The sequence below is a fragment of the Ensifer sp. R1-3 genome, assembly GCF_056739175.1.
Map to the genome: position 1 here is coordinate 1299870 of NZ_CP096515.1, position 110745 is coordinate 1410614.

A 110745-nucleotide genomic window follows, 5' to 3' on the forward strand; every position below is an offset into this window, starting at 1 on the left:
GCGGCCGGCTTAGGCGTTTCCGCTTTCGGGGCTTCGGTTTTCATGGAATCGATGTCGCTTGCGGCTTCGCCATCCTGCAACAGGACGGCGATCGGCGTGTTCACCTTCACACCCTCGGTGCCGGCTGCGATCAGCAGCTTGCCGATCGTGCCTTCGTCTACCGCTTCCACTTCCATCGTGGCCTTGTCGGTTTCGATTTCCGCGATGACATCGCCGGAGGACACCTTGTCCCCCTCGTTCTTCAGCCACTTGGAGAGCGTGCCTTCCTCCATGGTCGGGGAAAGGGCAGGCATAAGGATTTCTACAGGCATGTTTGTCCCTCCCCGGATCAAAGCAGGATATCGGTATAGAGCTCGGAGACATCCGGCTCCGGATCAGACTGGGCGAAATCGGCACTGTCCGCAACGATGTCGCGAACCTCCTTGTCAATCTGCTTCAGTTCGTCCTCGGTGGCCCAGCCTTTATCCGTCAGGCGGGCCTTCACCTGCTCGATCGGATCATGCTCCGAACGCATCTTCTGCACTTCATCCTTCGAGCGATACTTCGCCGGATCGGACATGGAATGGCCGCGATAGCGGTAGGTCAGCATTTCGAGGATGATCGGGCCCTTGCCGGAACGGCAATGTTCGACCGCCTCGTCGGCTGCGGCCTTGACGGCGCGGACATCCATGCCGTCGACCTGATAGCCGGGAATGCCGAAGGAAGCGCCGCGCTGGGAGAAATCGGTCTGCGCCGATGCCCGCGACACGGAGGTACCCATGGCATAACGGTTGTTCTCGACGATGTAGATCACCGGCAGTTTCCAGAGAGCGGCCATGTTGAAGCTCTCATAGACCTGACCCTGGTTGGCGGCACCGTCGCCGAAATAGGCGAGGCTTACATTGTCGTTGCCGCGGTATCTGTTGGCGAAAGCGAGGCCGGTCCCGAGCGAGACCTGTGCACCGACGATGCCGTGCCCGCCATAGAAATGCTTTTCCTTGGAGAACATGTGCATAGAGCCGCCCTTCCCCTTGGAAAGACCGCCACGGCGCCCGGTGAGCTCCGCCATCACGCCGCGCGCACTCATGCCGCAGGCGAGCATATGGCCATGGTCGCGATAGCCGGTGATGACCTGGTCGCCCTCTTTCAGCGCCAGCTGCATCCCGACGACGACGGCTTCCTGACCGATATAGAGGTGACAGAAACCACCGATGAATCCCATGCCGTAGAGCTGGCCGGCCTTTTCCTCGAAACGCCGGATCAACAGCATTTCCCGGTAGGCCTTGAGATCGTCTTCCTTGGAGAATTCGGCGATCGTGCCGCCGGCAAAATCTTTCTTGGCCGGCTTGGCAGCGGTCTTGCGGCTGGAAACGGACGCGGATTTTCGCGGAGCCATTCGTTCCTCCCAATGGTTAGCCTTTGGCGGCTACCATAGGGAAAGAAAAGCGCGGCAGCAATGCCATATTTGCATGGCTATTATTCGCGCCAACCATTTGAACTTTCAGGTCTTTTTTGACTTAACCTATTTTCAGTTAATTCGCAGAGTGGTGGAAAATAACGATCTCGTCGCTGCGCGACATGTTGAGCGCGAGGCGAGCCTTCTCATCCAGCATGTCTCTCTCCAGCGAACCGTCGCTCATCAGCTCGACTTCCTTTTCCAGGATTTTTCGCGTCTGAGTGAGCTCGTCCAGCCGTGCCTGCCGCTCGGCAATCTGGCGGTCAAACTCCTTCGTCGCCTCCAGACCATAGCCGCCATGGATCGAATGATAGCCGAAATAGGAAAGGAAGGCGACCGCCAGCAACGGCACCACCAATCGCCCCAGTCTTCGCTTCTTGTGATGCCGTGTCCACATCGCTCATGCCCTGAATTGAGTTGGAGCGGGCTGCAGGAGAAACTGCAAACCATAATCCCGCGCCCGCTCCAATACGCAGTACGAATATGAAGACTAGCGTCGATTGATTAACCGACGGTTGACCATGAATAATTTGCGAATGGAGAGGGAATTCGGAGGACGGAGCGCCGTCGGCCGGCCATCGGCCATGAAATCGCGGCGGCCCCTCATCCGCCTGCCGGCACCTTCTCCCCGCAAGCGGGGCGAAGGGACTCGTAGCGCCGCCGCTTGTCCCTTCTCCCCGTCAGAACGCTACGGCATGCACATATCTCTTGTTGTCCAGCCCTTCGCGGACTTACTCCGGAGTGGCGGCATCTGTATTTCCAGCAGTGGCGAGGCTTGCGGATGGGTCTTGGGATCAAACCCGTATGCGCTAACATTGGCATTAGCGGTCACCCGCCCCTCATCCGCCTGCCGGCACCTTCTCCCCGCAGGCGGGGAGAAGGGACAAGCGGCGCCGACTGAACCCCGCATTCACCGTCCGCCCGAGGGAGCGAACGGGCGCGGCATATCCCTTCTCCCCGCCTGCGGGGAGAAGGTGGCGGCAGCCGGTTGAGGGGCAACCGAGACCGAGCGGGGTTGAGCCGGTTGGGTTCCCGAGGGATCCCCTTCATCAGCAGTATCCGCCGCCCCGGCGCGCAAGAGATATGTGCATGCCGTAGCGTCAGAACGGGGAGAAGGTCGCGGCAGGCGGATGAGAGGCGGAAAACTACCCCCGCCCCGCCTTCAATCATCCACGCAGGACCGAGCGTCCGGCATATTGCGCCTGCGGGCCGAGCTGTTCCTCGATACGGATCAACTGGTTGTACTTGGCGAGCCGGTCGGAACGTGCGAGCGAGCCGGTCTTGATCTGACCGCAATTGGTGGCGACCGCGAGGTCGGCAATCGTCGAATCCTCGGTCTCGCCGGAGCGGTGCGACATGACGGCGGTATAACGCGCCTTGTGCGCGGTCTCGACCGCATCGAGCGTTTCCGAAAGCGATCCGATCTGGTTGACCTTGACGAGGATGGAGTTCGCGACGCCCATCTTGATGCCGTCGCGCAGGCGCGCAGAATTGGTGACGAACAGGTCGTCGCCGACAAGCTGGCACTTGTTGCCGACGAGGTCGGTCAGGGATTTCCAGCCGTCCCAATCGTCTTCAGCCATGCCGTCCTCGATCGAGATGATCGGATATTTGCCGGCGAGCTCGGCGAGATACTCGGCCATGGCACCCGGCTCCAGCGTACGGCCCTCCCCCTCGAGCACGTATTTGCCGTCCTTGAAGAATTCGGTCGAAGCGCAGTCGAGGGCGACATACATGTCCTCGCCCGGTTTGTAGCCGGCCTTCTCGATCGACTTCATGATGAAGTCGAGGGCTGCAGGCGCAGAGGCGAGGCCCGGCGCAAAGCCGCCTTCGTCGCCGACATTGGTGTTGTGGCCATCCGCGGCGAGCTGCTTCTTCAGCGTGTGGAAGACTTCCGAACCCATGCGGACGGCGTCCTTGAGGGTCTCGGCGCCGACCGGCATGATCATGAATTCCTGGAAGTCGATCGGATTGTCGGCGTGAGCGCCGCCATTGATGATGTTCATCATCGGAACGGGCAGGAGATGCGCGTTCGGGCCGCCGACATAGCGGTAGAGCGGCAGGCCGGAGGCTTCCGCAGCGGCCTTCGCGACGGCCAGCGAAACACCGAGAATGGCGTTGGCGCCGAGGCGCGACTTGTTCGGCGTGCCGTCGAGCTCGATCATGGTACGGTCGATCTGGATCTGGTTTTCAGCGTCGAGGCCGCCGATCGCCTCGAATATCTCGCCGTTCACCGCATCGACGGCGCGTTCTACGCCCTTGCCGAGATAACGCGTGCCTCCATCGCGCAGCTCAACCGCTTCATGCGCACCGGTCGAGGCGCCCGAGGGAACCGCCGCGCGACCGAAACTGCCATCCTCGAGATGGACATCGACCTCGACGGTCGGGTTGCCGCGGCTGTCGAGGATCTCTCGGCCGATGATGTCGATGATTGCAGTCATGATCTCTTCCCTTGTGGACGATGATGATGGTCGGCCTGTCTTAATTCACGGCCTTGAAATTACAATGGCGCCGGGATCGCAAAATCCGGACCGCCGGGCCGCTTCATGAAAAATTCACGAAGCGCGGCACCGGCTCACGCTTTCGAAACCGCGTCAAAGGCGAGCAGTTTCTCAAGCAGCCGCGGCATGTCCTTCAGCGGCACCATGTTCGGACCGTCGGAGGGAGCATTGTCGGGATCCTCATGGGTCTCGACAAAGACACCGGCGACACCGACGGCCACGGCCGCCCTCGCCAATGTCTCGACGAACTCACGCTGGCCGCCGCTCGAACCGCCGTGCCCGCCCGGCTGCTGCACGGAATGGGTCGCATCGAAGACCACCGGAGCGCCGAGTGCCGCCATGATAGGCAGCGAGCGCATGTCGGAGACCAGCGTATTATAGCCGAAGGAAGCGCCGCGCTCGCAGAGAAGCACGTTCGGGTTGCCGCTCTCGGTGAACTTGGCAAGGACGTTCTTCATGTCCCAGGGGGCGAGGAACTGGCCCTTCTTGACGTTGATCGTCCGCCCCGTCTTGGCGGCGGCGACGAGCAGATCCGTCTGCCGTGACAGAAAGGCCGGGATCTGCAGGATGTCGACGGTCTCGGCCACGGCAGCGCATTGCTCTTCCGTATGGATATCCGTCAGCACCGGAAAACCGAACTCCCGCTTGAGGTCGGCGAAGACCTCCATCGCCTTGTCGAGCCCGATGCCGCGCTTGCCGGAGAGCGAGGTACGGTTCGCCTTGTCGAAAGAAGATTTATAGACGAGTCCGAGCCCGAGCGATCTGCAGAGCTCGACGAGCTCCCCCGCAATCATGAAGGCGTGTTCGCGGCTCTCCATCTGGCAGGGTCCGGCGATCAGCGTCAGCCGTTCCTTCTGCGAGAACACCACCTGGCCGGCACCTTCGCCGACGACGACCCTTGAATTGGTTTCCATCATCATCCTCCAAAGGCGAAGACTACACCCTGACCCGGCGCTTCCGGAACAATGAGGCGTCCGCCCATTTCTGCGAATTCGATATCGTTCTGCGCGAACAGCGCCCGCGTGGCCTCCAGATCGCTCACGCGGAAGACCACGGCGCGACCCCGCAAGCCGCGCTCTGCACCCTCGATCGAGCGACCGAAGAATGCCTCCACGCCGGCCGGGGTCAGGACGTTGATTTTGGCACTGCCTGCCTGGATGTCCATGCCGAAGGAATGGGCCGAGACCTCGCGCTCGTCCACGGCTTCCTGCAGAAGATACTGGAAATCCGTCGGGTTCTGCTCCGAAAGCACGACCTCGGCAATGCCGAGCACGCCGTTTCCATGGCGGTGAAGCGAGCTGCTGTCGACCGGCAGCGCACGCAGGCGCTGGCAGGCAAAAAGGAAAAAGTCCGGCGAACGCAGGTCCGCGGCAAAGGAAAGCCGGAAGGAACCGAGCCCTTCGCGCCCGTCGGGCAGCCGCAAAGGCCGTGAGAATTCGAGCATTTCGCCGCCGGAGATGCCGCGCGAGCGGAAACGGATGTGATCTTCGGCAGCGTCCGGCGTCCCGAGCACGACGGCCGACAGGCCCTCCGCCCCCTGGCGAAAACGAAACGCCTGGTCACGCGCCACGAAGGCGTTGCCTTCAAGCGCGGCTGCCTCGCATTCCTCCCGCGAAGCGACCGCGAGCGGCTCCAGATAGGTGTCGTCCGAGAAGAAGACGCAGGCATTTGCTGTGCCGAAGGGGTGGCGCGCCTCATCGGCAACCGTGAAGCCGAGCGCCGCCAGGCGCTGCCTCGTCCGCGCGAGATCGGCCACCGGCAGCACGAGATGATCGAGCGGGCGGGCGGTTCGCTTGGATTGGCTCATGGCGGATTCCCTGATGACCGGTTTGCCGCTGTTTGCAACTTTTGACCGCCGATTGCAAGCGCGGCGGCGGGGCGCCCGGTACCGTGACCGGAAATGCGAACGGCCGCCTCTTGCAGGCGGCCGCAGAAGTCATTGCCTATTCGGTGATCCGGCTACACAAGCCGGGACTGTTCGAGCGCCGCCTCGATGAAGCTCGAAAAGAGCGGGTGCGGATCGAGCGGGCGCGACTTCAGTTCCGGATGGTACTGAACGCCGATGAACCAGGGATGGTCGGGATACTCGATCGTCTCCGGCAGAACGCCGTCCGGGGACATGCCGGAGAAAACCAGGCCACAGGATTCCAGTCGGCTCTTGTAATCGACATTGACCTCGTAGCGGTGGCGGTGACGCTCGGAAATATCGGGCGACCCATAGATCCCGGCGATCTTGGTGTCGGGCTTCAACGCTGCGCGATAGGCGCCGAGGCGCATGGTGCCGCCGAGATCGCCCGCGGCGGACCGCTTCTCGAGTTCATTGCCCTTCACCCACTCGGTCATCAGGCCGACGACCGGCTCCTTGGTCGGGCCGAATTCCGTCGAAGACGCCTTTTCGATACCGGCGAGATTGCGCGCCGCTTCGACGACCGCCATCTGCATGCCGAAGCAGATGCCGAAATAGGGCACCTTGCGCTCGCGGGCAAAGCGCGCCGCATTGATCTTGCCTTCCGAGCCGCGTTCGCCGAATCCGCCCGGAACGAGAATGCCGTGGACCTTTTCCAGATAGGGCGCCGGGTCCTCCTTTTCGAAGACCTCCGACTCGATCCACTCGAGCTTGACCTTGACGCGATTGGCGATGCCGCCATGGTAGAGCGCCTCGATCAGCGACTTATAGGCATCCTTCAGGCCGGTATATTTGCCGACGATCGCGATCGTCACTTCGCCTTCAGGCGTGCGGATCCGGTGCGCCACATCTTCCCAGGCTTCCATGCGCGGCTTCGGCGCCGGCTCGATGCCGAAGGCGGCAAGCACTTCGTTGTCGAGCCCTTCCTTGTGATAGGCGATCGGCACGTCATAGATCGAAGCGACGTCGAGCGCCTGGATGACCGCGGACTGGCGGACATTGCAGAAGAGCGACAGCTTGCGGCGTTCCGCTTCCGGGATTTCCCGGTCGGCGCGCACGAGCAGGATGTCCGGATGAATGCCGAGCGCCTGCAGTTCTTTGACGGAATGCTGGGTCGGCTTGGTCTTCAGCTCGCCCGCGGCCGGAATGTAGGGCATCAGCGTCAAATGGACATAGACGGCGGTGCCGCGCGGCAGATCGTTGCCGAGCTGGCGGATCGCCTCCATGAAGGGCATCGCCTCGATATCGCCGACCGTGCCGCCGATTTCGCAGATGACGAAATCGTAGTCCTCATTGCCTTCGGTGACGAAGTTCTTGATTTCATTTGTGACGTGCGGGATCACCTGGACCGTCGCGCCGAGATAGTCGCCACGCCGCTCCTTGTCGATGATGTTCTTGTAGATCCGGCCCGTGGTGATGTTGTCGGTCTTGGTCGCCGAGCGCCCCGTGAAACGCTCGTAGTGCCCGAGATCGAGGTCCGTTTCCGCGCCGTCGTCGGTGACGAACACCTCGCCGTGCTGGGTGGGGCTCATGGTGCCCGGATCGACGTTCAGGTAGGGATCGAGCTTGCGCAGCCTCACACGGTAGCCACGCGCCTGCAGCAACGCTCCAAGAGCGGCCGCAGCGATGCCTTTTCCGAGGGAGGAGACCACGCCGCCAGTGATGAATACATATCGCGCCATGGGAGTCACCGGATACCTTTTCACAAACGATTCCGCCACCGAAAAATTCGTCTTTCAGAATTTTCCGTGCGGAATGGCAGATTTCACACAAAACAAAACCGGCGGATGAAGGCATCCGCCGGCAGATCTTCTGATTTGCGGCCTTACTGACCGCTCGGAACTTGCGATCCCGTATTGCCATTGGCACCATCAGCCGGGGCTGCGGGGGCCGGAGCGGCAGGTGCGGCACCTGCCGGGGCCTGAGGCGCGGCAGTGCCACCTGCCGGTGCGGCGTTGTTGGCGCCGTTGCCATTGGCCGGAGCCTCGGTGTTTCCGCCGGCCGGTGCGGTCTGACCGCCACCGAGCGAATCGAGTACGCCGCCGCTCGAGCTCGTTCCCGGGATTCGGTCGAGAATGTCGGTCGCCTGCGGCTCGTAGCGCGACAGGATGCCCATCGCCAGCGCCAGGGCGAAGAAAAGGAAGGCCAGAACCGCGGTCGTTCGGGTCAGCGCATTGGCCGTGCCACGCGCGGACATGAAGCCCGAGCCGCCGCCGATCCCGAGACCGCCGCCTTCGGAACGCTGAATGAGAACGACGCCGATCAGGGCGACGACCACCATGAGATAGATGACGAGTAGTACGGTCTGCATCAGCTTCCAGTCCTGCCCTCTGCGGGGCATGCGAATCGAACGACGCCGGCCTCACCGTGGGGCCGCGTCAAATTTGGCGCCTCTTTATACCAAGCCGCCAGCTATTCCAAGTCCCGCGGCAATCAGGCAGTCAATTCTTCATAGGCCCTGTAGATGGCGAGGAAATCATCGGCTTTCAAGCTCGCGCCGCCGATCAGGGCGCCGTCGACATTGGCAACGCCCATGAGTTCCTTCGCATTCGAGGGCTTGACGGAACCTCCATAGAGGATGCGCATCTTGCCGCCTTCCGCGCCGAAGCGCGAGACGAGCTCGCGGCGCATGAAGGCGTGCGCCTCCTCGACGTCGGACACGGTGGGCGTCAGGCCGGTGCCGATCGCCCACACGGGTTCGTAGGCGATCACCGTATTTTCGGCCGTCGCCTGATCCGGCAGGCTCTCGGCGAGTTGGCGCTTCAGAATATCGAGCGTCCGGCCGGCCTTGCGCTCCTCTTCCGTCTCACCGACGCAAACGATCGCGACGAGATCCGCGCCATGCGCGGCCTCCGTCTTGGCACGCACCAGTGCGTCGCCTTCGCCATGATCGGTGCGCCGTTCGGAATGGCCGACGATCACATGCGTGCCGAAGCAATCGGCGACCATTTCAGCCGAGACTTCGCCGGTATGGGCTCCCGACTGTTTCTGGTGGCAGTCCTGCGCCCCGATCATCAAAGGGCTGTCGTCGCAAAGCGCGGTCGCAACGTAAAGCAATGTGGCGGGCGGGCAGATCAGGGCGTCAACCCTCGCGGAAAGGTCGCCTTTGACGCCCTCGGCCATTGCCTTGATCTGGTCCAGAGACGCACGTGTTCCATTCATCTTCCAGTTGCCGGCGACGAGCGGGCGGATATCGGGCGTCATGGGATCTCCTCCAGATCAGGTCTCTTCGTCTCGGCAAGCGGCGTAGCAAATCGCTCGCGTAAAAAAAAGCACCCAGGCGGATTATTCCGGCGCCGGCGGTACAAGCTCTGCGGAATACGTCGCCCCATAACGCTTTGCCGGCTGTCCGGCCCCAATGGCGAATCGACCGGGCGAAAGCGAATAAAAACGAGGCCGCGGGCGTCTAATGCGGAGACGCTCTACCATCACGTAGACGTACGCGCCGGGCGTCGGAGTCTGCCATGCTGCGCAACAGCGACAACGGGTTCGGAACGGTGACGATCGCCCTTCACTGGACGATCGCGGTTCTGATCCTCGGGCTCATCCTCGCCGGCTTCGTCATGCGGCGCATCGAGATCGACCCGGCTCTGCAGTTCTCCCTTTACCAGTGGCACAAGTCGTTCGGATTCACCGCTTTGGGACTGGCTGCGTTTCGGATGCTCTGGTGGCTCGTGGAAACCAGCCCGGCAGCTTCTCCTACCCTTGGCCCGATGGAGCACATGGCCGCACGGGCCACGCATCTGTCGCTCATCGCGCTCGCACTCCTCGTGCCGCTGTCCGGCTGGGCGGTCGTGTCCGTCTCGACGCTGGCGATCCCGAGCTTCTATTTCAACTTGATCATCATTCCGCATCTGCCGCTCCCGAAATCCGGGACTTCGGAAGCGTTCTGGGCCCTCGCCCATGCAATGCTCACCTATGTGACGCTTGGCCTGGTCGCGATCCACGCGGCGGCAGCATTCTATCACCATCTCGTGCGTCGCGACTTGGTGCTCATCCGCATGCTTCGCTCCGGGTCAATGCCGCGCACCGGCAGCACCGTCAAGACTTCCGGAAAGGACGAGACCATTGTCGAGAGGAAACGAACATGACCAGCCCAGGCAAGCAGTCCATGGCGGTGGCCCTGCCGCTCGCGCTTCTCGCCCTTGCCCTCGCAGGGACGCCGGTTGCGGGGGCGAAAGCGCCGGCACTTGCGAACGCCGCCGGGAACTACCGCATCGCGAGTTCCTCGAGGATCCAGTTCAGCGTGGGACAAGTGGGTGGCAGCGGCGGCATTGCCGGCAGCTTCACTAAATTCTCGGGCATGTTCCGGATCGATGGCGACGACGTCGGGCGATCCTCCGTGGAGTTCACGCTTTTTCCGGAGAGCGTAAGGTCCACCGAGCGCCGGATCGAGGACTTCCTGCGCTCCAGCGCAGTGTTCGATGCAGCCAACCACAGGACCGTGACCTTCCGCTCTACCGGCGTCAGCCAGACCGGCCCGGATACCGCAACGATCGAGGGCGTTCTCACCGCGCGGGGCAAGAGCCGCAAGGAGCGCTTCGACGTGAGGCTCACCGATTGGAACAGGCGCTCGATTTCCTTCACGATCCGCGGCAGCATCCGCCGCTCGCCCTACGGCATGACCGTCGGGACGCCCATTTACTCCAACGTCGTGGAGTTCGACATGAACATAAGGGGGCAGAAGCGTTAGGTTTGCCCGGGCGCCAGAGCCGTGCGCCGCCAGAAGTCCGAGACCATTGCCGGATCGCGCAGCGCCTCCAGCCTTTTCCAGGCGGGAAATGATGCTTCGAAGATGGCTGGGCTCATGCGGAAGTCCTGGCACGGATTGACCGCACCGCCGGCCACGACGGCAATCTCGTCGAGAGCGTCGAGCAGCTTGACGGTGGCCTCGCCTTGATTGGCAAAGTCCATGGTCAGGGCGAAGCCCGGCCTCGAAAAGGAGAGAAGCCCTGGGGAGGCTATGCCACCGAAACGGTGCAGCTTCGTCCGTACGGACCCATGACCGGCACGGCGGGCTGTTTCGAGCAACCGCGCCGTGGTCTCCGGCGCGGTCGCAACGGGATAGACGCTTTGATGCTGGCAGAGGCCACGCCGCCCGTAGAGCCTGCGCCACCCGCCGATCGCGTCGAGAGGGTGAAAGTAGGAAGTCCACGTCTGCGTCGACACGGTCTCACCACGGTCGTGCTTGCGAAAGCGGTATTCGTTCAGCATTTTCAGCGTCACGCTGTTGAACAGACTGAAGGGCGGCGAAAAAGGCACGGCGAGCCTCGGCCCCTTCGGGATATCAGGATATTCGCAAGCGCCGTCGGCGTGATCCGCGGCGAACAGGACGCCCCTCCCCATGCGCCGTCCCGTCGCGAGCTGGTCGAGCCAGGCTACGGCATACTCGTGCTCCTCTTCGGCCCGTTCGGCCAGCGTGAAATATCGATCGAGACTATCGAAGCGAAGCACGTGCCGCTGGACATGCGGCGACGGCACCTTCATCAACCGAAGCTCGACGTCGAGGATCAGCCCGGTCAGTCCCAGGCCGCCGATCGTCGCAGCGAAGAGTTCCGCATTCTCCTCGGGCGAGCAGACCAGGCGTTGGCCCGTCGAGCGCAGCAAGGTCAGGCGCCGGACGTGATTGCCGAAGGAGCCGCGCGCATGGTGATTGCCGCCGTGGATGTCGTTGGCGACGGCGCCGCCGACGGTGACGAGGCCCGTCGCCGGCGTCACGGGAAGAAAGAAGCGATGCGGAACGGCGCGCGCCAGCAGGTCGGCAAGGATAGTGCCGGCCTCGCAGCGAATGGTCCCGCTCCCCGGATCGAAAGACAGGATGCGGTTATGCTTCCTGCTTTCGATAAGCGTCCCGAATTGGTTGCGGCAAACATCGCCGTGGCTCAGGCCATTGCCGACGGGAAGAAACGCCATGGCGGCCACCGAGCTTATGCCGTCCTCGTAGTCATCGGGTGAAACGGTCGGTCGAGACCGGTTTCCAAACCGACCCGCTTCCTCGAAATCGTCCATTCTCATTACCGCCGTCAACTCCACAACCGCCTAGCGGTCAAGGATCCAGTTCAGCGCCTCTCGCCAGTCCGTCATTCTGATCGGAGTTCCATGCGAACCTGTTTCGAACAGGACGAAACGGGCAGGATAGCCCTTCGATCTGAGGCTGCGGTAGAGCGCGATCTGGGACTCGGCCGGATAGACGCTGTCGCGGCTGCCGTGGCTGAAGAGTATCGGCAGCCGCGCGCCGTAGGCGGCACTCTTGCGAAAGTCTGGGTCGGCGGGGCCGCCCATGATCATCATGCCGCCAAGGGCCGAGACGGCTGCCTCTTGGCGGGCTATGCCCCAGCAGATGAAGCTTCCCATGGAGGCACAGGAAAGGATTACCGGCCTTCCGCCGGAACGCTCCGCTGCGAAACGGATCAGTGCCGAAACATCCGCTACGCCCGCAGCATCGAAGGACCTGACGCTTGGAGCGTAATAGGTTCCGCCATTGACGACAGCCAGATTTTTGAGGCGATTGAAATTGCCTCCGAAGGCGAAATCATTGGCACCGAGACGGCGGTCGCCGCCGCGACCATGAATAAAGATCACGGTGAATGCGGCGCCGCGATCGGGGCCGACGCGGGTGACGTCAAGCCCCCGCTCGCCGAAACCGAGCGTCTCGTTCACCTGCACGCCCTTGACACCGAGCGACACGTAAGCGCGCTTCACCCGCCGCTCGGGTATCTGGTCGCGCTCGTTGATGTCGCGTAGTTCCTGGTAATCGACAACGCGGAAGTCGCCGCCATCCGCCTCCTGAAGCAGTCTGCTATAGCGAAACAACGCATCCTTGTAGGGTTTAACGGGTTCGGCCCTTGCGGAAACGGCAAGGCTCGCGAAAAGAAGCGCGCCGATCAGATGCCGTATGGAGAAAAGAATTGTGGACATGGACACCCGATCGGCTCCCTCGTTCGGCGCCTGCCTTGCCACCGGCGCCTCGGCCAAGCAACACTGGCGCGGCAAATCTGGCTCATTAAAGGGTATTTCTTCCTCCGGGGCATCGAAATTCGCCTTTTGTTCGCTCTTCGGGCGAGACTCTGGCAGAATTCCGGTGATTCGCGCGACAAAGGATGGCGGCCGCGCCGCGGTCTTGCTATGGCCTAGCCGACAATTAGACAGGAACGATCTGAACGCTTCATGGACGACAGCAGCGACCTTTTTTCCGCTATGCCCCAACAGCCGAAGCCGGCGGATGCCGCGCCACGCAAGCCCGCGGCCCCCGCCGCCGGTAACGAAGCGTCGCGCCCCGCACCCAAGACGAGCGACGGCAGCGACTACGACGCCTCGGCAATCGAAGTGCTGGAAGGTCTGGAGCCGGTCCGGCGCCGTCCGGGCATGTATATCGGCGGGACGGACGAAAAGGCCCTGCATCATCTGTTCGCCGAGGTCATCGACAACTCGATGGACGAGGCGGTCGCGGGACACGCCAACTTCATCGACGTGAACCTGGACGCCGACGGCTACCTGACGGTGACCGACAACGGCCGCGGCATCCCCGTCGAGAACCACCCGAAATTTCCCGGCAAGTCGACGCTCGAGGTGGTGATGACGGTGCTGCATGCCGGCGGCAAGTTCGACGGCAAGGCCTATGAGACCTCCGGCGGCCTGCACGGCGTCGGCGTTTCCGTGGTCAACGCACTGTCGGACGACCTTGAAGTCGAAGTTGCACGCAATCGCCGGCTCTATCGCCAGCGCTTCTCCCGCGGCATCGCGCAGGGCGGCCTCGAAGACCTGGGTGACGTACACAACCGGCGCGGCACCAGGGTCCGTTTCCACCCCGACCCGCAGATCTTCGGACCGCATGCCCGTTTCGAGCCGGCGCGGCTTTTCCGAATGGCCCGCTCCAAGGCCTACCTCTTCGGCGGCGTCGAAATCCGCTGGTCCTGCGATCCGGCGCTCCTGCCGGAAGGTTCGGAAATCCCGGACAGGGCCGTGTTTCATTTCCCCGGCGGCCTCAAGGACTATCTCGCCGCCACGCTCGGCAAGGAATTCACGGTCACCCGCGAGATTTTCGCCGGCAAATCGGAAAAGTCCGGTGGCCACGGTTCGCTCGAATGGGCCGTCACCTGGTATGGCGGCGACCAGCAGATCCATTCCTACTGCAACACCATCCCGACACCCGAAGGGGGAACGCACGAGGCGGGTCTGCGCATTGCGCTGACGAAGGGGCTCAAGAACTACGCCGAGCTCACACAGAACAAGCGCGCTGCGATCGTCACCACGGACGATGTCATGATCTCTGCGGCAGGCATGCTCTCGGTCTTCATTCGCGAGCCGGAATTCGTCGGTCAGACGAAGGACAAGCTGGCAACGGTGGAGGCGCAGCGCATCGTCGAAAACGCGCTTCGCGATCCTTTCGACCATTATCTCGCCGACAATCCGGCAGAGGCGGCCAAGCTTCTCGACTGGGTGGTGGAGCGCGCCGAGGAGCGTGTACGCCGGCGCAAGGAAAAGGAAGTCAGCCGCAAGACGGCGGTCCGCAAGCTGCGCCTGCCAGGCAAGCTCGCGGACTGCGCCCAGAATACGGCGGAAGGTGCCGAACTCTTCATCGTCGAAGGGGACTCGGCCGGCGGTTCGGCCAAACAGGCGCGCAACCGCGCCAACCAGGCGATCCTGCCGCTGCGCGGCAAGATCCTCAACGTCGCCAGCGCCGGCCGCGAGAAGCTCGGTGCCAATCAGCAGATCGGCGATCTCGTCCAGGCGCTCGGCTGCGGCACGCGCTCGAAGTATCGCGAAGAGGACCTGCGCTACGAGCGCATCATCATCATGACCGACGCCGACGTCGACGGTGCGCACATCGCCTCTCTTCTGATCACCTTCTTCTATCAGGAGATGCCGGAGCTCATCCGCGGAGGCCATCTCTATCTCGCCGTGCCGCCGCTCTATCGCCTGAGCCAGGGTTCCAAGACGCTTTATGCCCGCGACGACGCGCATCGCGAAGAGCTGATGCGGACGGAGTTCAATGGTCGCGGCAAAGTCGAACTCGGGCGGTTCAAGGGCCTCGGCGAGATGCTGCCCGCGCAGCTCAAGGAAACCACGATGGACCCGGCCAAGCGGACGCTCCTCAAGGTCGAAATCGACGATGTCGACTTCGAGGGCACCCGCGATGCCGTCGACAGCCTGATGGGAACGAAAGCCGAGGCCCGCTTCCGTTTCATCCAGGAGCGCGCGGTCTTCGCGGACAACCTGGACATCTGAAACTCGCGATCGCCCCTCACGCCTCCTGCCGAACCGGTTTTTCCATGAACAGGCTCAGCGGATCAGGTAGATAGCTGCCGAACGGCGCGCACTCCACGTAGCCGGATGCCTTGTAGAGACCGATCGCTTCCGGCTGATAGATGCCGGTCTCCAGACGGATTGCCGTGAGACCGAGCTTTGCCGCTTTGGCTTCGAGAGCCGATAAGAGCAGCTTGCCAAGCTTCAGCCCCCTCGCCTCCGGGTCGACGAACATCCGCTTGATCTCGGCCGTACCGTCGCCCGCTTCGACGAGGCCACAGCAGCCGACGACTTCGCCGTCACGGCGGGCCACGAAAAAGGATACGGTGGGCTGCTCCAACTGAGACAGATCGACCAGATGATTGCTTTCGGCCGGATAGAGCGATGCCGCATAGGCGTCGGACAATTCGAGCAGGCGGATGACGGCCGGCTGGCGCGGCGACTCTTCGGCGATGGTTACGGCGGTCATTTCAGTCTCTCCATTCGGTCCCGTCCGGAAGCACATGATTTCAACGCTCTAATGCCGAAGATCGCCGGGACCAATACGCCAAACGACGCAATTTCGCAGCTACTACAATCAATCCGCGTAACGGGGAGAAACAATTTGTTTCGGCGCCCGCCGGCTTTTGCCCTTCTTTGGAAAGAATCGGACGGCCATAAACAAGCGTCGTCATCATCTGAACGGAAGAGTGACCATGAAAGCCGCCCTGATCGTCATGACCATTCTCGGTTGCGACGACAACGTTACCCAATGCCATTACATCTCGACCGTGAACGGCGACTGGCCGTCGATCGCGCAGTGCGACACGGAATCGCAAAAGGAACTGCCGCGGTTCTCCGACAGGAACTACCCCGTCGTGGTGGCCGTGTGCGAGAGCTCAGGGCCGGGCATGACGGCGGAAAGCGAGCCGGTTCCGGAGCTGAATGCAACGCTTCCGGCTCAGCCGGGCGTGCAGCAAAACACAACATCAACGGCAGAAGGCGGAGAACCAACCTTGCCGAAGCGCGCCCTGGCATTGATCAGCGGCGCCGTACCCGACCGGGAGAAACTGAAGGCGATCGTCAGTGCACCGGTCCACTACGTTGAAGACGGCTATTCCTGGGTGGCGCGCCGATTCGGCAATTGAGGTAATCAAGCCGTCTTACGCGGCCTGGCGGGAGAGCATCAAGGCGTAGTTGCGCGCCCTCTGCCGCTGCTCGGCAAAAGCCAGCCGCTCAGCGAGTTCGGCGACGGCGTGATATGCGCCGAGGCTTCGGCGGCGAAGGCGATCCGAAAGTCTGGCGGCGACGGAGAGGGAGGCTCCATCGTGATCCGCATCTGCCTCGCATTGGCAGAACAATACGGCCTCCGAAAACATTCCGCTCACTTCACGGCCAAGCCCCGCAGTTTCGAGGAGGGCCCTGATCGAGTGGAATCGCCCGCCCGAAAGGATCGACCGGACGCGCTTCTCCGGGACTCCGGACAGATCCACGATTGCCGCAGAAAAAAACTCCGTCCTGCCGCTGCAAAGCGCCGTCAGCAGCAGAGCCGGCGTCAGGCGGCCGGTTTTGCGGAGAGCGGCAACCATCCGCTGCAATTCCTCCCGCGCGGAGGCGGAGGAAAGCGTCAGCGCTGCCGCGTCGCAAGTCTCCCGCACGACACGCTGCGCCCGGTCCTCGCCGATAACGGCGCGTACCAGGTCAGACGCCGCAAGCGCCGCGCCGGCTTTTTCGGCGAGGGTCTGGCGCGCGTCGCTCGGCAGATCATGACGCTCGAGCAACAGGCCGCGGGCGGCCACGCTATCGCCGAGGCGGTCGGCAATTCGCCGCAACGAGCCCGGAGAAAGCCTGGCCCCCGGATTTTCCAACAGGATGAGCACCTCTTCCTCGCCGCCAATCTCGGCGATGGCAGCCGCAACGGCGCATGAGACGGCGCTGCGGGAGGCGATCAGCGCCCGCGTCTCCGCGCCGCCGTCCGCCGCCATGTCGACAAGATCGTCGTCATTCAAGACCGGTGAGCGGGAAATCGCGATGTAGGCAATCTCGGGCTGGTCCTGCGCAAGCGCCTTGATGATCGAGCGCGGCACAATCGGGCAATCCGCCAGCGCCTCGGCAAGAGACCGCCGCACCTTGGGCGAAGGATCGTCGAGGAGAAAGGTCATCGCCATTTCGACCGCCTGCCGATCGATGCCGTTCACATCGGCCTCAGCAAAGGCACGACCAAGCGCACTGGCAGCACTGGCGCGTTCGCTGGCTTTCGCCGTTTCCACCCAGCGAAGAAATGCTTGTATGATCACCTATGCCCCACTAGTCACCCGAGCAGCCCCATGCTCGAAGCCTAGCGGCCAAAGGTTTAAGATTGGTTCACCATGTCTGTTAACGGCGCGCAAACCATCCTGCCGTTCCTGTATCTGCCGGCCGGCGAACCGGTGCCTCGCAGGGAGATCCTGACCGCCTTCCGAGCGGTCGTGATTGCCGGGAGCGAAACTGGCCTGCCGCCCTCGGATCTGCCTCGACAGGACGCCGGCTGCCTGTTGCTCGCCCGAATCGAAACGAGTAGCGATCCGGGCGAAGACGAGCTTGCCGCTTTGATCGGCAGCGGCTTCGACGGCGTCGTTCTGGCCGGATGCCGCGGCCCGGCAGACATTCAACGGCTCGATGTGCTGCTCAAGGTCGCCGAGGCGGCGGCCGGCAAGCCCCAGGGCCGAACGGTTATTCTTGCGGAATACGCGACGACGCCGGAAAGCGTCCTGTCGCCTCACTCGCTGGCGGGTGCCTCATCGCGCCTCTCGGCACTGGTGTTCGATGCCTCGGCCCTGGCCGAAGCGTGTGGTTGCAGGCGCGTGACCGAAACGGGCGACGTGCCGGCTGTCGTTCGAGCCGGCCGTGCTGCGGCAGTCCTGAGAGCCTGCGAGGCCCGCATCGCGGCTTACGACATGCTGCCTATCGACGCCGAGGATGAGGCGACCGTGCGGCGCCTGTGGAAAAACAGCGTGGAGAACGGCTTTTCGAGCGTTGCCCTCCGCTCGCCGCAGCAGATCGACCTTCTTGCCGCTGCAGGCGTCGTGCCGGAAGTCTAGAACCTGATCTAGCGAACAGGCCGCATCATCTCGAAGACGTCGCCGCCATCGCAATAGTCCATGTAGCCGAGCCGGGCGAGCGGCTTGACGGTCGCCATGTCGAACCGCCCATCGCGGATGGCCTCCTCGCGGATGTGAATGCCGACCACTGCGCCGATGACGACATAGCTGTCGGAAACGACGCCATCGATACCCTTGGGACGGAAGATCTCCGTCATCCGGCATTCCAGCGCCGCGAATGCCTCGCCCACGAAGGGAGCCTTCACGAGCGTTCCCTCTACAGGCGTCAGTCCGGCGATCTCGAACTCGCTTTCACCATGCGGGGCGGCCACCGAGGTGAGATTGACCGCCTCGCTCAGGTTGCGGCTGGCAAAGCTCGCGGTGAACTCCCCGGTCGCCTCGATGTTGCGCACCGAATCCTTGTAGCCGCTCGAGGCGAACATCACGAGCTTCGGCCGGTCGCTGATGGCGTTGAAAAAGGAATAGGGCCCAAGGTTCAGCGCCCCATCGGCCCCGCGCGTGCCGATCCAGCCGATCGGTCTCGGCGACACGATCGCCTTGAAGGGATCGTGCGGCAGGCCGTGCCCGTTTCCGGCGGTGTCGTAGAACATCAGTCGCCCTCCCCGACCCAGGTGACGATCTCCTCGAGTTCGGGCCTGGGGCGCTCCGTCGGCGGCACCATTGCAGTGCCGATGTGAATGAAGCCCGCAATCTTCTCGCCCGGCGCCACGCCGAGCAGCGGATAGGCCCGTTCCTCGAAGGCATACCATTCGGTCAGCCAGTTCGAGGCGTAACCGAGCGCATTTGCGGCCATCAGCAGATTGAGGCAGACGGCACCAGCCGACATCTGCTGCTCCCATTCCGGAATCTTGAAATGCGGCGCCGCCTTGCTGACCACGGCGACCACGACCGGCGCGCGCGTCAGCCGCGCCTCCTCGACCTTGATCATCTCTTCCGGCATGTCCGGCTTGGCGGCAAGCGCCATCTTCTTCAGTTCGGCGCTGATGCGCGCCCTCTCCTCGCCCCGATAGACAATGAAGCGCCACGGCGCCAATTTGCCATGATCCGGCACGCGCGAGGCGAGCTTCAGCATTTCCGCGACTTCCGCCTTGCTGGGTCCTGGCTCACCCATCTGAAAGGCCGGGATGGACCTGCGGGAGGCAAGATAGTCGACAAGCTTTATTTCGGTTTTCATATCGAGCGAATTCCACTAGTTTGCCGCCGGATCGGCAGCCACGAAAATGCCATACCGGCGTCCCAAGTGGAGTCACCCAGTCAAGAAGTCAACTGCTCTCATGCGTCTGCGTCCTCGTATTTTCCTGAGAACCGTTCTGGCGATCACACTCGCCGGGACCGGTGCGGGACGCGCGCTTGCGGAGGATCCGACTGACGCCTTCAAGAGCTTTCCCTCGATCTCCGGCACGCACAAGATGCCGAAGCTTACCGGTTTCAGTCCGCTCATCACCGATCCGACGCAGGGCGGCCAACTGAAGGACGTGGAGCTCGAGGCGCTGCTGACGGATAAGGGAAAGCCGGTCCAATCGGGCCTTACCTGGCGGGTCTTCAGCCCCATTCCGGGCAGCGACGGAAAGCTGCCGCTGCTCGCGACCTCCGAGGGCGGCTCCACCGCTTTCAATCTCGTGCCCGGCGAATATTTCGTCAACGTCGCCTTTGGCCGGGCGGGCGCGACCCGCAAGATTCGCGTGCCCGAAGACGGCCCGCTCGACAAACAGGTGCTCGTGCTCGATGCCGGGGGCGTCATGCTGAACGCCGTCTCCGGCAGCGATGTCCGCATCCCGCCGAACGAACTCAGCTTTTCGATCTTCTCTTCCGACGTGAAGGAGGATGGCGAGCGCGGCCTCGTGGTCGCCGACGTCAAGCCCGGTACGGTGGTTCAGCTCAATGCCGACACCTACCACGTCGTGTCGAACTACGGATCGGTGAATGCCGTCATCCGTGCCGATATCCAGATCGAAGCCGGCAAGCTGACCGAAGCGACGATCCAGCACCGCGCCGCGAAGCTGACCCTGAAGCTCGTCTCGGAAGCCGGCGGCGAAGCCATTGCGGATACCGCCTGGTCGATCCTCACTTCCTCCGGCGACGTCGTCAGCGAGAGCGTCGGCGCCTTCCCGACCCTCGTCCTTGCCGAGGGCAGCTACACGGCGGTGGCGCGCAACAAGGATAAGATCTACCAGCGCGATTTTGCCGTGAAGGCAGGCGTCAATACCGACGTGGAAGTGCTGCTCAACGGCAACGGCGAAGCCGACCAGGCCGCGGAAGCGCAGGACTGAAGCCCGCCCCTCATCCGCCTGCCGGCACCTTCTCCCCGCAAGCGGGGCGAAGGGACAAGCAGCGGTCGCCCGATCATCTTTCACGCCGGTTGCTGCAGCGGGACGAGCGTGCCGCTTGTCCCTTCTCCCCATCAAGATGGGGAGAAGGTGGCGGCAGCCGGATGAGGGGCAGCCGCGTCATGAGCGCGCACTTACGGAAAACCGTTACACGCTTTTCCTGGAATTGCTCCTGCGCTTGAGGTCCGGTGCCATGGCTTCGGCGGAGAGCGAAGCAACGGCCTCGTCCAGCGACATTGCCGTCTGCGCCTGAGAACCCAGGCGACGGATGTTGACCGAGCGCTCCTCCGCTTCGCGCTTGCCGCACACGACGATCACCGGAACCTTCGTTACCGAATGCTCGCGGACCTTGTAGTTGATCTTCTCGTTGCGGAAATCGGTCTCGACCGTCAGCCCCGCATCACGCAAGCGTTCGGCGACTTCGCGGCCATAGTCGTCCGCTTCCGAGGTAATCGTTGCGACCACCACCTGCAGCGGCGATATCCAAAGCGGCATATGGCCGGCATAGTTCTCCAGCAGAATGCCGAGGAAACGCTCCATCGAACCGCAAATGGCACGGTGGATCATCACCGGCTGACGCTTCTCGGATTCGCTGTCGATGTAGAAGGCGCCGAAACGCTCCGGCAGGTTGAAGTCGACCTGCGTCGTTCCGCACTGCCATTCGCGGCCGATCGCGTCCTTCAGCGTATATTCGAACTTCGGACCGTAGAATGCGCCCTCGCCCGGCAGGATGCCGGTCTTGATGCGGCCTTCGGACTGCTCCTCGATCGTCTGCAGGACTTCCGTCATCACGGCTTCGGCGCGATCCCAAAGCTCATCGGAGCCCACACGCTTTTCCGGCCGCGTCGACAGCTTCACGACGATTTCCTTGAAGCCGAAGTCCTCGTAGACGGAAAGGATCAGGTCGTTGATCTTCAGGCATTCGGCCGCCATCTGCTCGTCGGTGCAGAAGATGTGCGCGTCGTCCTGCGTAAAGCCGCGGACCCGCATGAGGCCATGCAGCGCGCCGGAGGGTTCATACCGGTGGACTGCGCCAAATTCCGCCAGCCGAACGGGCAGTTCGCGGTAAGACTTCAGACCATGCTTGAAGATCTGGATATGCCCGGGGCAATTCATCGGCTTCAGCGCGAAGACGCGATCATCGTCCGTATCGTCGCCGGCGACAGTCACCTTGAACATGTTGTCGCGATACCAGCCCCAGTGACCGGAGGTCTCCCAGAGCGACTTGTCGAGGACCTGGGGAGCATTGACCTCCTGGTAATCGCCTTCGAGCCGGCGGCGCATATAGGCGACGAGACTCTGGAAGATCCGCCAGCCCTTTCCATGCCAGAAGACCACGCCAGGCCCTTCCTCCTGGAAGTGGAAGAGGTCCATCTCGCGGCCGAGCCGGCGATGGTCGCGCTTCTCGGCTTCGGCGAGCACGTGCAGATACTGATCCAGCTCCTCCTGCGTGTGCCACGCAGTGCCGTAGATGCGCGTCAGCATCGGATTGTTGCTGTCGCCGCGCCAATAGGCGCCCGCCACCTTCATCAGCTTGAAGGCCGTACCGATCTGGCCTGTCGAGGCCATGTGCGGCCCGCGGCAGAGATCGAACCAGTCGCCCTGGTAATAGATCTTCAGGTCCTGGCCCTCGGGGATGGCGTCGACGAGCTCCACCTTGTAGTTCTCGCCCTTGGCGGCAAAGACCTCCTTGGCCCTGTCGCGTGACCAGACCTCCTTGGTGAAGGGCTTGTTGCGGGCAATGATCTCCCGCATCTTCTTCTCGATGACGGGCAGGTCGTCAGGCGTGAAGGGCTCGTTCTTGGCGAAATCGTAATAGAAGCCGTTGTCGATGACCGGACCGATGGTCACCTGCGTTCCCGGCCACAATTCCTGCACGGCCTCCGCCATGACATGGGCCGCGTCGTGGCGGATGAGCTCGAGCGCGCGCTTGTCTTCGCGCGTGACGATCTCGATCCTGCCTTCCGTCACGGCATCCGAGAGATCGCGCAGTTCGCCGCCAATGGCGATCGCGACGGCCTTCTTGGCGAGGGACTTCGAGATCGATTCCGCGACGTCGCGACCGGTCGTGCCGGCGGCGAATTCTCGAACGGAGCCATCAGGAAATGTAAGGGAAACGGATTGCGACATCATGATCTCCTATCCAGTCCCGCCAACGAATGCGGGTGGTATGGTTTGCCGGCCGGGGCCGGTTCGCGGGCCTGATAAAGCTTTTTCACCGTGGAGTAAAGGCGCGGCCGCTCAACCGGCGACCATTCCACGCAGTCCCTTTACGGTGTTCCAGTTGCGCACCGTCCCGATGCCGAGCCGCTTGGTCGTTAGCGCCCCGAGCAGCTTCGATTCGCTCGTCTTGCCGGCAAAATCGACCCAGAGATCGCCGTCGACTATGGCCACGCGCTCGCCCCTGGAGCAATAGCCGAGCAGTTTCTCCCGCATGTCGACCTCGAGAGGCGAGCGCATCACCCGCACGTGGACGCTCGCAGGGTCCCTTTCGCTTTCCGCGAGAAAAGGGTTGCCTGCCGCAAGTCTCGACCAGTCCTCCGCGGAACGAACGATGATGTCGACGTGACGGCCGAAGGTCTTCTCGAAAGCCTTTTCGAGTTCGGCCTCCAATTCCGCGAGCGGCTTTTCCGGCGCCTCGAACAGGAGATTGCCCGTGGCGACAAGCGTGCGCGGCCCCCTGCAGCCGAGCGCTTCGGCCATCGCCTTCAAGTCGGCCATCACGACGCGCCGGCCGTCGCCGAGAACGATGCTGTGCAGCAAGGCGACGTAAGCCTTCATTCGCTTGAAGCCCGCCAGAAATCGACTGCCCCCGCCGGCAGCCGTGCAAGCACACGATCGAGCAGGGTTTTGTCGACATTCCGCCGCAAAGCCGCGGCTACATCTGCAATCGCCGTTTCCGGAGAGACGTTGTGGTTGCCGCGGAAGGCCTGCACCTCGCGCGTCATCGCCCGGCGCTCGGAGAAGGGGAGCGTCGGCTCCTCCAGATCCCAATCGGCGACGAAGATCGCACGAAGGACCGGCGGCAGCGCATTGGCGAAAAGCAGGGCGTCGGAAATTTCGAGGCGGCGGCGGAAAGTGTAAAGCACCGCCTGCACCATCGTATAGGCCTGATTGGTTGTCTGAAGAGCGGCGATATCGCGCGCGTCGACGATGAACCGGTCGAAATCCGCAGAGGCCTGCCGGTACTCCATCGGAATGGTCACGGCTCTCATGCGTCCTTTCGGCGTGGCTGCCAGTAGCGCCATGGCGTGTACCAGCGCTGGCGCGGTGCGAGGCTGTCCGGCACCGGATCGAATCCGTGGGTTCCGCCCGGGCCGCAGCGGACGACCCGGAACAAGGTCAGCCACCCGCCGGCCCAGAGGCCGTATCGAGCGATCGCCTCGAAGCCGTACTCCGAACAGGTCGGCAGGTGCCGGCAGGAATTGCCGATGAAACTCGACAGCGTCAGTTGATAGGCGCGGATCAGGGTCATGCCGACGAGCCGTCCCGGCGTCTTGCGGAACGGCCCGGACCAATTCCGCCCTCCGGCGGCACCGGGGTCGCCGCGGGTGATTGCATGATCGGCATGGGGCTGAGGGCACATGGCTCAGACGGCCGCAGCGAGGCGCCTCGCCTCGATCTGCCCGATGGCATCGACGACGGCATCGAAAGTCAGCATCGTCGAGGCATGGCGCGCCTTGTAGTCCTTGACGGGCTTCAGAAAGCGCATGTCCTCGAAACGGTCCGACGGGCCCTCCCCATCGGCCTTCAGCATGGCCAGCATATCCTCGCGGGCCTGCCGGATCTCGTCCGCATGGGCTCCTACGACATGCCGCGCCATGATGGATGAAGACGCCTGGCCGAGCGCACAGGCCTTGACGTCATGGGAGAAGTCGGTGACGACGTCGCCGTCCATCTTCAGCCAGATTCTCACCTTCGAGCCGCAGAGCTTGGAATGCGCGGCGGCTTCGGCGTCGGCGTCGGTCAACATTCCGAGGCGCGGAATATTGCCTGCGAATTCGAGAATTCTGCTGTTGTAAATGTCGTCGATCATTTAGGAATCCGGTGGATTTTTCGCGGTTTCTGACGTTCGGCGCATGATTTTCCCCAGGGGGCGGGAAAAAAGCAAGGCGTGGCGCATTCGGGCTCTTTTATCCATGTGGCACCATACTATATGCTATGTCGTGTTGGGGTGACAGTTCCGCAAGGGGATCAAATGTCGCCTGTTGTTTGGGAAACCGTGCCGGACGGTCCAGTGCACTGCTAAGCCGAGACCCGAAAGCCCCGGAACCCGCCAACGGAACCCAAGCCTGCAGGGTTAGGCGTATGGCCAATGGCGAGTTGTCCGAAAAGATAAAACGTCAGCAATTTCGTATTGCTTGAAGGGGCCATATGGACGCCATAGTGAAGAATTTTCCTGTGCTCGACGACACAGGTCGTCCGACGCAGAAGGAAGCCGAAGAAGCCGTTCGCGTCTTGTTGCGCTGGGCAGGTGAAGATCCGGCACGAGAAGGCCTGAAGGACACGCCTGCGCGTGTCGCCAAGGCGTATCGGGAAATTTTCGGCGGCTACGATCTCGTGGCGGAAGACGTGCTCGGACGAACCTTCGAGGAAGTCTCCGGCTACGACGATATCGTGCTCGAAAAGGACATCCCGTTCTATTCGCATTGCGAGCACCACATGGTGCCGATCATCGGCAAGGCCCATATCGCCTATCTGCCGAACGGCCGCGTGCTCGGCCTTTCCAAGATCGCCCGGGTCGTCGATATCTACGCCCGTCGCCTGCAGACGCAGGAAGCGATGACGGCGCAGATCGCAAAGGCCATCGACGAGACCCTCATGCCCCGGGGCGTGGCGGTGATGATCGAGGCCGAGCACCTGTGCATGGCGATGCGCGGTATCAAGAAGCAGGGCGCGACGACGCTGACGACCACCTTCACCGGTGCGTTCAAGAGCGAGCCGGCCGAACAGGTCCGCTTCATGACGATGCTCAGGGGCTTCAAGTAAGCTCCGCCACCGCATGTTGAAACGCATGCAGCAACCCCCAAGTGCTACAGCGGCCTCGCGCGTCTGATCAAGACGCGCGGCGCTGTAGTGGAGCTCAGACGATGACGCTCACTTTTGCATCCCCCCCGCAGGACAAGGCCGAACTGGAAAGCGGCCCGGCCTTCACCCCGCGTTTCGACGAGAAGGGTCTGATCACGGCCGTCGTGACCGATGCCCGCGATGGCGAATTGCTGATGGTCGCGCATATGAACGCCGAAGCGCTGTCCCTCACGCTCGAGACCGGATTCGCGCATTACTACAGCCGCTCACGCGACCGCCTCTGGAAGAAGGGCGAAAGCTCGGGCAATTTGCAGACCGTCCGGGAAATACGAACCGATTGCGACCAGGACGCCGTCTGGTTGAAAGTCTCGGTGGCCGGCCACGATGCCACCTGCCATACCGGGCGCCGCTCGTGCTTCTATCGGACGGTCGGCGTCGCCGATGGCGAAGCAAAAGTGGCGATCACCGACGACCACAGGCATTTCGATCCGGCGCAGATCTACGCCGGCAACTGAGCATCTGCTTTTTTCTGGTTCGCCTGGTTGATATATTCATCTTTTGGCAACCAAACGGGCATCTAATCATTAATCTTGTAAGTGGTTCCCGCGGTAACGGCGGAGCACCAAAATGTGTTGCAGGCTGTATCCAATGTTTATCGGGCGGGCCGCATTTGTAGCCGGTTCAGTGCTATATCTCGATCATGGTGTCAGTCTTTCAGCGACCAGATGTGAGGCCGGCACCGGCATGTTTCGATGGCCGAATCGCTTCGGTTCAAGGAATATTCGGTAGTAGGGCTCGGCAGGGCTTCCTGCAGGGCCGTGTGCTGGAAGCTAATCTATTCGGCGGTGTCGGAGGTGCCGGATGCTGAACTGGACATTCACGCGTAACAGTCAGATTGCCGATCTTTCCGGCGCGAACGGGTCGTCGATCACGACCACTCCTCCAGCACTACCCATTTCCCAATCCGTGAAACCCAGGATTGCGCTGGCGCTCGGCGGCGGTGCTGCGCGGGGCTGGGCCCATATCGGTGTCCTGAAAGCCCTCGACGAGGAGGGTATCGAAGTCGGAATGATTGCGGGCACATCGATCGGTGCGCTGGTGGGCGGCTGTTACCTCGCCGGCAAGCTCGATGAATTGGAGGCTTTCGCCCGCTCGCTTACCGTGCGCCGCATTGCCGGCTTGCTCGATTTCGCGATCGGCGGCGGTGGCCTCTTCGGCGGTCTGCGGCTCACCAAGCGGATGCAGGAACATCTGCAGAACCTCAGTATTGAGGATCTCGACCGGCCCTTCGTGGCCGTCGCCACGGAGGTCTACAGCGGTCACGAGGTATGGATCGAGAAAGGATCCCTTATTACCGCCATTCGCGCATCTTACGCCTTGCCTGGCATTTTCGAGCCCGTCAACGCCAATGGCCGGACTCTCATCGACGGCGCGCTGGTCAACCCCGTTCCCGTTTCGGTCTGCCGCGCACATGAGCAGTTGCACGTCGTCGCCGTCAACCTGAACTACGATGTCTACGGGCGCTCGGCGGTGGTCAAGCACAGCGCCGGCATGGAAACGCCCGATGCGCCGGCAACGGAGGCAAACCGCTTTTCAGCACGGCTCGGCATGACCAGCGTCATGGTCCAGGCCTTCAACATCATTCAGGACCGCATTTCGCGCGCCCGGCTGGCTGGCGATCCGCCGGATCTGTCTCTCCACCCGAAGCTGAACGATATCGGACTTTCGGAATTCCACCGCGCGGGCGAAGCAATCGAGCGCGGCTATCAGGAAGCCAAGATCAAGCTTTCGGAAATCCGGCGCATGCAGGAACCTCTACCCCGTTGAAAGGCCGGGAGAATTTGCGGATCGGCCCAAGTGTTCCAAGGCCCGTTGAGATCCGGACACCCGGCGCCGCTTGTTTGATTTCCTCATTCCTGTGCTTGTCACAGGAATCCAGCCAGACCAAGTCCTTGGGCTGAAAGAATGCTCCCGCGCCGCAGACGCGGCGCTGCTGGATCCCTGTGACGAGCACAGGGATGAGGTAGAGGAGAGATTGCAGTCCTCCGAAAAGTTCCTACAGCGCCGCTCGTCTTATGAGACGCGCAAAGGTCGCTGTAGCACTTTGAGCTGCTGCATGTTTGTGTCCATTGATCGGCCACGATCAATGGACACATGCAGTGGCGCACGGTCGGTACTCAAGGAAATTCAAGCGCATCGCCATGTGTGCTGACAAAACCGAGCAGGGCTTCAACGCCATTACCCATCTCGCAGCAGCCACCATAAACTCAAGATGAATCTCAACAGGCCCTAGCCCGCGATATAGGCCTTGATCTGTTCGGCCTCGTTCTCGATGGCGCGGATGTGATATTTGACCACGTCTCCGATCGAGATAATGCCGGCCAGCCGGCCTTCCCGCTCCACGGGCAGATGACGCGCGCGAAATTTACTCATCATCTCCATCAGCGAGTCGACGGACATTTCCTCGCGACAGCAATAGACGTTCTGCCACATGACGGAAGAAACCGGCTTGTCGAGGCAGGCGGCACCATATCGGGCAATCGAGGCAACGATGTCGCGCTCCGTCATGATGCCAACGATATGCTCCTCCGGATCGACGACGACAACGGCTCCGATATGATTTTCATGCAGTAAAGACGCGGCCTGCTGAACCGTCACCTGCGCTGTGACCGTGATGACGTTGCTGCCTTTTTCATTGAGAATCGCTTTCACCGACATGCGCACATCTCCCGTTGCGACAAAACCGGGCCGACGGGAAGAGTTTCAGTCCGTGCCGGTCACTGCACTTTCTTCCGGCGGAAGGAAGACCGCGAAGACAGTGCAGATGGCCGCAGGAAACCCGTACCCATTCCGGCGCCTGCGCAGCCCTTTGCCGCTCCTCGAGCACAAAGCTACGCCGGCACCCGGCCTTTTCCGCGGTCGCCTCGAGCAATTCGGCGGCCGTGATGAATGGTGCTCCAGCGACTTCAGGAAATCAAGGCTTCTGCAGAAAGCCTGCCGCCTCTGCGGCGAAATCAGGCATCACGAAAATTCTGCGGTTGATACAATCGATTATCGCACTCTCGCCCGAAGGCGGCCGAGGCTTCTTCCCGGCTGGCGGCGCCTCACCCAACCTACCTTCGGGGATCGAAGAATGCGAACAGAAGGAAGCCGAAGAGGAAACCGCCGATATGCGCCTCCCAGGCCACGCTTCCTGCCCCTCCAATCGACAGAAAGCCAAAGCCCACCAGCAAATTGGTCAGAAACCATATCCCGGTGAAGACGAGCACGGACCGGTTGGTGAGCGTCTCCGCAAACGACAGCCGTCGATTGAGATGGGCAAACTGGCGGCTGATGCGACCGCTCGGGGAAAATACGAAACGGGCCGCCGCCCCCATCAAGCCTGAAACGACGCCCGAAGCCCCGATCACCACGGCCATCTCGCCCCAGTGGAAGATGATGTGCAAGCCGACGGCGGCAGCCGCCGACAGGCACCAGAACAAGGCGAGCCGAGCCATCCCGATCCGTCTGACGACGGGGGCGCCGAACGCGACCATCCAGAAGACATTGAAGATGAGATGTTCCCAACTGCCGTGCAGGAAGGAATAGGTCACCGGCGTCCAGAGCCAGACCAGCCCCTGCTCACCGAGCGGAAGCGTGTAGCGCACGGGCAGAAAGGCAAAGTTGAGGATCAGTTCCTGGTCGATCTCGGCCGGCAGGACATAGGTCCTCAACACATGGACCGCGATCAGGAACGAAAGGATTCCGGTCAGCCCCGGCGGAAGATTGAAGGCGGGCTCGCGACTGCGGACGTCGGTACTGTCGACATCGGTTTCCGGTGACGTTGCCGCCTGATCCCGTTCCATAGCTGCCTCTTCCCTTCGGTCGCTGCGGTTGCGCCCAGACGGCGGCGAACCGCCCGCAGTAGCGCGCAAGGGATAAGCAAACAAAAAAACGCCGTCCAGTGAAAACTGAACGGCGTCACGCGCCGTTGCGCGCGCGTCAGTCGATGTGCTGAAGGCAATCCTTCGTGAAGTGCTGCCGAATGACATGGCAGCCGCCGGCGTCGAGCGCAATCGAAACCGGCCGTTAACCTTAATTTCGCCCTGGCACGAAAATCGCTCCATGCATTCAAGGACCACGCAATATGCCGCCGACTATCTCGATCTGGGACGGTCTGCGCCGCAACAACGACCGATCGGGCAAGATGCGCAGCAGAACGACAATGGAACTGTTTCAATACTGGAACGAAGTTCGCGGCGGCCGCGATCTCCCGCGCCGTGACGAAATCCAGCCCGCCGATATTCGTTCACTCCTGCCCAACGTCTTCATCCTCCAGGCGCAGGCGGACGGCGGAATACACTTTCGTCTCGCGGGCACCCACATCTGCGGCTTGTTCGGCGACGAACTCCGCCACCGTCAATTCTCCGCCTTGTGGCTCGGCGGACAGCAGGAGGAGGCTGCCCGCATCGCCGGTCAGGTCATGAAGCGATGCACGCCGATACTACTGGCTGGGTCCGGCGCAACCGCAACCGGGGATCGGTTGGACGTGGAAATTCTGCTTACCCCCCTCGCCTCTCCCGATGGAACGGGCGACCGCATACTCGGCGCTCTGTCGCCGCTGTCCCGTCCGATATGGCTGCACATGAAGCCATTGCAGCACCTTGTCCTGGACAGCCGCTGTGCCGCATTGCCTGCGTCCGAATGCTCCACGACTGCCGGTCTGACCGGCAGCCGCATCGATGCCTGCGATCGCCCCTTCCGCATGGCGCAGCACCTGCGCGTCTTCGAGGGTGGAAGGCGAAACTGAGCGAACCTTCTGTTAATCGGTGCGGCCTATACTTTCGCCTGCAAAATATATCCATCGTAGAGTGATCATGTTCTCCTTCCAGCATGCGCAGAACAGCGCCCCGAAACCACATCAGGAAAGCGCGTTTCAGCGCGTTTCGGTCAATCTTTCGGGACGACTGATGCTTGCCAGTCACGAGGAATATGACTGTACCGCCCTGGAGATGTCGCCGGGCGACGTTCTGTTGACCTCCCCCGCGCGTCCGCGCGGCGGAGAGCGTATCATTGCTTATGTCGACCATGTGGGTCGCCTCGAAGGCACGGTGTCACGCGTTGCGGACGATGCGTTCGTGATCCAGCTCAACGCCACGGAACGCAAGCGCGAGAAGCTTGCGGCACAGCTGACCTGGATCGCCAACAAACACGAACTCGGTCTGCCGGAAGACCGGCGCCATGACCGGCTGGCACCTCGCAAGACATTGACGGAACTCACAGTCGATACCGGCGAGAGATACAGCTGTCGGATCATCGACCTCTCGCTTTCCGGCGCGGCGGTCGACATCGACACACGGCCTGCCGTAGGATCGCCGGTCAGGCTGGGTAACATGAAGGGCAGGATCGTCCGTCATTTCCAGGAAGGCGTCGCCATCGAATTCTCCGGGATACAGTCCCGCGAGGCACTGACCGAGTTTCTGTAAGCACTAAGGCGTGTTGAGATTCATCTTGAGGTTATGGCGGCTGCTGCGAGATGGATAATTTCGCGGAAGCTCTGGTCGGTTTTGTCGCTACGCATGGCGCGACGCGCTTGAATTTCTTGGATACCGACTGCGCAGCCCACTGCATGTTTCCTTTGATCGTCGCCGATCAAAGGACAAAAACATGCAGCAGTCAAAGTGCTACAGCGACCTTTGCGCGTCTGATAAGACGCTGCAATCTCTCCTCACCCTCATCTCTGTGCTTGTCACAGAGATCCAGCAGCGCTGCGTCTGCGGCGCGGGGAAATGTTCTTTCAGCCAAGGACTTGGTCTGGCTGGATCCCTGTGACGAGCACAGGGATGAGGAGATCAAGCCGGGGCGGGTATCCCGGATCTCAACAGACCTTAGAGGCGGCGCTTGCGTCAGCGGACCGCCTGGACCAGGCCTCTGCCCTCGCCTAGTCCAAAATCAACTCTTCCGCAGCGGGCCGGCAACAGAAATAGCTTCTGGTAAACCGGGCGTTACGCTTCCCAGCGATCCGACACTATTTCCTGCTGGCTCCGATGGGTCCCACCGTCACCGGCTGCATGGCTGGCGGGACGCGCAATCGCGGCTCTGCTACGCTCGCCGCACATAGTATTCTCACCTATATTCAATGACTTACACGGATTTGCACCGTCGTCGCTCCCGGTGGCCGCCGACAAGCAGCATGAAAATCGATAAAATTTGAATCGAATTTTATTACAGTTCTCCTCAATTTTTATTCTTATGTTATTCGAGTTTGTTCTTGTTTTTACTTCCGATCTTCGCCGCCGGTAAAAAACTCTGTGCCAATGTCGAACCACAACGGGGAGACAGACATGCGCACAATCATCACCATGGCGATCGCTGCCGCAGCCCTTGCCACCGGCCTCATCGCCGGGCCGGCTTACGCGGTGCCGGCGAACATGACGGTCGGCGGCGCGACCAACCCGCCGATCGGGCATTACGAGTTCTGCAAGGCCAATCCCTCCGAATGCGCGGCCATTGGCGCGGACCATGGCCCGTCCGTGCTGACGCGCGACAGTTGGAAGAAGATCCTCGAAATCAATTACGAGGTGAATCAGGCGATCGCCCCGATGACCGACATGGAAATCCATGGCGTCGAGGAAAACTGGTCCTACCCGGACGCCGTCGGCGACTGCGAGGATTACGTGCTGCTGAAACGCCGCAGGCTGATCGAAAGCGGCTTCTCCCCCGCCGATCTTCTGATCACCGTCGTCCTGCAGCCGAATGGCGACGGTCATGCCGTCCTGACGGTGCGCACCGACCGCGGCGATTTCATTCTCGACAACATGCGCAGCAAGGTGCTGCTCTGGTCGGACACGGAATATACCTACCTGAAGCGGCAGTCCTCGGAGCATGCCGGGCGCTGGGTGAAACTGCAGGATGGCCGCGCTCTCGCCGTCGGCAGCGTCAGCGCACAATAACGCATGAGCAGGCGCCGGCCATGCCCGCGCCTCTGATCGGCCCCGGTCGGCACTACCCCGTCCGGCCCGGGCCGATTTTCTCCGGGCGGCGCAGACCCGCCACGCTTCACCCAATATTAACCAAGTTGGACGAGCCTTGGCTGCGAGCGAATTCCGCGCGGCGAGGTCATCCAGTGGCCTTCGAGCGGATAGAACGCGCGCCCTGATCAGCTACCCTACGGCGCAGCCATGAACCCGCCCCACATTCCCGAACCGGAACTCCTGCCGCTCCTTTCGTCCCGCTTCGTCTACAAAGCGGCAGCAGCCGTCGTGATCCTCCTTGCGCTGACAATCACCCTTTCCTTTTCCGGGCGCTGGTTCGGCCGACATCTCGCTGAGGCCGGCCACACGGCAAGCCGCGAAACCTACGACATCTTTATCGGCCAGGACCATTTGCGCCTGCCGGCGAATGTCATTCGCTTCGAAAACCAACGTAGCACGAACATCGTCGGGCGCGTGGATCTCTATCTCACCTGGCCCGGGCTCGAAGGCTACGGCGAGGAGACGCGGCCCTTGTTCGACGATGTCAGCCGGCCGGAAAACCTGATCTTCCTGCAGGTCGCGCAGAGTACGATGTCTCGCGACATGTCGGGGCGTCTCGCCCCCGTCTACCGCCATATCCTGCAGGACGCGCCGCAGGCCGGCCCCGAGGGCCTGACAAGGTACGCCGCAAAGCCGGATTCCAGCTATGCCGGCGAAGTCTTCTTCATCGGCGAGAGAGATGAGCGCCCTGCCTACGTGCTGCGCTGCGTACTCCCCGTGACCACCGCGGCTTCGACCAGCGCCGATTGCCAGCGCGACGTTCACATGGGCAAGGACCTCATCGTTCTCTACCGTTTCTCCAGCAGGTTGCTGCCGCAGTGGCGTGCCATCGAAGATTCGATGGAAACTTACATCAGCACGCATCTCGTGCCGTGATTTTGACGAAGAGTCGTGATGCAGCCAATGCGCCGGCTAGAACGGGATGGGGGAGTATGCGCGGGGTTTTCGGCCAAGCCTACCAAAACGTCATGATCTAGCGCGGGCTGAAGGTGCCGATCCTGAACAAAACGACCTGTGGCGGGCAACCAATCATTCATCATAAACCGATTGGTAACGCTATCCCGATACTGTCTCGGGAAAGGTCGTATCCGGAGACGGCATCCGGACGGCACCCCTGATATGAGAATGAAGAGCGATACAGTGTCTCAATCCGTTTTTTTTGATCTCGCGAAACGCCCGTTCGGCGTCTTTTCAGAAGTTATGGGGCGGATTTTTCTCGCCGGCCTGATCGCCGTGCTGACCTTTTCGGCGCCCGCCTTCGCGAACTCCAAATATGCCGGCATCGTCGTCGATGCGAAAACCGGCAAGGTTCTTTACGGCGAAGACGCTGATCAATTACGCTACCCGGCCTCGCTGACGAAGATGATGACGCTGTATCTGACGTTCGAGGCGCTCGAAGCCGGACGGATCAGCAAAAGCACGCCTGTTCCCTTTTCCAAGAAGGCGTCGGCAGAGCCGCCGTCGAAGCTCGGTGTGCGCGCCGGGCGATCGATCACCGTCGAGCAGGCGATCCTCTCGCTGGTGACGCGCTCCGCCAACGATGCGGCGACGGCGCTTGGCGAGCTCCTGGGTGGTTCGGAACAGCGCTTCGCCCGGATGATGACCAACAAGGCGCGCGCGCTCGGCATGACGCGCACCACCTATCGCAACGCCCATGGCCTGCCCAATTCCGAACAACGGACGACGGCCCGCGACCAGGCCCGCCTCGGCATCGCGCTCCGGCAGCACTTCCCGCAATATTACGACTACTTCTCCACGCGCAGCTTCCGTTTCGGCAAGCAGACGATCGGCAACCACAACCGGCTGCTCGGCAACGTCCGCGGGGTAGACGGTATCAAGACCGGCTATACGCGCGCTTCCGGCTTCAATCTCGTAACCTCGGCCCAGCTCGACGGGCGCAGCATCGTGGCGGTCGTCATGGGCGGCACGTCGGGCGGCGCCCGCGATGCGCAGATGCGCAAGCTCGTCGCGAAATACATGCCTTCCGCATCGCGCCGCGGCAGCGGCAATCTGATCGCCGAGGTCCCGGCCGAACCCGTGACGACGGTAGCCGAAGCCGAAGTACGGCCGGCCACCGCCGCAGCCGTCGCGTCGGCGGCAATGGACCTGCCGAATACCGGCCCGGTCCCGGATTTCCGCTACACCGGCGAAAGCGCCGCCGGCGTCGCAATGGCCTATGCATCGACGAAACCGGCCTCGGACAATCCCGTGCTCGCAGCCAAGATCGCGCCGAACACGCTCGACTCGCAGATCGCCAGACTTGCCCAGGAGCCGGAAGCCGCTGGCGACGTCGATACGCAGATCACCAATTCGGTCGCCACCGCTGAAACCGCACCTGCCGCGGCCGAAGCCCGCACCGAAGCGAATGTCGGCATGCAGGGCTGGGTCATCCAGATCGGCGCCACGCCCGACAAGACGCAGGCCATGACGCTGCTCGACAATGCCAAGGAAAAGGGCGGCAAGGCACTGCGTAACGCCACCCCCTTCACGGTCGCCTTCAGCAATGACGGAGCTCAGCTCTACCGCGCCCGCTTCGGCGGCTTCGACGATCAGGACAAGGCCGTCAACGCATGCAGGGCATTGAAGAAGAAGGGCTTCGCTTGCTGGGCGAGCCAGCAGTAAGAGACTCTATGAAGGGCAGCCGGGCGCGTTTCTCCGGCTGTCCTCCTCGGTTTTGTACAGCGTAACGAGGTCAGCATGGCAATGAACGAGAACGTCCCCGGCGACACGATGATGGCGGACAGAAGAGCCAGACCATCGCGAATTCGGCTGCATCCGTTGCACGAGGCGGCCATGCGCATCGCGGACATCGGCCTGAACCGATCCAAGGCAAAAACGCGCGACCTGGTTGGCATGCTCCTTACGCATGGCGCGCGCGCCTGGCGTTCGACCCAGCCTCGGGCGGGCATCCATTTGCACGTCGCGGCACCGGGGCGCAGCCGCCCCCTCCGAATTCGCCTGCATTAGGCTCGAATTTGGAATATCGCATGCGGCTTTCCGCGCGCAGCCAGCGTTTCAACGCTTTAAACTCGATCATGCGGGCAGGTCATGGACCGCCCCTCATCCGCCTGCCGGCACCTTCTCCCCGCAAGCGGGGCGAAGGGAACTCGCGGCGCCCCACCGCTTTTCCCTTCTCCCCATCAAAATGCTACGGCATGCACATATCTCTTGCGCGCCGGTGCGGCGGATACTGCTGATGAAAGGGATCCCACGGGTACCCAACCGGATCAACCGCGCTCGGTCGGGGTTGCCCCTCAACCGACTGCCGCCACCTTCTCCCCGCAGGCGGGGAGAAGGGATATGCCGTGCCCGCTCGCTCCCTCGGGCGGACGGTGAATGCGGGTTCAGTCGGCGCCGCTTGTCCCTTCTCCCCGCCTGCGGGGAGAAGGTGCCGGCAGGCGGATGAGGGGCGGGTGACCGCTAGTCCAATGCCAATGTTAGCGCATACGGGTTTGATCCCAAGGACCCATCCGCAAGCCTCGCCACTGCTGGATACAGATGCCGCCACTCCGGAGTAATCCGCGAAGGGCTGGACAACAAGAGATATGTGCATGCCGTAGCATCAAAATGGGAGCAGCCGTGGTCATGAGCGCGATTTGTCGGACGCGTCCGCTCTCGCCGGCGAAGGTGGCCGCCGGCTATAAAAGGCCGAGTTCGGCGAGTTCACGCCGCAAGTCGAGCGGCATCTCCCCGCCATCGGCGAGCGAGGCAAGATCGCGCGGGGCTTCCTTCTCCTCGAGATAGCGCCAGCCCTGAAAAGCCCGACGCGGCTGCGGTTCCGTCTCCATGACTTCCGGACCGAGAAGGAGATTGCAGCGGCCGATGCCCTCGCCGTCGGTGAAGGTCTCGATGCCGATCAGCGGCTGACGCGCCTGAACGTATCCCTTGATCACCCAATAGAGCGAACCGCCGGCGAGAAGCTCTTCCGTACGCTTCGGGACCATCCGGGTCGTGTGGAAGGAGTGCGGCTGCTGCCCGGCTGCGATCGCCGCCAGGGCCTTGCGCGCTACCCATTCGCGCAGGTCCTCGATCGATTCGGCACCGACACAGAGTTTGATGAGATGCAAAGCCATGGCGAACCTTGAACACCCGGCCGGCGGCTGCGGTCAAGCCGTCCGGGCGTATTCGTCCACAGCCCCATCGGCTTCGGACTGAGCGCTCAGCACTCGACCACGTTGACGGCGAGACCCCCGGTCGATGTTTCCTTGTACTTCTCGTTCATGTCCGCGCCGGTCTGGCGCATCGTCTCTATACAGGCATCGAGCGGCACGAAATGCTTGCCGTCGCCCTTGAGTGCGAGCGAAGCGGCCGTAACCGCCTTGACGGCACCAAGGGCATTGCGTTCGATGCACGGCACCTGAACGAGACCTGCGACCGGATCGCAGGTCATTCCGAGATGGTGTTCGAGCGCGATCTCGGCCGCATTCTCGATCTGCTCGGGCGTTCCGCCCATGACGGCAGCAAGACCCGCCGCGGCCATCGCCGACGCCGATCCGACTTCGCCCTGACAGCCCACCTCCGCGCCTGAAATCGAGGCGTTGTGCTTGATGATACCGCCGATCGCCGCTGCGGTCAGCAGGTAATCCCGGATGCCTTCCTGATCGGCATCGTCGTGGAAATGCAGATAGTAGCGGATCGTCGCCGGAACGACGCCGGCCGCGCCGTTGGTCGGCGAAGTCACCACCCGGCCGCCGGCAGCATTCTCCTCATTGACCGCCATGGCATAGACGCTCAACCAATCATTTGCGAGGAGAGGATTGGTCTTGTTGGAGCGCCATTCCTCCTGCAGCTTGTCGTGGATCGCCCGGGCGCGCCGGCGCACCTTCAGGCCACCCGGCATGATGCCGTCCTGGCTGAGGCCGCGATCGATGCAACTGCTCATCGCCGTCCAGATGCGGTCGAGCCCGGCGTCGAGCTCGTCCCTCGACATCCTGCACTCTTCGTTCGCCCGCTTCATCTGGGCGATCGTCAGCCCGGAGCGCGCGGCCATGTCGAGCATCTGCTGGGCCGTGGCAAAGGGATAGGGCACCTTTACGCCGGCGGGCTTGTTCTTCTGGGCCCTCATCGCGTCCAGTTCCGTATCGGTCACCACGAAGCCGCCGCCGATCGAATAGTAGATGCGTTTCAGAAGGAGCCGGCCGTCCCGGTCGAAGGCGGAGAAGGACATGCCGTTTGCATGACCCGGCAGCGGCGTCTTCTTGTCGAAGACGAGATCGGTTTTCGGCTGGAACATATAGCCCGCGTGACCGGGCGGGGTGATGCGGCCCGTACGCTCCACCTGCTCGATGATCCCGTCCATCCCGTCCGGCTCGACGAGATCCGGCCGCTCGCCCATCAGGCCGAGAATGACCGCCCTGCCCGTTCCATGGCCGATGCCTGTATGCGCCAGCGAACCATGGAGGCTTACCTTGATGGCGCCGACAGCCGCGTGAGACGGTCGCGGCCATTCATCCGACAGGATGAGATCGAGAAACCTGTTGGCCGCCGACATGGGCCCCATCGTGTGAGAGCTCGATGGACCGATACCGATCTTGAAAACGTCGAAGACGGAAAGAAACATGAATTCCTGCCCAGAGCCTGACGCCACGTTGCTGCCGATGAGCTCCGCGTTCGCGTCGATGATAGGACCGAAACCGACCGTTTTCCTGCTCGGGCGGTGTCGATCATTCCCTAATATAGGATCGAACCCTAAGCGATCCTATGCCGATCCATCAGGCGACCGACCGACATTGGATTCTGTTCGTGCGACATGCCACTGAAGAACTGCGCATGTGTTCGGCGATCAAAAAAAAGCGATGCAGCCCGTGGACTGCATCGCCTGACATTTCAATCTATCTTCAGAAGCCGCCGAAGAGATAGGCGAGAACGAGAACACCCCCGAAACCCGCCACGGCGCGAACCGTCACGCCCCAGCACGACTTCTCTACTGTTTTGTCCATGATGTCTCCGAATACCGAAGCCCGGTAACCATTAAGTCGTGTGGCCGTTCAATAGCGAAGAATCTGTTAACACGCAATGGTGAAATATGGCGAAATAGTGTCAGAGCGATGCGGGACACCTTGGGCGCGGACACGAAGCCGTGTGCAAGCGGCGGAATCCCGGAGCGCCCGGCTCGATGCTCGCGCCTCGATTTCGCCGTGAGTCTTAAGACAGGCCAACATGGGCCCATCTTGCATTTTCGGACGGCCGTGCCAAAACACCGCTATGACCTCTGAAGATTACGTCGCGCTCGCCATCTTCGTCCTCCTCTGGGCCGGCTTCAGCTGGGCTTCCGACGGGGGGCGCGGCTTCGACCGCGTCAGCCTTACGCGTTTGATGAACGAGCACAGGGCGCGCTGGATCCGCAATTCGCTCAATCGCGATCTGAAGATGATCGACACGCAGATCATCGCCGGGCTGCAGGCCGGTACCGCCTTCTTCGCCTCGACGACGATCTTCGCGCTCGGCGGTTGTTTCGCATTGCTCGGCGCAACAGACCAAGTGCAGATGATCTTTAGCGATCTGCCACAAATATTCCGAAGCGGGCGGACGGCCTTCGAACTGAAAGTCGGCGGATTGACCTGCCTCTTCGGCTATTCTTTCTTCAAGTTCGGTTGGTCATACCGGCTGTTCAACTACTGCTCGATTCTGATGGGCGGCATTCCGATGACGGCGGACATGAAACGCGACCAGAAGGCCGCCGAGCGTGCCGCAGAGCGTGCGATCCGCATGAACATACTTGCGGCCAAGCACTTCAATGCCGGCCTTCGGGCGATCTTCCTGTCGATCGGCTATCTCGGCTGGTTCATAAGCCCCTATGTGTTCATGGTGCTGACCGCCCTCGTGATCTTCGTCCTCGCGCGCCGGCAGTTCTTCTCCGAAGCGCGCGCCGCGCTGATCGAGAATGCGCAATAGGCTGCAGCAACCGATTGCACCCGGCCCGCGGTTTGCGGTAACCGACCGAATGACTGGCGGCCCTCATTTCAACATATTCGCGACGCGACTGAAATGAGGCGCCCTCGTAGATCCACCTCCAGCAGCAGAGCGATTCTTCGATGTCCGAACAAAGCGCGACGACGACCCCTGAAGCGCAAATGCGCACGGAGGCGACCGGAACCAACCGGATGGTTCTCCTGGATGCGCTGCGCGGCCTGGCACTCGTCGCCATGGCCCTCTATCACTTTGTCTGGGACCTCGAATTCTTCGGCTATGTCGCGGCCGGCACCGCCGGGACCGGCGGCTGGCGGATGTTTGCACGCCTGATTGCCAGCAGCTTCCTGTTTCTTGCCGGTTACAGCCTCGTGCTCGGCCAGCTCCCGAAACTCCGTCCGCGCGCCTTCGCCATACGTTTCGCGAAGATCGCCGGCGCAGCCGCGCTGATCAGCATCGGGACCTGGTTCGCCTTCCCTCAGTCGTTCATCTTCTTCGGCATTCTCCACGCCATTGCGGCGGCAAGCCTTGTCGGCCTCCTGTTCCTGAAATTGCCGGCCGCCGTTTCCTTTCTTGCCGCTGCCGTGGCCTTCGCGGCTCCCCTCTATCTGCGCTCGTCGTTTTTCGACATGCCGGCGCTCTGGTGGGTCGGCCTCTCGGAAACGATCCCGCGCTCGAATGACTACGTTCCTCTGCTTCCCTGGATTGCCCCTTTCCTGCTCGGCCTCGGCACCGCGAAGCTGCTCCACCCGTTATTTTCCGCCCGCCGCAGCCGAAGCGCCGGGACCCGTAGGCACCCGTGGATGACGCCTCTCGCCTTTGGCGGCCGTCACAGCCTTCTGATATATCTCATCCACCAGCCGCTGCTTATCGCGGCAGTCTATCTCTTCTCTCTCGCCGTTCCCGCCCCGGCACCGGATCCGGCACGGGTCTATCTGCTGAACTGCGAACGGGCCTGCAGCAACGAAAATTCCGGGATCTCCTGCAGCGCCTTTTGCGGTTGCACGCTCGCCGGCCTGAAGGAACAGAACCTGTTCGACGATCTGAACCTGGGCAAGATCGACGTGAACACGGATGAACGCATTGCGCGAATCGCCGGTCAGTGCACAATGGATGCACAATCAGGAGAGGCACAGTCAGGGGACTAGGACCTGTGGACCCTTATGGATAGGGGTTTGATTTTGCACAAATCGGTCAATGCCAAGGATTTTTCCGCAGCAAAGGGTTGCCCCCTTTGCAAGGGAAAAGCCGCCGGCAGTGGGCGATTTGTGCAAAACCCTTCGGGCGGCCCATATTGCGGTGCCTTGTCGCGAAAAATCCGGCTTGCAGGCGGACGGCCTGCGGCGCCAGATTTTCCACGAAAGTCCCTCGCAATTTGGGCCGTCAAATCCCTATCCATAAGGGTCCACAGGTCCTAGGACATGAATGCCTTTCGTGCCAAGCCGCTGAAGTTTCCATGGCCGCCTCTGCTCTATGGCGCGGCCGTCCTGATCGCGCTGGCCCTGGGCCACCTTTTCCCGATTCCGGTGGCGCACCAGCACAGTTGGATCCTCTCGCTGGTGGGCTACGGCCTCGTGGTGCTGGCGATCACCATCGATCTCTGGGCCGTCAAAACCCTCCTTGACCGCCATACAGCCGTACTTCCGAACCGGTGCGCCACCTGCCTCGTCACCTGCGGCCCATTTCGTTTCACCCGCAACCCGATCTATTTCAGCTACACGCTGGCGATGACCGGCCTCGGATTGGCGACGATCAACCCCTGGTTCTTCATCACGGCAATTGCGGCGGTCGGATTGACAACCCTTTTCGCGATCCGAAAGGAGGAGCGACACCTGCTGTCGCGCTTCGGTTTCGAGTTCGAGCGATATTGCCGGCACACTAGCCGTTGGATTTGAGCGGACATGGAAGAGTCTGCCTTTTCCTCATCGTCACAGGGATCCAGAAGCGCCGTCTGCGGCGCAGAAGCGTCCGTTCAGCTGGCTGGATTCATGTGACACGCAGGAATGGGGGAGTTTTGGGGGCGGTACGCGAGCGTTCGCGCGCGGATTATGCGAGCCGTCTTTCGCTGATTGCATTGGCTTGCGAAACGAACGGGCAAAAACTCAAACGGACCGTCAGGTGCCGACACCGATTTCGGCAAGACGCGTGAGGCAGGCCTCTTCGACATTGTCGAGTTCGCTAAGTGTGTCTTCGATGTCCTTGCGCTTCTGCCGCAAGTCCTCGCGCTTCTCCTCGACGCGTTTGATCAAGAGCTGCAACTGGCCCATTTCACCCGGCGGATCCTTGTAGACCTGAATGATCTCGCGAATTTCGGCAATGGTGAAGCCAATGCGCCGGCCACGCAGGATCTCCTTTATGAGGTGCCTGTCGGCGGGGCGGAACAGACGCGTGCGGCCACGACGCTCCGGATGAATCAGTCCCTCATCCTCATAGAAGCGCAGTGTCCGGGTCGAGATGCCGAATTCCCGGGTCAGCTCGGTAATGCTATAATATTTGTTCACGCAGCCATTCCATCAAAGACGCGCCCCAACTATTGTTGACTTTGACGTAAAAGTCAAACACGGCGCGCCCGCTTGCGTCGCAGCTCAGCTAATACTGAACCACCATGTCGCGATGCCGAGAAAGCTGAAGAAGCCGGTTATGTCGGTGACGGTCGTCACGAAGACGGCGGAAGAGACCGCCGGGTCGGCACCGTATCTTTCGAGCAGAATAGGTATCAGGATTCCCGCGAGAGCGGCGGCCATCATGTTGATCAGCATCGCGGTCGCGATGATGCCGCCGAGGTCGGGATTCTGGAACCAAAGTCCCGCAACAAGACCGATGAACCCACCGAAGATCACGCCGTTCAGGAGTCCGACGCCCGCCTCGCGGCGGATGATTCTCGGCGCGTTGTGAATATCGAGCCCCCGGGTCGCGAGCGCACGCACCGTTACGGTCATGGTTTGCGATCCGGCATTGCCGCCCATTCCTGCGACGATCGGCATCAGGACCGCAAGTGCAACGATCTGCTGGATCGTGGCGTCGAACAGGCCGATGACCGAAGCAGAAACGCAAGCCGTCATCGAGTTGATGAAAAGCCAGGGAACGCGTGAGCGCGCGGCTTCCGCGACCGAGTCCGACAGTTCTTCGTCACCGACGCCGCTCAGGCGCAGGAAATCCTCTTCCGCCTCTTCCTGGATCACGTCGACCACGTCGTCGATCGTCAACACGCCGACGAGCCGGCCGTTTTCATCGACGACGGCGGCCGAGAGAAGGTCGTACTGTTCAAAAAGCTGCGCCGCCTCCTCCTGGTCCATTTCCGCCGGCACGGAATGGCTGGTATCACGCATGATCGCATCGATCTTTACCGAGCGCTTCGCGCGCAGCACCCGGTCCAGATCGACTGCCCCGAGCAGCTTGAAAGTCGGATCGATGACGAAGATCTGCGTGAAGCTTTCGGGAAGGTCGTCGTCCTCGCGCATGTAATCGATCGTCTGGCCGACGGTCCAGAAAGGCGGCACCGCGACGAACTCGGTCTGCATGCGCCGCCCGGCGGTGCTCTCCGGATAGTCGAGCGAGCGGCGCAGGCGGACGCGCTCGGTAAAGGGAAGCTTGGCGAGGATCTCTTCCTGATCCTCCTCGTCGAGATCCTCGAGAATGTAGACCGCGTCATCGGAATCCATCTCGCCGATCGCCTCGGCAATCTGCTCGTTCGGCAGATGTTCGACGATGTCGAGACGGATTCCTTCATCGACCTCGGTCAGCGCAGCCAGATCGAAGTCCTTGCCGAGCAGCAGAACCAGAGCGATACGCTGCTCCGGCTGGATCGCCTCGATAAGGTCACCGAGTTCCGAGGCATGGAGGCCGGCGACATGCTGGCGAAGATAAATGGTATCGCGATCCGCGATCGCGGCGCCGACATGCATCAGGAAATCGGAGCGTACCGACCCGTCTTCGGCGTAGATGTCCGAGCCGTCGTGGACAGCGATTTCGTCGGAACCGCGGTCGTCGTCGCCGGTGCTGCTCATGGACCCGCCCCTCCAGAGATTACCGCCGTCCGAGCCCGCGCCGGAAACGGCTCCTCTGCCCTGCTAGCGCAAAGCTCCGCCTGCGTCCACAGTCGAGACGAGATCGGCGATCCGCCTCGGAACATTTATCCAAGCTGTTGCAAAAACATATGAAATGATGAAACGAATGTGAGAATCCTAACGGGCGCCGGCCCGACCACTGACCCGAGCAGAGACATTCCTCATGGCCGTCCGACCGATCATACGCTTTCCAAGCCCGCTGCTGACGACGTCAGCCGAACGGATCGGCCGGTTCGATGGCACACTTCGCCAGCTATCAGACGATCTCGTCGACACGATGCGCGCCGCCCCCGGCATAGGCATCACCGCGTCCCACATCGGCATCCTGCAGCGGCTGACGGTCATCGAAGTCGATCCGCAAATGGGACCGCGCAGCTTCGTCAACCCGGAAATCGTCTGGCAATCGAGCGAGACGGCGCGGCACAGCGAGGGCAGCGTCTCAATGCCGGGTGTCGCCGAAGAAGTGGAGCGGCCGGTGCGCGTGCGCGTCAGCTTCCAAACTCTGGACGGCGAGACACGCGAGGAAGAAGCCGAGGGACTGATGGCGGTCTGCCTGCAGCATGAGATCGACCAGCTCAACGGTATCTTCTGGATTCGGCGGCTTTCCAGGCTAAAGCGCGAACGCGCCGTCAAGCGGTTCGAAAAATTTAACCGAGCCGAAGCTTTTCCCGGCACGCAATGATTGCGGCACCCCTTCGATCTGCCGTAAACCCTTTTTCCGGTCGGCCACCGGCTCCAAAATAGCAAGGCGAAGGACAATCGATGAAGAAAATAGCCCTGATGTTTCTCTGCGTGGTTGCGCTTGCAGCCTGCACCGCAACCCCTCCCGACCTGGAGCCGCTTCCCGGAAGCCTCACCTATGGAGAAACAGCCTCCTCTCGGAAGACCCGTGCCGCCCCGGGGACCATGATCCAGAACCGGTTCCTCCATAAGGGCACCATGGTCTTCGAGACCTATGAGGTTCAACCCGACCATACATATAAGCTCGTTCGCCGCAGCGTGGCCGACTCCTGGCCGCCCGGCGACTGATCACGGAACATTGTCGGCCTCCGCTCCGTTCCCTACTGCATGTATCCTCGGATCCTCACCGGTCCAAGGACAAAAAATGCAGCAATTCAAGGTGCTACACCGACCTTTCGCCTCCTTGAGGCGCGGCGCTGTAGATAGCCAGTGGAGTCAAAGCGATGGCCAAATATCTTGACGAACGCGGCGATCCGGCCTCGGCAACGCACGGAGCGGATCGAGAGAATTTCACCGGTGAGGAAGCCAAGCAGGGACGCACGGGCGTTCCGGTGCTTGGGGTCCTCGTCGGCGGACTGTTCCTAGCCCTCCTCGCCTGGGGCGCCGTCGAAATCTGGGGTGAAAGCACCGACAACGACCGCCTCACGGAAACGGAACAGGTTCAGCCGGCGCCCTCTCCGGAGCAGACAGGCAGCGTCGGCACCGGGCAGCCCGTCCCGACCGACCGGGATCCCACGGCACAGACCGGCACCGGCGGCGAGTCGCAGCAGGTTTCCCCGGAGGGGACCGAGAAATAATTGCCGGGTCGACCTGAAATCATGAGACGCGGGATGCGAGCGGAATACTTGTCCCGCCCCAAAGCGCATATCGGAGGACTGCAATCTCTCCTCTCCTCATCTCTGTGCTTGTCACAGAGATCCAGCAGCGTCGCGTCTGCGGCGCGGGAAGCGTTCTTTCAGCCCAAGGACTTGGTCTGGCTGGATCCCTGTGACAAGCACAGGGATGAGGTGATCAAACAAGCCGCGGCGGTAATCCCGAGTCTCATCAGGCCTTAGCTAGTCCGACAGTTCCTCAGTCGAGCACTCGTAGAGCGTCTCGCCGCTCTCCATGTCGACGCCGGCGAGGCTCACCTCGTAGCCCCACAGACGGCGGACGTGGCGCAGAGTGGCATCGCGGCTGTTCTCCTCCAGGAGCACCCCATTCTTCACATTGTGCTGCAATCGCAGGTGCCGGTCGCCCAGCAAATCGACATCCATGACCTGGATATCCGGCTGGCTGCTTCCGATGTCGTAGCTGCGGGCGAGAGCGCCGCGTATCGTTTCGTAGCCGCGCTCGTTATGGATGGATGCCACTTCGCAGAAATTGTCGTCCGCCTCGTCCGTCAGCAGAAACAGCCGAAACTTGCGAATCAGCGCAGGGCTCAGGAACTGCAGGATGAACGACTCGTCGCGGTGGTTCGCCCAGGCATCGAGAAGCGTCTCGCGCCAAAGGCCGGTGCCGGCGATTTCGGGAAACCAATCGCGATCCTCCGCCGTCGGCGCGACGCAGATGCGCTCGATGTCCTGCATCATGGCAAATCCCAGCGCATAGGGGTTGATCCCCGGAAAGCGGGGATCGTCGAAGCCCGGCTGAAAGACGACATTGGTATGACTCTGGAGAATCTCCAGCATTGCGCCTTCGCTTATTTTGCCCTGGTCGAACAGATTGTTCATGATGGTGTAGTGGACGAAGGTGGCGCATCCCTCGTTCATGACCTTCGTCTGCCGCTGCGGATAGAAGTACTGAGCGATCACGCGAACGATTCGCAGTATCTCCCGCTGCCAGGGCTCAAGGATGAGGCTGGTCTTCTCCAGGAAATAGAGCAGGTTCTCTTCCGGGAGGTTCAGTGATTTTTTCCGCTCCGAGAGCTCCCGTTCCAACTGCGTCGGATCGTTGTTCTCCCCCGCGGGCGGAAGCGTTCTCCACAGGTCGCTGAAGGTCTGCTCTTCATATTCCAGCCTCTCGCGCATCCGCTCCTGCTCTTTTTCGGTCGACAGGCGCGGCGGCCGTCTGTAGCGGAAGACGCCCTGCTCCATGAGTGCATGGGCAGAGTCGAGGATCGCCTCGACTGCCGGCGTTCCGTGCCGCTCTTCGCATTTGCTGATGTATTTCTTCGCGAAGTCCATATAGCTGAGGATTGCGCTGGCGTCGGTCCACTGCCGGAAGAGGTAGTTGTTCTTGAAAAAATGATTATGGCCGAAGGCTGCATGTGCGGTCACCAGGGCCTGCATGGCCATGGTGTTCTCCTCCATCAAGTAGGTGATGCAGGGATTGGAGTTGATCACCAGCTCATAGGCGAGGCCGCGCCGGCCCCTGCGATAGAGATGATCCTCGAAAACGAAGCGCTTCCCGAAGGACCAATGCTGGTACATGAGCGGCATGCCCACCGACGAATAGGCATCCAGCATCTGCTCGGAGGAGATGATCTCGAGCTGATTGGGGTATACGTCGAGACCGAGATCTTCGAGCGCGATCTCCTCGATGGCATCGTAGGTGCGCGCCAGTGTCTCGAAATTCCAGTCGGAACTCTGGAACAGAAGGTTTGAGGCGGCGCCTTTTGACATCCCGGTCCCTTTTCACTTGCGCAATTGCATTTCCGGCTGCTTGCCGAAGAGTTTTCGGAAAACGGGGTAGATATCCGCCGGTTTCGCGATGCGGGTCATCTGGAAATTCGGCCATTCGCCGTCGACGGTGCGATAGGCCCGCCAGAGCGAAGTCCCGTTATCGGTAGTGCCGAAAATCTCCGTCTCTCGCTCATCGATAATCTCGACATACGCGTAATATTGGCAAAGTCCCATCAGTTCGTCGTGAAGAAGGGAAGCGCAGCGTTCGGAGTCGCCTGAAATATTCTCGCCGTCCGACGCCTGCGCGGCATAGATGTTCCATTCGTGGGCAGGATAGCGCTCCCGGATGACGCGCAGCATCTCCTCCAGCGCGGTGGAAACGACCGTGCCGCCGCTCTGCTTGCTGTAGAAGAAGGTATTCTCGTCGACCTCGCCGGCCTCGTCGGTGTGCCGGATGAACACGATGTCGATCCGCTCATAGCGGCGCTTGAGGAAGAGGTGCAGCAGCACGAAAAAACGCTTGGCGAGGTCCTTCTCCCGCTCCCCCATCGAAGCCGAGACATCCATGAGGCAGAACATGACCGCACTCGCATTGGGCAGCGGCTGCGGCTCGAAACGATTGAAGCGAATGTCCACGGGATCGACATAGGGAATCCGCCGGCGCCGGCGCTCGAGCCTGTCGAGCTTCTGGCGCAGCTCCTCTAGGCGCTGCCGGTGCTTGATGCGGCCACGCGGCTCCGTCTCGAGCTCTGCAATCTCGTCGGCTAACGCCTCGATTTCCCGGCGCGACGGCCGCCGCAATGCGATGCGGCGTCCGTAGCTGTTGCGCATGGTGCGGCCGACATTGATGTTCGTCGGCGAGCCGCTTGCGCTGAAACCGGCGCGCCGTCGCTTGAAGGTAACCGATTCCTTCAGATTGAGCTTCACCATGTCGGGGAGTTCGAGGTCCTCGAAGAAGAGATCGAGCACCTCCTCGCGTGAAAGGACGAACTGAAACTCGTCTTCGCTTTGGCCGGTGCCGGCACCGGCATTGCCCGCACCGCCACCTGACCCCCTTTTGGGAATACGGTCTCCCGCCGCGAACTCCCGGTTTCCCGGTAGGACGTGGCGCCGCTCGCCGCTGTTGGAGTCCGGCTGGAAAGCGGGCTCGTTGACACCGCGTGCGGGCATGGACACGTTCTGTTCGGCATCGACATCCGCGATCTTGCCCGACTTGACCCGCTCTTTGATGGTTCGCTTCAGTTCCTCTCGTGCCCGTTTCAGGAAGCGTTGCCTGTTACCGAGACTTTTGTCCTTCGGATTGAGGCGACGGTCGATGAAATTCGGCATTAGCTAACCCCCGCATCCGCAGCCTCAACCCGCCTTGTTTACACGCATGTACCAGTCGACGAGACGCCGCACCTGCCGTTCGGTGTACCCGCGCTCCTTCATGCGCTGTACGAATTCGACATGCTGCTTCTCCGTGGAGCTGTCCTTCTTCGACCCGAAGCTGATGACCGGCAACAGGTCCTCGACCTGGCCGAACATGCGTTTCTCAATGACCTCGCGAAGTTTTTCATAGCTCGTCCAGGACGGGTTCTTGCCATGGTTCTTGGCCCGCGCCCGCAAGGTGAACTTGACGACCTCGTTGCGGAAGTCCTTCGGGTTGGCGATGCCCGCCGGTTTTTCGATCTGAGACAGTTCGCTGTCGAGGATCTTGCGGTTGAGGATCTGGCCGGTGTCGGGATCCTTGAAGTCCTGGTCCTCGAGCCAGGCATCGGCATAGGCGATATAGCGGTCGAACAGGTTCTGGCCGTATTCGCTGTAAGACTCCAGATAGGCCTTCTGGATCTCGTGGCCGATGAATTCCGCATAACGGGTGGCGAGTTCCGACTTGATGAAGTCGAGATAGGCTGCCTCCGTTTCCTTCGCAAACTGCTCGCGCTTGATGGCCTGCTCCAGGATGTACATCAGATGTACGGGATCGGCCGCGACCTCCTTGGTGTCGTAATTGAAGGCCTCTGACAGGACCTTGAAGGCGAAGCGGGTGCTGACGCCGGTCATGCCCTCGTCGACGCCGGCAGCGTCCCGATATTCCTGCACCGATCGCGCCTTCGGGTCGACATCCTTGAGGTTCTCGCCGTCATAGACGCGCATCTTGGTGTAGAGAGACGAGTTCTCGTGAGGAACGAGCCGGGTGGATACGGTGAAGCGGCTCAGTATCTCCAACACCTCGGGTGCGCAGGGATTGCTGACCAGTTCGCTCTCGCGAAGAAGCTTTTCGTAGATCTGCTTCTCCTCGGTGACGCGCAGGCAATAGGGCACCTTGACCACCAGGATGCGGTCCAGGAATGCCTCGTTGTTGCGGTTGTTCTTGAACTGCAGCCATTCCGATTCGTTGGAGTGGGCCAGAATGGTGCCCTGAAACGGGAATGCGCCGAAGTTTTCGGTACCGTTGTAGCTGCCTTCCTGGGTCGCCGTCAGAAGAGGATGCAGGACCTTGATCGGCGCCTTGAACATCTCGACGAATTCGAGCAGCCCCTGCGTCGTGCGGTTCAGGCCGCCGCTGTAGGAGTAGGCGTCCGGGTCGGCCTGGCTGTAGTTCTCGAGCTGGCGGATATCGACCTTGCCGACAAGCGAGGAGACGTCCTGATTGTTCTCGTCGCCCGGCTCGGTCTTGGCGATGCCGATCTGACGCAGGCGCGACGGCATCAGCTTGACGACGCTGAACTTGGATATGTCGCCACCGACCTCGTCCAGCCGCTTGGAGGCCCAGGGAGAGATCAGGCCTGTCAGCCTCCTACGGGCGATGCCGTATTTGTCTTCCAGAAGATCGGCCATGCGTTCGGGATGGAACAGGCCGAGCGGCGATTCGAAAACCGGGCTGATCTTGCCGTCCACCATCAGCGTGTAGATCGGTCGCAGTTCCATCAGCTTCTTCAACCTTTCGGCGAGCGAGGACTTACCGCCGCCGACCGGCCCAAGAAGATAAAGTATCTGCTTGCGCTCCTCGAGACCCTGGGCGGCATAGCGGAAGTAGCCGACGATCCGCTCGATCGTGTCTTCCATGCCGAAGAAGTCGGAGAAGGCCGGGTAAATTTTGATGGTTCGGTTTGCGAAGATCCGACCTAAACGCTCGTCAGCGCTGGTATCGACGAGAATCGGGTCTCCAATTGCGTCCACCATTCTTTCCTGAGCGGTGGCGTACATGCTTTTGTCATCGCGACATGCGAGGAGATATTCCTGTAGACTTATCTCTTCTTGCGCTGCACTCGTATAAATCTCCGAAAAGAGATCGAAGACGTCAGATTCACTCCTTTGCATCGTGCTCTCCCGCGGCGGGCCGCTTGGTTGAAACGGGCTCGCTGCCTTTCGGCATCTGCTTCAGGTGAACGGTTTTCCTAGCTTCAAAGTTCCTTCACATAACCGACACTGAAACGGATACCGAAGCAGCAGCCAGCGACGAACATCCGCTTATCAGTTCGGGACCGACCGATCGGCGCCTCGTGAAAGTTGTGAGGCGCACTCCGCAAGACTCGTCGCTCTGTCACCCCATCATGCCGGCGCTTCTCGCGAATCCGTCATGACAAGCGAATCATAACTTGTCCCTGCTCATTCGCCGACTTTTTTTTTGCGATTCCACGAATTTAGCCATCAACAACATCATGCAGGACGGTGATTTCGTGATCGGGCACCGCCATATCGATGCGCTGGCGGGCGCTCCGCATCGGCACGGAGCAGAGACCTGGACGACGCTGCGGCCCGAGGCATGACGCCGAGCCATTATGCGCCGTAGTTCAGAGGATAGTCCTCGCGTCCTACCGCGTCCAGCAACAACGTCGTGAAGGAGGATTAAAAATAAAAAAACCCGCGGAACCATCTGGTTACGGGGGCTTCTTCATCTTAGATGGTGCGGTCGAGAAGACTCGAACTTCCACGGGTTGCCCCACAGCGACCTCAACGCTGCGCGTCTACCAATTCCGCCACGACCGCATCGTGGTAGGTGCCGATTGCGTCGGCGGGGCTGCATGTAGCAAAAGGATTCCGGGTGCACAAGTGCATGACGACAGAAATTTGACGAGAAACAAAACTATTTCGATCGGCTCCCCGCGAACCACTGGAAACGCTGGACTCTTGCCGTCGGCGACCCCATGTACAGGCCGGAAAAAATCAGCATTCGCAAGGTTCCCATGCAACGCGAAGACCTTATCCAGAGCATGTTCGCTCCGCCGGATGCACCGCCGGTGCGGTGGCGCATTGCGCCTTCCCTCGTCGATTATCCGGAGGCCGTCGAGACGATGGAACGCGAGGCTGCTGCGATCGCGGACGGCACCGCCGACGAGCTGGTCTGGCTGGTCGAGCACCCGCCGCTTTACACCGCGGGAACCAGCGCCAACGCCGCCGACCTCGTGATGCCGGATCTGCTCCCGGTTTTCGCAACAGGAAGAGGCGGCGAGTACACCTATCACGGTCCCGGGCAGCGGGTCGTCTACGTCATGCTCGACTTGAAGCGCAGACGCCAGGACGTCCGCGGATTTGTCGCCGCACTCGAGAGCGTCATCATCGCCACGCTCGATTCCATGAACGTCAAGGGCGAACGCCGTGAAGATCGTGTCGGCGTCTGGGTGCGCCGCCCGGAGAAGCCGCCGCTCATGGACGGCTCGATGGCGGAGGACAAGATAGCGGCCATCGGCATTCGCTTGCGCAAATGGGTGAGCTTTCACGGATTGTCGTTGAACGTCGATCCGGACCTCGAGCATTTCGGGGGCATCGTGCCTTGCGGAATTCGCGGCTATGGTGTCACCAGCCTCGTCGATCTCGGTCTGCCCGTCATGATGGCCGACGTCGATATCAGGCTGAGGGAAGCCTTCGAAAGGGTCTTCGGCCCGACCCGCACCGAGAACGAATAGCAGGGTTCCACAGCACGTTGCTCGGTCCGAAATGGCGGCAAAGCCGCTTTTAGCCGTCTTTTTGCCGCTTCACATTGCCCCATCCGCAAGGAAAAGCCTATAAGCTCCCTTCACCTTCGCCCCACCGCGGGCAGTCAGGGTGCCTCGGCACCCGACAACGACAACAGGCGAAAGGAGCTACCATGCTGTTATCAACCGAGAATGCGATTGCACGTCTGCGCGAGACAGGAGACGGCGATACGCTGGGCGGTCGTATCTGGAGAGCCCGTGACGCGACGGGGCTCTCTACGAAGGAGCTGGCCAGCAAGCTCGGTGTCCGCAACGACACCATTTCTTCCTGGGAACGCGATCGCGCCGAGCCACGGGCCAATCGCCTGTTCATGCTGGCCGGCGTGCTTGGCGTGACGCCCGCCTGGCTGATGGCCGGTATCGGACGCGCACCGGATGATAGCACTGGAGATGCTTCGGGGGACGAACTTCGCAAGCAGCTGGATCTCGTAAAGAAGCTGCATGAGCAAACCGCCGAGGCCATTGCGGCGCTCGAGATGGAGTTCGAACGCCTCGACCAGGACGTTCGGTGATCGGATAGGATTTTTCCTCTTGCCGGCGGCGGCCGGCGCGATATGACGGTCGCCCCGCCTCGTTGTTCTTAGTTGATGGAGTAGAGAAATGGACGTACGCGCCGCCGTGGCCTTGGAAGCCGGCAAGCCGCTGGAGGTCATGACCGTGCAGCTCGAAGGCCCGCGGGCCGGCGAGGTGCTGGTCGAGGTGAAGGCGACCGGCATCTGCCATACCGACGATTTCACGCTGTCGGGCGCCGATCCGGAGGGGCTGTTCCCGGCGATCCTCGGTCATGAGGGCGCCGGCATCGTCGTCGATGTCGGCCCCGGCGTCACCTCGGTGAAGAAGGGCGACCACGTCATCCCGCTCTATACGCCGGAATGCCGCTCCTGCCCCTCCTGCCTCAGCCGCAAGACCAATCTGTGCACCGCCATCCGCGCCACCCAGGGGCAAGGGCTGATGCCGGACGGCAGCTCGCGGTTCTCGATCAACGGCGACAAGATCCACCATTATATGGGCTGCTCGACCTTCTCGAACTTCACCGTGCTGCCGGAGATCGCGCTCGCCAAGGTCAATCCGGACGCCCCCTTCGACAAGATCTGCTATATCGGCTGCGGCGTCACCACCGGCATCGGCGCGGTGATCAACACCGCCAAGGTCGAGATCGGCGCCACCGCCATCGTCTTCGGTCTCGGCGGCATCGGCCTCAACGTCATCCAGGGGCTTCGCCTTGCCGGCGCCGACATGATCATCGGCGTCGACCTCAACAACGACAAGAAGCCCTGGGGCGAAAAGTTCGGCATGACCCACTTCGTCAATCCGAAGGAGGTCGGCGACGACATCGTCCCCTATCTCGTCAACCTGACGAAGCGCGGTGCCGACCAGATCGGCGGCGCCGACTACACCTTCGACTGCACCGGCAACACCAAGGTCATGCGCCAGGCGCTCGAAGCCTCGCATCGCGGCTGGGGCAAGTCGGTGATCATCGGCGTCGCCGGCGCCGGCCAGGAGATTTCGACCAGGCCGTTCCAGCTCGTCACCGGCCGCACCTGGATGGGCACCGCGTTTGGCGGCGCGCGCGGCCGCACCGATGTGCCGAAGATCGTCGACTGGTACATGGAGGGCAAGATCGAGATCGATCCGATGATCACCCACACCATGCCGCTCGAGGACATCAACAAGGGTTTCGAGCTCATGCATTCCGGCGAGAGCATTCGCTCTGTCGTCGTCTACTGAGTTCGCAATCTCACTCAGGAAAGCGCCGGAGATCATTGAATCCGGCGCTTTTTCTCCCGCCGGAAACTACTCGATGATCTATGTCGATGCCGATGCATGCCCGGTAAAGCCGGAAATCCTGAAGGTGGCCGAGCGCCATGGTCTCGAGGTGACCTTCGTCGCCAATTCCGGCCTGCGTCCCTCGCGCGATCCGATGGTTCGCAACGTCATCGTGTCGGCCGGTTTCGACGCAGCGGATGATTGGATCGCCGAACGCGCCAAGGACGGCGATATCGTCGTCACTGCCGACGTGCCGCTTGCCGTGCGCTGCGTCGGCGCCGGGGCACTCGTCACCGGTCCGACCGGGCGCGTCTTCGACGAGACCAACATCGGCATGGCATCCGCGATGCGCGACCTCTCGGCCCATCTCAGGGAGACCGGGGAAAGCAAAGGCTACAACGCCGCCCTCACCTCCCGCGACCGCTCCGCCTTTCTCGAAACGCTTGACCGACTCTGCCGACGGGTAAAAAGGTAGAACCGGCGAACGGAGGCGGCGAATGGATCGGAAGTCAGGCCTGCGGCACTGGCCGTTCTATCTCGCCCTGACGGGCGGGTTGCTCAGCCTGCCGATCGGTTTTGCATTCTTCCGCGCAGAAGCAATCGAGGTCGCCGCCATCCTCTTTTTCCTTATCTATCTGTCGATCACGGCTTTGCGGCTTCCCAAACTGACCGGCAGCTATCTCGAGGCCAATGCGCGCGACACGGGCGAGCCGGAGCCGATCATCTTTCTCGTGACGCTCGTTGCCGCGGCAACTTCGCTGGTGGCCCTGTTCCTCGCGCTGAACCGCGCCGGGGGCGGCGGCACTGTGGGGCTGTCCATCGCCTTCGCAGCGGTTGCGCTCGGCTGGGCGACGATCCACACCATGGCGGCGCTGCATTATGCTCATCTTTACTGGCTTGCCGGCCGCAATGATCCCGCCAGCAATCCCGCAGCGCGCGGTCTTGCATTCCCGGAGACCGACAGCCCCGGCGGATACGATTTCCTCTATTTCGCCTTCGTCATCGGGATGACGGCGCAGACTTCGGACGTCGCCATCACGACAACGGCGATGCGCCGCGTCAACCTGATGCACGCGATCGTCTCGTTCTTCTTCAACACGGTGCTCGTCGCCGCCGCCGTCAATGCCGCGGTTCAGCTTGCAGGCGCCACCCCATGAAATTCAGGAGCCAAGAATGAAAGTAATCTCGCAAAACACGGCCTTCGGCGGCATGCAGGGCGTCTACGCTCATGATTCCACGGCCTGCAAAGGCGAAATGACCTTCGCCGTCTTCGTCCCGCCGCAGGCGATCACGGAGCCTCGCCCCGTTCTCTGGTATCTCTCCGGCCTCACCTGCACCCACGCCAATGTCATGGAGAAAGGCGAGTACCGGCGTATGGCCTCGGAGCTGGGGCTCATCATCGTCTGCCCGGATACGAGCCCAAGAGGAGCGGATGTTCCCGATGAGCTCACCAACTGGCAGATGGGCAAGGGCGCCGGCTTCTATCTCGATGCAACGGAGAAGCCCTGGGCCGAGCACTATCGGATGTACAGCTATATCACAGAAGAACTCCCGGCCCTCGTCGGCCAGCATTTCCGCGTGGATATGGGCCGCCAGGGTATCTTCGGCCACTCGATGGGGGGGCATGGCGCCATGACGGTCGCTCTCAAGCACCCCGAGCGTTTCAAGAGTTGCTCCGCCTTCGCGCCGATCGTCGCGCCGTCTTCCGCCGACTGGTCGGTCGGTGCCTTCGAGAAGTATCTCGGCCCCGATAAGGCCGCCTGGCGGGAATACGATGCCTGCGCCCTCGTCGAGGACGGCGCCCGCTTCCCGGAATTCCTGATCGACCAGGGCAAGGCGGATAGCTTCCTCGAAAACGGTCTGCGCCCCTGGCTGTTCGAAGAAGCCGTCAAAGGAACGGACATCGGGCTTACGCTCCGGATGCACGAGCGTTACGACCATTCCTATTATTTCATCTCGACCTTCATGGACGACCATCTCAGGTGGCACGCCGAGAGGCTCGGCTGACATGATGCAGCCTTCTCGGATCGGAACGATTTGATGAACCATATCCTCCTCGTCGGTGCCGGCGGCGCCCTCGGCTCCGTCCTGCGCTACCTCGTCGGCCTCTGGATGCTGCAGCGCGCCGGTCCCGCCTTTCCCTGGGGGACGCTGTTCGTGAACGTCACTGGCTCCTTTCTGATCGGTTTTCTGGCGGAGTTCATCATGCACAAGATGGGTGCCTCGCCGGAAATGCGCGTGTTCCTGATCACCGGCGTTCTGGGGGGCTACACGACGTTCTCGGCCTTTTCGCTCGACGCGATCGCCCTTCTCGAACACGGGCAGACGATGAGTGGCCTCGCCTATATCGTGGCGAGCGTCGGTCTTTCGATGCTTGCCGTGTTCGCCGGGCTGGCCCTGATGCGCGCAATGGTCTAAAGCCAGCCTTTAAGGAAAAGAAGGCGGATTTCTGCAAGATGGCAGGCATAGAACACAGGCAGGTGGACAGCGACGAAGCGGGAATGCGTCTCGACCGCTGGTTCAAGGTGCATTTCCCCGGACTGGGCTTCGGTCCGCTGCAGAAGCTGCTGCGTTCCGGACAGATCCGCGTGGATGGGGCGCGGGCAAAATCCGACACGCGCATACAACCCGGTCAGACGATCCGCATTCCGCCGCTGGGCGTCGATCCGAAGGAAGCGAAATCCGGGCCGATCGGAGGTCGTGACCTGCGCCAATCGCCGGACGGCGAGCTTCTGTCGCGCATGGTGCTGCATGAGGATGCCAAGGTCATCGTGCTCAACAAACCGGCCGGCCTTGCCGTTCAGGGCGGCTCGGGCGTCAACCGGCATATAGACAAGATGCTCGAGGCCTGGACCAGCCAGAAGGGCGAAAAGCCGCGCCTCGTCCATCGTCTCGATCGTGATACGTCCGGTGTACTTGTCGTCGCCCGCACGCGCGGGGCTGCGCAACAGCTGACCGCGGCGTTTCGCGAGCGCGACACCAAGAAGACGTACTGGGCCCTGGTCAGGGGCGTGCCGCGCAAGCGGGAAGACAAGATTTCCACCTGGCTCGTAAAGGAGCCCACGCCCGATGGCGACCGCGTGCGGATTGCCAAGCACGGCGAGGATGGCGCCGACCACGCCATCTCATATTACCGGATCGTCGAGCAAGCCGGTCAGAACCTCGCCTGGCTGGAAATGGAACCCTACACCGGCCGCACGCACCAGCTGCGCGTCCACGCCGCCCATATCGGCCATCCGATCATCGGCGATCCGAAATACTTCGAAGCCGACGTCAACTGGACCTTCCCCGGCGGCATGCAGAACCGGCTGCATCTTCACGCGCGGCACATAGACATTCCGCATCCGAACGGCGGGCGGCTGAAGATCACCGCTCCCCTGCCCCAGCACATGGTGCAGAGCTGGAACCTGCTCGGCTTCGACGAGAACGCCGCCGGCGAGGAAGAGTGATGAAGCTCGTCCTTTTCGATTGCGACGGGACGCTCGTCGACAGCGCGGGACTGATCCATGAGGTAATGGCCCGCACCTTCGAGGCGTTCGATCTGGATCGCCCGACATCGGACGCGACCAAGGCGATCATCGGCCTCACCCTCGATATCGCGATTGCCCGGCTCATGGGGCAGGAACACGTCGACGACCGGGCGACCGCAATGACGGCGCATTACAAATCTATATTCGCTTCGGTACGAGGCGAGCCCGGTTGCAGCGAAGCGCTGTTTCCGGGCATTGCGGAGATGATGCAGACTCTGGCCGGACGCGACGAACTGCTGATCGGTGCCGTCACCGGCAAATCAAGGCGAGGTCTGACGCATATCGCGGCGACGCATGGATTCGACAAGATTTTCTTCGTCTCCCGCACTGCGGACGACTGCCCCTCGAAGCCGCATCCCGCCATGGTGATGGAGTGCTGCGCGGAAGCCGGAGTCGATCCCCGCGACACGATCGTGATCGGGGACGCGATCTATGACATGCAGATGGCGAAGGCCGCCGGCGCCGATGCCCTGGGCGTCGCCTGGGGTTACGCCAGTGTGCCGGAGCTGATGGTATCCGGCGCGGATCACATCGCCCGCGTGCCGGCAGACATAATCGAATGGATGGACCGCAACCATGCCTGATATTCGCGACGAACTGAGTGGTGCGCTGAGCCACGACGATCCCGTGCGCCGGGCCCAGATCCAGATGCAGAAACCGCTGCCGAAACGCTTCTACAAGCAGGCGAGCGCCGCACCGGCGGATGACGGCGGATACGCCGTGCTTCTCGACGGAAGGTCGGTGCGCACACCGGCCAAACGGGCGTTCACCGTTCCTACCGAAAAGCTCGCAGGGCTGCTGGCAGCCGAGTGGGACGCCCAGACCGAAGTCATCGATCCATCGGCGATGCCGCTCACGCGGATCGTCAACACCGCGATCGACGGAGTTGCGCTCGACGATCGTGCGGTCTTCGACGACATTCTCCGTTTTGTCGGCAGCGATCTCCTCTGCTATCGGGCCGATAGCCCGAAGGAACTCGTCGCTCGGCAGAACGAACACTGGAATCCGATAATCGACTGGGCCGCCCGGACGCTCGGCGCCCGGTTCATTCTCGTCGAAGGCGTCATCCATCAGGAACAACCGGCGGAGGCGGTCTCGGCCTTTGCCGAAGGCCTGCGCGGCTTTGCGACACCCCTCGGCCTCGCCTGCCTGCACACCGTCACCAGCCTGACAGGATCCGCGCTGCTCGCCCTTGCCCTCGCCATGGGCAGGCTCTCCGCCGAACAGGCATGGGCTGCCGCTCATGTCGACGAGGATTGGCAGATCGAACAGTGGGGAACAGACGAAGAGGCGTTCAGACGGCGCGAAAACCGCTGGCGGGAAATGCTGGCTGCCGCGGTCGTGCTCGACGCGCTGAAGTGACGATGAGGGTGGCTCGCCCCTCATCCGCCTGCCGGCACCTTCTCTCCGCCAGCGGGGCGAAGGGGACTCGTTGCGCCAACGGCTTGTTCCTTCTCCCCGTCTAAAACGGGGAGAAGCGCAACCATTAGACTAAGCGCAAGAATTTTGTTGTGGCGCGCTTTTCGTCCATGGGGTTTGGCGCTTGACGACGGTGTTGGCGAAGATGATGAGTTTGCGGACGCAGGCGATGAGCGCCGCTTTGTGGGATTTGCCTTTTGCGGTGAGACGGTCGTAGAGCTCAACCAGCGTCTCGTTCCAGCGCTGCGACGCCGGTAAGGCGGCATTGAACAGGGCCCTGCGGACGCGCGCCCGTCCGCCGGCGATATGGCGCTCGCCTTCACGCTTGCCGCTCTGGTCGTCATAAGGCGCCACGCCGGTCAGCGCGGCGATCTCCTCACGGTCGACCCTGCCGAGTTCGGGCATCAGAATGACCAGGGTGAGTGCCGTACGGATGCCGATGCCGTCGATGCTTTCGATCAGATCAAGCTTCCGGGCGAGATCGTCATGCTCGCGGACAGCGGCCTGCAACAGCGCGAGCTGGGCTTTGCAACGGCTCTTGAGCTCACCGATGGAACGATCGATCTCCTCGAGGATCCGCCTGTCGGTGAAACGCTCGCGGCGGGTCTTGAGGCAGGCTATATCGGCTTCGATCTGCTCGATGAACAGCAGCCATTCGCCAAACGCGATCAGCCGGCTATCCGGCGCATGGCATCGCGCATCCGAACGGGCAGCGCACTCGGCGATCAGCGCGGCGTCGAGCTGGTCGTTCTTGGCTCGGCGCAGCTTATAGAGGCCGAAAGCGCGCACTTGCCGCGGCTGCAGCAGGACGACCTCAAAGCCTCTCTGATGCAGATACGCAATCACGTCGCGCTCATATCCGCCGGACGCTTCGATCCCGACCCGTCCGATCCCCTGCCGCTCGAGCCAGTCAGCCAGCGTCTGCCAGCCGTCGGCGTTGTTGGGCACTTTCTGTTTGTCGCTCACCGGATAGGTGGCGACATCAAGCCATGTCTTCCCGGTATCAATACCGGCCGCTTTCATGCTAATCTCGGTCATCCTTGTCGTCCCTGCCTTGCATACGAACCAGGTTGTTCCAGCAACCATTCGGGCCACGATGAGGAACCGACCGCGATCCTGCTTCTCCGTAACCCCCAAAGGTTCTGGTGCCGGCGATCCGACGGTCGGCGCCTTTGGCCGGGCGGCCGCCCGGCCAAAGGCATACCGAATCCTTTACAACATTTCTTATGCAAGGTGCCGGCAGGCGGATGAGGGGCAAAATTTCAGCAGTCGAACCCGTCAGCCGACGAGCTTCAGACCGGCGATGCCCGCGACGATGAGGCCGATGCAGCCGAGGCGCATCGCAGTTGCGGGCTCTGCGAACAAAATGATGCCGAGAATGACCGTACCGACGGTACCGATCCCGGCCCACACGGCATAGGCCGTGCCGAGCGGCAGCGAACGCACCGCTATTCCGAGCAGAACGACGCTCAGGATCATCGACCCGACCGTCAGCACAGTCGGCGTGAGCCGCGTAAATCCATCCGTATATTTGAGACCGATCGCCCAGCCGATTTCGAGAATTCCGGCGAGCAACAGCGTGAACCAGGCCATTTCCAACTCCTTCATATGGAGCGAGGCCGTCCCCGCGGAAGTTCGGATCTGTTCGATCCGTGCAGCCGTCTGCGATGTGATCCTTCTATGCCACGGGCTCATCCGGACAGCAAGGCATCCTGTGGTAAGGCAGGCCTGCTGGAGTGACAGAGCTGGATCGGCCCTCACGAATTCCGGTCGCGCCGAAGCTTGTTCCACCACTCCAGCCGCTTGCGGATCTCGCGTTCGAAGCCGCGCTCCGGAGGGTCGTAGAAGGTCTTTCTGCCCATCTTCTCGGGGAAATAATCCTGGCCGGAAAATGCGTCGGGCTCGTCATGATCGTAGCGATAGCCCTCGCCGTAGCCTTCCCCCTTCATGAGCTTCGTCGGAGCGTTGAGAATGTGCTTCGGCGGCAGCAGAGATCCGTTCTCCTTGGCCGCGCGCATCGCCGCCTTGTAGGCGGTATAGACCGCGTTGGACTTCGGCGCCGTGGCGAGATAGACGCAGGCCTCGGCAAGAGCCAGTTCCCCTTCGGGGGACCCGAGATAATCATAGGCATCCTTGGCGGCATTGCAGATCGCCAGTGCCTGCGGATCGGCGAGGCCGATATCCTCGACCGCCATCCGCACGAGCCGTCTGCCTATATAGAGCGGATCCTCCCCGGCATCGAACATGCGGCAGAGATAATAGAGCGCCGCGTCCGGATCGGACCCCCGAACGGACTTATGAAGCGCCGAAATCAGGTTGTAATGACCGTCCTGGCCCTTGTCGTATACCGGCGCGCGGCGCTGGACGATCTCCTGAAGCCCGGCGGAATCGAATATCTCCTCCCGGCGCGCCGCCCGCCATACCTCTTCCGCGAGCGTCAGCACCGCCCGGCCGTCCCCGTCCGCCATGCGGATCAGGCTGGCGCGAGCCTCGTCATCCAGCGGCAGCGGTTTGCCCTCGGCCGCCTCGGCCCGCTTCAGGAGTTCCTCGAGGCTGGCTTCGTCATGCGGCTTGAACGTCAAGACGCGGGCCCGCGACAAAAGCGCGGCGTTAAGCTCGAAAGACGGGTTCTCGGTGGTGGCGCCGACCAGGATGACCGTGCCATCCTCCATGACCGGCAGGAAGCTGTCCTGCTGCGCCCGGTTGAACCGGTGGATCTCGTCGACGAAAAGCAGCGTCTGGCGCCCCGACATGCGCCGGGCGCGGGCAGATTCGAACACCTTCTTGAGGTCCGCAACGCCGGAGAAGATTGCCGAAATCTGCTCGAATGCGAGACCTGCCTCGCCTGAAAGCAGGCGGGCAACCGTTGTCTTGCCGGTTCCCGGCGGGCCCCAGAAGATCATCGATCCGAGGGATCCGGAAGCGATCATCCGTGTGAGTACGCCGTCCGGGCCGGTCAGATGCTCCTGGCCCGTCACCTCCGCCAGCGTGCGCGGGCGCAGGCGATCCGCAAGCGGCCTTGCCGAGGCCATTTCCGGAGGCTCATGGGGGGCGAAGAGGTCGCTCATCGGAAGAACTGACGGATGATCTGACCGTTGCGCTCGATCTCGACACGCCAGAAGGAGGCATCCTCGGCGACGACGCTTTCCAGCGTCTTCGAACTGTCGATTGCCGTCCCGTTGACCGAACGAACGATGTCCTTCGGTTCCAGGCCGATACGCGCAGCCGGCGAGCCGCGATTGATCTCCGTGATGACCACGCCCTGCAGCGACGTGGGCATGCGCAACTCGTCCGCAAGCCGGGGCGAGAGATTTGCCACGACAGCGCCGGCGAAGGGATTGCGCCCCTCGATCAGCCGTTCGTCTCGTGGCTGCGTTTCCGGCGCCCGCTCAAGCTTGAGGGTGATTTCGCGTGCACCGCCGTTTTCCGAAATCGTCACACGCGCCTCGTGACCGATCCCCACGGTGGTCAGACGATAGCCGAGCGCATCGGGGTGTTCGACCGGAATGCCGTTGACGGCGGTGACCACCTGTCCGGGGCGCATGCCGGCGCTCTCGGCCGGACCGCCTGCGACGACCGCCGTCACCAGCGCCCCGCGCGCCCGCTCAAGCCCAAGCGCCTCGGCCACGTCGGAGGTCACCGGCTCGAAGGTCGCGCCGACGAAGGGACGGATGAACGAGCCGTTGCCTCCTTCAGCGGAGGCAACGAAAACCTTGACCAGGTTGGCGGGGATCGCAAAGCCCACACCGTTGGAACCGCCGCCTCTCGAAAAAATCGCAGTATTGATGCCGATCAACTCGCCCTTCATGTTGATCAGGCCGCCGCCGGAATTGCCCGGATTGATCGCCGCATCCGTCTGGATGAAAAAGCCGAAATCGCCGTTGGAGATCTGGTTGCGGGCGAGAGCCGACACGATGCCGCTCGTCACCGTCTGCCCGACGCCGAAAGGATTGCCCATCGCCAGCACCAGGTCGCCGACCTCCACCGCGTCGGAATCACCGATCGGGACGATGTCGAACGGACCGTCCGACTGGATTTTCAGGACCGCCAGATCGAGGCGATCATCCTTCAGGATGATCTTGCAGGGAAACTCACGCCCGTCGGCCAGCGCCACCTTGATATCGTCGGCCCCCTCGATGACATGGTTGTTGGTCACGACCAGGCCATTGCGGCCGACGATGACGCCCGACCCCAGAGACGACTGCTTCTCGGTGCGATTCGGCATCCGCTGCCCGAAGAATTCCTCGAAGAAAGGGTCCCCGGCAAAGATCGAGCGGCGCTCCACCACGCGCTCGGCATAGACGTTCACGACTGCATTCGCAGTCTGTTTGACGAGTGGCGCGAAAGAGAGCTGCATCTCCGACCGCGACTGCGGCACGGTCCGGGCATCCTGGGCCATCGCAGGTGTCGAAATGGCAACAGCAAGCGCGAGAGCCGCGAGAGCTCGATGGCCGAAGATCATGAAGCATTCTCCCTTTCGTTGCTGCTACGTTCAGATAGGATTTCGCACGGAAAAAGGCAAACCTGCCGCCCGACAATTCAGCGTAACGGAGCCGCAAGGACGGATCGTTTCATCAGGGAATTCATGGGAGTACACACTGCGCTCCGATGCTCGGCCTACTGCATGTCTCCTAAATTGACCTCGATTTAAGGACGAAGACATGCAGCACTTCAAAGTGCTACAGCGACCTTTGCGCGTCTGATAAGACGCGCGGCGCTGTAGGCCTCCCAAGGACGCAGGCAACGTTCACGAGTCATGCACGAAAACGTGGTCTCGCCAGCCTTTTCCGGTGAACGAAACTCTGCTCATTTGCGTATTAGAAAAAGTCGAATGACACCGAGGAGACCCCATGCCCAGCTATCGCGCGCCGAAGATTGCCGCTGCCGAAATCACACCGGAGCGCTTCTTCCTGGATCGGCGGACTTTCATCGCCGCCGCGGCCGGAAGCCTGGCCCTCAGCGTACCCAAGCCAAGCCGCGCGGCCGCACTCGAGGCGTCCAAGAGCACGTACAGGGCCGATGACCCCGCAACGCCGGAAAAGGACGCCACCACCTACAACAACTTCTATGAATTCGGGACGGGCAAAGGCGATCCGGCTGCCAACTCGGCAAACTTCAAGCCGGCGCCCTGGACGGTGAAGGTCGACGGATTGGTCGGCCAGCCGCGGGAATTCGGCCTGGAGGAACTCCTGGCCTTCCCTCTCGAAGAGAGAATTTACCGGATGCGCTGCGTCGAAGCGTGGTCAATGGTCATTCCCTGGATCGGCTTTCCATTGGCCGCGCTCCTCGACAGGGTCGAGCCGCTCGGAAGCGCGAAATATGTCGCCTTCGAGACCGTGGTCCGGCCCGAGGAAATGCCGGGCCAGTCCGGTTATTTCCAGCCCCTGGAATGGCCCTACCGGGAAGGCTTGAGGCTCGACGAAGCGCGCCACCCGCTGACGATCCTCTCCGTCGGGCTCTATGGCAAGACGCTGCCGAACCAGAACGGCGCACCGATCCGCCTGGTGGTCCCGTGGAAATACGGCTTCAAGGGAATCAAGTCGATCGTGCGCATCTCGCTCACCGAAACGCCGCCGCCGTGCACCTGGAATCTCGCCGGGCCGAGTGAATACGGCTTCTATGCCAATGTGAATCCGGCCGTCGATCACCCCCGCTGGAGCCAGGCGACCGAAAACCGTATCGGTGAAGGCGGCTTCTTCGGCGCCAACCGCCGCGATACGCTCCCTTTCAACGGCTACGCAGAGGACGTCGCGAGCCTCTACGCCGGCATGGACCTCAGCGTGAATTTCTGAGGATGCGGAGCCTTCCTGCCCTGCCGAAGCGATTGCACGGCCCTTCGATCTGGGCGCTCTATATACTCGGCTTCCTACCGGCCGTCTGGGGGTTCTATCTGGGAGCCACCGGTCGGCTGCCCGGAAATGCGGTCAAGGAATTCGAGCACCTGCTCGGCATCTGGGCCCTGCGCTTTCTGATTGCCACGCTGGCGATCACGCCGATTCGCGACCTGTTCGGCGTCAACTGGCTCAGATACCGCCGCGCCCTGGGCCTCCTCGCCTTTTATTATGTGATGATGCATTTCCTCACATATATGGTGCTGGACCAGACGCTCCTTCTCCCGGCGATTGTCGCCGACATCGCCCGTCGTCCCTTCATCACCATCGGCATGGCGGCCCTCGTGCTGCTCATCCCGCTGGCGGTTACATCGAACAACTGGTCGATAAGGCGCCTCGGGCAACGATGGAACAAGCTTCACAGGCTCGTCTACGTGATCGCCGCGGCCGGAGCGCTGCATTTCGCCATGTCGGTCAAGGTCGTCGGCCCCGAGCAAATGCTGTATCTCTTCCTTGTGGCGGTCCTCGTCGCCTGGCGCGCCGTTAGAAAGCGGTTTCTGCGGTGGCGGCGACAGGGCACCGCACCCATGCGGTCGCAAGCCAGAGCGGGATAAAGGCGCCAGTGGGGAAGCGCCGCATTGGCCAAGGTCTCGCAACACCTCTCCCGACCCTCATTCCTGTGCTCGTCACAGGTATCCAGCCCAGGCACGTCCTTGGGCTGAAAGGCTCTCCCGCGCCGCAGACGCGGCGCTGGCTGGATCCCTGTGACGAGCACAGGGATGAGGGGGGCGGAGAGGCACAGTCCACTTCTCATAGCCGGTGTGGAAAGTCCGGAGTTGGCGTGCATATCCGCAAGCGAAAGTTTCCGTTGCGCCCTCGCACTCCCTCTCCCTCATTCCTGTGCCTGTCACAGGAATCCAGCCAGCCCAAGTCTTTGGGCTGAAAGGACTTCAGCGCCGCAGACGCAGCGCTCTTCCCTGCGACAAGCACAGGGATGAGGACCTACTTCCACTTTCAATAGAACGAGAAAAAGCGGCCGGGTGAAATTATCACCCGGCCGCTTTCATTCTTTGGTCAGCTCTGACGAAATCAGGCCGCTTCGGCTGCTTCAGCTTCGGCAGAAACGCGGGCGCGGTCCTTCGAACCCTTGGCGTCGACGTCGCGGTCGACGAATTCGATGACGGCGAGCGGGGCATTGTCGCCCTGGCGGAAGCCTGCCTTCATGATGCGCAGGTAGCCGCCGTTGCGGGTGGCGTAGCGCGAGGCAATTGCGTCGAACAGCTTCGAGACGACGGCAACGTCGCGGATCTGCGAGATCGCCTGGCGGCGGGCATGCAGATCGCCGCGCTTGCCGAGCGTGACGAGCTTTTCCACGATCGGGCGGATTTCCTTGGCCTTCGGCAGGGTCGTGACGATCTGCTCGTGCTCGATCAGCGAAGCTGCCATGTTGGCAAACATCGCCTTGCGGTGGCTGGCGGTTCTATTCAGCTTGCGGCCGGCTTTACCGTGGCGCATGGCTATTCTCCTTTACTTGCAGGCATCCGCCCGCAGTCTAATAGGTTAGTACTGGTCTTCGTAACGCTTGGCGAGATCTTCGATGTTCTCCGGCGGCCAGGACGGCACTTCCATGCCGAGGTGCAGGCCCATGGAAGCGAGAACTTCCTTGATCTCGTTGAGCGACTTGCGACCAAAATTCGGCGTACGGAGCATTTCTGCTTCGGTCTTCTGAATGAGGTCGCCGATATAGACGATGTTGTCGTTCTTCAGGCAGTTGGCCGAACGGACGGAAAGCTCCAGTTCGTCGACCTTCTTGAGAAGCGCGGGGTTGAAGGCGAGTTCGGTGACTGCCTCTTCCTCGGTTTCCTTCTGCGGCTCGTCGAAGTTGACGAAGACCGACAGCTGGTCCTGAAGGATGCGGGCCGCGAAAGCGATCGCATCTTCGCCGGTGACGGAGCCATCGGTTTCGATGGACATCGTCAGCTTGTCATAGTCGAGAACCTGGCCTTCACGGGTGTTTTCCACCTTGTAGGAGACCTTCTTGACCGGAGAGTACAGGCTGTCGACCGGAATGAGGCCGATCGGCGCATCTTCCGAGCGGTTGCGGTCAGCCGGTACGTAGCCCTTGCCGTTGTTGACGGTGAACTCCATGCGGATTTCCGCGCCCTCGTCGAGGGTGCAGATCACGTGGTTCGGGTTGAGGATCTCGATGTCGCCAACCGTCTGAATGTCACCGGCGGTCACGACGCCTGGACCCTGCTTGCGCACGACCATGCGCTTTGCGTCGTCGCCATCCATCTTGATGGCGATTTCCTTGATGTTGAGCACGATGTCGGTCACGTCTTCCCGGACGCCCGGGATAGAAGAGAACTCATGCAATACGCCGTCGATCTGAACCGCGGTTACGGCAGCACCGCGCAGCGACGACAATAGAACGCGGCGAAGCGCGTTGCCGAGCGTCAGGCCAAAGCCGCGCTCAAGCGGCTCCGCGACCAACGTTGCCTTGGTGCGGCCGGAGGAGGCGAACTCCACCTTGTTCGGCTTGATCAATTCCTGCCAATTTTTCTGGATCATGTTTTCTGCCTTCCGTTCGTTGCCACCATCCAATCGTGACAACCGAGCCCCGAAGACCGGGAGGACACCGGAAAGTCCTCACCGGAATGTTGAATACAGATGATCAGACGCGGCGCTTCTTGCGCGGACGGCAGCCATTGTGCGGGATCGGGGTCACGTCACGGATCGACGTGATCATGAAACCTGCAGCCTGGAGCGCGCGAAGAGCGGATTCACGGCCGGAACCCGGACCGCAAACTTCCACTTCCAGCGACTTCATGCCGTGTTCCTGGGCCTTCTTGGCGCAATCTTCAGCGGCGATCTGCGCGGCGAACGGGGTCGACTTGCGCGAACCCTTGAAACCCTTCGCACCGGCGGACGACCAGGCAATAGCATTGCCCTGCGCGTCGGTAATGGTGATCATCGTGTTGTTGAACGACGAGTTGACGTGTGCAACGCCCGACGTAATGTTCTTGCGCTCGCGACGGCGAACGCGGGTGGCTTCCTTGGCCATAGGATCCCTTTCTTAGATCTCTGCACCGCCGTAATTCCAGCGGCTCCACCGGGAAAAGGATTTGTCGTCCCCTGCCCTGCATCTTACGATTCGCGACAGCCGGCGCACCGGCCTCGCGAGCATTCCGAGGAACAGGTAACGGTCCTCGCGTTGGTCGGACACTTGCCCTTCCCAAACTGCAAAAGGAGGCCGGCGCGTGCGCCAGCCTCCCGTTTTCCCTTTTCGGGAAATTACTTCTTCTTGCCGGCGATCGCCTTTGCCGGACCCTTGCGGGTGCGGGCATTGGTGTGCGTGCGCTGACCGCGCACCGGCAGGCCGCGACGATGGCGAAGACCGCGATAGCAGCCGAGATCCATCAGACGCTTGATGTTCATCGAGGTCTCGCGACGCAGGTCACCCTCGACCTGATAGTCGCGGTCGATCGTTTCACGGATCTGAAGGACCTCCGCGTCCGTCAACTGGTGAACGCGACGTTCGGCCGGAATACCGACCTTCTCGATGATTTCCTGTGCGAATTTCGTGCCGATCCCGTGAATATACGTCAGCGCGATGACGACGCGCTTTGCGGTCGGGATGTTGACGCCAGCGATACGTGCCACGTCTATTCTCCTTGCGTTCCAGTTGCCTACAGGCAATAGGTGCTTCGTTACGCGACCTTAAGAGCCGCACTTTGATTGAGGTTCGAGACACGTCAAAAACGACCGTACCCGGACTTCATTTCGTTGAAGACCGCGCCGATCGCTTCTCTTGTCGCGAGTTGACGCAGTCTTTGGAGGAATCGGCCGGAAAAGTCAACTCCCCGGCGCTCCCATTTTGGCAAAGGCAGCGCCTATGCCAGAATCTTCTCGATCTCGGCGGTAACCGTATGCACATCCGCCATGCCGTCCACGGTCTTCAACCGATCGGTTCGGGCGTAGTGTTCCGAAAGCGGAGCGGTCTTTTCCCGATATTCCTGCAGACGACGCCGGAATGCTTCCGGATTGTCGTCGGAGCGTACGGTGCCGCCGGCCGCGACGGTTTCGGTTACGCGATTCTCCATGCGCCGCACAAGGGCTGCCTCATCGACCTTCAGCTCGATCACCGCATCGAGTTTCAGGCCTTTTTCCTCAAGCATCCGGTCGAGCGCTACGGCCTGCGGAACCGTGCGCGGATAGCCGTCGAGAATGAAGCCCCTTGCGCAATCCGCAGAATCGATGCGGTCGGAGACGATCTCGTTGACGATTTCGTCGGAGACGAGCTGGCCGGCATCCATCACGGCTTTCGCGCGCTTGCCGACTTCGGTCGCCTGAGCTACCGCCGTCCGAAGCATATCCCCCGTGGAAAGCTGCGGAATGCCGTATCTCTCCGTCAGAAGCTTGGCCTGAGTACCCTTGCCAGCGCCCGGCGGTCCCAAAAAAATTAGCCTCATCGTCCCCTCTTTCCTCCGCGCAGCTTCGACTTCTTGATCAGTCCCTCATATTGCTGGGCAATGAGGTGACCCTGGATCTGTGCTACCGTATCGAGGGTCACGCTGACAACAATCAAAAGCGACGTACCACCAAGGTAGAACGGCACGCCTGTCTGCGAGATGAGTATCTCGGGCAGGATGCAGACGAAGACCAGGTAGATCGCGCCGATGACGGTGATGCGCGTCAACACGTAATCGATGTATTCGGCCGTGCGTTCACCGGGGCGGATGCCTGGAACGAACCCGCCATGCTTCTTCAGATTGTCGGCCGTATCCTTCGGATTGAAGACGATGGCCGTATAGAAGAAGGCGAAAAAGGCGATCATCGCACCGTAAAGGATCATATAGAGCGGCTGACCGTGAGCGAGCGCACCGACGATCGCGGTTGCCCAGCCGGGCATGGTCGCGGTGTTGGCAAAGCCGGCAAGCGTGGCGGGCAGCAGGAGAAGCGACGACGCGAAGATCGCCGGGATCACACCCGAGGTGTTGAGCTTCAGCGGCAGGTGCGACGTGTCGCCCTGGAACATGCGGTTGCCGACCTGGCGCTTCGGATACTGTATCAGCAGGCGGCGCTGCGCGCGCTCGACGAAGACGATCAACGCGATCACGCCGACGACCATGACGATAATCGCAAGGATGAGAGGCGTCGACATAGCACCGGTACGGCCGAGCTCAAGGGTCCCGGCAAGCGCCGAGGGCAGAGCGGCGACGATGCCGGCGAAGATGATCAGCGAAATACCGTTGCCGATGCCGCGGGACGTGATCTGCTCACCGAGCCACATCAGGAACATCGTGCCGCCGAGCAGCGAAATAACGGTGGAAATCCGGAAGAACCAGCCCGGATCGTTGACGAGGCCGCTGCCGCTTTCGAGACCGACGGCAATACCGTAGGCCTGCATCGCACCCAGCAGCACCGTACCGTAGCGGGTGTACTGGTTGATGACCTTGCGGCCCTGCTCGCCTTCTTTCTTCAGCTGCTCGAGCGCCGGAACGACCGACGTCATGAGCTGCACGATGATCGATGCGGAAATGTAAGGCATGATGCCGAGGGCGAAGATCGCCATGCGCTCGACCGCGCCGCCCGAGAACATGTTGAAGAGGCCGAGGATGCCCCCCGACTGTCCCTGGAATGCCTGCGCGAATGCGTCCGGGTTAAGGCCCGGCAACGGAATGTAGGTGCCAAGTCGATAGACCAGAAGCGCACCGAGAGTGAACCAGAGGCGTTTCTTCAGATCTTCCGCCTTGGCGAAAGTCGAAAAATTCAGGTTCGAGGCGAGCTGTTCCGCTGCAGAAGCCATGCAATTCTCCGCGTACCAAGTCTCGGAAACACGGGAAAACCCGGTCGTTCCGGATGGAATCAGTTTTCGTCGTTGAAAACCAGGCACGAGGCGATTGTCGCTGCAATCGGATGCCTCACCGTGGTTTCCGTTATGTCCCGTCGCGGCAGGCGATTCGCTGCGCTTGGACGTGAGGCTCACATATGGGAGCAAAACCGCCCGGCGTGAAGCACCCCGGGCGGTTCATCAGTCATATTTATTCAGCGGCTGCGGAGAGCAGCTTGATGGAACCGCCAGCCTTCTCGATCTTCTCGATCGCGGGCTTGGAGGCGCCGGCAACTTCGAGCGAAACCTTCGCCTTCAGTTCGCCGTCGGCGAGAACGCGCACACCATCCTTGACGCGGCGGATAACGCCGGCCGCCTTGAGAGCAGCGGCATCAACGGTCTTGGATGCGTCCAGCTTCTTGGCATCGACTGCGGCCTGAATCCGGCCGAGCGACACGACAACGAACTCCGAAGCGAAGATGTTGTTGAAGCCGCGCTTCGGCAGGCGACGGTAGATGGGCATCTGACCGCCTTCGAAGCCGTTGATCGCGACGCCCGAACGCGCCTTCTGACCCTTTACACCGCGACCGGCCGTCTTGCCGGAACCGGAGCCGATACCGCGGCCCAGGCGCTTGCGGTTTTTGGTCGCGCCTTCGTTGTCCTTGATTTCATTCAGTTTCATATCTCGATCCCCCTCACTTCTCGTCGACGACGCGAACGAGGTGCTGGACGGCCCGGATCATGCCGCGAACGGCCGGAGTGTCTTCCAGCGTGCGTACCCGGTGCATCTTGTTGAGGCCCAGGCCGACGAGCGTCTGACGCTGCACGGCCGGACGGCGAATGGGGCTACCGATCTGCTCGACGGTAACCGTCTTCTTGGCAACTTCCTTCTTAGCCATCTGTCAGCTCCCTTATTCTTCGGAAGCAACGCCGGCGGAAACGCGACGGGACTGGAGCGTGGCGTACTTCATGCCGCGCTGTGCCGCGATATCCTTCGGGTGCATCTGGTTCTTGAGCGCGTCGAAGGTTGCGCGAACCATGTTGTAGGGGTTCGACGAACCGGTCGACTTGGCTACGACGTCGTGAACGCCGAGCGTCTCGAAGACGGCGCGCATCGGGCCACCGGCGATGATACCGGTACCGGGCTTGGCCGAGCGCAGCAGCACCTTGCCGGCGCCATGACGACCGTGCACGTCGTGGTGCAGAGTGCGGCCACCGCGCAGCGGTACGAAGATCAGGTCACGCTTGGCGGCTTCCGTTGCCTTGCGGATGGCTTCCGGCACTTCGCGTGCCTTGCCATGGCCGAAGCCGACGCGGCCCTTCTGGTCGCCCACGACGACGAGAGCGGCGAAACCGAAACGACGACCGCCCTTCACCACCTTGGCGACGCGGTTGATAGCGACGAGCTTATCGACAAACTCGCTGTCGCGCTCTTCGCGGTTCTGGCGATCTTCGCGAGAACCTCTTCTTTCTTGTGCCATTGTCCTCTTCCTTTTTCTTTTCCGGGTGCAATCGGCAGATTGACGAAAGCCGCCTCGCTTCCTTGGAAATCGAAGCGGCCGGGGATTTGCGAAGCCGGGTTACGCCCGGGCATTGCTGCCCGGGCGACGAACCTTAGAAGTTCAGGCCGCCTTCGCGAGCTGCCTCGGCCAGCGCCTTGATGCGGCCGTGGTAGATGAAGGCGCCACGGTCAAAGACAACGTCCTTGATGCCCGCCTTGGAAGCACGTTCTGCCAGGAGCTTGCCGACAGCCGTAGCGGCTTCGGTATCCGCTCCGGTCTTCAGCGAAGACCGCAGATCCGTGTCGAGGGTCGATGCCGAGGCAATCGTCTTGCCGGCAACATCGTCAATGATCTGCGCATAGATGTTCTTCGACGAGCGATGAACCGACAGGCGCGGGCGGCCATTGGCAACCGCCTTGATTTGACGGCGCACGCGGCTGGCGCGACGCACAAGAGTATCTTTCCTGCTAGCCATTTCGCGTGATCCTTACTTCTTCTTGCCTTCTTTGCGGACGATCCGCTCTTCGGCATACTTGACGCCCTTGCCCTTGTAGGGCTCGGGGCCGCGGTATTCGCGGATTTCCGCGGCAACCTGGCCGACCTGCTGCTTGTTGATTCCGGAAACGACGATTTCCGTCGGCTTCGGCACAGCGATCGTGATGCCTTCCGGCGTCTGGTAGACGACGTCGTGGCTGAAGCCGAGCGCGAGCTGCAGGTTCTTGCCCTGCATGGACGCGCGGTAACCGACGCCGTTGATTTCGAGCTTGCGCTCGTAACCGTCCTTCACACCCTTGAGGATGTTCTCGATCATCGTGCGGGACATGCCCCACTTTGCGCGAGCATCCTTGCTCTCGTTGAGCGGCTGAACGACAACCGTGTTGTTTTCGAGCTTCACCGAAACTTCGTCATTTGCGACGAAGAACAGTTCGCCCTTCGGGCCCTTTGCCGTTACCTTCTGGCCATCCACGTTAGCCGTGACGCCTGCCGGAACTTGAACGGGCTTCTTACCGATACGAGACATTTTTATACCTGTCTGTTCGCTATGGAGATCCTGCTCGATCTTAGAAGATCGAGCAAAGAACCTCACCACCAACATTCTGTTCGCGTGCCTGGTGATCGGCCATCACGCCCTTCGGAGTCGAAAGGATGGTGATGCCGAGGCCGTTCGCGACCTGCGGAATGGACTTGACCGAGACATAGACCCGGCGGCCCGGCTTGGAGACGCGCGCGATCTCACGGATCACGGAGGCGCCTTCGTAGTACTTCAATTCGATGTTCAGCTCGGCCTTGCCGTTGCCGAATTCGACTTCTGAGTATCCGCGGATGTAGCCTTCAGCCTGAAGGACATCCAGCACGCGTGCGCGAAGCTTGGAAGCCGGCGTCGAAACGCTCGACTTGCGGCGAGCAGCGCCGTTGCGGATACGGGTGAGCATATCGCCCAAAGGATCAGTCATTGCCATGTACCCGTCTCCTTACCAGCTCGACTTGACCACGCCCGGCACCTTGCCGAGATTGCCCAGTTCGCGAAGTGCAATACGCGACATGCGCAGCTTGCGATAATAGGCACGCGGACGACCGGTGACTTCGCAACGATTGCGGATGCGGGTCTTGGACCCATCGCGGGGCAGTTCAGCCAGCTTGAGGGTGGCCTTGAACCGCTCTTCGATCGGCAAAGACTGGTTCATGATGATTGCCTTCAGGACCGCGCGCTTGGCGGCGTGATTGGCAACCAGTTTGCGGCGGCGCTTGTTCTTTTCAACTGCGCTCGTTTTCGCCATAACAGTTATCCTTCTTTACGCTTGCCGTTACGGATTACTGACGGAACGGGAAGTTGAACTCTTTGAGAAGAGCGCGTGCTTCGTCGTCGTTAGTTGCCGTCGTGCAAACGATGATGTCCATGCCCCACATCTGATCAACCTTGTCGTAGTTGATCTCAGGGAACACAATGTGCTCCTTGATGCCCATGGCAAAGTTGCCACGACCATCGAAGGACTTCGGATTGAGGCCGCGGAAGTCTCGAACACGCGGAAGAGCGATGTTGATGAGACGATCCAGGAACTCATACATCCGAACGCCGCGCAGGGTAACCTTGGCACCAATCGGCATGCCTTCGCGAAGCTTGAAGCCCGCGATGGAGTTGCGAGCGCGGGTGATGACCGGCTTCTGGCCGGCAATCGCAGCGAGGTCGGCAGCAGCAACCGTCGGCTTCTTGGAATCGCCGGTCGCTTCGCCAACACCCATGTTGATGACGATCTTGTCGAGGCGCGGGATCTGCATTTCGTTGGCGTAGGAGAACTGCTCCTGCATCGCCTTGCGGATGCGCTCTACATATTCCTTCTTGAGCCGCGACTCATAAGCGGACTTAGCCATCGATCACATCTCCCGAACGCTTGGCCACGCGGACCTTCTTGTCACCATCGATCTTGAAACCGACACGGGTCGGCTTGCCGTCCTTCGGATCGGCGATCGCGATGTTCGAAAGGTGGATCGAGGCTTCCTTTGTGATAATGCCGGCTTCCTGGTTCTGAGTCTGGCGCTGGTGACGCTTCACCACGTTGACGCCGCGCACGAGAGCCCGGTCTTCCTTCGGCATGACCTGAATGACTTCGCCGGTACGGCCCTTGTCCTTACCGGTCAGAACGACGACCTTGTCGCCTTTGCGAATCTTTTGCATCTCTGATCGCTCCCTTAGAGTACTTCCGGAGCCAGCGAGATGATCTTCATGTGGTTCTTGGCGCGGAGTTCGCGCGGAACCGGTCCGAAGATACGGGTGCCGATCGGCTCTTTCTTGTTGTCGATGAGAACGGCTGCGTTGGTGTCGAAACGGATGACGCTGCCATCCGCACGGCGGATGTCTTTCGCGGTGCGAACGACAACAGCCTTCATGACATCACCCTTCTTCACGCGGCCGCGCGGAATGGCTTCCTTGATCGAAACGACGATGATGTCGCCGATCGACGCGTATTTGCGCTTGGAGCCGCCCAGCACCTTGATGCACATGACACGACGTGCGCCGGAATTATCCGCCACGTCGAGGTTTGTTTGCATCTGAATCATGTCAGGTCGCCTTCTTGTTGTTACCAGGCCGGTTGGGTCGAAACCCCCTCGCCCGGCTTATTGTGCTCATCTCAAAGCAAAAGAACGCTCGAACTCGAGCGTTCCTCGGCTTTAATTGCGTGCTTCATACAGATATTTGCCCGAGACGCAAGGGTCCGGCGGACAAAACCTGCAGAAATCAAGACTGGGCGGAAACGACCGTCCAGCGCTTGTCCTTGGAAATCGGCGCGCATTCCTCGATGGAAACGAGGTCGCCGACCTTGAACTGATTGTTCTCGTCGTGAGCCTTGTACTTCTTGGAACGACGAACGGTCTTCTGAAGGATCGGGTGCGCAAAGCGGCGCTCGACCCGGACGACGACGGTCTTGTCGTTCTTGTCGCTGACGACGGTGCCCTGCAGAATGCGTTTCGGCATATTGTTCTGGTCCTTAGGCCTTGGCTTCTGCCGCCTTCTGGCGGGCAATGGTTTTGATGCGTGCGATGTCCTTGCGGACCTCGTTGATACGCGAAGACTTCTCGAGCTGGCCAGTCGCCTTCTGGAAGCGCAGGTTGAACTGCTCCTTCTTCAGCTTGGCAAGCTCTTCCTTGAGTTGGTCGGCGCTCAGAGCGCGAACATCTGCGGCTTTCATGAGCTTCACTCCTTACTCTGCGATACGCTGCACGAAGCGCGTCTTGACAGAGAGCTTGGCAGCGCCGAGGCGAAGTGCCTCGCGGGCGAGCTCCTCGTTGACACCGTCGATCTCGAACATCATGCGGCCGGGCTTGACCTTGCATGCCCAGTATTCGACCGAACCCTTGCCCTTACCCATGCGGACTTCGGTCGGCTTTGCCGTGACCGGAACGTCGGGGAATACCCGGATCCAGACGCGGCCGGCGCGCTTCATATGACGGGTGATCGCACGGCGGGCCGCTTCGATCTCGCGAGCATTGACGCGGTTGGGCTCCTGGGCCTTCAGACCGAATTCGCCGAAGGCGAGGTCAGAGCCGCCCTTCGCGACGCCCTTGATGCGCCCCTTGAACTGCTTGCGATACTTCGTACGCTTTGGCTGCAACATTTTTTTACTTCTCCGATATTGGCTGCCACGCGCGAATGTTACGCGTTCTCGCGGCGACGCTCTCTGCCGCTACCGCCCTGGTTGTCACTCTCGGTCGCGCGGCGCTCGGAAGCCATCGGATCGTGCTCAAGGATTTCGCCCTTGAAGATCCAGACCTTGACACCGCAGATTCCGAAAGCGGTTTCGGCTTCGGCCGTACCGTAGTCGATGTCGGCGCGCAGCGTATGCAGCGGAACGCGGCCTTCACGATACCATTCGGTACGGGCGATTTCCGCACCGCCGAGACGGCCGGCGCAAGTGATCTTGATGCCTTCGGCGCCGAGGCGCATCGCCGACTGAACGGCACGCTTCATCGCACGACGAAACGCTACGCGGCGCTCGAGCTGCTGAGCGATCGACTGCGCAACGAGCGTTGCGTCGACTTCCGGCTTGCGCACTTCGACGATGTTGAGGTGCGTTTCCGAATTGGTCATCTCGGAAAGCTTCTTGCGAAGCTTTTCGATGTCGGCGCCCTTCTTGCCGATGATCAGGCCCGGGCGAGCCGAGTGGATCGTCACGCGGCACTTCTTGTGCGGACGCTCGATCACGACCTTGGCGATACCGGCCGACTTCAGCTCTTCCATCAGATAGGCGCGGATCTTCAGGTCTTCGTGAAGAAGCTGGCCGTATTCCGCGTTATCCGCGAACCAACGGCTATCCCAGGTCCGGTTGATGCCGAGACGGAAACCGATCGGATTAATCTTCTGGCCCATTATGCGGCCTCCCCTTTGGCTTCCACTTCACGAACAACGATCGTCAAGTGCGCGAACGGCTTTTCGACGCGCGATGCACGGCCGCGACCACGGGCGTGGAAGCGCTTCATCACGATCGACTTGCCAACAAAAGCTTCTGCGACGATGAGCGAATCAACGTCGAGATCATGGTTGTTCTCTGCGTTGGCGATCGCAGATTCAAGCGTCTTCTTGACCGTGCCTGCGATGCGCTTGCGCGAGAACTCGAGTTCGGCCAGAGCCCGGTCGACCTTCTTGCCGCGGATCAGCGCGGCAACGAGGTTGAGCTTCTGGGGGCTGACGCGGATCGTGCGCGCAACTGCCTGCGCCTCATTATCCTTCAGCCGGCGTTCGGCTTTTGCCTTGCCCATCGTTACTTCCTCTTAGCTTTCTTGTCCGCGCCATGACCATAATAGGTCCGGGTCGGAGCGAATTCACCGAACTTGTGACCGACCATTTCTTCGGACACCGAGACGGGAACATGCTTGTTGCCGTTGTAGACGCCGAAGGTCAGACCGACGAACTGCGGAAGGATCGTGGAGCGACGGCTCCACATCTTGATCACTTCGTTGCGGCCGCCTTCGCGGACCTTCTCAGCCTTCTTGAGAAGATAACCGTCAACAAACGGACCTTTCCATACTGAACGAGCCACTTGAGACTTCCTCTCTTACTTCTTGCGCTGGTGACGCGAGCGCATAATGAACTTGTCGGTCGACTTGTTGGAGCGCGTGCGCTTGCCCTTTGTGGGCTTGCCCCATGGCGTGACCGGATGGCGACCACCGGAGGTGCGGCCTTCACCGCCGCCGTGCGGATGGTCAACCGGGTTCATGACGACGCCGCGTACGTGCGGACGCTTTCCGCGCCAACGCGAACGGCCGGCCTTACCATCATTGATGTTGCCGTGATCGGGGTTCGATACAGCACCGATCGATGCGAGGCAAGAGCCGTGCACCAGACGCTGCTCGCCCGAGTTCAGGCGCAGGATCGCCATGCCCTGGTCACGGCCGACGAGCTGAGCGTAAGTTCCGGCGGAGCGGGCGATCTGACCGCCTTTGCCCGGCTTCATCTCCACATTGTGGATGATGGAGCCGACCGGAATGAACTGCAGCGGCATCGCATTGCCGGGCTTGACGTCGACGGCCTTTTCCGAGGCAATCACCTTGTCGCCGACAGCCAGGCGCTGCGGCGCCAGGATATAGGCCTGCTCGCCGTCCGCGTAGTTGACGAGCGCGATGAACGCCGTGCGGTTCGGGTCATATTCCAGACGCTCGACCGTGCCTTCGACGTCGAACTTGCGACGCTTGAAGTCGACCAGACGGTAGGTCCGCTTGTGACCACCGCCCTGGAAACGAACGGTGATGCGACCCAGGTTGTTGCGACCGCCCTTGGAGGACAGGCCTTCGGTCAGCGTCTTGACCGGCTTGCCCTTGTAGAGGCCAGCCCGGCTGACGATGACCAGTTGACGCTGGCTCGGCGTCGTCGGATTGAAACTTTTCAATGCCATTTTCTTGTTCCCTTTTGGGTTTTTACCCTAATGGGCCTATCCGTTAGAGACCGGTGGAAACGTCGATGGACTGACCGTCGGCGAGCGTTACGATCGCCTTCTTCACGTCCTTCTGCTTTCCGGCGAAGCCGCGGAAGCGCTTCAGCTTGCCCTTGCGGACGAGCGTGTTCACGGCCGTAACCTTCACGCCGAACAGCGCTTCGACGGCAGCCTTGATCTCAGGCTTCGAAGCACCCTTGGCGACATTGAAGACGACCTGGTTCTGTTCGGAGACCAGCGTCGACTTTTCGGTGATCGAGGGAGACACGATCACGTCGTAGTGGCGAAGATCCGTCATTTGAACCGCTCCTCCAGAGCTTCCACAGCAGCCTTGGAAAGCACGAGCTTGCCACGGCGCAGAATGTCGTAAACGTTGATGCCCTGAACCGGCAGAACGTCCACATTCGGGATGTTCTGGGCGGCGAGCTTGAAGTTGCCTTCGATCTCGGCTCCGCCGATGATCAGGGCGTTGGTGAGGCCGAGCGAGGCGAATGCACCGGCGAGCGCCTTCGTCTTTGCTTCGTTGGCTACGAGATCGTCGATGACGATGATGTCCTCGGCCTTCAGCTTGGCCGACAGCGCATGGCGCAGGCCCAGCGCGCGGATCTTCTTCGGAAGATCGTGCGCATGGCTGCGGACCACCGGACCGTGAGCCTTGCCGCCGCCGCGGAACTGCGGAGCACGAGCCGAATGGTGGCGGGCGCGGCCCGTACCCTTCTGCTTGTACATCTTGGCGCCGGTGCGGGAGACTTCCGCACGGCCCTTGGACTTGTGCGTACCCTGCTGGCGCTTTGCGAGCTGCCAGCGAACGACGCGGGCAATGATGTCTTCACGAGGCTCGAGACCGAAAATGGCGTCGGAAAGGGAAACCTTTCCCGCGTCCTTGCCCTCGAGGGTTTTGACGGTGAGATCCATTATTCGGCTCCCTTACTTCGATTCTGCGGCGCGCACTGCGGCAGGGCGCGGTGCGCCTTCCGGAGTACCCGACTTGATGGCGTCACGGACGACGATCCAGGAACCCTTGGAGCCGGGAACTGCACCCTTGACCAGGATCAGACCGCGGTCTTCATCGGTCGATACGACTTCGAGGTTCTGCGTGGTGACGCGCGTCTGGCCCATGTGACCAGCCATGCGCTTGCCCTTCCAGACGCGGCCCGGGTCCTGGTTGGAACCTGTCGAACCATGCGAACGGTGCGATACGGACACGCCGTGCGTTGCACGCAGGCCGCCGAAGTTGTGGCGCTTGATCGCGCCGGCAAAACCCTTACCGATGGTGGTGCCGGTAACGTCCACGAGCTGCCCGGCGACGAAATGGCCCGCCGTAAGCTCGGCGCCAATGTCGATCAGGTTGTCGGCGCTCACGCGGAACTCGACCAGCTTTGCCTTCGGCTCAACGCTGGCAGCGGCAAAATGGCCGCGCATGGCCTTCGGCGTATTCTTGACCTTCGAACGGCCGGCACCCAGCTGAACTGCGGTATAACCGTTCTTCTCTTCGGTGCGGTGGGAAACTACCTGGCAGTTCTCCAGCCGCAATACTGTTACCGGGATATGCTCGCCGGCGTCGTTGTAGACGCGGGTCATTCCCACCTTCTGTGCAATCACACCTGAACGCATCGGTTCACGCCTCTTGTTTAGGGTTCCCGTCCGGTGCTTCACACACCTTCCGGTTTCCTGTTCCTGGAAGCCGTTGGAGAAACTCCACGTACCTTCCTTGTTATTTCGGCTTGCGCCGGGTCTTACAGCTTGATCTCGACGTCTACGCCGGCGGCCAGATCGAGCTTCATCAGCGCGTCCACCGTCTGCGGGGTCGGGTCAACGATATCGAGAAGGCGCTTGTGCGTGCGCATCTCGAACTGTTCGCGGCTCTTCTTGTCGACGTGGGGCGACCGGTTGACCGTGAATTTCTCAATCCGGGTCGGAAGCGGCACGGGCCCGCGCACACTCGCACCGGTGCGCTTGGCCGTCGACACGATTTCGCGCGTGGAGGCATCGAGGATCCGGTGATCAAACGCCTTGAGGCGGATGCGGATATTCTGGCCGTTCATTCGACTTGTCCTTGCTCGTGTTTTCCGGTGTGCTCACGAAGCACACACTTGAAGTATTCGTTTCGCTTAGCCGCTTCTTTTCAAAAATCGCAGGGACATGGCGGACCATGTCCCTGCCGAAACGGCTCAAGCCGTTTTCTTGTTACTCGACGATGGAGGCGACGATGCCTGCGCCGACGGTGCGGCCGCCTTCGCGGATAGCGAAGCGCAGCTTTTCTTCCATCGCGATCGGCACGATCAGCTCGACGTCAACCGTGACGTTGTCGCCCGGCATGACCATTTCCGTGCCTTCCGGAAGCGTCACGATGCCGGTCACGTCCGTCGTGCGGAAGTAGAACTGCGGACGGTAGTTGGTGAAGAACGGCGTGTGACGGCCACCCTCTTCCTTCGTCAGGATGTAGGCTTCAGCCTTGAACTTGCGGTGCGGCTTGACCGAACCCGGCTTGCACAGAATCTGACCGCGCTCGACGCCGTTGCGGTCGACACCGCGAAGCAGCGCGCCGATGTTGTCGCCGGCCTGGCCCTGGTCGAGCAGCTTGCGGAACATTTCAACGCCCGTGCAGGTCGTCTTCGTCGTCGGACGGATGCCGACGATCTCGATTTCCTCACCGACCTTGACGATGCCGCGCTCGACGCGACCGGTCACGACCGTACCGCGGCCCGAGATCGAGAACACGTCTTCGATCGGCATCAGGAACGGCTGGTCGATCGGACGCTCAGGCGTCGGGATGTAGGCGTCGACCGCAGCCATCAGCTCGCGGATCGCGTCTTCGCCGATCTTCTTGTCCGAATCTTCAAGCGCGGCCAGAGCCGAACCCTTGACGATCGGAATGTCGTCGCCCGGGAATTCGTAGGACGACAGCAGTTCGCGCACTTCCAGCTCGACGAGCTCGAGCAGTTCCGCGTCGTCGACCTGGTCGACCTTGTTCAGGAACACGACGATCGCCGGAACGCCGACCTGGCGGGCCAGCAGGATGTGTTCGCGCGTCTGCGGCATCGGGCCGTCAGCGGCCGAAACAACCAGGATCGCGCCGTCCATCTGCGCCGCACCGGTGATCATGTTCTTGACGTAGTCGGCGTGGCCGGGGCAGTCGACATGCGCATAGTGACGGTTCGGCGTCTCGTATTCGACGTGCGCCGTCGAAATGGTGATGCCGCGGGCCTTTTCTTCCGGCGCAGCGTCGATCTGGTCATACGCCTTGAACTCGCCGAAATACTTCGTGATCGCTGCCGTCAGCGACGTCTTGCCATGGTCAACGTGGCCAATCGTGCCAATGTTGACGTGCGGCTTATTGCGCTCAAATTTGCTCTTTGCCATTTCCGGCTCTCCGTTTCCTGTCCCCTAGAGGGGAAATCTTTTCATTCTGTTTCAGCGCGAGGCTATTCCGGTCACTTCTGACCGGAATACTTCGCCTGGATTTCCTGCGCGACGTTCGACGGAACCGGCGCGTAGTGATCGAACAGCATCGTGTACTGAGCGCGGCCCTGCGACATCGAGCGCAGGTTGTCCACGTACTTGAACATGTTCGCGAGCGGCACGTGGGCATTGATCACAACGGCGACGCCGCGCGCTTCCTGACCCTGGATCTGGCCACGGCGAGAGTTCAGGTCACCGATAACGTCACCGACGTAATCTTCCGGCGTCACGACCTCGACCTTCATGATCGGCTCGAGGAGCTGAGCTCCAGCCTTCTTCGCGGCTTCACGGAAGCATGCACGGGAAGCGATTTCGAAGGCCAGGACCGACGAGTCGACGTCGTGGAATGCACCGTCGATCAGCGTCGCCTTGACGCCGAGCATCGGGAAGCCCGCGAGCGGACCCGAGGACAGGACGCTTTCGATACCCTTCTGAACGCCGGGGATATATTCCTTCGGAACAGCACCACCGACAATCTTCGATTCGAATGCGAAGTCTTCGCCTTCCGGGTTCGGTTCGAAGACGATCTTGACGCGCGCGAACTGGCCGGTACCACCGGACTGCTTCTTGTGCGTGTAATCTTCCTCGTGCTTGCGCGTAATGGTCTCGCGGTAGGCAACCTGCGGAGCACCGACCGAAGCTTCGACCTTGAACTCGCGACGCATGCGGTCGACGATGATGTCCAGGTGAAGTTCGCCCATGCCGGCGATGATCGTCTGGCCGGACTCCTCGTCGGTCTTGACGCGGAAGGACGGATCCTCGGCAGCCAGGCGGTTGAGCGCGAGGCCCATCTTTTCCTGGTCGCCCTTGGTCTTCGGCTCGATCGCGATCTGGATGACCGGCTCCGGGAATTCCATGCGCTCGAGGATAACCGGCTTCAGCGGATCGCAAAGCGTATCGCCAGTGGTGGTTTCCTTGAGGCCGGCCAGAGCAACGATGTCGCCAGCGAAGGCTTCTTCGATGTCTTCACGCGAGTTGGAGTGCATCTGCAGCATGCGGCCGACGCGCTCGCGCTTTTCCTTGACCGTGTTCATCACCGACGTGCCCTTTTCGAGCTTGCCGGAATAGATGCGTGCGAAGGTCAGCGAACCGACGAAGGGGTCGTTCATGATCTTGAACGCGAGCATCGAAAGCGGCTCGTTGTCGTCGGCCTTACGGGTGATCTCGCCTTCGGTCTTGACGTCGATGCCCTTGATCGCCGGAATGTCGATCGGCGACGGCAGGTAATCGACGACGGCGTCGAGCAGAGGCTGAACGCCCTTGTTCTTGAAGGCGGTGCCGCAGAACATGGGGTGGAACTTGACGTCGATCGTACCGCGGCGGACCAGTTCACGGATCTTGTCGTTATCCGGGTAGGTACCTTCCAGGTAGGCTTCCATTGCCGCTTCGTCGATCTCGACAACCGTCTCGATCAGCTTCTCGCGGTATTCTTCCGCCTTTTCCTTCATGTCGGCCGGGATTTCGACGACATCCCACTGGGCGCCGAGCGATTCGTCGCGCCATACGAGAGCATTCATCTCGATCAGGTCGATAACACCCTTGAAGTCGCTTTCAGCGCCGATCGGCAGCTGCATGACGACGGCCGTCGCGCCGAGGCGCGTCTTGATCATCTCGACCGAGCGGTAGAAGTCCGCACCGGTCTTGTCCATCTTGTTGCAGAAGATCATGCGCGGAACATGATACTTCTCGGCCTGGCGCCAGACGGTTTCCGTCTGCGGCTCGACACCGGCATTGGCGTCGAGAAGCGCGATCGCACCGTCGAGAACGCGCAGCGAACGCTCGACTTCGATGGTGAAGTCGACGTGGCCGGGAGTGTCGATGATGTTGAAGCGGCGCGTCTTGCCGTCGCGGCCCTTCCAGAAGGTCGTCGTCGCAGCAGACGTGATCGTGATGCCGCGCTCCTGCTCCTGCTCCATCCAGTCCATGGTCGCGGCGCCGTCATGGACTTCGCCGATCTTGTGGGACTTGCCGGTGTAGTAGAGGATACGCTCGGTCGTCGTCGTCTTGCCGGCGTCGATGTGCGCCATGATACCGAAGTTTCGGTAGTCTTCGATTTTATATTCGCGAGCCATGAGAGACTGCCTTTCGGAACCTGTTCTGATTACCAGCGGTAGTGCGAGAACGCACGGTTGGCATCAGCCATCTTGTGGGTGTCTTCGCGCTTCTTCACTGCGCTGCCGCGGTTGTTCGCTGCGTCCATGAGTTCGCCGCACAGGCGATCGACCATGGTCGTTTCATTGCGCTTACGGGCAGCTGCGATCAGCCAGCGGATAGCGAGAGCCTGACGGCGCTCCGGACGAACGTCGACCGGAACCTGGTAGGTAGCACCACCGACGCGGCGCGAACGCACTTCGACATGCGGAGCGATGTTGTCGAGCGCGGAATGGAACACGGCGACCGGCTCCTGCTTCAGCTTCGACTGGACCGCATCGAATGCACCGTAGACGATGCTTTCCGCAACGGACTTCTTGCCGTGCAGCATGATTGCGTTCATGAACTTCGTGACGACCAGATCACCGAACTTCGGATCCGGGTTGATCTCACGCTTTTCTGCTCTGTGACGTCGGGACATACTTCTCGTCTCTCAACTTTAAATCTTATGACCAGCGAAATGGCGCCGGTTGCGATGTTATTTCGGACGCTTCGCGCCGTACTTGGAGCGGCGCTGCTTACGGTTCTTCACACCCTGCGTATCGAGAACGCCGCGGATGATGTGGTAACGAACACCCGGAAGGTCCTTCACGCGGCCGCCGCGGATCATGACCACGGAGTGCTCCTGAAGGTTGTGGCCTTCACCCGGAATGTAGCCGATCACTTCGAAGCCGTTCGTCAGGCGGATCTTGGCAACCTTACGCAGAGCCGAGTTCGGCTTCTTCGGGGTCGTCGTGTAGACGCGGGTGCAAACGCCGCGCTTCTGCGGGTTCTCCTGCAGTGCAGGAACCTTGTTGCGCTTTACCTGTGCCTGACGTGGCTTGCGGATCAGCTGGTTTACGGTAGGCATCTAACCATCCCTTACAAAAACTTGTCTCGTTACCCTTTCGGGCGGATCGCTTGCCGTCGCCGGCAACAACGAACGCCTATGAAATGCGCAAAACGAGGGCCGATCCGCTTTTCCGCAGATGGCCCCACAAAAAGCAGAGGACGCACTATCTCGCGCGTCTTGCGTGCAGCATTATGTCGTCAGCGTACGTTTTGAACCTTGTTTGAGGCGAACTCCAGAACGCGTCGTTCCGAACCAGCCAGCCTCACATGGGCTCTGATGCGGCGGGGTGTACTGATTTCGGGGCGATCCGTCAAGGGCAATTAGGAAATAATCTAGGCGTTGCAGCCCTGATATGCCCGAGAAACAAGGCTTTGCGCGCTCGCTATGCCCGCGGGCTGGCGCGACGCCGGTTCGTGCCGCCGCATATTCCTTCGCACTTAAGGAATCAGCAACCTCTTTCTGTCGTTTTCCACGACCGCGCGTCGCGCCGCGCCGATGACCGAAAATGTTCAAGCGATCTGGCTGATTCTGGAACGGGTTTCGGTCTGGCGCAATATGCAGTAGAGCAGGATGAAGGCAAAGTGTATCCGGTTTCCCCGCATCCCGCGTCTCAACGCTTGAGAATCGATCGCGACGGTTTCGGCCTCTTTCGACCTAAAATGAACGCGATCGCCCGTTACTATTCTTCAAAGAGGATGTTTCCATGTCTGTCACACCGGATAACGACAACGCACCCGACGAACCGCTGATCTTCATCGTTATCGGCAAAGCCTACGAGACCGACGGCGATGCCGAGGGCGTCGACATCCATGTGATGCTGCGGGCGCCGGATGACGATACGGCCGTGCGCGAAGCGCTGAATGCACTGGCCGAGGAGGGCTTCCTTGAAGCCGATCTCGACCAGATCGGCACCTTGGACGGCATACCGGACGAGGAGCCGCACGCTTCCGCCTATCAGGGCGCACTCGAGGGCGAAGTCGCCATCATTCGCTTCGGTTGAGCGATCTGGCGGCATCTGGTGCCGCCTTGGATCACGATGTTCTTAGGTCGGGTCGACCTAAAAACATGAACGTGATCGATTCCAAGAAGTTGAGACCCGGGATGCGGGCGGAAAACCGCACACACTTTTCCTCATCCCGCTCTACTGCATGTTTCCTTTAATCGTATCCGATCAAAGGACAAAAACATGCAGCAGATAAAAGTGTTACAGCGACCTTTGCGCGTCTGATAAGACGCGCGGCGCTGTAGCGCATCGACGCCAAACACATCGACCTGAAAAAGCCGCCCGGATCGCTCCAGGCGGCTTTATTGTTTCACCAGGGAGGGCAGATACCCTCCCCTTTCCGCTTATTCCGCCGCGGCGGGATCGTTCGCCATGTCGGCGAGCATCGGCGTGGCGCTTTCCGCACCGGTGCCCTTGCGGCGCTCTTCGAGGATCAACTCGTCGCGGGCCGTAGCGATGCGGCGGATCTGTGTCATCGTGCCGCCCGTACCGGCCGGGATGAGACGACCGACAATGACGTTCTCCTTCAGGCCCTGCAGATTGTCCGTCTTGCCTGCGACCGCAGCTTCGGTGAGGACCTTGGTGGTCTCCTGGAACGAAGCGGCCGAGATGAAGGACGGGGTCTGCAGCGATGCCTTGGTGATGCCGAGCAGCACCGGCTCGCCAAAGGCGGGCTTCTTGCCTTCGGCAAGCAGAGAGTCGTTGACGTCCTCGAGCTCGATGCGATCGACGTTGTCGCCGACGATATAGGTCGAGTCACCGGCGTCGGTGATTTCGACCTTCTGGAGCATCTGCCGGACGATCACCTCGATATGCTTGTCGTTGATGACAACGCCCTGCAGTCGGTAGACTTCCTGGATCTCGTTGACGAGATAGGAAGCAAGTGCTTCCACGCCCTTGATCGCCAGGATGTCATGCGGCGCCGGATTGCCGTCGAGGATGTAGTCGCCCTTCTCGATGTAGTCGCCATCCTGAAGATGGAAGGGCTTGCCCTTCGGGATCAGGTATTCGACCGGCTCGACACCGTCTTCCGCCGGCTCGATCATCACGCGACGCTTGTTCTTGTAATCGCGGCCGAAACGGATCGTGCCATCGATCTCAGCGATGATGGCGTGATCCTTCGGACGACGCGCCTCGAACAGTTCGGCAACGCGCGGCAGACCACCGGTGATGTCCTTGGTCTTGGCGCTTTCGAGCGGCGAACGGGCAAGAACGTCGCCCTGGCTGACCTTCTGTCCCGGCTCGACGGAAAGGATCGCGTCGACCGAGAGCATGAAGCGGGCTTCGCCGCCGCGGGCAAGCTTGGCGATGTTGCCGTTCTTGTCCTTGATGACGATCGCCGGCTTCAGGTCGGTACCGCGTGGCGTCGAACGCCAGTCGATGACCTGGCGCTTGGTGATGCCGGTCGACTCGTCGGTCGATTCCAGAACCGAGATGCCGTCGACCACGTCTTCGAAGTGAACGGTACCTTCCACTTCCGTCATCATCGGACGGGTGTAGGGGTCCCACTCGGCGAAACGCTGGCCGCGCTTCACCTTGTCGCCATCGTCGACGAAGATCTTCGAACCGTAGGCAACGCGCTGCGAGGAGCGCTCGACACCGCGTTCGTCGAGGATCTGGATCGCCATGTTGCGGCCCATGGCGACGAGTACGCCATCGGAATTGCGCAGCATGTTGCGGTTCTTGATCTGAACCGTGCCCTCGTAAGAGGCTTCCAGGAACGACTGGTCGACCACCGTTGCCGTACCACCAAGGTGGAACGTACGCATGGTCAGCTGCGTGCCCGGCTCGCCGATCGACTGAGCCGCGATGACGCCGACGGCTTCGCCCATGTTGACAGGCGTACCGCGAGCGAGGTCACGGCCGTAGCAAACGCCGCAGACGCCGGTCTGGATCTCGCAGGTCAGAGCCGAGCGAATCCGGACGGACTGGATACCGGCCGTCTCGATCGCGACGACGTCCGGCTCGAGAATCATCTTGCCGGCATCGACGATGCGCTCACCGGTGACCGGGTTGTCGATGTTGTCGAGCGCCGTACGGCCGAGGATACGCTGGCCGATCGAGGCCACGACCTGACCGGCATCGACGATCGCAGTCATGGTGAGGCCCTTGTCGGTGCCGCAATCCGTATGCGTGACGATGCAGTCCTGCGCCACGTCGACGAGACGACGGGTCAGGTAACCGGAGTTCGCAGTCTTCAAGGCGGTGTCGGCGAGACCCTTACGGGCACCGTGAGTCGAGTTGAAGTACTCGTTCACGGTCAGGCCTTCCTTGAAGTTCGAGATGATCGGCGTTTCGATGATCTCGCCCGAAGGCTTTGCCATGAGGCCGCGCATGCCGCCAAGCTGACGCATCTGGTTCGGCGAACCGCGGGCGCCCGAGTGCGACATCATGTAGATCGAGTTCATCGGCTTCTGGCGGCCGCTGTCGTCGAACTCGACGGCCTTGATGCGCGCCATCATCTCTTCGGCGACCTTCTCGGTCGCCTTGCCCCAGGCGTCGACGACCTTGTTGTACTTTTCGCCCTGGGTGATGAGGCCGTCATTGTACTGCTGCTCGTATTCCTTCACGAGCGCTTCGGTGTCGCCGACGATCTTCACCTTCGTGTCCGGAATCACCATGTCGTCCTTGCCGAACGAAATGCCGGCGCGGCAGGCATGCGAGAAGCCGAGCTGCATGATCCGGTCGCAGAAGATGACCGTGTCCTTCTGACCGCAATGGCGATAGACCGTGTCGATCATCTTGGAGATGTTCTTCTTGGTCATTTCCTGGTTGCAGGTTTCGAAGGGGACGTTCGGGTTCTTCGGCAGGAGTTCGCCGATGATCATGCGGCCAGGCGTCGTTTCATAGATCTTCGAAACCGGGTTGCCCTCGGCATCGACGGTCTTGTAACGGCCACGGATCTTGGCGTGCAGGGTGACGGCCTTGGTCTCCAGCGCATGGTGCAATTCGCCCATGTCGGAGAAGGCCATGCCTTCGCCCGGCTCGTTCTGGTTCATGATCGAGAGATAGTACAGGCCGAGAACCATGTCCTGCGACGGCACGATGATCGGGGCACCGTTTGCCGGATGCAGGATGTTGTTCGTCGACATCATCAGCACGCGTGCTTCGAGCTGCGCTTCGAGCGACAGCGGCACGTGAACGGCCATCTGGTCGCCGTCGAAGTCGGCGTTGAAGGCCGTGCAGACGAGCGGGTGCAGCTGGATCGCCTTGCCTTCGACCAGGATCGGCTCGAAGGCCTGGATGCCCAGGCGGTGCAGGGTCGGCGCGCGGTTCAGAAGAACCGGGTGCTCGCGGATGACCTCGTCCAGGATATCCCAGACTTCCGGCTTTTCCTTCTCGACCAGCTTCTTCGCCTGCTTGACGGTCGAGGAGTAACCCTTGGCGTCGAGGCGGGCGTAGATGAACGGCTTGAAGAGCTCGAGCGCCATCTTCTTCGGCAGGCCGCACTGGTGCAGCTTGAGTTCCGGACCGGTCACGATGACCGAACGGCCGGAATAGTCGACGCGCTTGCCGAGCAGGTTCTGACGGAAGCGGCCCTGCTTGCCCTTGAGCATGTCGGAGAGCGACTTCAGCGGACGCTTGTTCGCACCCGTGATGACGCGGCCGCGGCGGCCGTTGTCGAACAGCGCGTCCACGGATTCCTGCAGCATCCGCTTTTCGTTGCGGATGATGATGCCGGGCGCACGCAGTTCGATCAGCCGCTTCAGGCGGTTGTTGCGGTTGATGACGCGGCGGTAGAGATCGTTGAGGTCCGACGTTGCGAAACGGCCGCCGTCAAGCGGCACGAGCGGACGCAGGTCCGGCGGGATCACCGGAACGACCTTCATGATCATCCATTCCGGACGATTGCCGGATTCCATGAAGTTCTCGACGATCTTCAGCCGCTTCATCAGCTTCTTCTGCTTCAGATCGGACGTCGTCTCGGCCATCTCCGAACGCAGATCGCCCGCGATCTTCTCGAGATTCATCGATGCGAGCATCTCGTAGATCGCTTCGGCGCCGATCATCGCGGTGAACTGGTCCTCACCGAACTCGTCGACCGCGATCATGTATTCTTCTTCGCTCAGGAGCTGGTTTTCCTTGAGCGACGTCAGACCCGGCTCGGTGACGATGTAGTTCTCGAAGTAGAGGACGCGCTCGATATCCTTGAGCGTCATGTCGAGCAGCGTTGCGATGCGGCTCGGCAGCGACTTCAGGAACCAGATGTGAGCAACGGGCGCGGCGAGCTCGATATGGCCCATGCGCTCGCGGCGAACGCGCGACAGCGTGACTTCGACGCCGCACTTTTCGCAGATGATGCCCTTGTACTTCATGCGCTTGTACTTGCCGCACAGGCACTCGTAGTCCTTGATCGGACCAAAGATGCGGGCGCAGAAAAGACCGTCGCGTTCCGGCTTGAAGGTACGGTAGTTAATCGTCTCCGGCTTCTTGATCTCACCGTAAGACCAGGAAAGAATCTTCTCCGGGGACGCTATCGAAATCCGGATGGAATCGAAGGTCTGTGCAGGCACCTGCGGATTGAAAAGATTCATGACCTCTTGGTTCATGCCTGTCTCCTTTGCGGGCATTTAAGCCCTGAGCTTGGCGAGAGTGCCGGCAAATCCCGGGCGCCGGCCCCTGCCCCATAAACAGCTAAAACCGCATCGGGTGCGGCCCTGTTCCTGCCGCGGACAATCAGGTGCCCGACGGCGGAAACGGTGCGCGCCGCTTAGCGGCACGCACCTGATGACTCTTATTCGGCCGCGTCCGGCAGCTGCGCCGTGCTACCGACGTCGTCGACCTTGGAGTTCTCCAGCTCGACCGAAAGGCCCAATGAGCGCATTTCCTTGACGAGAACGTTGAAGCTCTCCGGAATACCCGCTTCGAAGGTATCGTCGCCGCGGACAATCGCCTCGTAGACCTTGGTGCGGCCGGCCACGTCGTCCGACTTGACCGTCAGCATTTCCTGCAGCGTATAGGCGGCACCGTAGGCTTCCAGAGCCCAGACCTCCATTTCGCCGAAGCGCTGACCGCCGAACTGCGCCTTGCCGCCCAGCGGCTGCTGGGTAACGAGCGAGTAAGGACCGATCGAACGGGCGTGGATCTTGTCGTCGACCAGGTGGTTGAGCTTCAGCATGTAGATGTAGCCCACGGTCACCTGACGGTCGAAAGTCTCGCCGGTACGGCCGTCATAGAGCGTCGACTGACCGGTTACCTTCAGGCCAGCCTGCTCCAGCATCTCGTTGACGTCCGCTTCGACGGCACCGTCGAAGACCGGTGTCGCGATCGAAACGCCGCGGCGGGTCTGCTCGGCAAGCCGGACGATCGATTCATCGTCGTACTGCTTGATCGGCTCGCCCTTCGGGCCAGATCCGATGACGCTGTCGATGGTATCGCGCAGCGGCTGGATATCAGCGCCCGCCTTGTATGCATCGAGCATCGCTCCGATCTTCTTGCCCATGCCGGCGCAAGCCCAACCGAGATGGGTCTCGAGGATCTGACCGACATTCATGCGCGACGGCACGCCGAGCGGGTTCAGAACCACGTCGACATGCGTGCCGTCTTCCAGGAACGGCATGTCTTCGATCGGCACGATCCGCGACACGACACCCTTGTTGCCGTGACGGCCGGCCATCTTGTCGCCCGGCTGGATCTTGCGCTTCACGGCGACGAAGACCTTGACCATCTTCATGACGCCCGGAGGCATCTCATCGCCGCGCTGAACCTTTTCGACCTTGTCCATGAAGCGCTGTTCAAGGCGCGACTTGGATTCGTCGTACTGTGCGCGAAGCGCTTCGATCTCGCCCTGCGCCTTCTCGTCCTCGATAGCGAACATCCACCACTGCGAGCGGGGATATTCACTGATGACGACGTTGGAGAGCTCGGTGCCCTTCTTGAAGCCCTTCGGACCGGCAACGGCGACGTGGCCGCGAAGCATGTCGACCAGACGCGCATAGACGTTGCGGTCGAGGATCGCCTGTTCGTCGTCGCGGTCCTTCGCGAGACGCTCGATTTCCTCGCGCTCGATCGCCATCGCGCGCTCGTCCTTCTCGACGCCATGGCGGTTGAAGACGCGCACTTCGACGACCGTGCCGAAGGTGCCCGGGGGCATGCGCATCGACGTGTCGCGAACGTCCGACGCCTTCTCGCCGAAGATCGCGCGCAGAAGCTTTTCTTCCGGCGTCATCGGGCTCTCGCCCTTCGGCGTGATCTTGCCGACGAGGATGTCGCCCGGCTGAACTTCGGCGCCGATGTACACGATACCGGCTTCGTCCAGGTTTTTCAGCGCTTCTTCCGAAACGTTCGGAATGTCGCGGGTGATTTCTTCCGGACCAAGCTTGGTGTCGCGCGCCATCACTTCGAATTCCTCGATGTGGATCGAGGTGAAGACGTCGTCACGCACGATCCGCTCGGAGAGCAGGATCGAGTCTTCGTAGTTGTAGCCGTTCCAGGGCATGAACGCGACGAGGGCGTTTCGGCCGAGCGCCAGATCGCCGAGGTCGGTCGACGGACCGTCCGCGATGATATCGCCCTTGTTGATCACGTCACCGACGGTGACCAGCGGGCGCTGGTTGACGCAGGTGTTCTGGTTGGAGCGCTGGAACTTCTGCAGGCGGTAGATATCGACGCCCGACTTGGACGGATCCAGGTCTTCGGTGGCGCGGATAACGATACGGGTCGCGTCCACCTGGTCGACGATACCGCCGCGGCGGGCAGCGATCGCAGCACCGGAGTCACGCGCGACGACCGGCTCCATGCCGGTGCCGACGAAGGGCGCTTCCGCACGCAGCAGCGGCACGGCCTGACGCTGCATGTTCGAGCCCATCAGCGCGCGGTTGGCGTCATCGTTCTCGAGGAACGGAATGAGCGCGGCCGCGACCGAGACGAGCTGCTTCGGCGAAACGTCCATCAGGTTGATGTTGTCGCGCGGCGCCAGCATGACTTCGCCGGCGTGGCGGCAAACGACGAATTCTTCAGAGAAGGAGCCGTCGTTATCCAGCACCGAGTTTGCCTGTGCAACGTGATACTTCGCTTCTTCCATCGCCGACAGATAGACGACGTCGTTCGTCACCTTGCCGTCGACGATCTTGCGGTACGGGCTCTCGATGAAGCCGTACTTGTTGACGCGGGCGAAGGTCGCAAGCGAGTTGATCAGACCGATGTTGGGGCCTTCCGGCGTTTCGATCGGGCAGATACGGCCGTAATGCGTCGGATGCACGTCGCGCACTTCGAAGCCGGCACGTTCGCGGGTCAGACCGCCCGGACCCAGTGCCGAAAGGCGGCGCTTGTGGGTGATTTCCGAAAGCGGGTTCACCTGGTCCATGAACTGCGAGAGCTGCGAGGAACCGAAGAATTCGCGAACGGCTGCGGCAGCCGGCTTCGCGTTGATCAGGTCCTGCGGCATCACGGTGTCGATCTCGATCGAGGACATGCGCTCCTTGATCGCACGTTCCATACGCAGGAGACCCAGACGGTACTGGTTCTCCATCAACTCGCCGACCGAGCGGACGCGGCGGTTGCCGAGGTTGTCGATGTCGTCGATCTCGCCCTTGCCGTCACGCAGTTCCACGAGCATCTTGACCACGGCCAGGATGTCTTCCTTGCGCAGCGTGCGAACCGTGTCCGGAACGTCCAGATCGAGGCGCATGTTCATCTTCACGCGGCCGACGGCCGAGAGATCGTAGCGCTCGGCATCGAAGAAGAGCGCATTGAACATGGCTTCGGCCGAATCCATGGTCGGCGGCTCACCCGGACGCATGACGCGGTAGATGTCGAACAGCGCGTCCTGACGGTTCTCGTTCTTGTCGGCCGAAAGCGTGTTGCGGATATAGGCGCCGATATTGATGTGGTCGATGTCGAGCACCGGGATCTCATCGAAGCCGGCGGAAAGAATGACCGGAAGCGTCTTCTCGTCGATCTCGTCACCGGCCTCGAGATAGATCTCGCCGGTCTCGAAGTTGACGACGTCCTCGGCGAGATAGTTGCCGTAGAGATCGTCGTCGGTCGCCTTGAGCGCCTTCAGGCCCTTTTCCTGCAACTGCCGGAGCAGGCGCGGCGTCAGCTTCTTGCCGCTCTCGACAACGACCTCGCCGGTATCGGCGTCGATCATGTCTGCCAGTGTCTTCTGGCCCTTCAGCGCATCCGGCTGGAACGGCACGCGCCAGCCCTCGCCGTCGCGCTGGTAGAGCGACTTCGTGTAGAAGGTGTCGAGGATTTCTTCGCCGTCCATTCCGAGCGCCATCAGAAGCGACGTCACCGGAATCTTGCGGCGGCGGTCGATACGCGCATGGACGATGTCCTTCGCGTCGAACTCGATGTCGAGCCACGAACCGCGATAGGGGATCACGCGCGCGGCGAAGAGCAGCTTGCCGGACGAGTGGCTCTTGCCCTTGTCATGGTCGAAGAAGACACCCGGCGACCGGTGCATCTGCGAGACGATGACGCGCTCCGTGCCGTTGACGATGAAGGTACCGTTGTCCGTCATGAGCGGCATGTCGCCCATGTAGACGTTCTGTTCCTTGATATCCTTGATGGACTTGGCGCCGGTGTCCTCGTCGATATCGAACACGATCAGCCGCAGCGTCACCTTGAGCGGCGCCGCATAGGTCAGGTCGCGCTGACGGCACTCCTCGACGTCGAACTTCGGTGCCTCGAATTCGTAGGAAACGAACTCGAGCATCGAAGCGCCGGAGAAATCCTTGATCGGAAATACCGATTTGAAAACGGCTTGAAGCCCCTCATCCGGCCGTCCGCCTTGGGGCTCGTCCACCATGAGGAACTGGTCGTAAGACGCCTTCTGAACCTCGATGAGGTTCGGCATCTCCGCGACTTCGGGAATTTTACCAAAAAACTTGCGTACGCGCCTACGACCGTTAAACGAAAGGGTCTGAGCCATCGTCGCTCCTTGTCAATCTTGCATCCGGGCCTGCAACGGACGGGAACCGATGGCCAGTCGACCCCGTCAATCAATGGGTAGTTCAATCTCGTCCAGCATTCGAAAGACGCCAGCGCGGAATGCTGTGCTGTCCTTCGATCGGGACCATCCTCTTGAAGAACCCATTACCCAAAAGCCGTTTTCGACAGGCTTTTGGGTAATATGTTCTAAAAACGGTCAAAGAGAGGCGGCCACGAGGGCCACCTCCCTTTCGCATTTCGTCGAATTACTTGACGTCGACCTTCGCGCCAGCGTCTTCGAGCTTCTTCTTGAGGTCAGCAGCTTCAGCCTTGGAAACGGCTTCCTTGACGGCCTTCGGAGCGCCTTCGACGAGGTCCTTGGCTTCCTTGAGGCCGAGACCGGTGATGGCGCGGACTTCCTTGATGACGTTGATCTTGTTCGCGCCGGCATCCGTCAGGATGACGTCGAACTCGGTCTTTTCTTCTTCGACCGGAGCAGCAGCGCCAGCAGCACCACCGGCAGCAGCAACGGCTACCGGAGCAGCGGCGGAAACGCCCCACTTTTCTTCGAGAAGCTTGGAAAGCTCAGCAGCTTCCAGGACGGTCAGCGAGGAGAGGTCTTCAACGATCTTTGCGAGATCAGCCATTTTACTTTTCCTTTTGTTCGGTTCGAACTGGTTTTAAATACAACAGCGAAATTCCGCCTCAGGCGGCTTCGTCCTTCTTGGCATAGGCCGAGAACACGCGGGCAAGCTGGCTTGCCGGTGCTGCGACAACCGTCGCGACGCGGGTTGCCGGGGCGTTGATGAGGCCCAGCAGCTTCGCGCGCAGCTCGTCGAGCGAAGGCAGGGTCGCAAGCGACTTGACACCTTCGGCGTTGAGCGTGGTTGCCCCCATGGCGCCGCCCAGAACAACGAGCTTGTCGTTGGTCTTTGCGAAATCCATGACGACCTTCGGAGCCGTTACGGGGTCTTCGCTGAAAGCGATCAGCGTCTGCCCCTTGAAGAGATCGGTCATCCCTTCAGACTCCGTGCCCTGAAGAGCGATCTTGGCCAGGCGGTTTTTCGCGACTCTGACGGTGCCGCCAGCAGCGCGCATCTTCGAACGGAAGTCGTTCATCTGCGCAACTGTGACACCAGCATAGTGGGCCACGACAACCGAACCGGAAGCCTTGAAGACTTCGTTCAGCTCCGTGACGAATTCGCGTTTTTCCGCTCTTTCCACTGTCTGTCTCCAGTTGGCAGGGTTGCTCATCGCAGCCCTGCCGGGTTTGCCTTTGTCACCCGGGATCATTCTCGATCCCAAGCAACGCTTGAGGATCCTGTCCCTTGGCGTTCCCGGGGAGCCGGGTCTGACACAAGGCAAGCGAGGTTCGAACCGAATTCCGACGCGTCCGCGTCTTCGTGAAATTCAGATCTTACCCGTCTCATGCGGGCCAGGTGATTAAGGTAAAACCACCCGCAATCTCGGACAGGAGTTCCGGGCGGTAGGCCCGGAATTTCCGGCCCCGAAAGGCCGGAAATCTGGTTACGGGCCGAAGCCCGTCAAACTATCTATCAGGCAGCGCTGATCGTTGCCGGGTCGACCTTGAGGCCGGGGCCCATCGTCGAAGAAACAGCTACGCGCTTGACGTAATTGCCCTTGGCGCCGGTCGGCTTTGCCTTGATCACGGCATCTGCGAAGGCCCGGATGTTCTCTTCGAGCGCCTTGGCATCGAAGGAAGCCTTGCCGATGCCGGCGTGAACGATACCTGCCTTCTCCACGCGGAACTCGACCGCGCCGCCCTTCGAAGCCTTCACGGCTCCGGTGACGTCCATGGTGACGGTGCCGACCTTCGGGTTCGGCATCATGCCACGGGGGCCGAGAACCTTACCGAGACGGCCGACGAGCGGCATCATGTCGGGGGTCGCAATGCAGCGATCGAAGTCGATCTTGCCGCCCTGGACGATTTCGACGAGCTCTTCCGCACCGACGACGTCGGCGCCGGCAGCCTTGGCTTCGTCAGCCTTCGCGCCACGGGCGAAAACGGCGACGCGAACCGACCGGCCGGTGCCGTTCGGCAGATTGACCACGCCGCGGACCATCTGGTCGGCATGGCGCGGATCGACGCCGAGGTTCATCGCGACTTCGATCGTTTCGTCGAACTTGGCCGTCGCACGCTCCTTGACCAGCGTTACGGCTTCGGTGAGGCCATAGAGCTTCGTCGGATCGACGCCCTCGCGGGACTTCTGTACACGCTTTGCAATCTTCGCCATGGTCTTAGCCCGTCACTTCCAGGCCCATGGAGCGGGCCGAGCCCTCAACCATCGCCATTGCGCCATCGATATCGGCCGCGTTGAGGTCCTTCATCTTGGCCTCTGCGATCGTGCGGATCTGAGCCTTGGAGATCGAGCCGGCCTTGGCCTTGCCCGGGGTCTTGGAGCCCGCCTGGACCTTCGCTTCGCGCTTCAGGAAGTAGCTGACCGGCGGCTGCTTCATGACGAATGTGAAGGACTTGTCCTGGTAATAGGTGATGACGACCGGGATCGGCATACCCTTTTCCATTTCCTGCGTGGCGGCGTTGAACGCCTTGCAGAATTCCATGATGTTAATGCCACGCTGACCAAGCGCAGGACCGATCGGCGGCGACGGATTCGCCGAGCCGGCCTTTACCTGCAGCTTGAGCTGGCCTGCAACTTTCTTAGCCATTTCTCTCTGCCTTTCACTGCTCCTTTGCGGCGAGGCCGAAAAGGGAGCTCATCAGCCGGTTGCCCGGCCATTTGCCGATCGATCGATCGGCGGCTGCGGTTGCGTGGTGCGGATGAACCGACCCGGCTTAAGGTCGGAAACCTCCCACGCGATGCGGATCGCTCCGCCGAACAGGCCGATGAATCGACCTGCCATTCCTATTGGCTTACGCTCTATCAGACCTTTTCGACCTGGCCGTATTCCAGCTCGACAGGCGTCGCGCGGCCAAAGATCGACACCTCGACCTTCAAGCGCGACCGCTCTTCATCGACATCCTGAACGGTGCCGTTGAACGATGCGAAGGGGCCGTCGGAAACGCGGACCTGCTCGCCGATCTCGAACGAGACCGAAGGCTTCGGGCGCTCGACGCCGTCCTGCACCTGACCGAGAATGCGATCGGCCTCATGATCAGGAATCGGCACCGGCTTGCTGTCCGTACCAAGGAAACCCGTCACTTTCGGCGTGTTCTTGATAAGGTGATAGGCCTCGTCGGTCAGATCGGCGCGAACGAGAACATAACCCGGAAAGAACTTCCGCTCCGCATCGACTTTGCGTCCGCGACGGACCTCTACCACCTTCTCGGTCGGCACGAGGATCTTCTCGAAGAGATGGGTGAGGCCCTTCTGCTTGGCCTTCTCCTCGATCGATTCGGCGACCTTCTTTTCAAAATTCGAATAGGCGTGAACAATATACCAGCGCGCAGCCATGCTACTCTCCACCCAATCAAGCGCCAACGTTGAGGATCAGGCTCATCACCCAACCCAGCAACTGGTCCGCACCAAAGAAAAAGGCGGCGGCAAAAGAGACCATGACGAAAACCATCAGCGTCGAGATCGTCGTCTCGCGCCGTGAAGGCCAAGTCACTTTCGACGTTTCAGCGCGCACCTGCTGCAGAAACGCAAATGGATTTGTTTTGGATGCCATATAATGCTCACGCCATTACGGCGCGTAAAGCCGACGTGTCAGCCCCACGCACCGCGTGTCTGTTTGGACCCTACATAAAGACCGATTGCGAAAACCACAAGAGCCAATCAGCCTTTTTTGTGAATATACAAAGACGGCCGTGCCGCCTTCCCACGCATCCCAACACGGCAGGATCGGGAGAATGGCAGGGGCAGAGGGGCTCGAACCCCCGACCTGCGGTTTTGGAGACCGCCGCTCTACCAACTGAGCTATACCCCTACGGTGCCGCGACGCAACCCGAACCGGCTGCGTCCCAAGTCAGCGGCTTAATATTCAGTTTGCCGGACGCTTTCAAGCGCATTCGCAGCAAAAGCCAAAAAAGATTCGACAAAATTTCAGCGGACGCTCGATCGGCGGCTGCGACGCAGAGTGTGTGCGGTTTTCCGCTGCACCCGCGTCTCAACGTAACAGAATCGATCACCTTCATGATTTTGAGTCGACCCGACCTAAAATCTTCGTGTTCTAAGGCCCGTCGAGATTCGGGATACCCGCCGCGGCCTGTTTGATCGCCTCATCCCTGTGCTCGTCACAGGGATCCAGCCAGACCAAGTCCTTGGGCTGAAAGAACTCTTCCCGCACCGCAGACGCGGCGCTGCTCTCATCTCTGTGACAAGCACAGAGATGAGGAGAGATTGCAGCCGACAAAACCCACTAGAGCGCCAACGCCATTATCCATCTCGCAGCAGCCGTCGTACACTCAAGATGAATCTCAACATACTCTAGTCGTTCAGCCGCACATATTTCCGCCAATCATGCTCTTCCTTGAAACCAAGAACCTCGCGGATCTTGCGATTGGAAAGCAGCCCTTCGAATTCGCCGATCTCGCGCGTGAAGGGAACATTCGGATAGAACTGCCTGGCCAATTCGCGCGAAGGCGTGTTGGCCGAGACCGTGTCGTTCGCGGCGTTGAATATCGCGAAGCCCAGGCCGTCCTTCTCAACGCAGAGCTTCACGATCTGGCCGAGGTCGCGGGCATCGATATAGCTCCAGGCGATCCTTTTGCGGATCTCCGGATGGGCGAAATAATGCGGGAAGTCTGCATATTCATGCGGCTCGATCACGTTGCCGATGCGCAAGGCGTAAATATCGAAGCCGGAGCGCTCCGCGAAGGCCCTCGCCGTCTTCTCGTTCACCACCTTGGAGAGCCCGTAGGAATCCATCGGATCGACATCGTAATCCTCTTCGAGAGGAAAATGATGGAAGTCACGGTGCCCCTCCGCAAAGCAGACGCCATAGGTCGTCTCGCTGGAAGCGACGATGATCTTTCGGATACCGAGCTTCACCGCCGCCTCGATGACGTTGTAGGTCCCCATCACGTTGACCCGGAAGGTTTCGTTGTCGGGCTTGATGAGGATGCGCGGAATGGCCGCGAAATGCACGACGGCATCGAAGGGCTGCGTGCCGCGGTCGAGATCGGGGAAGTCCCGGGGCATCGACAGCGCATTGAACATCTGGCCGCTGTCGGTGATGTCGGCGATCAGATTGGTGACGCCGGGGCTGTCGAGCGGCACGAGATCGACATTGTGCACGTCATAGCCGGCCTCGACGAGATAGGGCACGGCGTGCCGCCCGGCCTTCCCCGAGCCGCCGGTAAACAGAATTCGCTTTTTCATGATATATCCCCACGCAGAAGAAGACGTGCTGCAGCGACTGTACTGTATGCGCCGCTCCGTAGGTTAGGTACTTTGCGCCTTTGCGCAAGATCGATCGTGCGTGCCACCGGGTGTTCCTGCCGGATTCACCACTTCAGACTATAGCGGACATCGACCACGCTCCGCGGAGCCAGCAACGGATCGGCGACCGCCGCGCCGAGGCGCAGATTTCCGAAATTCTGTTCCACCCCAATCCGGCTCACACCGCTGACGCCGTCACGCGAAACCTGACTTTGCACGGTGAGCGACGTACGGCTTGCGGGAGACACGAGCTTGGCGGATTGCGTCAGCCTCGGTTCGCTGCACCGGTTCTCATAGGCGTTGCATTGGAGAGCGATGCTCCTGTGGACCTCCGCATCAAGCGTGGGCGTGACGATCCAGCTGCGCGCGGTACCGGCGCCGAAGTTGCCGGTCCCTCGCAAGGCATTGTAATCCACGCTGACCTGAGAGGAACGCGTGACCGCCCCTCGCCCGCTCCCGCGCGAAACCGTTCCCCAGAGGCGGACCGGCGCGCCGGGCGGATTGATCTTGCCCGAGCGTGTCGCGTCCATCGAGACTTCGGCGCCGGCGGACGTGTTCCACCGCCCCGTCCGGCGAACGCCGAACCGGAATTTGTAGGCGTTGGCTCCGGTCTTGGAAGGCGACCAGATAAGCGGGCGGTCATCGGCGGCCGAGGCGAATTGCGGGGACTTCCCGACGCAGATCAAAACGATGCCAGCCGCGGCAAGCCGCGTGGAAATACGTCTTCTCATTGGATTCCGATCCTGCTGCATATGTCCTTTGACCGGAACCGATCGAAGGACAAGACATGCACCAATTTCAACGCGCTACAGTGAAACCTTTGCGCGTTTGGCAAAGACGCGCGGCGCTGTAGGCCGCAACCATTGCCATTCGCAAGTCGTCAGGACCGGAAGGTAACACGGACCGGCGGCAAGGTCCCGTGATAATCGGACGTCGCGTGTGGGACTATGCAAACACTGTTGCAGACATCACACGCGAAAGAGATCGCCCCACCGCTTCAAAAAGCGTTGATCTGGTAATCGCCAAAAGAAAAACCCCGCGGTTGCCCGCGGGGTTCGAAGTCCGATCCGAACCGGAATTACTCGACGATGGAGGCGACGATGCCTGCGCCGACGGTGCGGCCGCCTTCTCGGATAGCGAAGCGCAGCTTTTCTTCCATCGCGATCGGCACAATCAGCTCGACGTCAACCGTGACGTTGTCGCCCGGCATGACCATTTCCGTGCCTTCCGGAAGCGTCACGATGCCGGTCACGTCCGTCGTGCGGAAGTAGAACTGCGGACGGTAGTTGGTGAAGAACGGCGTGTGACGGCCACCCTCTTCCTTCGTCAGGATGTAGGCTTCAGCCTTGAACTTGCGGTGCGGCTTGACCGAACCCGGCTTGCACAGAATCTGACCGCGCTCGACGCCGTTGCGGTCGACACCGCGAAGCAGCGCGCCGATGTTGTCGCCGGCCTGGCCCTGGTCGAGCAGCTTGCGGAACATTTCAACGCCCGTGCAGGTCGTCTTCGTCGTCGGACGGATGCCGACGATCTCGATTTCCTCACCGACCTTGACGATGCCGCGCTCGACGCGACCGGTCACGACCGTACCGCGGCCCGAGATCGAGAACACGTCTTCGATCGGCATCAGGAACGGCTGGTCGATCGGACGCTCAGGCGTCGGGATGTAGGCGTCGACCGCAGCCATCAGCTCGCGGATCGCGTCTTCGCCGATCTTCTTGTCCGAATCTTCAAGCGCGGCCAGAGCCGAACCCTTGACGATCGGAATGTCGTCGCCCGGGAATTCGTAGGACGACAGCAGTTCACGCACTTCCAGCTCGACGAGCTCGAGCAGTTCCGCGTCGTCGACCTGGTCGACCTTGTTCAGGAACACGACGATCGCCGGAACGCCGACCTGGCGGGCCAGCAGGATGTGTTCGCGCGTCTGCGGCATCGGGCCGTCAGCGGCCGAAACAACCAGGATCGCGCCGTCCATCTGCGCCGCACCGGTGATCATGTTCTTGACGTAGTCGGCGTGGCCGGGGCAGTCGACATGCGCATAGTGACGGTTCGGCGTCTCGTATTCAACGTGCGCCGTCGAAATGGTGATGCCGCGGGCCTTTTCTTCCGGCGCAGCGTCGATCTGGTCATACGCCTTGAACTCGCCGAAATACTTCGTGATCGCTGCCGTCAGCGACGTCTTGCCATGGTCAACGTGGCCAATCGTGCCAATGTTGACGTGCGGCTTATTGCGCTCAAATTTGCTCTTTGCCATGGGTACGCTTCCTGTGGTCAAATCGGATGGATCAGCCGGCGGGGCCGGTTTGTCGAGCCGTTTAAGGGTTTCGTCGCATTTGCGCAAGACTTAATTGCGTGCGCCGGAACGGCAAGGTCTCGCCTCCTTAGAAAGGCAGCGGCAAGCGGCGGCAGAAGCACCCAAAGCGCAACGCCTCAGGCCGGAAAACAGAACGTAAACAGGCGCATGCGGCACAAACCTAAAGTGCAGCGGAATTTTTGTTATGCTTTGAAAAAGAAGCTGGAGCGGGTAGCGGGAATCGAACCCGCGTATTCAGCTTGGAAGGCTGCTGCTCTACCATTGAGCTATACCCGCGGGCCTTCGATCCTGAAGCAGAATGGTGGAGGGAGTTGGATTTGAACCAACGTAGGCTGAGCCAACGGATTTACAGTCCGTCCCCTTTAACCACTCGGGCATCCCTCCATTTTTCTGTCGGGATCAATCGACCAAGCATTTGAGATCGCGTAAGAACCGGCGCCGTTTGTCGCCGCCCCTCGATCTGCGCCGGGTATATGACCGCCTGCATTCGTCCTGTCAACACGGCGAAATGCAAATTTTCAGAATTTCTCCACAGGCGGCCGCAGCGGCGATTTTCCGAAATCAGTTTCAACCCGGGGCGAAGCTCACTATAAGACCGGCATGAGCAAGGACAAGACCGGCGACAAGAGCGCCAGAGACACCCATTATGCAAATCTCCGCCGTGCGCACCGGGACGCAAGGCGCGAACGCGGGGAGATTCCAACCCCGCGTCAGGACAAGCGCGGAAAGCCGCCCGCCGACTGGAAGCCGCCGGCACTCGCCCCGGACCAGGTGCTCCTCTACGGCCTGCACACGGTCCGCGCAGCCCTCGACAATCCGGAACGCCGCATCATCCGCCTCTCGGTCACGCAGAACGCCGCCGCACGCCTGGATCTCGGAGATCTCACGGCGCTCCCCTTTCCGACCGAGACCGTAATGCCGCAGGAACTCGACCGCATACTCGGGCCCGATGCCATTCACCAGGGCGTGATGCTGGAGACGCAGCCTCTGCCGCACCGCAAGCTCGAGGCTCTTCGCGACTGCCCCTTGATTCTCGTTCTCGATCAGGTGACCGACCCCCACAATGTCGGAGCGATCATGCGCTCGGCGGTCGCCTTCGACGCAGGCGCACTCATTACGACGATGCGCCACAGTCCGACCGAATCGGGTGTTTTGGCGAAATCGGCCTCGGGTGCGCTGGAACTCATTCCTTATATCCAGATCACCAATCTCGCCGACACCCTCGAAGAGCTCCACGAACTCGGCTTCATGACGATCGGCCTCGATTCCGAGGGACCGCAGCCGCTCGAAGGCACATTCGCCGGCGACAAGATCGCGCTCGTGCTCGGATCGGAGGGCAAGGGCCTGCGCCAGAAGACGCGGCAGACGGTCAAGGCGCTCGCCCGGCTCGACATGCCCGGCGCGATCAAGTCGCTGAACGTGTCGAATGCCGCCGCCATCGCGATGTACGCGGCGAGACATCATCTTAAGGGATAGGAGCCGACGGGACGATCGTCACGGCGAGCCCCGCCGTCGGGCAGCCGTCCTGCAATCTTTTCCATGTCGTGACGTTGAGGTTCATTTCGCAGCGCGCGAGATAGGAGATATCGCCGATGCGGATGCAGGCAGTCTGCCCGAGTTCGTATTTCGCTCCGTCGCGGTGTCGGCAGGTGCAACGCCCGCCCGGCGCAGACGCGGAGACACTTCCGGCCACCAGGGCGACGGCCGCGAGCGACAACGCCAGAAACCGCAGGGCGCGCACGCATTTCATGCCCGACAGAATAGCGCAGTTTCGACCCGATCAGAAACGGAGAATGCCGGCTGATCGCTCGGCCGGCATCCTCCGCAACGAACCGGCGCCACAGCGCCGGCCGAATGGTTAGCTCGCGAGCTTCAGAACGTTGCCCTCGGCAATCGTCTTTTCGGCTTCGGCGATGGCGAACTGCTTCTGGTCGGGGCCGAGATTCAGGCCCTCTGCGCGGATGAACTCGATGTCCGTTATGCCGAAGAAACCGAAGACCGACCGCAGATAGGTTTCCTGGTGGTCCATGGCGGAAGCCGGGGCGACCGAATAATGACCGCCACGGGTAGAGGCGACGATCAGCTTCTTGCCCTTGGCGAGGCCTTCCGGTCCTGCTTCGGTGTAGCGGAAGGTTTTGCCGGCGACGGCCAGGCGGTCGATCCACGCCTTGAGCTGGCTCGGGATCGAGAAGTTGTACATCGGCGCACCGACGACGACCGTGTCGGCAGCCAGGAATTCCTCGAGCATCTGGCGGCCGATGCGAACATCAGCGGCCAAAAGGGCGTCGACACCTTCGAGATCTGCAGGCGCCATGATCTGTGCGCCGGTCAGGTGCGGAACGCGTTCGGATGCGAGATCCCGATAGGTGATCTCCGCATCGGGCCGGTCAGCCTTGAGCTGCGAGACGATTGCCGATGTCAGGCGGCGGGAGACGGAGTGTTCGCCGAGAATGCCGGAGTCGATGTGAAGGATTTTCATGGGAAGCACCTTTGCTTACGTTGCGGTGCATCACATATGATCTGCAAACAATCCTTCGATAAGTCAGCGAATATTTGACATTCCGTTTCCCCAGGGAAACAATTCGGCATATATCGCGAACAGGTGGCCGCCTGGGCTCCAATCGTCGCCCTCCAATGGACGACGAGCTGCACCGATCATCGATAGCGCCTTTGGTGGGAGGCACGCATGCAGGATCTCAACGATATCGCGCTCTTCGCCGCAGTCGTCAAGCACAGCGGCTTCAGCGCCGCCGCGCGCGACCTGAACGTGCCGAAATCCAAGCTCAGCAAACATGTCGCACGCCTGGAGGAGCAATTGGGCGTGCGTCTGCTCGAGCGCTCGACGCGCAAGCTTCGGATGACCGAGGTCGGCCGCATCTTCTACGAGCACGCCCAGGGATTGCTCGACGGCGTGGCCGCAGCCGAAGCCGAGATCGCCGCAGTGCGCGCCGAGCCGACAGGCGTCGTCCGGCTCGCATGTCCTATCGGCTTCACACCGATGCTCGCCGACATCCTGCCCGCCTTCCACCGCCGATATCCGGGCGTCCGCCTGCTGATCACCGCCTCCAACCGGCGGATCGATCTGATCGAGGAACGGATCGACGTGGCCTTGCGCGCGCGCGACCAGCTCGACACCGACAGCCAGCTGATCGTCCGCAAATTCGGCGAGGTGCGCCAACGCCTCGCCGCCAGCCCGACGCTTCTCGCGCGCCTCGGCGAGATCACGACCGACAATCTTTCGCAAATGCCGACGCTGTCGATGAACGAACAGCACCCCAATGATGTCTGGCGGCTCGTACACGCAACCGGGGGAGCGATCGAGATCGCGCACCGGCCCGTCGTCGGCTGCAGCGATTTTCTCATCCTCGAGCGCGCGGCCATCGAAGGCATGGGCATAGCGCTGCTGCCCGACCATATTTGCGAGCGCGCCTTCCGAACCGGCGCCCTCGTTCCGGTCCTGCCGGAGTGGACCTCCGGCAACGTCATGGTCCACCTCGTCTTCCCCTCGCGCCACGGCCTGCTGCCCGCGACCCGCGCCCTCATCGACTTTCTGGCGGAAAATCTGATCAAGGCGCTGGAGCGCTGCCGCGAGGTCGATCCGAGGCCAGCGGCATCGTTCGAGATTTGATGCGACGGTCAGGCGGCTACAGCCACTTCGGGCCGATGGAATTCTGCCGGACCCCAGGGTTCAATCGGATGAAGCTTGTACGGGCGTGTTTATTTTTGGGATTTTGGTGCCCCCAGAGAGACTCGAACTCCCGACCTACTGATTACAAATCAGCCGCTCTACCAACTGAGCTATAAGGGCATATTAGCGCTGGGAGTTACCATATTCTCCCCCGGTGTAAAGCAAAAATGCAGCTTCTCCCAATTTTTCGGATGCGTTCGCGCCGAGGCCGTGCCAGAAAAAGCGACCGTGGCGTCTACAGCGCCGCCCGCCTAAATTGATGTGAAAACAAGCGGAAGCGCCCCTGCCCCCGCAATGACAGACGGACTGAGTTCATGGCCCGCAAGTTCAACTCCCTTGCCTTCATCGCATCGCCGGCGGAGGAAGCGCAGAAGGCGGCCGAGGATCTCCGGGCCGTCTATGGGGATCATGATCCGGACAAGGCCGACGTGATCGTCGCGCTGGGCGGCGACGGCTTCATGCTGCACACGCTGCACAGGACGATGAATACCGGCAAGCTCGTCTACGGGATGAACCGCGGCTCGGTCGGGTTCCTGATGAACCGCTACAGCACCGAGAACCTGCATCAGCGCATCGCCAATGCCGACGAGAACGCATTTCATCCGCTCGAGATGCGCACAACGGACGTCAACGGCGATAAGTTCACCGCGCTTGCCATCAACGAGGTTTACCTTTTTCGCCAGTCCTACCAGGCCGCGAAGCTGAAGGTCATGGTGGACGGAAAGACGCGGCTCGACGAATTGACCTGCGACGGGCTGCTTCTGGCAACGCCTGCGGGCTCCACCGCCTATAATCTGTCTGCGCACGGGCCGATCCTGCCGTTGGAAGCGCCGCTTCTGGCGCTGACGCCCGTCAGCCCCTTCCGGCCGCGGCGCTGGCGCGGGGCGCTGTTGCCGAATCACGTAACAGTGGACATCGAAATCCTCGAGGCCGACAAGCGACCGGTCAACGCCGTGGCCGATCACCAGGAAGTCAAGTCCGTCGTGCATGTCCGCATCGCCGAATCGGAGAAGCTCACTGCGCGGATCCTTTCGGATCCGGACCATTCCTGGTCCGATCGAATCCTGGCCGAGCAGTTCTCCAATTGAAATCACACGTTGCACGAGCGATATGGTATGATCACGGGCGGTAGCGTGCCTCGCGGTCCCGGCGTTCGGTTGCGAAGGATATCCACATGCACAAGGCCCTGCTGATAACGCTCTGCCTGACCCTGCCCGCAGGCGGGCTATGCGCCCAGGAAAGCGACCTCCTGCCCCCGAACGTCATCTTCGTGACGAGCACGGGCTTTTGGGAGGAGAGCGGCGGCGCGCTGCAGCCGGACGAAAACAGCGACGGCGACAAGAGTGCGAAGACTGCTGCGCCCGGGGGACGGCGCGGCTATTATAAACTGATTGCCATTCGACAGGAGGACGGCACCGCGCAGGTCCATCTGCAGCAGATCGCCTCCACTCCGACCGGCCCCGAGGTGGTTTCCTCCGCGGAACTCGAGGAATTCACGGCGCTGAAACCCTATGTCACCGATATTCGCCCCGAAACCTCGACGGGGATCACGCCGCAGCCGGGCATGTTCGCGACGGTTTATCTGAAGACCGACGCTGGCGCGACCGAGCCCGAGTCCTGGACGGTCCTCATCGATGAGCTCGGCGACATCAAAGTCGAGCGGGCGACGAATTGAGGGTTAGATGTGAGCACCGAACTTCGCCCCTCATCCGCCTGCCGGCACCTTCTCCCCGCAAGCGGGGCGAAGGGACAAGCCGCAAAATCCCAGCCCCCTCTCCATCGTAGAAGGAGCATAGGACGGGCGTAGAAGGAGCACAGGGAGGAACCCGCATGTCCCTTCTCCCCGTCAGAACGCTACGGCATGCACATATCTCTTGCGCGCCGGTGCGGCGGATACTGCTCATGAAAGGGATCCCTCGGGAACCCAACCACCTCAACCCCGCTCGGTCGGGATTGCCCCTCAACCGGCTGCCGGCCACCTTCTCCCCGCAGGGAGGGAGAAGGGATATGCCGCGCCCACTCGCTCCCTCGGGCGGGCGGTGAATGCGGGGTTCAGTTGGCGCCGCTTGTCCCTTCTCCCCGCCTGCGCAGGGCTGTCCGGGGAAAGTTCCGGGTGAATCGAAATGTCGCAGGCGCATGCCCCGTCAGACGGCGTTTTTCCGTCTATTTTCTGGTTTTCGAGACTCAGAAAAGGAGACGGAGCATGCGGTTCACCCCTAGCATTTTCGCCCAACTGCTGAAAGCGATTGATCGCCGCAGCTTTCAGGCGATTGTGGATCGTCATGCCGGGGATGCCTACGACAAGTGCTTTACCAGCTGGGATCATCTGGTGGCACTGATCTATGCCCAGTTGAGCGCCACGACCAGCCTGCGCGGGTTGGAGGCGAGCTTCAACGCCAACAGTCAGCATCATTACCATCTCGGCAGTGGCCGGCTGATGCGCTCGACGCTGTCGGACGCCAACCGCCGCCGCCCGGTCGCCGTCTTCGCCGAGACCTTCGCGCTTCTGGCCGGTCAGCTCGACCGGCAGACGCGCCGGGAGGGCACCAAGATGCTGCGGCTGATCGATTCGACCCCGATCCCGCTGGGTAAGCTGTACGATTGGGCCAAGTCGAACGGCCGCATCCGCGGCATGAAGCTGCATGTCGTCTATGATCCCAAGGCCGATTGTCCAGGCATCCTCGACATCACCGACGCCAACGTCAACGACGCCCAGATCGGCCGCACGATCACCATCGAAAAGGGCGCAACCTATGTCTTCGACAAGGGCTACTGCCATTACGGCTGGTGGACGGCGATCGCCGAAGCCGGCGCCAGTTTCGTCACCCGGCCGAAGACCAACATGGGACTGGCTTTGGTCGCTGAACGCCCCGTTGAGCAACCTCAAGGCGATGGCTTCCTGGTCCTCGAAGACAGCCAGGTCAGCCTCGCCAGCAAGGGCGATTCCAAGCTGCCGATCGGCTTGCGCCGGGTAATCGTCAAGCGCCAGGACGGCGATACGATCACGCTTCTGACCAACGACCTCGAGCGCTCCGCCGTCGAGATCGGCCAGCTCTATAAGGATCGCTGGCAGATCGAGCTTCTGTTCCGCTGGATCAAACAGCACCTCAAGATCCGCAAGTTCCTCGGCAACAACGACAACGCCATCCGCCTGCAGATCTTCGCGGCGATGATCGCCTATGCACTGTTGCGCATCGCCGCCCGCCTCGCCCGCGTCCCTCTACCGATCCTGCGCTTCACCGACCTCGTCACCCAGTGCCTGTTCCAGCGCAAAAGCATCGCCGAAATCCACAAGCCGCCGCAGGTCAATCCAAGCCGACCAAAACCCCGGACCATCCCAAACCAAATGGTCTTCCGCTATGCATGAATTTTCCCCGGACAGCCCTGCCGCCTGCGGGGAGAAGGTGCCGGCAGGCGGATGAGGGGCGGCTTTCAGCGTAGGCCGCACGCCGCGCATGCCCCCTCAACACCGGAGCACTGGCAATCAGCTCAGGTCGTCGACGGCCGCATCCGCGCCGCCGCTGACGCGATGCGCAAGGGCTGCCTCCATGAATTCATTCAGTTCACCGTCGAGCACGTCGCCCGGGCTGCTGCTTTCGACTCCCGTCCTCAAATCCTTCACCAGCTGGTAGGGCTGCAGGACGTAGGAGCGGATCTGGTGACCCCAGCCGATATCGGTCTTCGATGCCGCCTCGGCGTTGGCCGCCTCCTCGCGCTTCTTCAGTTCGGCCTCGTAGAGCCGCGCGCGAAGCATGTCCCATGCCTTGGCGCGGTTCTTGTGCTGCGAGCGTTCCTGCTGGCACTGCACCACGATGCCGCTCGGCATATGCGTGATGCGCACGGCCGAATCGGTCGTATTGACGTGCTGACCGCCGGCGCCCGAGGAGCGGTAGGTATCGATCCGGCAATCGCTTTCGTTGATGTCGATCTGGATCGATTCGTCCACGACGGGATAGACCCAGATGGACGAAAAGGACGTATGACGGCGAGCGTTGCTGTCATACGGAGAAATGCGGACGAGGCGATGCACGCCCGATTCCGTCTTCAGCCAGCCATAGGCATTGTGCCCCTTGACGAGGAGCGTGGCCGATTTGATGCCCGCTTCTTCCCCGTCCTGGATTTCCATGAGCTCGACCTTGTAGCCCTGGCGTTCGGCCCATCGGGTATACATGCGAAGCAGCATGTTCGCCCAGTCCTGGCTTTCCGTGCCGCCGGCGCCCGAATGGACTTCGAGATATGTGTCGTTCTGGTCGGCCTCGCCCGAAAGCATGGCCTCGACCTGCTTTTTCGCCGCCTCGCCGCGCAGTTGGCGAAGCGCTTCCTCGGCCTCCGCGACGATCGCCGAATCGCCCTCCTCTTCACCGAGTTCGATGAGCTCGATGTTGTCGTTGAGCTGCTGCTCGAAGCGGCGCAGGCCATTGATGCCGTCATCGAGCTGCTGGCGCTCCCGCATCAGCTTCTGCGCCTCGGCCGCGTCGTTCCAGAGCGACGGGTCTTCCGCCTTGTTGTTCAACCAGTCCAGTCGTCTTACCGCCTGGTCCCAGTCAAAGATGCCTCCTCAGCAGGCTTATGGCCTGCTTGATTTCGTCGACGATGTTCTCGATTTCGCTGCGCATGATCCTGCTTCTTCAGGTGATTTTTCGAACGTGACGGTCAAATAGCGATGCCCGCCGCCGATGTAAAGGCGACGGGCATTGCGTGCAATGGAAAGGGTTCAGAACAGTCCGTTGGAGCCGGAGGTTACCGCCTGGTTGGCCTGCGGAGAGGTTCTCAATATCTCTTCCGGCGGCGCATATTCGTCAAGGTCGCCGATGACCGAGAAGGTGTCCGCAGGGCCGGTTCCCGGCTTGAAGGCTTCGATGATCGTGTCCGGCTCGCCCTCGACGGCCGCCATGCCGGTCTTGCGGTTGACGGGAATGAGGCTCATGCCTTCC

119 protein-coding genes and 5 tRNA genes (2 of these 124 running past the window's edge) are annotated in these 110745 nt (G+C 61.4%); 40 read left to right on the forward strand and 84 right to left on the reverse strand.

The window, feature by feature from the left end; genetic code table 11:
• From M1D43_RS06230 to tpiA, 9 genes are all read right to left on the reverse strand, one after another.
• Positions 1–311, reverse strand: partial view of a pyruvate dehydrogenase complex E1 component subunit beta gene (locus M1D43_RS06230; protein ID WP_010969227.1) — the 5' portion only. Its footprint begins 1072 nt before the window's first position; the window shows 311 of its 1383 coding nt (coding positions 1–311); it begins with the start codon at positions 309–311; its stop codon lies off the left edge, out of view.
• 17 nt (positions 312–328) lie between these two features.
• Positions 329–1375, reverse strand: coding sequence for a pyruvate dehydrogenase (acetyl-transferring) E1 component subunit alpha (pdhA, locus tag M1D43_RS06235; RefSeq protein WP_003535472.1), 1047 nt, complete (start codon positions 1373–1375; stop codon positions 329–331).
• A gap of 136 nt (positions 1376–1511) precedes the next feature.
• Positions 1512–1832, reverse strand: coding sequence for an FtsB family cell division protein (locus M1D43_RS06240; protein WP_028011128.1), 321 nt, complete (start codon positions 1830–1832; stop codon positions 1512–1514).
• 769 nt (positions 1833–2601) lie between these two features.
• Positions 2602–3876, reverse strand: a complete 1275-nt coding sequence (eno, locus tag M1D43_RS06245) for a phosphopyruvate hydratase (RefSeq protein WP_010969226.1) — start codon at positions 3874–3876, stop codon at positions 2602–2604.
• Between the two features lie 134 nt (positions 3877–4010).
• The gene (gene kdsA / locus M1D43_RS06250; RefSeq protein ID WP_192923503.1) at positions 4011–4853 is read right to left on the reverse strand and encodes a 3-deoxy-8-phosphooctulonate synthase; all 843 of its coding nucleotides are present in this window, start codon (positions 4851–4853) and stop codon (positions 4011–4013) included.
• Positions 4853–5743, reverse strand: coding sequence for a VOC family protein (locus tag M1D43_RS06255; RefSeq protein ID WP_003534734.1), 891 nt, complete (start codon positions 5741–5743; stop codon positions 4853–4855). The genes kdsA and M1D43_RS06255 overlap by 1 nt, the downstream gene beginning before the upstream one ends.
• 152 nt (positions 5744–5895) lie before the next feature.
• Positions 5896–7533, reverse strand: a complete 1638-nt coding sequence (gene pyrG / locus M1D43_RS06260) for a CTP synthase (protein ID WP_162098018.1) — start codon at positions 7531–7533, stop codon at positions 5896–5898.
• Between the two features lie 134 nt (positions 7534–7667).
• A complete protein-coding gene (gene secG / locus M1D43_RS06265) occupies positions 7668–8153 on the reverse strand; it encodes a preprotein translocase subunit SecG (protein WP_127638840.1) in 486 nt (161 codons plus the stop codon).
• A 122-nt stretch (positions 8154–8275) separates the two neighbouring features.
• On the reverse strand, positions 8276–9046 hold the full coding sequence (tpiA, locus tag M1D43_RS06270; RefSeq protein ID WP_127638839.1) for a triose-phosphate isomerase: 771 nt from the start codon (positions 9044–9046) through the stop codon (positions 8276–8278).
• A gap of 260 nt (positions 9047–9306) precedes the next feature.
• Here tpiA and M1D43_RS06275 point away from each other — a divergent pair, with 260 nt between their 5' ends.
• Together M1D43_RS06275 and M1D43_RS06280 are read left to right on the forward strand one after the other, a co-directional pair.
• Positions 9307–9933, forward strand: coding sequence for a cytochrome b (locus M1D43_RS06275; protein ID WP_015241143.1), 627 nt, complete (start codon positions 9307–9309; stop codon positions 9931–9933).
• A complete protein-coding gene (locus M1D43_RS06280; protein ID WP_153315191.1) occupies positions 9930–10535 on the forward strand; it encodes a YceI family protein in 606 nt (201 codons plus the stop codon). Before M1D43_RS06275 ends, M1D43_RS06280 begins: the two co-directional genes overlap by 4 nt.
• Here the strand turns inward: M1D43_RS06280 and M1D43_RS06285 are convergent.
• Entirely contained in the window at positions 10532–11857 is a 1326-nt protein-coding gene (locus M1D43_RS06285; RefSeq protein ID WP_153315193.1) for an FAD-binding oxidoreductase, read from the reverse strand. The two genes, M1D43_RS06280 and M1D43_RS06285, sit on opposite strands and share 4 nt — an antisense overlap.
• 24 nt (positions 11858–11881) lie before the next feature.
• The gene (locus tag M1D43_RS06290; protein WP_318853557.1) at positions 11882–12817 is read right to left on the reverse strand and encodes an alpha/beta hydrolase; all 936 of its coding nucleotides are present in this window, start codon (positions 12815–12817) and stop codon (positions 11882–11884) included.
• Between the two features lie 192 nt (positions 12818–13009).
• Here M1D43_RS06290 and parE point away from each other — a divergent pair, with 192 nt between their 5' ends.
• The gene (gene parE / locus M1D43_RS06295; protein ID WP_003534725.1) at positions 13010–15070 is read left to right on the forward strand and encodes a DNA topoisomerase IV subunit B; all 2061 of its coding nucleotides are present in this window, start codon (positions 13010–13012) and stop codon (positions 15068–15070) included.
• A 16-nt stretch (positions 15071–15086) separates the two neighbouring features.
• Here the strand turns inward: parE and M1D43_RS06300 are convergent, their stop codons facing one another.
• Positions 15087–15557, reverse strand: coding sequence for a GNAT family N-acetyltransferase (locus M1D43_RS06300; protein WP_003534724.1), 471 nt, complete (start codon positions 15555–15557; stop codon positions 15087–15089).
• Between the two features lie 226 nt (positions 15558–15783).
• Here M1D43_RS06300 and M1D43_RS06305 point away from each other — a divergent pair, with 226 nt between their 5' ends.
• Complete coding sequence (locus M1D43_RS06305; protein WP_153315195.1) at positions 15784–16215, forward strand: hypothetical protein; 432 nt, start codon at positions 15784–15786, stop codon at positions 16213–16215.
• A gap of 15 nt (positions 16216–16230) precedes the next feature.
• On the opposite strand, the gene M1D43_RS06310 is transcribed toward M1D43_RS06305, so the two are convergent.
• Entirely contained in the window at positions 16231–17364 is a 1134-nt protein-coding gene (locus M1D43_RS06310) for a DUF2336 domain-containing protein (protein WP_318853556.1), read from the reverse strand.
• Between the two features lie 72 nt (positions 17365–17436).
• Here M1D43_RS06310 and M1D43_RS06315 point away from each other — a divergent pair, with 72 nt between their 5' ends.
• Positions 17437–18147 (forward strand): aldolase/citrate lyase family protein, encoded by a 711-nt coding sequence (locus M1D43_RS06315; protein WP_153315197.1) that lies wholly within the window; start codon positions 17437–17439, stop codon positions 18145–18147.
• Positions 18148–18155: 8 nt separating this feature from the next.
• On the opposite strand, the gene M1D43_RS06320 is transcribed toward M1D43_RS06315, so the two are convergent.
• Positions 18156–18758, reverse strand: a complete 603-nt coding sequence (locus tag M1D43_RS06320) for a flavin reductase family protein (RefSeq protein ID WP_003534717.1) — start codon at positions 18756–18758, stop codon at positions 18156–18158.
• Positions 18758–19342 (reverse strand): nitroreductase family protein, encoded by a 585-nt coding sequence (locus tag M1D43_RS06325; RefSeq protein WP_003534715.1) that lies wholly within the window; start codon positions 19340–19342, stop codon positions 18758–18760. The genes M1D43_RS06320 and M1D43_RS06325 overlap by 1 nt, the downstream gene beginning before the upstream one ends.
• 100 nt (positions 19343–19442) lie before the next feature.
• On the opposite strand from M1D43_RS06325, the gene M1D43_RS06330 reads away from it, so the two are divergent.
• Positions 19443–20438 (forward strand): RgsD C-terminal domain-containing protein, encoded by a 996-nt coding sequence (locus M1D43_RS06330; RefSeq protein WP_153315199.1) that lies wholly within the window; start codon positions 19443–19445, stop codon positions 20436–20438.
• A gap of 204 nt (positions 20439–20642) precedes the next feature.
• Here the strand turns inward: M1D43_RS06330 and thrS are convergent, their stop codons facing one another.
• The 5 genes from thrS to M1D43_RS06355 form a co-directional block, all read right to left on the reverse strand.
• Positions 20643–22625 carry a threonine--tRNA ligase gene (thrS, locus tag M1D43_RS06335; protein WP_027990032.1) on the reverse strand — a complete coding sequence of 661 codons (1983 nt, stop codon included), beginning with the start codon at positions 22623–22625 and terminating at the stop codon, positions 20643–20645.
• Between the two features lie 111 nt (positions 22626–22736).
• Positions 22737–23276, reverse strand: a complete 540-nt coding sequence (locus M1D43_RS06340; RefSeq protein WP_153315201.1) for a DUF1697 domain-containing protein — start codon at positions 23274–23276, stop codon at positions 22737–22739.
• Entirely contained in the window at positions 23273–23710 is a 438-nt protein-coding gene (locus M1D43_RS06345; protein WP_003534706.1) for a DUF2267 domain-containing protein, read from the reverse strand. Before M1D43_RS06345 ends, M1D43_RS06340 begins: the two co-directional genes overlap by 4 nt.
• Entirely contained in the window at positions 23707–24081 is a 375-nt protein-coding gene (gene yidD / locus M1D43_RS06350) for a membrane protein insertion efficiency factor YidD (RefSeq protein ID WP_027990034.1), read from the reverse strand. Before yidD ends, M1D43_RS06345 begins: the two co-directional genes overlap by 4 nt.
• 3 nt (positions 24082–24084) lie before the next feature.
• Positions 24085–24531, reverse strand: coding sequence for an iron-sulfur cluster assembly scaffold protein (locus tag M1D43_RS06355; RefSeq protein ID WP_027990035.1), 447 nt, complete (start codon positions 24529–24531; stop codon positions 24085–24087).
• Positions 24532–24869: 338 nt separating this feature from the next.
• On the opposite strand from M1D43_RS06355, the gene folE reads away from it, so the two are divergent.
• The 3 genes from folE to M1D43_RS06370 all read left to right on the forward strand — a co-directional run bounded on the left by folE (position 24870) and on the right by M1D43_RS06370 (position 27350).
• Positions 24870–25484 carry a GTP cyclohydrolase I FolE gene (gene folE, locus M1D43_RS06360; RefSeq protein ID WP_014529687.1) on the forward strand — a complete coding sequence of 205 codons (615 nt, stop codon included), beginning with the start codon at positions 24870–24872 and terminating at the stop codon, positions 25482–25484.
• Positions 25485–25585: 101 nt separating this feature from the next.
• On the forward strand, positions 25586–26038 hold the full coding sequence (hisI, locus tag M1D43_RS06365; RefSeq protein ID WP_003534698.1) for a phosphoribosyl-AMP cyclohydrolase: 453 nt from the start codon (positions 25586–25588) through the stop codon (positions 26036–26038).
• Between the two features lie 346 nt (positions 26039–26384).
• The gene (locus M1D43_RS06370) at positions 26385–27350 is read left to right on the forward strand and encodes a patatin-like phospholipase family protein (RefSeq protein WP_027990036.1); all 966 of its coding nucleotides are present in this window, start codon (positions 26385–26387) and stop codon (positions 27348–27350) included.
• A 462-nt stretch (positions 27351–27812) separates the two neighbouring features.
• On the opposite strand, the gene M1D43_RS06375 is transcribed toward M1D43_RS06370, so the two are convergent.
• Positions 27813–28241, reverse strand: a complete 429-nt coding sequence (locus M1D43_RS06375; RefSeq protein WP_003534694.1) for a CBS domain-containing protein — start codon at positions 28239–28241, stop codon at positions 27813–27815.
• Positions 28242–28636: 395 nt separating this feature from the next.
• Positions 28637–29368, reverse strand: coding sequence for a rhomboid family intramembrane serine protease (locus tag M1D43_RS06380; protein WP_003534691.1), 732 nt, complete (start codon positions 29366–29368; stop codon positions 28637–28639).
• Between the two features lie 281 nt (positions 29369–29649).
• Here M1D43_RS06380 and M1D43_RS06385 point away from each other — a divergent pair, with 281 nt between their 5' ends.
• From M1D43_RS06385 to M1D43_RS06410, 6 genes are all read left to right on the forward strand, one after another.
• On the forward strand, positions 29650–30312 hold the full coding sequence (locus M1D43_RS06385; protein WP_003534688.1) for a PAS domain-containing protein: 663 nt from the start codon (positions 29650–29652) through the stop codon (positions 30310–30312).
• A 67-nt stretch (positions 30313–30379) separates the two neighbouring features.
• The gene (locus M1D43_RS06390; protein ID WP_003534682.1) at positions 30380–30988 is read left to right on the forward strand and encodes a PilZ domain-containing protein; all 609 of its coding nucleotides are present in this window, start codon (positions 30380–30382) and stop codon (positions 30986–30988) included.
• A gap of 858 nt (positions 30989–31846) precedes the next feature.
• A complete protein-coding gene (locus M1D43_RS06395; RefSeq protein ID WP_014529690.1) occupies positions 31847–32455 on the forward strand; it encodes a transglutaminase-like cysteine peptidase in 609 nt (202 codons plus the stop codon).
• Between the two features lie 228 nt (positions 32456–32683).
• Positions 32684–33412 carry a hypothetical protein gene (locus tag M1D43_RS06400; protein WP_153315203.1) on the forward strand — a complete coding sequence of 243 codons (729 nt, stop codon included), beginning with the start codon at positions 32684–32686 and terminating at the stop codon, positions 33410–33412.
• Between the two features lie 243 nt (positions 33413–33655).
• A complete protein-coding gene (locus M1D43_RS06405) occupies positions 33656–35158 on the forward strand; it encodes a D-alanyl-D-alanine carboxypeptidase (RefSeq protein WP_027990041.1) in 1503 nt (500 codons plus the stop codon).
• A 75-nt stretch (positions 35159–35233) separates the two neighbouring features.
• Complete coding sequence (locus M1D43_RS06410; RefSeq protein ID WP_010969213.1) at positions 35234–35503, forward strand: hypothetical protein; 270 nt, start codon at positions 35234–35236, stop codon at positions 35501–35503.
• 671 nt (positions 35504–36174) lie between these two features.
• Here M1D43_RS06410 and M1D43_RS06415 read toward each other — a convergent pair.
• Together M1D43_RS06415 and M1D43_RS06420 are read right to left on the reverse strand one after the other, a co-directional pair.
• Positions 36175–36609 (reverse strand): DUF1489 family protein, encoded by a 435-nt coding sequence (locus M1D43_RS06415; RefSeq protein WP_003536712.1) that lies wholly within the window; start codon positions 36607–36609, stop codon positions 36175–36177.
• 86 nt (positions 36610–36695) lie between these two features.
• On the reverse strand, positions 36696–38096 hold the full coding sequence (locus M1D43_RS06420) for an L-serine ammonia-lyase (RefSeq protein WP_010969212.1): 1401 nt from the start codon (positions 38094–38096) through the stop codon (positions 36696–36698).
• 599 nt (positions 38097–38695) lie between these two features.
• Between M1D43_RS06420 and M1D43_RS06425 the strand changes: the two genes are divergently transcribed.
• From M1D43_RS06425 to M1D43_RS06435, 3 genes are all read left to right on the forward strand, one after another.
• Positions 38696–39430 carry a DUF599 domain-containing protein gene (locus M1D43_RS06425; protein WP_013844304.1) on the forward strand — a complete coding sequence of 245 codons (735 nt, stop codon included), beginning with the start codon at positions 38696–38698 and terminating at the stop codon, positions 39428–39430.
• Positions 39431–39570: 140 nt separating this feature from the next.
• Positions 39571–40593: a heparan-alpha-glucosaminide N-acetyltransferase gene (locus M1D43_RS06430; protein ID WP_153313528.1), complete on the forward strand. Its 1023-nt coding sequence runs from the start codon at positions 39571–39573 to the stop codon at positions 40591–40593.
• Positions 40594–40866: 273 nt separating this feature from the next.
• Complete coding sequence (locus tag M1D43_RS06435) at positions 40867–41340, forward strand: methyltransferase family protein (protein ID WP_014529695.1); 474 nt, start codon at positions 40867–40869, stop codon at positions 41338–41340.
• A gap of 219 nt (positions 41341–41559) precedes the next feature.
• Here M1D43_RS06435 and M1D43_RS06440 read toward each other — a convergent pair whose 3' ends face one another.
• Both M1D43_RS06440 and mgtE read right to left on the reverse strand, forming a co-directional pair.
• A complete protein-coding gene (locus M1D43_RS06440) occupies positions 41560–41946 on the reverse strand; it encodes a MerR family transcriptional regulator (RefSeq protein WP_003536722.1) in 387 nt (128 codons plus the stop codon).
• Between the two features lie 84 nt (positions 41947–42030).
• Positions 42031–43452, reverse strand: a complete 1422-nt coding sequence (gene mgtE / locus M1D43_RS06445) for a magnesium transporter (RefSeq protein WP_010969209.1) — start codon at positions 43450–43452, stop codon at positions 42031–42033.
• Between the two features lie 223 nt (positions 43453–43675).
• On the opposite strand from mgtE, the gene M1D43_RS06450 reads away from it, so the two are divergent.
• The 3 genes from M1D43_RS06450 to M1D43_RS06460 all read left to right on the forward strand — a co-directional run bounded on the left by M1D43_RS06450 (position 43676) and on the right by M1D43_RS06460 (position 45050).
• Positions 43676–44194: a peptide deformylase gene (locus M1D43_RS06450; protein ID WP_027990045.1), complete on the forward strand. Its 519-nt coding sequence runs from the start codon at positions 43676–43678 to the stop codon at positions 44192–44194.
• Between the two features lie 80 nt (positions 44195–44274).
• Complete coding sequence (locus M1D43_RS06455; protein ID WP_153315054.1) at positions 44275–44541, forward strand: putative periplasmic lipoprotein; 267 nt, start codon at positions 44275–44277, stop codon at positions 44539–44541.
• A 155-nt stretch (positions 44542–44696) separates the two neighbouring features.
• Positions 44697–45050, forward strand: a complete 354-nt coding sequence (locus tag M1D43_RS06460) for a hypothetical protein (RefSeq protein WP_010969207.1) — start codon at positions 44697–44699, stop codon at positions 45048–45050.
• A 258-nt stretch (positions 45051–45308) separates the two neighbouring features.
• On the opposite strand, the gene M1D43_RS06465 is transcribed toward M1D43_RS06460, so the two are convergent.
• The 3 genes from M1D43_RS06465 to M1D43_RS06475 are packed head-to-tail and all read right to left on the reverse strand — an operon-like array spanning position 45309 to position 50159.
• A complete protein-coding gene (locus tag M1D43_RS06465; RefSeq protein WP_010969206.1) occupies positions 45309–46856 on the reverse strand; it encodes a SpoVR family protein in 1548 nt (515 codons plus the stop codon).
• 12 nt (positions 46857–46868) lie between these two features.
• Positions 46869–48185 carry a YeaH/YhbH family protein gene (locus M1D43_RS06470; RefSeq protein WP_027990048.1) on the reverse strand — a complete coding sequence of 439 codons (1317 nt, stop codon included), beginning with the start codon at positions 48183–48185 and terminating at the stop codon, positions 46869–46871.
• 24 nt (positions 48186–48209) lie between these two features.
• Positions 48210–50159 carry a PrkA family serine protein kinase gene (locus M1D43_RS06475; RefSeq protein ID WP_003536736.1) on the reverse strand — a complete coding sequence of 650 codons (1950 nt, stop codon included), beginning with the start codon at positions 50157–50159 and terminating at the stop codon, positions 48210–48212.
• A 278-nt stretch (positions 50160–50437) separates the two neighbouring features.
• On the opposite strand from M1D43_RS06475, the gene M1D43_RS06480 reads away from it, so the two are divergent.
• Positions 50438–50608: a hypothetical protein gene (locus M1D43_RS06480; protein ID WP_003536738.1), complete on the forward strand. Its 171-nt coding sequence runs from the start codon at positions 50438–50440 to the stop codon at positions 50606–50608.
• Between the two features lie 135 nt (positions 50609–50743).
• Here M1D43_RS06480 and M1D43_RS06485 read toward each other — a convergent pair.
• Positions 50744–50828: transfer RNA gene (locus tag M1D43_RS06485), tRNA-Leu, on the reverse strand.
• A 158-nt stretch (positions 50829–50986) separates the two neighbouring features.
• Between M1D43_RS06485 and lipB the strand changes: the two genes are divergently transcribed.
• From lipB to M1D43_RS06535, 10 genes are all read left to right on the forward strand, one after another.
• Positions 50987–51745, forward strand: coding sequence for a lipoyl(octanoyl) transferase LipB (gene lipB, locus M1D43_RS06490; protein ID WP_003536740.1), 759 nt, complete (start codon positions 50987–50989; stop codon positions 51743–51745).
• Between the two features lie 182 nt (positions 51746–51927).
• Positions 51928–52326, forward strand: coding sequence for a helix-turn-helix domain-containing protein (locus M1D43_RS06495; RefSeq protein ID WP_003536742.1), 399 nt, complete (start codon positions 51928–51930; stop codon positions 52324–52326).
• Between the two features lie 88 nt (positions 52327–52414).
• The gene (locus M1D43_RS06500) at positions 52415–53542 is read left to right on the forward strand and encodes an S-(hydroxymethyl)glutathione dehydrogenase/class III alcohol dehydrogenase (RefSeq protein ID WP_015007478.1); all 1128 of its coding nucleotides are present in this window, start codon (positions 52415–52417) and stop codon (positions 53540–53542) included.
• A gap of 73 nt (positions 53543–53615) precedes the next feature.
• Positions 53616–54056 carry a YaiI/YqxD family protein gene (locus tag M1D43_RS06505; protein ID WP_003537410.1) on the forward strand — a complete coding sequence of 147 codons (441 nt, stop codon included), beginning with the start codon at positions 53616–53618 and terminating at the stop codon, positions 54054–54056.
• Positions 54057–54078: 22 nt separating this feature from the next.
• Positions 54079–54738, forward strand: coding sequence for a DUF1345 domain-containing protein (locus M1D43_RS06510; protein WP_153314653.1), 660 nt, complete (start codon positions 54079–54081; stop codon positions 54736–54738).
• Between the two features lie 16 nt (positions 54739–54754).
• Entirely contained in the window at positions 54755–55588 is an 834-nt protein-coding gene (fghA, locus tag M1D43_RS06515; protein WP_010969204.1) for an S-formylglutathione hydrolase, read from the forward strand.
• A gap of 33 nt (positions 55589–55621) precedes the next feature.
• A complete protein-coding gene (gene crcB / locus M1D43_RS06520; protein ID WP_010969203.1) occupies positions 55622–55999 on the forward strand; it encodes a fluoride efflux transporter CrcB in 378 nt (125 codons plus the stop codon).
• A gap of 38 nt (positions 56000–56037) precedes the next feature.
• The gene (locus M1D43_RS06525) at positions 56038–57030 is read left to right on the forward strand and encodes an RluA family pseudouridine synthase (protein WP_003537406.1); all 993 of its coding nucleotides are present in this window, start codon (positions 56038–56040) and stop codon (positions 57028–57030) included.
• Positions 57030–57695, forward strand: coding sequence for an HAD-IA family hydrolase (locus tag M1D43_RS06530; protein WP_003537405.1), 666 nt, complete (start codon positions 57030–57032; stop codon positions 57693–57695). The genes M1D43_RS06525 and M1D43_RS06530 overlap by 1 nt, the downstream gene beginning before the upstream one ends.
• A complete protein-coding gene (locus M1D43_RS06535; protein WP_027991268.1) occupies positions 57688–58473 on the forward strand; it encodes an ATP12 family chaperone protein in 786 nt (261 codons plus the stop codon). Before M1D43_RS06530 ends, M1D43_RS06535 begins: the two co-directional genes overlap by 8 nt.
• A gap of 129 nt (positions 58474–58602) precedes the next feature.
• On the opposite strand, the gene M1D43_RS06540 is transcribed toward M1D43_RS06535, so the two are convergent.
• The 4 genes from M1D43_RS06540 to M1D43_RS06555 form a co-directional block, all read right to left on the reverse strand.
• Entirely contained in the window at positions 58603–59568 is a 966-nt protein-coding gene (locus M1D43_RS06540; protein WP_015007803.1) for an IS110 family RNA-guided transposase, read from the reverse strand.
• Between the two features lie 240 nt (positions 59569–59808).
• Positions 59809–60123 (reverse strand): quaternary ammonium compound efflux SMR transporter SugE, encoded by a 315-nt coding sequence (sugE, locus tag M1D43_RS06545; protein ID WP_153314736.1) that lies wholly within the window; start codon positions 60121–60123, stop codon positions 59809–59811.
• Between the two features lie 164 nt (positions 60124–60287).
• Complete coding sequence (locus M1D43_RS06550) at positions 60288–61598, reverse strand: replication-associated recombination protein A (RefSeq protein ID WP_014529704.1); 1311 nt, start codon at positions 61596–61598, stop codon at positions 60288–60290.
• A complete protein-coding gene (locus tag M1D43_RS06555; protein WP_003537883.1) occupies positions 61595–62992 on the reverse strand; it encodes a DegQ family serine endoprotease in 1398 nt (465 codons plus the stop codon). Before M1D43_RS06555 ends, M1D43_RS06550 begins: the two co-directional genes overlap by 4 nt.
• Positions 62993–63380: 388 nt before the next feature.
• On the opposite strand from M1D43_RS06555, the gene msrP reads away from it, so the two are divergent.
• Both msrP and msrQ read left to right on the forward strand, forming a co-directional pair.
• Positions 63381–64322: a protein-methionine-sulfoxide reductase catalytic subunit MsrP gene (msrP, locus tag M1D43_RS06560; protein WP_153314738.1), complete on the forward strand. Its 942-nt coding sequence runs from the start codon at positions 63381–63383 to the stop codon at positions 64320–64322.
• A gap of 2 nt (positions 64323–64324) precedes the next feature.
• A complete protein-coding gene (gene msrQ, locus M1D43_RS06565; protein ID WP_003536490.1) occupies positions 64325–64975 on the forward strand; it encodes a protein-methionine-sulfoxide reductase heme-binding subunit MsrQ in 651 nt (216 codons plus the stop codon).
• A 475-nt stretch (positions 64976–65450) separates the two neighbouring features.
• Here the strand turns inward: msrQ and rplQ are convergent, their stop codons facing one another.
• The 31 genes from rplQ to rpsL all read right to left on the reverse strand — a co-directional run bounded on the left by rplQ (position 65451) and on the right by rpsL (position 84584).
• Positions 65451–65876 (reverse strand): 50S ribosomal protein L17, encoded by a 426-nt coding sequence (gene rplQ / locus M1D43_RS06570; protein ID WP_003536492.1) that lies wholly within the window; start codon positions 65874–65876, stop codon positions 65451–65453.
• Between the two features lie 45 nt (positions 65877–65921).
• A complete protein-coding gene (locus M1D43_RS06575; RefSeq protein ID WP_003536494.1) occupies positions 65922–66932 on the reverse strand; it encodes a DNA-directed RNA polymerase subunit alpha in 1011 nt (336 codons plus the stop codon).
• A 103-nt stretch (positions 66933–67035) separates the two neighbouring features.
• Complete coding sequence (gene rpsK, locus M1D43_RS06580) at positions 67036–67425, reverse strand: 30S ribosomal protein S11 (RefSeq protein WP_003536496.1); 390 nt, start codon at positions 67423–67425, stop codon at positions 67036–67038.
• Between the two features lie 230 nt (positions 67426–67655).
• Positions 67656–68024 (reverse strand): 30S ribosomal protein S13, encoded by a 369-nt coding sequence (gene rpsM / locus M1D43_RS06585; protein ID WP_003536498.1) that lies wholly within the window; start codon positions 68022–68024, stop codon positions 67656–67658.
• Positions 68025–68254: 230 nt separating this feature from the next.
• On the reverse strand, positions 68255–68833 hold the full coding sequence (locus M1D43_RS06590) for an adenylate kinase (RefSeq protein ID WP_153314742.1): 579 nt from the start codon (positions 68831–68833) through the stop codon (positions 68255–68257).
• Positions 68830–70170, reverse strand: coding sequence for a preprotein translocase subunit SecY (secY, locus tag M1D43_RS06595; protein WP_498814155.1), 1341 nt, complete (start codon positions 70168–70170; stop codon positions 68830–68832). The genes M1D43_RS06590 and secY overlap by 4 nt, the downstream gene beginning before the upstream one ends.
• Positions 70171–70405: 235 nt before the next feature.
• A complete protein-coding gene (gene rplO, locus M1D43_RS06600; RefSeq protein ID WP_003536505.1) occupies positions 70406–70876 on the reverse strand; it encodes a 50S ribosomal protein L15 in 471 nt (156 codons plus the stop codon).
• A 13-nt stretch (positions 70877–70889) separates the two neighbouring features.
• Positions 70890–71093 carry a 50S ribosomal protein L30 gene (rpmD, locus tag M1D43_RS06605; RefSeq protein ID WP_003536508.1) on the reverse strand — a complete coding sequence of 68 codons (204 nt, stop codon included), beginning with the start codon at positions 71091–71093 and terminating at the stop codon, positions 70890–70892.
• 12 nt (positions 71094–71105) lie between these two features.
• Complete coding sequence (gene rpsE, locus M1D43_RS06610) at positions 71106–71675, reverse strand: 30S ribosomal protein S5 (RefSeq protein ID WP_003536510.1); 570 nt, start codon at positions 71673–71675, stop codon at positions 71106–71108.
• 133 nt (positions 71676–71808) lie between these two features.
• Positions 71809–72171, reverse strand: coding sequence for a 50S ribosomal protein L18 (gene rplR, locus M1D43_RS06615; RefSeq protein WP_003536512.1), 363 nt, complete (start codon positions 72169–72171; stop codon positions 71809–71811).
• Positions 72172–72183: 12 nt separating this feature from the next.
• A complete protein-coding gene (gene rplF / locus M1D43_RS06620) occupies positions 72184–72717 on the reverse strand; it encodes a 50S ribosomal protein L6 (RefSeq protein WP_003536514.1) in 534 nt (177 codons plus the stop codon).
• A 40-nt stretch (positions 72718–72757) separates the two neighbouring features.
• Positions 72758–73156 (reverse strand): 30S ribosomal protein S8, encoded by a 399-nt coding sequence (gene rpsH, locus M1D43_RS06625; protein ID WP_003536517.1) that lies wholly within the window; start codon positions 73154–73156, stop codon positions 72758–72760.
• Between the two features lie 12 nt (positions 73157–73168).
• Positions 73169–73474 (reverse strand): 30S ribosomal protein S14, encoded by a 306-nt coding sequence (gene rpsN, locus M1D43_RS06630; RefSeq protein ID WP_003536519.1) that lies wholly within the window; start codon positions 73472–73474, stop codon positions 73169–73171.
• Positions 73475–73508: 34 nt separating this feature from the next.
• Positions 73509–74066: a 50S ribosomal protein L5 gene (gene rplE, locus M1D43_RS06635; RefSeq protein WP_003536522.1), complete on the reverse strand. Its 558-nt coding sequence runs from the start codon at positions 74064–74066 to the stop codon at positions 73509–73511.
• Positions 74059–74370 (reverse strand): 50S ribosomal protein L24, encoded by a 312-nt coding sequence (rplX, locus tag M1D43_RS06640; RefSeq protein WP_003536524.1) that lies wholly within the window; start codon positions 74368–74370, stop codon positions 74059–74061. Before rplX ends, rplE begins: the two co-directional genes overlap by 8 nt.
• A gap of 14 nt (positions 74371–74384) precedes the next feature.
• Positions 74385–74753 (reverse strand): 50S ribosomal protein L14, encoded by a 369-nt coding sequence (rplN, locus tag M1D43_RS06645; RefSeq protein ID WP_003536525.1) that lies wholly within the window; start codon positions 74751–74753, stop codon positions 74385–74387.
• Positions 74754–74931: 178 nt separating this feature from the next.
• On the reverse strand, positions 74932–75168 hold the full coding sequence (gene rpsQ / locus M1D43_RS06650; RefSeq protein ID WP_003536527.1) for a 30S ribosomal protein S17: 237 nt from the start codon (positions 75166–75168) through the stop codon (positions 74932–74934).
• Positions 75169–75181: 13 nt separating this feature from the next.
• Positions 75182–75382, reverse strand: coding sequence for a 50S ribosomal protein L29 (rpmC, locus tag M1D43_RS06655; protein WP_003536529.1), 201 nt, complete (start codon positions 75380–75382; stop codon positions 75182–75184).
• Positions 75383–75394: 12 nt separating this feature from the next.
• On the reverse strand, positions 75395–75808 hold the full coding sequence (gene rplP / locus M1D43_RS06660; RefSeq protein WP_003536531.1) for a 50S ribosomal protein L16: 414 nt from the start codon (positions 75806–75808) through the stop codon (positions 75395–75397).
• 38 nt (positions 75809–75846) lie between these two features.
• Entirely contained in the window at positions 75847–76560 is a 714-nt protein-coding gene (gene rpsC / locus M1D43_RS06665; protein ID WP_003536533.1) for a 30S ribosomal protein S3, read from the reverse strand.
• On the reverse strand, positions 76560–76949 hold the full coding sequence (gene rplV / locus M1D43_RS06670) for a 50S ribosomal protein L22 (RefSeq protein WP_003536535.1): 390 nt from the start codon (positions 76947–76949) through the stop codon (positions 76560–76562). The genes rpsC and rplV overlap by 1 nt, the downstream gene beginning before the upstream one ends.
• Positions 76950–76951: 2 nt before the next feature.
• On the reverse strand, positions 76952–77230 hold the full coding sequence (rpsS, locus tag M1D43_RS06675) for a 30S ribosomal protein S19 (protein ID WP_002964358.1): 279 nt from the start codon (positions 77228–77230) through the stop codon (positions 76952–76954).
• Between the two features lie 15 nt (positions 77231–77245).
• Positions 77246–78082 carry a 50S ribosomal protein L2 gene (gene rplB, locus M1D43_RS06680; protein ID WP_003536619.1) on the reverse strand — a complete coding sequence of 279 codons (837 nt, stop codon included), beginning with the start codon at positions 78080–78082 and terminating at the stop codon, positions 77246–77248.
• Positions 78083–78125: 43 nt separating this feature from the next.
• Entirely contained in the window at positions 78126–78419 is a 294-nt protein-coding gene (locus tag M1D43_RS06685) for a 50S ribosomal protein L23 (RefSeq protein ID WP_003536621.1), read from the reverse strand.
• A complete protein-coding gene (gene rplD, locus M1D43_RS06690; protein WP_003536623.1) occupies positions 78416–79036 on the reverse strand; it encodes a 50S ribosomal protein L4 in 621 nt (206 codons plus the stop codon). Before rplD ends, M1D43_RS06685 begins: the two co-directional genes overlap by 4 nt.
• Before the next feature lie 12 nt (positions 79037–79048).
• Positions 79049–79735, reverse strand: coding sequence for a 50S ribosomal protein L3 (rplC, locus tag M1D43_RS06695; protein WP_010969195.1), 687 nt, complete (start codon positions 79733–79735; stop codon positions 79049–79051).
• Positions 79736–79857: 122 nt separating this feature from the next.
• Complete coding sequence (gene rpsJ, locus M1D43_RS06700) at positions 79858–80166, reverse strand: 30S ribosomal protein S10 (RefSeq protein WP_003507767.1); 309 nt, start codon at positions 80164–80166, stop codon at positions 79858–79860.
• A 142-nt stretch (positions 80167–80308) separates the two neighbouring features.
• Complete coding sequence (gene tuf, locus M1D43_RS06705) at positions 80309–81484, reverse strand: elongation factor Tu (RefSeq protein ID WP_010969189.1); 1176 nt, start codon at positions 81482–81484, stop codon at positions 80309–80311.
• A gap of 71 nt (positions 81485–81555) precedes the next feature.
• Positions 81556–83655 (reverse strand): elongation factor G, encoded by a 2100-nt coding sequence (gene fusA, locus M1D43_RS06710; protein WP_003536200.1) that lies wholly within the window; start codon positions 83653–83655, stop codon positions 81556–81558.
• Positions 83656–83684: 29 nt separating this feature from the next.
• Positions 83685–84155 (reverse strand): 30S ribosomal protein S7, encoded by a 471-nt coding sequence (gene rpsG, locus M1D43_RS06715; protein WP_003536198.1) that lies wholly within the window; start codon positions 84153–84155, stop codon positions 83685–83687.
• A 57-nt stretch (positions 84156–84212) separates the two neighbouring features.
• Complete coding sequence (gene rpsL, locus M1D43_RS06720) at positions 84213–84584, reverse strand: 30S ribosomal protein S12 (protein ID WP_003507760.1); 372 nt, start codon at positions 84582–84584, stop codon at positions 84213–84215.
• A 685-nt stretch (positions 84585–85269) separates the two neighbouring features.
• Between rpsL and M1D43_RS06725 the strand changes: the two genes are divergently transcribed.
• On the forward strand, positions 85270–85566 hold the full coding sequence (locus M1D43_RS06725; protein WP_010969192.1) for a hypothetical protein: 297 nt from the start codon (positions 85270–85272) through the stop codon (positions 85564–85566).
• Positions 85567–85913: 347 nt separating this feature from the next.
• Here the strand turns inward: M1D43_RS06725 and rpoC are convergent, their stop codons facing one another.
• From rpoC to M1D43_RS06795, 14 genes are all read right to left on the reverse strand, one after another.
• Positions 85914–90119 carry a DNA-directed RNA polymerase subunit beta' gene (gene rpoC, locus M1D43_RS06730; protein ID WP_153314639.1) on the reverse strand — a complete coding sequence of 1402 codons (4206 nt, stop codon included), beginning with the start codon at positions 90117–90119 and terminating at the stop codon, positions 85914–85916.
• 185 nt (positions 90120–90304) lie between these two features.
• Positions 90305–94447, reverse strand: coding sequence for a DNA-directed RNA polymerase subunit beta (gene rpoB, locus M1D43_RS06735; RefSeq protein ID WP_153314641.1), 4143 nt, complete (start codon positions 94445–94447; stop codon positions 90305–90307).
• Positions 94448–94712: 265 nt separating this feature from the next.
• Positions 94713–95093: a 50S ribosomal protein L7/L12 gene (rplL, locus tag M1D43_RS06740; protein WP_003536194.1), complete on the reverse strand. Its 381-nt coding sequence runs from the start codon at positions 95091–95093 to the stop codon at positions 94713–94715.
• Between the two features lie 58 nt (positions 95094–95151).
• A complete protein-coding gene (gene rplJ / locus M1D43_RS06745) occupies positions 95152–95670 on the reverse strand; it encodes a 50S ribosomal protein L10 (protein ID WP_003536192.1) in 519 nt (172 codons plus the stop codon).
• Positions 95671–96002: 332 nt separating this feature from the next.
• Positions 96003–96701 carry a 50S ribosomal protein L1 gene (gene rplA, locus M1D43_RS06750; protein ID WP_003536190.1) on the reverse strand — a complete coding sequence of 233 codons (699 nt, stop codon included), beginning with the start codon at positions 96699–96701 and terminating at the stop codon, positions 96003–96005.
• Positions 96702–96705: 4 nt separating this feature from the next.
• Positions 96706–97134 carry a 50S ribosomal protein L11 gene (gene rplK / locus M1D43_RS06755; protein ID WP_003536188.1) on the reverse strand — a complete coding sequence of 143 codons (429 nt, stop codon included), beginning with the start codon at positions 97132–97134 and terminating at the stop codon, positions 96706–96708.
• A gap of 215 nt (positions 97135–97349) precedes the next feature.
• Positions 97350–97880 carry a transcription termination/antitermination protein NusG gene (nusG, locus tag M1D43_RS06760; RefSeq protein ID WP_003536182.1) on the reverse strand — a complete coding sequence of 177 codons (531 nt, stop codon included), beginning with the start codon at positions 97878–97880 and terminating at the stop codon, positions 97350–97352.
• Positions 97881–97896: 16 nt separating this feature from the next.
• On the reverse strand, positions 97897–98097 hold the full coding sequence (gene secE, locus M1D43_RS06765; RefSeq protein WP_003536180.1) for a preprotein translocase subunit SecE: 201 nt from the start codon (positions 98095–98097) through the stop codon (positions 97897–97899).
• Positions 98098–98279: 182 nt separating this feature from the next.
• Positions 98280–98355, reverse strand: a tRNA-Trp gene (locus M1D43_RS06770).
• A gap of 500 nt (positions 98356–98855) precedes the next feature.
• Entirely contained in the window at positions 98856–99749 is an 894-nt protein-coding gene (locus M1D43_RS06775; protein ID WP_498814157.1) for an NAD-dependent epimerase/dehydratase family protein, read from the reverse strand.
• 125 nt (positions 99750–99874) lie between these two features.
• The gene (locus M1D43_RS06780; protein ID WP_010969190.1) at positions 99875–100540 is read right to left on the reverse strand and encodes a hypothetical protein; all 666 of its coding nucleotides are present in this window, start codon (positions 100538–100540) and stop codon (positions 99875–99877) included.
• 347 nt (positions 100541–100887) lie between these two features.
• Complete coding sequence (gene tuf / locus M1D43_RS06785) at positions 100888–102063, reverse strand: elongation factor Tu (protein WP_010969189.1); 1176 nt, start codon at positions 102061–102063, stop codon at positions 100888–100890.
• Between the two features lie 262 nt (positions 102064–102325).
• Positions 102326–102399, reverse strand: a tRNA-Gly gene (locus tag M1D43_RS06790).
• A gap of 23 nt (positions 102400–102422) precedes the next feature.
• Positions 102423–102507 (reverse strand) — tRNA-Tyr (locus tag M1D43_RS06795).
• A 216-nt stretch (positions 102508–102723) separates the two neighbouring features.
• On the opposite strand from M1D43_RS06795, the gene M1D43_RS06800 reads away from it, so the two are divergent.
• Positions 102724–103599, forward strand: a complete 876-nt coding sequence (locus M1D43_RS06800) for a TrmH family RNA methyltransferase (protein ID WP_003533098.1) — start codon at positions 102724–102726, stop codon at positions 103597–103599.
• Here M1D43_RS06800 and M1D43_RS06805 read toward each other — a convergent pair.
• Positions 103589–103873, reverse strand: a complete 285-nt coding sequence (locus tag M1D43_RS06805; RefSeq protein WP_003533097.1) for a hypothetical protein — start codon at positions 103871–103873, stop codon at positions 103589–103591. The genes M1D43_RS06800 and M1D43_RS06805 overlap by 11 nt on opposite strands.
• A gap of 108 nt (positions 103874–103981) precedes the next feature.
• A complete protein-coding gene (locus tag M1D43_RS06810; RefSeq protein WP_010969187.1) occupies positions 103982–104602 on the reverse strand; it encodes an FMN-dependent NADH-azoreductase in 621 nt (206 codons plus the stop codon).
• 207 nt (positions 104603–104809) lie between these two features.
• Between M1D43_RS06810 and M1D43_RS06815 the strand changes: the two genes are divergently transcribed.
• A complete protein-coding gene (locus tag M1D43_RS06815) occupies positions 104810–105751 on the forward strand; it encodes a LysR family transcriptional regulator (RefSeq protein WP_153314645.1) in 942 nt (313 codons plus the stop codon).
• Between the two features lie 104 nt (positions 105752–105855).
• Here M1D43_RS06815 and M1D43_RS06820 read toward each other — a convergent pair.
• A tRNA-Thr gene (locus M1D43_RS06820) sits at positions 105856–105931 on the reverse strand.
• Between the two features lie 194 nt (positions 105932–106125).
• On the opposite strand from M1D43_RS06820, the gene M1D43_RS06825 reads away from it, so the two are divergent.
• From M1D43_RS06825 to M1D43_RS06835, 3 genes are all read left to right on the forward strand, one after another.
• The gene (locus tag M1D43_RS06825; protein ID WP_003533093.1) at positions 106126–106899 is read left to right on the forward strand and encodes an NAD kinase; all 774 of its coding nucleotides are present in this window, start codon (positions 106126–106128) and stop codon (positions 106897–106899) included.
• 86 nt (positions 106900–106985) lie between these two features.
• Positions 106986–107486, forward strand: a complete 501-nt coding sequence (locus tag M1D43_RS06830) for a hypothetical protein (RefSeq protein ID WP_010969184.1) — start codon at positions 106986–106988, stop codon at positions 107484–107486.
• 528 nt (positions 107487–108014) lie between these two features.
• Positions 108015–109178: an IS4-like element ISRm16 family transposase gene (locus M1D43_RS06835; protein WP_003537933.1), complete on the forward strand. Its 1164-nt coding sequence runs from the start codon at positions 108015–108017 to the stop codon at positions 109176–109178.
• Between the two features lie 117 nt (positions 109179–109295).
• Here the strand turns inward: M1D43_RS06835 and prfB are convergent.
• Positions 109296–110427, reverse strand: a protein-coding gene (gene prfB, locus M1D43_RS06840; protein WP_013844294.1) for a peptide chain release factor 2 whose coding sequence is annotated in 2 segments (ribosomal slippage) — positions 109296–110357 and positions 110359–110427 — 1131 coding nt in all. Because the reading frame shifts where the segments join, the coding sequence is not laid out codon by codon here.
• Positions 110428–110525: 98 nt separating this feature from the next.
• Positions 110526–110745, reverse strand: the end of a protein-coding gene (locus M1D43_RS06845) for a penicillin-binding protein 1A (protein WP_127541600.1). 2234 nt of this gene lie beyond the right edge of the window; the window shows 220 of its 2454 coding nt (coding positions 2235–2454); the start codon falls outside the window, past its right edge; the stop codon is at positions 110526–110528.

Bases quoted from the DNA above. Each gene is read 5' to 3' on its own strand.
- pdhA (WP_003535472.1), bottom strand. From the start codon at position 1,375: ATGGCTCCGCGAAAATCCGCGTCCGTTTCCAGCCGCAAGACCGCTGCC.
- M1D43_RS06240 (WP_028011128.1), bottom strand. From the start codon at position 1,832: ATGTGGACACGGCATCACAAGAAGCGAAGACTGGGGCGATTGGTGGTG.
- eno (WP_010969226.1), bottom strand. From the start codon at position 3,876: ATGACTGCAATCATCGACATCATCGGCCGAGAGATCCTCGACAGCCGC.
- kdsA (WP_192923503.1), bottom strand. From the start codon at position 4,853: ATGATGGAAACCAATTCAAGGGTCGTCGTCGGCGAAGGTGCCGGCCAG.
- M1D43_RS06255 (WP_003534734.1), bottom strand. From the start codon at position 5,743: ATGAGCCAATCCAAGCGAACCGCCCGCCCGCTCGATCATCTCGTGCTG.
- secG (WP_127638840.1), bottom strand. From the start codon at position 8,153: ATGCAGACCGTACTACTCGTCATCTATCTCATGGTGGTCGTCGCCCTG.
- tpiA (WP_127638839.1), bottom strand. From the start codon at position 9,046: ATGACGCCCGATATCCGCCCGCTCGTCGCCGGCAACTGGAAGATGAAT.
- M1D43_RS06275 (WP_015241143.1), top strand. From the start codon at position 9,307: ATGCTGCGCAACAGCGACAACGGGTTCGGAACGGTGACGATCGCCCTT.
- M1D43_RS06280 (WP_153315191.1), top strand. From the start codon at position 9,930: ATGACCAGCCCAGGCAAGCAGTCCATGGCGGTGGCCCTGCCGCTCGCG.
- M1D43_RS06285 (WP_153315193.1), bottom strand. From the start codon at position 11,857: ATGAGAATGGACGATTTCGAGGAAGCGGGTCGGTTTGGAAACCGGTCT.
- parE (WP_003534725.1), top strand. From the start codon at position 13,010: ATGGACGACAGCAGCGACCTTTTTTCCGCTATGCCCCAACAGCCGAAG.
- M1D43_RS06300 (WP_003534724.1), bottom strand. From the start codon at position 15,557: ATGACCGCCGTAACCATCGCCGAAGAGTCGCCGCGCCAGCCGGCCGTC.
- M1D43_RS06305 (WP_153315195.1), top strand. From the start codon at position 15,784: ATGAAAGCCGCCCTGATCGTCATGACCATTCTCGGTTGCGACGACAAC.
- M1D43_RS06315 (WP_153315197.1), top strand. From the start codon at position 17,437: ATGTCTGTTAACGGCGCGCAAACCATCCTGCCGTTCCTGTATCTGCCG.
- M1D43_RS06320 (WP_003534717.1), bottom strand. From the start codon at position 18,758: ATGTTCTACGACACCGCCGGAAACGGGCACGGCCTGCCGCACGATCCC.
- M1D43_RS06325 (WP_003534715.1), bottom strand. From the start codon at position 19,342: ATGAAAACCGAAATAAAGCTTGTCGACTATCTTGCCTCCCGCAGGTCC.
- M1D43_RS06330 (WP_153315199.1), top strand. From the start codon at position 19,443: ATGCGTCTGCGTCCTCGTATTTTCCTGAGAACCGTTCTGGCGATCACA.
- thrS (WP_027990032.1), bottom strand. From the start codon at position 22,625: ATGTCGCAATCCGTTTCCCTTACATTTCCTGATGGCTCCGTTCGAGAA.
- M1D43_RS06340 (WP_153315201.1), bottom strand. From the start codon at position 23,276: ATGAAGGCTTACGTCGCCTTGCTGCACAGCATCGTTCTCGGCGACGGC.
- M1D43_RS06345 (WP_003534706.1), bottom strand. From the start codon at position 23,710: ATGAGAGCCGTGACCATTCCGATGGAGTACCGGCAGGCCTCTGCGGAT.
- yidD (WP_027990034.1), bottom strand. From the start codon at position 24,081: ATGTGCCCTCAGCCCCATGCCGATCATGCAATCACCCGCGGCGACCCC.
- M1D43_RS06355 (WP_027990035.1), bottom strand. From the start codon at position 24,531: ATGATCGACGACATTTACAACAGCAGAATTCTCGAATTCGCAGGCAAT.
- folE (WP_014529687.1), top strand. From the start codon at position 24,870: ATGGACGCCATAGTGAAGAATTTTCCTGTGCTCGACGACACAGGTCGT.
- hisI (WP_003534698.1), top strand. From the start codon at position 25,586: ATGACGCTCACTTTTGCATCCCCCCCGCAGGACAAGGCCGAACTGGAA.
- M1D43_RS06370 (WP_027990036.1), top strand. From the start codon at position 26,385: ATGCTGAACTGGACATTCACGCGTAACAGTCAGATTGCCGATCTTTCC.
- M1D43_RS06375 (WP_003534694.1), bottom strand. From the start codon at position 28,241: ATGTCGGTGAAAGCGATTCTCAATGAAAAAGGCAGCAACGTCATCACG.
- M1D43_RS06380 (WP_003534691.1), bottom strand. From the start codon at position 29,368: ATGGAACGGGATCAGGCGGCAACGTCACCGGAAACCGATGTCGACAGT.
- M1D43_RS06385 (WP_003534688.1), top strand. From the start codon at position 29,650: ATGCCGCCGACTATCTCGATCTGGGACGGTCTGCGCCGCAACAACGAC.
- M1D43_RS06390 (WP_003534682.1), top strand. From the start codon at position 30,380: ATGTTCTCCTTCCAGCATGCGCAGAACAGCGCCCCGAAACCACATCAG.
- M1D43_RS06395 (WP_014529690.1), top strand. From the start codon at position 31,847: ATGCGCACAATCATCACCATGGCGATCGCTGCCGCAGCCCTTGCCACC.
- M1D43_RS06400 (WP_153315203.1), top strand. From the start codon at position 32,684: ATGAACCCGCCCCACATTCCCGAACCGGAACTCCTGCCGCTCCTTTCG.
- M1D43_RS06405 (WP_027990041.1), top strand. From the start codon at position 33,656: ATGAGAATGAAGAGCGATACAGTGTCTCAATCCGTTTTTTTTGATCTC.
- M1D43_RS06410 (WP_010969213.1), top strand. From the start codon at position 35,234: ATGGCAATGAACGAGAACGTCCCCGGCGACACGATGATGGCGGACAGA.
- M1D43_RS06415 (WP_003536712.1), bottom strand. From the start codon at position 36,609: ATGGCTTTGCATCTCATCAAACTCTGTGTCGGTGCCGAATCGATCGAG.
- M1D43_RS06420 (WP_010969212.1), bottom strand. From the start codon at position 38,096: ATGTTTCTTTCCGTCTTCGACGTTTTCAAGATCGGTATCGGTCCATCG.
- M1D43_RS06425 (WP_013844304.1), top strand. From the start codon at position 38,696: ATGGGCCCATCTTGCATTTTCGGACGGCCGTGCCAAAACACCGCTATG.
- M1D43_RS06430 (WP_153313528.1), top strand. From the start codon at position 39,571: ATGTCCGAACAAAGCGCGACGACGACCCCTGAAGCGCAAATGCGCACG.
- M1D43_RS06435 (WP_014529695.1), top strand. From the start codon at position 40,867: ATGAATGCCTTTCGTGCCAAGCCGCTGAAGTTTCCATGGCCGCCTCTG.
- mgtE (WP_010969209.1), bottom strand. From the start codon at position 43,452: ATGAGCAGCACCGGCGACGACGACCGCGGTTCCGACGAAATCGCTGTC.
- M1D43_RS06450 (WP_027990045.1), top strand. From the start codon at position 43,676: ATGGCCGTCCGACCGATCATACGCTTTCCAAGCCCGCTGCTGACGACG.
- M1D43_RS06455 (WP_153315054.1), top strand. From the start codon at position 44,275: ATGAAGAAAATAGCCCTGATGTTTCTCTGCGTGGTTGCGCTTGCAGCC.
- M1D43_RS06460 (WP_010969207.1), top strand. From the start codon at position 44,697: ATGGCCAAATATCTTGACGAACGCGGCGATCCGGCCTCGGCAACGCAC.
- M1D43_RS06465 (WP_010969206.1), bottom strand. From the start codon at position 46,856: ATGTCAAAAGGCGCCGCCTCAAACCTTCTGTTCCAGAGTTCCGACTGG.
- M1D43_RS06470 (WP_027990048.1), bottom strand. From the start codon at position 48,185: ATGCCGAATTTCATCGACCGTCGCCTCAATCCGAAGGACAAAAGTCTC.
- M1D43_RS06475 (WP_003536736.1), bottom strand. From the start codon at position 50,159: ATGCAAAGGAGTGAATCTGACGTCTTCGATCTCTTTTCGGAGATTTAT.
- lipB (WP_003536740.1), top strand. From the start codon at position 50,987: ATGTACAGGCCGGAAAAAATCAGCATTCGCAAGGTTCCCATGCAACGC.
- M1D43_RS06495 (WP_003536742.1), top strand. From the start codon at position 51,928: ATGCTGTTATCAACCGAGAATGCGATTGCACGTCTGCGCGAGACAGGA.
- M1D43_RS06500 (WP_015007478.1), top strand. From the start codon at position 52,415: ATGGACGTACGCGCCGCCGTGGCCTTGGAAGCCGGCAAGCCGCTGGAG.
- M1D43_RS06505 (WP_003537410.1), top strand. From the start codon at position 53,616: ATGATCTATGTCGATGCCGATGCATGCCCGGTAAAGCCGGAAATCCTG.
- M1D43_RS06510 (WP_153314653.1), top strand. From the start codon at position 54,079: ATGGATCGGAAGTCAGGCCTGCGGCACTGGCCGTTCTATCTCGCCCTG.
- fghA (WP_010969204.1), top strand. From the start codon at position 54,755: ATGAAAGTAATCTCGCAAAACACGGCCTTCGGCGGCATGCAGGGCGTC.
- crcB (WP_010969203.1), top strand. From the start codon at position 55,622: ATGAACCATATCCTCCTCGTCGGTGCCGGCGGCGCCCTCGGCTCCGTC.
- M1D43_RS06525 (WP_003537406.1), top strand. From the start codon at position 56,038: ATGGCAGGCATAGAACACAGGCAGGTGGACAGCGACGAAGCGGGAATG.
- M1D43_RS06530 (WP_003537405.1), top strand. From the start codon at position 57,030: ATGAAGCTCGTCCTTTTCGATTGCGACGGGACGCTCGTCGACAGCGCG.
- M1D43_RS06535 (WP_027991268.1), top strand. From the start codon at position 57,688: ATGCCTGATATTCGCGACGAACTGAGTGGTGCGCTGAGCCACGACGAT.
- M1D43_RS06540 (WP_015007803.1), bottom strand. From the start codon at position 59,568: ATGACCGAGATTAGCATGAAAGCGGCCGGTATTGATACCGGGAAGACA.
- sugE (WP_153314736.1), bottom strand. From the start codon at position 60,123: ATGGCCTGGTTCACGCTGTTGCTCGCCGGAATTCTCGAAATCGGCTGG.
- M1D43_RS06550 (WP_014529704.1), bottom strand. From the start codon at position 61,598: ATGAGCGACCTCTTCGCCCCCCATGAGCCTCCGGAAATGGCCTCGGCA.
- M1D43_RS06555 (WP_003537883.1), bottom strand. From the start codon at position 62,992: ATGATCTTCGGCCATCGAGCTCTCGCGGCTCTCGCGCTTGCTGTTGCC.
- msrP (WP_153314738.1), top strand. From the start codon at position 63,381: ATGCCCAGCTATCGCGCGCCGAAGATTGCCGCTGCCGAAATCACACCG.
- msrQ (WP_003536490.1), top strand. From the start codon at position 64,325: ATGCGGAGCCTTCCTGCCCTGCCGAAGCGATTGCACGGCCCTTCGATC.
- rplQ (WP_003536492.1), bottom strand. From the start codon at position 65,876: ATGCGCCACGGTAAAGCCGGCCGCAAGCTGAATAGAACCGCCAGCCAC.
- M1D43_RS06575 (WP_003536494.1), bottom strand. From the start codon at position 66,932: ATGATCCAGAAAAATTGGCAGGAATTGATCAAGCCGAACAAGGTGGAG.
- rpsK (WP_003536496.1), bottom strand. From the start codon at position 67,425: ATGGCCAAGGAAGCCACCCGCGTTCGCCGTCGCGAGCGCAAGAACATT.
- M1D43_RS06590 (WP_153314742.1), bottom strand. From the start codon at position 68,833: ATGAGGCTAATTTTTTTGGGACCGCCGGGCGCTGGCAAGGGTACTCAG.
- secY (WP_498814155.1), bottom strand. From the start codon at position 70,170: ATGGCTTCTGCAGCGGAACAGCTCGCCTCGAACCTGAATTTTTCGACT.
- rplO (WP_003536505.1), bottom strand. From the start codon at position 70,876: ATGAAACTGAATGAAATCAAGGACAACGAAGGCGCGACCAAAAACCGC.
- rpmD (WP_003536508.1), bottom strand. From the start codon at position 71,093: ATGGCTAAGAAGGAAGTTGCCAAGAAGACGGTTACCGTCGAGCAGATC.
- rpsE (WP_003536510.1), bottom strand. From the start codon at position 71,675: ATGGCACAAGAAAGAAGAGGTTCTCGCGAAGATCGCCAGAACCGCGAA.
- rplR (WP_003536512.1), bottom strand. From the start codon at position 72,171: ATGGCTAGCAGGAAAGATACTCTTGTGCGTCGCGCCAGCCGCGTGCGC.
- rplF (WP_003536514.1), bottom strand. From the start codon at position 72,717: ATGTCTCGTATCGGTAAGAAGCCCGTTCAAGTTCCGGCAGGCGTCACG.
- rpsH (WP_003536517.1), bottom strand. From the start codon at position 73,156: ATGGCAATGACTGATCCTTTGGGCGATATGCTCACCCGTATCCGCAAC.
- rpsN (WP_003536519.1), bottom strand. From the start codon at position 73,474: ATGGCGAAAACGAGCGCAGTTGAAAAGAACAAGCGCCGCCGCAAACTG.
- rplE (WP_003536522.1), bottom strand. From the start codon at position 74,066: ATGGCTAAGTCCGCTTATGAGTCGCGGCTCAAGAAGGAATATGTAGAG.
- rplX (WP_003536524.1), bottom strand. From the start codon at position 74,370: ATGCAAAAGATTCGCAAAGGCGACAAGGTCGTCGTTCTGACCGGTAAG.
- rplN (WP_003536525.1), bottom strand. From the start codon at position 74,753: ATGATTCAGATGCAAACAAACCTCGACGTGGCGGATAATTCCGGCGCA.
- rpsQ (WP_003536527.1), bottom strand. From the start codon at position 75,168: ATGCCGAAACGCATTCTGCAGGGCACCGTCGTCAGCGACAAGAACGAC.
- rpmC (WP_003536529.1), bottom strand. From the start codon at position 75,382: ATGAAAGCCGCAGATGTTCGCGCTCTGAGCGCCGACCAACTCAAGGAA.
- rplP (WP_003536531.1), bottom strand. From the start codon at position 75,808: ATGTTGCAGCCAAAGCGTACGAAGTATCGCAAGCAGTTCAAGGGGCGC.
- rpsC (WP_003536533.1), bottom strand. From the start codon at position 76,560: ATGGGCCAGAAGATTAATCCGATCGGTTTCCGTCTCGGCATCAACCGG.
- rplV (WP_003536535.1), bottom strand. From the start codon at position 76,949: ATGGGCAAGGCAAAAGCCGAACGCCGGCTGAAGGATAATGAGGCGCAG.
- rplB (WP_003536619.1), bottom strand. From the start codon at position 78,082: ATGGCATTGAAAAGTTTCAATCCGACGACGCCGAGCCAGCGTCAACTG.
- M1D43_RS06685 (WP_003536621.1), bottom strand. From the start codon at position 78,419: ATGACGGATCTTCGCCACTACGACGTGATCGTGTCTCCCTCGATCACC.
- rplD (WP_003536623.1), bottom strand. From the start codon at position 79,036: ATGGATCTCACCGTCAAAACCCTCGAGGGCAAGGACGCGGGAAAGGTT.
- rplC (WP_010969195.1), bottom strand. From the start codon at position 79,735: ATGCGTTCAGGTGTGATTGCACAGAAGGTGGGAATGACCCGCGTCTAC.
- rpsJ (WP_003507767.1), bottom strand. From the start codon at position 80,166: ATGAACGGCCAGAATATCCGCATCCGCCTCAAGGCGTTTGATCACCGG.
- tuf (WP_010969189.1), bottom strand. From the start codon at position 81,484: ATGGCAAAGAGCAAATTTGAGCGCAATAAGCCGCACGTCAACATTGGC.
- fusA (WP_003536200.1), bottom strand. From the start codon at position 83,655: ATGGCTCGCGAATATAAAATCGAAGACTACCGAAACTTCGGTATCATG.
- rpsG (WP_003536198.1), bottom strand. From the start codon at position 84,155: ATGTCCCGACGTCACAGAGCAGAAAAGCGTGAGATCAACCCGGATCCG.
- rpsL (WP_003507760.1), bottom strand. From the start codon at position 84,584: ATGCCTACCGTAAACCAGCTGATCCGCAAGCCACGTCAGGCACAGGTA.
- M1D43_RS06725 (WP_010969192.1), top strand. From the start codon at position 85,270: ATGTCTGTCACACCGGATAACGACAACGCACCCGACGAACCGCTGATC.
- rpoC (WP_153314639.1), bottom strand. From the start codon at position 90,119: ATGAACCAAGAGGTCATGAATCTTTTCAATCCGCAGGTGCCTGCACAG.
- rpoB (WP_153314641.1), bottom strand. From the start codon at position 94,447: ATGGCTCAGACCCTTTCGTTTAACGGTCGTAGGCGCGTACGCAAGTTT.
- rplL (WP_003536194.1), bottom strand. From the start codon at position 95,093: ATGGCTGATCTCGCAAAGATCGTTGAAGACCTCTCCTCGCTGACCGTC.
- rplA (WP_003536190.1), bottom strand. From the start codon at position 96,701: ATGGCGAAGATTGCAAAGCGTGTACAGAAGTCCCGCGAGGGCGTCGAT.
- rplK (WP_003536188.1), bottom strand. From the start codon at position 97,134: ATGGCTAAGAAAGTTGCAGGCCAGCTCAAGCTGCAGGTAAAGGCCGGC.
- nusG (WP_003536182.1), bottom strand. From the start codon at position 97,880: ATGGCTGCGCGCTGGTATATTGTTCACGCCTATTCGAATTTTGAAAAG.
- secE (WP_003536180.1), bottom strand. From the start codon at position 98,097: ATGGCATCCAAAACAAATCCATTTGCGTTTCTGCAGCAGGTGCGCGCT.
- M1D43_RS06775 (WP_498814157.1), bottom strand. From the start codon at position 99,749: ATGAAAAAGCGAATTCTGTTTACCGGCGGCTCGGGGAAGGCCGGGCGG.
- M1D43_RS06780 (WP_010969190.1), bottom strand. From the start codon at position 100,540: ATGAGAAGACGTATTTCCACGCGGCTTGCCGCGGCTGGCATCGTTTTG.
- tuf (WP_010969189.1), bottom strand. From the start codon at position 102,063: ATGGCAAAGAGCAAATTTGAGCGCAATAAGCCGCACGTCAACATTGGC.
- M1D43_RS06800 (WP_003533098.1), top strand. From the start codon at position 102,724: ATGAGCAAGGACAAGACCGGCGACAAGAGCGCCAGAGACACCCATTAT.
- M1D43_RS06805 (WP_003533097.1), bottom strand. From the start codon at position 103,873: ATGAAATGCGTGCGCGCCCTGCGGTTTCTGGCGTTGTCGCTCGCGGCC.
- M1D43_RS06810 (WP_010969187.1), bottom strand. From the start codon at position 104,602: ATGAAAATCCTTCACATCGACTCCGGCATTCTCGGCGAACACTCCGTC.
- M1D43_RS06815 (WP_153314645.1), top strand. From the start codon at position 104,810: ATGCAGGATCTCAACGATATCGCGCTCTTCGCCGCAGTCGTCAAGCAC.
- M1D43_RS06825 (WP_003533093.1), top strand. From the start codon at position 106,126: ATGGCCCGCAAGTTCAACTCCCTTGCCTTCATCGCATCGCCGGCGGAG.
- M1D43_RS06830 (WP_010969184.1), top strand. From the start codon at position 106,986: ATGCACAAGGCCCTGCTGATAACGCTCTGCCTGACCCTGCCCGCAGGC.
- M1D43_RS06835 (WP_003537933.1), top strand. From the start codon at position 108,015: ATGCGGTTCACCCCTAGCATTTTCGCCCAACTGCTGAAAGCGATTGAT.